The following is a 111,353-nucleotide window of genomic DNA, read 5'->3' on the forward strand; positions in this document are numbered from 1 at the left end:
ACCAGACATGTTCACCACTCGTTTTTCGAACCGTGAATCACGCCGTCGCCCGGAAATCAATGGGTCCTGACCCTAGACGCCATTGCACGGCGATCTACACCAGGCCTACTGTGCTGGGATGTTCGTCGGTTTTCTCTGAGACAGCGTATCTGCACGGCGCTCAGATTTTATTGTGTGTCTTGATAGGACGTGGTCAGGCTTGAGACCGAGCATGTGTCAACACACACGGGAATTCGGCAGCTTGATTGCTATTCAATCAGCGCCAGCGAAAGCCACGGCACGAATGTGACAACCATCAAGACAACCAGCATCAATAAGACAAATGGCAAAACGGACATCGCAACACTTGAAACACGCTCTTTGAATGATCGGGACGCGATCAGCAGGTTCAGTCCCAAAGGAGGGGTCAGCAAGCCGATCTCGAGATTGACGACCACGATTATACCAAGGTGGGCAGGGTTCACGCCTATCGCCGTACCCACAGCCAGCATCATCGGGGCAAACAGCAAGATTGCTGACACCACATCGACCAGGCAACCGATGATTAAGAGCGCCAGATTCAGGACCAAAAGGATCGCCACCTTGCTGTCAAAGATGTTCAGGACCCATTCAGCAAAAGCGTCCGGCAGTCCTTCACTCGCGAGAAACGACTTGAGCATCAGGGCGACCGCGACAATTGGCATCAGTGTTCCCAACATGACCACACTGGACTTCATGACGTCAAACAGACCGGAAAACCCGAAAGACCGATAGATCAGCACTTCCACCGATGCCGCATAGACCACCGCAAACGCAGCGGCTTCAGTAGGCGAGAACACACCTGAATATATTCCGCCCAACAGAATTATTGGGGTCAAAATGGCGCAAAATCCATTTTGAAAGGACGCAATCAGCCGTCGGGAGGAGAACGTACCCCGCGTCACTTCCCGGTTTGTGAAGATACTGTGAACGGCGAATATGATCACCAAAAGAATTCCGGGCAATACGCCCGCAAGAAAAAGATCGGCAACGCTTGTATCGGTCACCAGTCCATAGACGATGAGGGGGATCGACGGCGGTATCAATATGCCAAGAGTTCCGGAGGATGTCACCGATCCGATCGCAAATCGGCTGCTGTATCCCGCATCTTTGAGGGCTGGGTACATAACCGACCCAATCGCAATCAGTGTCGCGGCTGAAGATCCGGAGATTGCCGAGAAAAAAGCGCAGGCGAGGATGGTGGCAACACCCAATCCTCCAGGCATCCAGTCCGTTGCAGACTTGAAGACCTCGACCAGATGGTCGGCAATGGACCCCCGTGCGATGAGATTTCCGACGACCAGGTACATCGGGATCGCCAACAGCGCATGGTTGTCCATCGCTGTCCAAAGATCCTCGACAACATAAAGAATGGTTCCGTTGCCATAAACGACCTGTACGTACGCGGCTGCAACGAGCAGGATCAGAACCATGTTCTGGCGCAGCGCCAGAAGAACCAAGACGATGAAAAGCAGCAGCAGAGAGTTCATGAGGCCTTGTCGACCAAGGATTCTTTTGCCTTTGGGGAAATTGCGAAAACCGTATGTTTCAAGGCGCATGACGCCAGAACGCAAGGTAAGACAATCTGAACTGGCCAAAGGGGTGCATTGAGTACCGGTACGCGGTCCGCGTAGACATAGGACTGCATGACGAATTCGACCGCAAAGACTGCGAATACCCCGAAAAGGGCGGCTGAAATCACATCTCCAACTCTGTCGGCCCAGACGTGCGGGATGATGTTGTCCGCGAATGTTGGCCTGAAATGCACGCCAGAGCCTGTGGCAAGCGTCAGCCCAAGCATGCAGGCCACGATGCCAGACAAAACCCCGAGTTGCGGCGACCCCCGCACCGCGGTCGAAAAGATATCGACAGCGATAACATCCACTACGAGAACCAGGACAAGCGCCGAACAGGCCAACACTGCCAGGCTCGCCTCAAGCCGGGTCAAGACCCTCAAGAGCCGCTGAGAACTAGCCATCACAAGCTGCCTTGGCCGCCCTTATTTGGGCCAGCAACTGCACAGCACTCTCACCGAGCGATGCCGCAAGTTCATCCTGAATTCCCTCTGCGGCGGTTCGCCATGCGGTTTTTTCACCCTCTGATAAACGCCTGATTGAAACGTCTGCGTCTAACAGCTGGCTGAGCATTTTTTCTTCTGTGTCCAGAATGGTCGCCGAAAGGCGAGGGCCAGAAGATGTCACGATTTCAAGCCATTTCCGCTCCTGTGCGCTCAGGCGATCATAAGTTGATTTGGAGACAGCGATCGTACCGATCAAGCGGGTGTGGTTGCTGATCGTCAGATGCGGAGCAATCTTGTGGATGCCGATGCCGACACCAAATGCAGTGGGTAAGAAAGCTGCATCAACACTTCCGGTCTGTAAGGACAGGATCGTGTCCGAAACACCCAGCGGCACCCCAACCGCTCCCAGTCTACGGGAAAACAGCATATCGACCGATGTTTCGGATATTCGGACTTTTCTGCCTTCAAGATCTGACGGAGCAGCGATAGGATTCTTCGAAAACACAATGGTATTGCCAACTTCGAGCCAGCCCAAAGGCACCAACTGCGCGGCTTCCATCGTGTATTCGAGGATCGAACCCAGGTGCTTGGTTGCAACGCAGGATCCTTGCGCAGTCGTGTCAAAGAGGAAGGGTGACGAAACAAGGTCGATCTCCTTCTCGATGAGCGAAAGGTAGACATTGCTGATCATGATCATGTCCAGCCGCCCCTTCATGCCTTGCCGAAGGAGTGTCTTTTCCCCGCCCAATGCAGCGTCGCCGATGACCCGGATGCGCAAAGCCCCATTCGAGGCTTTCTCGATCTCGTCGGCGACGTCCTGCACCCACACACCCCAGGGCGAAGCGCTGGGGGCCGCAGTCCCAAGCCGAAGTTCGGTTTGCGCATGCGCCGCCCCGCCCATGAGGACCGCAGTCAAGATGGATACTTGAGCGACCAGTTGCACCGCCCTTACCCACGAAAGAATGAACCAGACGCAAGTGTACAGTCTGAAAAAGCCAAAATTGATTGTTTTCACCTGAAAAGCCCCGCACCGTTTATGGCAGGGTAGCATAAACATAGAAAAATCGCACCGGGGATGGCAGGTTCGGTCAAAGAGTTGGCAGGCCGTGCCAATACCCAACCGATTCCCAACCCTACATTCAGCATCATAGCGCGCTTCGAAACCCACAAGCGTTTGTCCGGTTGTCAGAGACCCTCCCCGCCTGACGCCCCGGACGCCCCGGTCGCCTTGCCGCCTCCCCCTAGCGACCGGGGCCATTTTGCGGTCTTGATGAAGGATGAGAGCATGACACGCCCGCCACTGCCCCCCTTTGACGAACCCTCGGCCTCTGAAAAGGTTCGGTTGGCCGAAGATGGATGGAACAGCCGCAACCCCGAAAAGGTTGCCACCGCCTACACACCAGACTGCCACTGGCGCAACCGGGCCGAGATATTTCAGGGCCGCGACCGGATCGTGGAATTCCTCACCCGCAAGTGGGCGCGCGAGTTGGATTACCGGTTGATCAAAGAACTCTGGGCATTTCACGGCAACCGGATCGCGGTGCGTTTTGCCTACGAGTACCATGACGACAGCGGCACCTGGTTTCGCGCCCACGGCAACGAAAACTGGGAGTTTGCCGAGAATGGTTTGATGCAAAGACGCATCGCGTCGATCAATGACCACCCAATCACAGAAAGCCAACGCTTGCTCAGGTGGACCTCTGCTTCCCGCCCCGAGGGTCATCCCGGCCTGACTGAACTCGATTTGTAAAAGGCAGGAACCATGCCGAATGCTTATGCCGACATTGGATTTACGCCCCATGTGCGTGAAGAACAAAAACGTTTCGGATCCGCCCGGGCCTACGCCCGGGTCTTATCGCCAGATCGTCAAGATGGTGGCGAATTGACCGCCCGCGAGGCCGAATTCCTGACCGAACGAGACGGCATCTATCAGGCGACGGTTTCCGAAACCGGCTGGCCTTACGTCCAGTTCAGGGGTGGTGCCCCCGGCTTTATCAAGGTCATTGACCAATGGACGATCGGATATGCTGATTTCAAAGGCAACCAGCAATATATCAGCGTGGGCAACCTGCGCCATGATGACCGTGTGTCGATCATCGCGCTGGATTACCAGTGCCGGAAACGCCTGAAGCTCTGGGGCCACGCGCAGATCGTGGAAGACCCTGATGTCATCAGTCTTCTGCATGATGGAACAGGCCCCAAGGTCGAGCGTGGCATCGTGATCCGTGTTGCGGCCTTTGACTGGAACTGTCCTCAGCATATTCCCATCCGCCTCACCGATGCCGAGCGGGACAACGAAATCACGCAACTGCGCTCACGCATCAAGATGCTGGAAAGTCGATTGAATGAAACCGCCGCGGTCACACAGGAAGCTGGGCTCCCGGAATAGTCGCTCAATCCAACGCGTTCTTGGATTGGGTGGTTCAGCCCGCCGTGATGGTGTACCCCTCTGGGCCATGCCAAGTGTGACAAATGCGTTCGCGCGCACGATGGCCAAAGCGGCCGGGATGACGCTGACAGACGACGGTGCGTTGATCTCCGACGGTGCCGTTGTGCATCGTATCCGGCCCCTTGAAAGCAGTAGGCTCCAGGACACCGACTTTTTCAACCTGACAGAGTGGATCCGCAACAATCATAATGACGAAATAACGCTGATGAAGGCGTATGCGGAGTTGATCCAGACGGACGATCTCGGTGTGTTGGGGTTGGCCATCAAGACAGCCCCCACCCTGCGCACATCGCTTCAACGGGTTGAACGCTATTATCGGCTGGTAACCGACACAGCGATTTACCATCTGGATGAGACAGGCAGCCCCGCGTTTCTTGCTATCGAGGGGCAAACCGCGCACCATCCCGTTCTGGCCTTCCGAAATGAGACCGCAATGGCCGGATTTGCCGTAAATATGAAGCGGATCGTGGGGGGTGAACTCACCTTTGAATTTGTCTCTTTTCGTCATTCCTGCCGAAGCCATGCGGATCGCTATGCCGAGTATTTCGGTTGTCCGGTCAGGTTCGACTCAGAGCGTGACGCGATCGCGTTCGATCCGGCTGTCCTCGATCTTCCGAACCGTCTTGGGGATCAGGCGGTGTCAGATTTTCTGACAGCGCACCTTGAGACCGAAATCAGTTCGCTCGCGGACACGCCTTCGCTTGCAAGCACGCTGGTCCGCCGCCTGACCCCCGCGCTCAGCAACGGGTTGCCGCAGGCAGCAAAGATAGCGCGCGATATCGGGCTAAGTGAGCGCACCCTCTATCGTCGCCTGGCCGATGAGGGGCTGACCTTTCGCGATGTACTGGCGCAGGCACAATCCGCGCTGGCTCAGGAATTGCTCAGGGACAGCGACGCCTCGATTGCCGAGATCGCCTTTCTAACCGGATTCTCCGAGCAAAGCACGTTCAGCCGCGCCTTCAAGCGCTGGGTCGGACAAGCACCGGCACAATTCAGGCAGCAATCCTCAAACATCTGACTGGTCCCTCACCAGACTGTGGCAGGTTCGGCCATGACCTTGGCAGGTCGGGCCAATACCTGACGCGGTCTGGTGCCTAACTTCTTTCCAACGATCACCGCAACGGGCTGCCACCCTCCCACCGGAGTGCAGGCATCTTCCAAAGCAGGAAAGGCGTTTGACATGAATGAAGTCACAAGAACCTATCACCAACCTGCGTCTCGGCACTCCACCGACGGTCGCGCCGAGACCCGCGAGACCGGTGCGACCGGATTGAACGACATGACCTATCTGATCCTGTCTGCCATCGCAGCCGCCCTTCTTGTTGGTCTGCTGGTTCTGCCGGTCACCATGCCCGGAACGGCACGCCTCTGGGCACAGGCAGATTTGCCCGCCCCCTTAGATTCGACGGTCCTGGCCCAGAACTCCGTGTCTGTGCGGGCCTGAAGCCAAACCATCCAGACCATCCTCCCGGTGGTGCGCCAAGACAGGCGTTCCGCCATCACCCAAGCAAAGGAGCTTTGCTATGAACAATCACGATCATACCCACACGGACGGCTGCGGCTGCGATGTGACCCCCGAACGGGTCGACATGGCGCGCCGCCGCCTGATGGCCGGTGCCGCTGGTGCAGCCGCCGCTGGTGCTGCTGCCATCACCGGCACAACAGCGACGGCCGCGACCGACGAAGCCCGCGCACTTTACGCCGATCCCGAAAACCCTGGCCTGCCGCAAATCGACATGGAGATCGCACCCGGTCGTACGGCCCTGGTCGTGACCGATCCCCAGATCGACTTCCTCTCAGAGGACGGCGTGACCTGGGGCGTTGTCGGCGAAAGCGTGACCGAGCAAGGCACAGTGGACAATATCGAAAAGCTGTTTATCGCCGCCAAGGCGGCGGGCATGCCAGTGTTCATCTCGCCCCACTATTACTACCCGCACGATCACGACTGGCAGTTCGAAGGCACGCTTGAAGCGACCATGCACGCCATCGGCATGTTCGACCGGCTTGGGCCGCTCAACCTCGACAACTTCGAAGGCTCCGGCGCCGACTGGATGCCGCAGTACAAGAAGTACATCGAGGACGGCAAAACCGTCGTCTGCTCGCCGCACAAGGTCTATAGCCCCGCGCAGAACGACCTGAACCTGCAGATGCGCAAACGCGGGATCGACAAAGTGATCCTTGCGGGTATGTCCGCGAACCTGTGCACCCAGGCGCACCTCTATGAATTGCTCGAACTGGGCTACGAAGTCGCCGTGGTTCGTGACGCGACGGCTGGCGCAAAAGTGCCCGAAGGCGATGGATACCTCGCTGCCATCATCAATTTCCGCATGGTCGCCAATGGCGTCTGGTGGACGGATGAGGCCGTCGAACGCATCGGCCATTCCGCCTGACCTCACGTGATCCGGAGGGAACAACATTGAGCTTCGGACGCATTTTCCCCGGTGTAGCGACCGCATGGTCGCTGCTCCTCACCCCGGCTGTTCCTCGGCTGGACAAAACACTCCAAAACCCCCGAAAGGAAAACAGATGACCTACACACGTATGGTTCCCACCATGGCAATGGCCTTTTCGCTTGCGCTCGCAACCGCCGCGTTTGCCGCTGACGAATACAACGTCGCCAATGGTCTGACGCTGAACGGCAATCCGCTGGGCATGCATGGCAACGATCCGGTTTCGATGTTCGAGAACGCAAACCCCGCGCAAGGAGATGCGGCCTTTACCTCCTCCCATGACGGCATCGACTACTACTTCACCTCGGCCGAAGCGCAGTCCATGTTTGACGCCGATCCCGCGGCCTACCTGCCGCAATTCGGAGGCTTTTGCGCGTTCGGCGTGTTCCTTGGCAAGAAGCTGGACGGTGACGTGCGTTATGCCGACATCGTTGACGGCAAGCTTTACCTGTTCGTGAATGCAGCGGTCCTTGCGAAATACCGCGAAGACCCGACAGCGGTCATCGCAGGCGCGGACGCCAAGTGGCCCGGTATCGTGAACACGCCCGTCAGCGATCTCTGATCCGGGACCCTTGGAAATGGGGCGGCGCGCGCAGATGCACGGGTCGCCCGCACTTTTCATAGCAACCGGCGCGAGAAACATCGCCCCCACCCAAAGGAGAAAACCATGGCGACCCTACTTCGCATTGACGCCAGCGCCCAACAGCAAGACCGTTCCCTGACGCGCATGCTGACAACGCTGTTCACAACCGAATTTCTGCACGCCAATCCGGACGCAAAGGTGATTGTCCGCGATATCGGGCAAGACCCGATCCCGGCAATTGATCACCGCTTTGTCCACGCAGCCTTTACCCCGCCTGAGGCACGTGAAGATTGGATGACCAACAGGCTGGCACTTTCGGATGCGCTGATCGACGAAGTTGTGGCTGCGGATATCATTGTCATGGGCGCTCCGATGTACAATTACGGAATGCCTGCAGCGTTGAAAGGTTGGATTGATCACATTGCGCGGATCGGCCGAACTTTCTCGTTTGATCTGGCGCGTGGTGATTCCCCGATCGAACCGATCCTGAAAGGCAAGCACCTGGTCGTGCTGTCGTCGCGTGGCGAGTTCGGGTTTGAACCCGGTGGGCCGCGGGCTCACATGAACGCACTGGACCCTGCAATTGCCGCCTGCGCTCACTACTTCGGCGTCGATGCTGCGCACATTCAGACGGTTGCCATCGAGTATCAGGAGTTCAAGGACGCGCGGCATGACCGTTCAGTCACCGCCGCAAAAGAAGCGACGCGCGCATTGGCACAACAGTTTGGCAAGTCTGCCAAACAAACGATTTTTCACCAGACTGACTACCCCGAAAAAAGAAAGGACCAGACAATGAAAGACTTCCCAACACACACGATGGAGTCCGCCCCAGCAGACGCAAAACCGATCCTTCAGGCCGCCCTGAAGGGATATGGCTTTGTGCCCAACCTCTACGCCGCCATGGCCGAAGCCCCCGCGATCCTGGAAGGATACACAACGCTATCCGCCATTTTCGGCAAAACGGATCTGTCAGAAACCGAGCGTCAGATTATCCTGATGACCAACAACCGGCTGAACGGCTGCAAATACTGCATGGCCGCGCATACTACGTTGTCGCAAATGGGCGGCGTGCCGGATGATGTCATTGCATCGCTCCGCAACGATACACCCATCGCAGATAGCAAGCTGGAAGCCCTGCGTCAGTTCGCCATTGTGATCAACGAAAGCCGGGGCTGGCCCACAGACGCGGAGATCGAAAGATTTCTCAAGGCCGGCCACACACAGCAGACCGTGCTCGAAGTCATTCTTGGGACAGCGTTGAAAACCTTGTCCAATTACACAAATCATGTCGCTGAAACGGATCTGGATAGCGCGTTCGCTGCGAATGTGTGGTCCTCTCCGACTGTGCAGGCAGCAGAATAGACTTTCACGACGAACGACTTGTCCGTCGAATGCGAAGGGGCAACGACACAGGAACACTCCAGCCGTTGCCCCAGATACTTAGAGGATCGACCACAAGGCGGCCTTTGAATGACGGCCACTGACAGTTTCGGGACGTTCCTTCATATTGCAGCATTGGACAATTTGGGCTCTCACCCCGCTTTAGCTGCAGGCTACACGAATGGCTGCTGTCGGGAAACGGGCCAAAGTTTGCAAAGTCAGTTATCTGCGCGGAGCTGACCTTAGTCGTGAAGCAGGCATCCTCATCTCACCCCATGTACGGACCAGAGCGATGCCGCGTTTGCTTAGGTGCCTTGTCTCGCTGCAAATGCACCGCCCATTTTGGACGATCCTCTTGGCTCACGTAAAGCCGCATGTCATCGCGGTGCCGTGTCATCGCGACATAGGCCAGATGTTCATCCATCGTGCGCGACGCCAGCACATAGGATTGATCCACAGTCGCACCTTGGGATTTGTGGATTGTGACGGCATAGCCGTGATCAAAGCTGCGATATTGCAACGGGTCAAACGTCATCTTTCGTCGCGTGTCGCCGTCCAGCGCGACAGACAAGCCACCGTCATTGGCCTCAACCACCGTCCCGAGCATCCCGTTTTTGACGCCAAGGTCTTTGTCGTTCTTGCCAAAGACAATCCGGTCGCCCGCCGCCATTGCACGTGGGCCAGTATCCGTTTGGAACAGTATTTCAGGCGGCGCATTTTCATCGCGCAGCGAAGCTCGGATAGACTGATTCAACGCATGCACATCCTTGCGACGATGCGCAAAGGCCAGCCGTGTTTGTGCGGGATTGCCAGATGCGACATCCATCACATACCGCTCTGTCAACACTTCAATTGCAGCATCGGAGGACGCATCTTGGAGCACATTGTCTCGCTTGGTGTAGGCTGCCACAGCCTTTGGGGCTTTCCCGCAGCCAGGTCTTTTGACGCCTGTTTCTGCCAATCCGCGCGCTGACGGTGGATTTCGGTCAGCTGCGCAGCGCCATGTTTATCCACCAGATCACGGAATGGCGTGCCAGCCTCAATCGGCTGCAACTGGTCTGGGTCGCCCACTAGCACCAGTTTTGCACCGATCTCGTTCAGTTTCGACGTGACCCGCGCCATCTGCCGCGTCCCAATCATCCCCGCTTCATCGACCACCAGCACATCGCCATTGGCAATTGGAGCGTGCCCATTGGCCCAAGAGGTCTCCAATGAAGCCAATGTGCGGCTTTTGATGCCAGACGCTGTTTCCAGCCCATCCGCCGCTTTGCCCGCCAGTGCCGCGCCATGCACGGTGATGCCTTGGCGCGCCCATGCGTCCCGCGCTGTGGCCAGCATCGTGCTTTTGCCTGCGCCAGCCAGACCGACAACAGAGGTCAACTGTGAAGCCGACAGCACGTGTGTCACGGCGTCTCTTTGCTCTGTACTCAATTTGCCACCAAAGGCGTGCTGCATTGCACGGTCTTGGCTTTGCATCGCTGCTTGAGCATGCCCGGACGATACAGCAACACCGCGTTGACCTTGCATCGTGGCGGCATTGGCCTCGACCGTCGCGACTGCCCTTTGATAGTCCCGCGTCGTGTATCGCGGCGATCCGTCATGCGGCACGTCCACCAATTCCGGCGAGGTCAGCGCCTCTTTCGTCAACGCCTGCAATGCCATCGGGTCATCAAAGCGTTTGGCCAGCGCACGCATCACGTCCGCACGGCCAAAGCTGGCCTTGGTATGCGAGAGATAGTCGACGATGCGGCCGGGTTGGTCTTTCAGCTGCGCCGTGCTGAACGGAATGTCGTCCTCTGGCAGCACCAGAGTTTGACGCGGATCACGCCGTGCGGCGTCAAACTCGGATCGGGCTTGTGCGCGTTGGCGTTCCTGATCCAGCGCCCGCCGTTCTGCCAAATGCCGCTCAATCAAGCGGTCTTGTTCGGCGCGATCTGTCTCTTTGGCTATTGCCGCCTGCGTCTGCAGAGTTTGCACAACAGCGTCATAGCGCCCCGTCATCCGCAGAAACGCCGCCCGCACCCCTTTTGGCTGCGCTTGCTTTGCAGCGTGCAAGCGCGCGGCCTCGCGTTGCAGTTGCCCGGCCAAAAGTGCCGCGCGTTCTTCCTTTTGACGCTGCACCAAAGCGGCCCGCGCCGCCTCAAACTGGTGATCTGGTTCAATACGCTTGGGGCGGGCAAGCCCGGCCAACTGGCCCCGAACATCCGCAATCGAAGGACAGTCTGCCTCCGGCCCCAATCGGCGGCGCAGCTCTTTCGCCCGCACACCTGTCCACCGCGAGAGGGACCAAACCTTGCCATCCGCATCCACCGCGACAAACCCGCGCCGCGCGCCGCGCGCCAAAACATAGCCCTGATCCCGCAGCGCCGCTTCAAAGCTTGCGCGATTGTCCGATGCCGCCCAACACGCCGCGAACATCGCCTTTTGCGCCTGGGGGTCGCGCTGCGCGCGTTTGGCCTGTTGCCCCTCAGCGCGGCTGTAGTTCTGGCGTTTGGCGCGACCCCGCTCTTTAAATCCGTCCGGCATATCCCAGTCATGTTCCAGATAGAGATCGCGGGAGAGGCCAAAGAGCTTGCGCTTGTAATGCGACAGGTTGATCGCCTTCATCTGGCTGGCATCGATCTTTGACCACACGCAATGCGCATGGCGGCGTCCGTTCTTCTCATGGAACACAATCGCTTTGGGTTGCCCCACCAAACCGAGTTCGCGCTCAACAGAAGCAATAGTGGCTTCAAACGTCTCGACACAGACGGAGGCGGAGGATGGCGGATTGAGCGACAGCGAGAACAGATATTTCTGGCAGCGCGTGCCCGTTGCAATCGCCTCAGCTTCGGCAAAAGCCCCGAACAAGTCCTGTGCCAAAAACCCATCAACCATGTGGACTGTCACATGATCGTTGTCACGCGGGTTCAGCAAATGCCGCGCCAGTTCCGCGCCGTATGCGCGTTCATTGCCTTCGAGGATCACGCGCGCTTCCCCAGACCTTCCATTAGCAAGGTGCGAATGGCCAAAAGATGCGCATTGGCTTCCCTGATCTGCTCCTTGGTCTCCGCATCCTCAATCAGCGCGCCCACATTGGCATGATAAGCCAGTTGGTTGAGATTGCTGGCAATGCGGGATTGACCCAAGAGAGCAAGCGCTTCGGCCATCGCTTTCTTGTTCGTAACGGGGTCAGTCGCAGCCTGCGCCCGTGTCCGCGCATCCTCTGCAAACAAACAAGCACGGGCATAGGCGCTGAATGTCATGCCAGCGGCTAACACTTTCAGACGTTCCCGCTCAGCAGGGGTCAGGCGCAGGGTCAACGGCGACAAGGCGCGACGGTTGCCAGATTCGGATGTGCTGGCTACGGCCGCGAAATCCGTCACGGCCTTTTGAGACAAGGGATGCGGGGAACTCATGGCGACGGCTCCGAAGCATCGGGTGCCAATAGGACTGGTGACGGATCGAATGGCTCGTCCGCAGCGTTCCGCGCAGCATCCGCGAACGCCTCAAGCCTCTGGAAAACCTCCGGCTCAGCCTTGAGAATAGCAGTCCAATTCTCCAACTCTTCAAGGATTTGGCCGCACTCAGATGGTTCTAGGTTCGTCTGCTCTGCTCCACCATTTACTAACCTTTCCGCTCCTTGCTGTGCTCCGCGCTGCGGTGGGCCCGACTTACGCGCATCGCCTTTGGCGCTACGCTGAGTGCGGGAGTTCAAGTCTCCCCCACGCCACCACTTCCATCAACATCGACTTAGACTTGGTAAGGTATCTCAGCGGCAGTCGCGTGTCACGCTCAGGATCAGCGCGTTTTCCGATCTATGTGCGGCCTCGGTCTGTGTGATCATCGCTTCACGCAGAAAAAATCGTACATCCTCAGAAATGTGTCGGGATGGCGACGCTCGTGCTTGTCCCAAGCTTTAAGGTCGCGCATGCGACGCTGGGCCATGCGGGGCGGCATTTCTCGCAGCACCGCGTGGGCGGAAGGGCTTGAAAAGCCCAGGAATCTCAGGCGGTTTCGCCGCAACATCGCGTCGATGTCTTTCAGGGTAAACTGATGTTCCTGCACGTGCATGACCAGGTCTCTGAACTCGGATGCCGCGTAAAAATCCGGGATGGATTGGAGTGGGGCGAGCGCATCATCGTCGCTCTGCATTAGGCGGCGACGAAAGGCGCGAATGTCGGTCAAATTGGGTGATGTAGTGGCCTCGCTCAGGTGCGATCGCGCGGCATTTACGGCATGGCGCGCCGCCTTGCTGTAGAGCGCGAGCCTCAGGTATCCGCCCGGTTTCAAGATTTTGACCAGGGCTTGTAGGCCAGCCTCCGGCTCTTGCAGGTGGTGCAACACCCCAACGGATTCGATCAAGTCAAAAGCCACGTCGCTATCCGACAGCTTGAGGATATCCGCCTGAGCAAAGGCCACGTTGCCGATACCGCGCGCCGTCGCTTCGCGGCTTGCATAGGCGAGGCTGGCGCGGCTGAGATCAATGGCCAATACGGCGACGTTTGGCAGTGTCTGGGCAACAGAAATCGGATGCGCGCCAGTGCCAGAGCCTGCGATCAGAACTTTGGCGGGGCGTGCAGACAAGTCCGAGGCAAGACTGTGCTGACCGACGACGGAGGCGACATATGCCGAAACCGTATCAAACCGAGTCGCTTCGGGCAGATGATCCCACCGTGGATAGGGGTTTTCCTCATATTGCGATTGCACGTTTTTCGAAGAGTCAGACGTCACCGGAGTGAGTGCGTCAATCTGGATATCGTCCTCGATCAGGCGGTTCAAAACAAGGCGCCGCAGCGTGGGATCCACCGCATCCAAATGCCGACGGCTCAGGGCCTTTACCCAGTTTCTGATCGCATTAACTGCGTAAAGTGGACGGTACGCGCCGATCAGGAACAGCGCGAGGGCAGAAATATCGGCCCCGGTTTCAATTTGCGCTGTCACCTGTGTGATCAGCTTTTCAACGGCGTCAGCCTCGGCTTGGGTTTCATCCCAGATGTATTCGGTCCGAAAACTGTGTTGCGCCATCGCCTCGGCCAACGCGACCTCGACGGTTTGCTGCGCTTGGTTGGCAAAGCAATCTTCCAAAAGCGTTTTGCGCAAGGATATCAGGACGCCTTCCAAGTGCAGGCAGTGGATGCGTCGGTGGTACAAATAGGCTGTGATCAGCGCGATGGTGGCGGGGGGGAATTCGATTAGATCGTCGCCCGCCTCAAGTTGCGCGTTGAATTCGCAGCGCAAGCTATTTTGGGCAAAGCGATCGACTTGCCCGGACAGATCGGTGTCTGCCGAAAGTCCTGCGATCAATTGTGCCGTGAGGGCCTCGGACCGGGGTGCAGATGGATCAAGCTCGCCTAATGCTACCAGAAAAGCAGCCTGTTTGCCGTCCTCGGTGGCTATTGTGAAACGTTGATCTTGAGCGACAGGTTCTGAACCGGTGCGCTGTCTTGCTGCGCCTGTGGTGATGCGCAGTGCGCCTTGTGCCGTGGCTGCCATCAAACTGTCCCTTGGTTGTCATGGGCGCAACACCTAAACACGCAAGGTTAATTTGATCTTGCAGGTGATGCTGGCCCTCGATCTTTGAACCCGAAAACGACAACAGGCCTTCGTTTTTGAATTGACCGCCACGCGGCATTGGGTTCAGGTGCGTGCGATGGTTCTCAAAGGCCTGTGGCTGACGAGATGAAAAGGGAACACGGTGCGGCCTTGCCCATGAGGCACCAAATCCGTGACTGCCCCCGCAACTGTAAGCGGTAAGCGACCCCGATAGGGACCACTGGACCACAAGTCCGGGAAGGTTCGGGAGAGCTGCGACCCGCGAGTCAGGAGACCTGCCATCACCGGCGCATGTCATGCGTTCGGCAATTCAACTCGATGCAGGCGGGGTGCCTGGTCAGGAGCATATGATGAAGACGCGGCCCGATCCGCAACATTATGGTTCTGTTTTGTGTGCCCTTCCCAAAGGCGGAGGGCCTTATGCAACATCACATTACAATTTGCACATCCTGTCGGCACAAAGGCACTGAATGCCGTCCTGGCTATGAGCTGATCGACCGTTTGCGCAAGGCGATTGCCTCGGCGGGCGATAGCGTTACAGACGATTTCGAAGTGTCTGGCGTGGCATGCATGGCGGGCTGTGACCGACCATGTACCGTGGCCTATCATGGGACCCGCAAGGCCACATACCTTTTTGGTGATATCGAGCCCGACGCCGATATTGATGACCTTGTGGCCTTTGCCAGGCAATATGCCGCTTTGGAGGATGGTTGGTGTTCGTCACTGGACCGGCCCGGCAAGCTGCGCACCGCGACGCTGGCCCGTGTGCCCGCCGCCATGCTGGCCATTGAGGAACGCAAGGTGCGCGCCTCGTGACCGCCGCCAGCCTGTCGGTCAAGGATCTGTCATGGTCCCCGAAACGGGGCGGTGACACGCTGTTGCACCGCACCAGCTTTGACCTCGGCGCGGGGCGGGTACTGGGCATTGTGGGGCCAAACGGCGCGGGCAAGACAACCCTTTTGCGCATGCTCTACCGGTTCCACCGCCCGGCGACGGGCACCGTCTGTGTGGACGGTGACGACATCTGGAGCTTGTCTGCCCGAGCGGTGGCTCAACGAGTGGCGGCCGTCTTGCAAGAACAGCCCAGCGATTTTGCCCTGACCGTGGCCGAGATCGTGGCGCTGGGACGCACACCGCACCGCCAGGGATTTGGGGGCGGCGCCGGTGCGACCGACGCAGAGATTGTGCACAACGCGTTGCAGCAACTGGACTTGCATTGGCTGGCCGACCGCCATCTGGAAACCCTGTCGGGTGGGGAGCGCCAGCGCGTCATGGTCGCCCGCGCCCTGGCGCAAGAGCCGCGCCTGCTGATCCTGGACGAGCCAACGAACCACCTCGATATCCGCCACCAGCTTGAAGTCATTGATCTGATCCGGGGCTTGCCGCTTACGATTGTGACGTCGCTGCATGACCTGAACCTGGCTGCAGGTGTGTGTGACGATGTTCTGCTGATGCGATCGGGGCACCCCATCGGGTTCGGCCCACCATCGCAGGTGTTGTCAGAGGCCGCTGTTTCAGACGCTTTTCGGGTTGAGGCCCGGCGCGAACAGCTTATGCCAAGCAACGCAGATCACCTGACCTTTCATCTCTCCACCAAAAGGAACTGACCCGTGAAGAAAACCCTCCCGGCTGCAATTGCACTGGCCCTGACCGCAGGATTGGCCGCCGCCGAAACCACGGTGCAAAGCTGCAACCGCAGCGTCACATTTGACGCCCCCCCGGCCAGAGCCATTTCCAACGACGTAAATCTGACGGAAATGATGCTGGTGCTGGGTCTGGCGGATCGCATGGTTGGCTATACTGGCATCTCGGGCTGGAAGACGCTTGAGGAAGACATGCGCGCAGGTGTTGAACAACTCCCGGAATTATCGGCCAAATATCCCTCGAAAGAGGTGTTGGTGGGCGCGGATGCGGATTTTTTCTTTGCCGGTTGGAACTATGGCATGAAAGTCGGCGGCGAAGTGACGCCCGAGACCCTCGCGCCCTTTGGCATCCAGGTCTATGAACTCACCGAATCCTGCGCCCACATCATGGATCGGGACAAGGCCAGCATAGAGGATATGTATGCCGATCTGATGAACCTTGGGCGCATTTTTGACGTTGAAGCGCGCGCGGCCGAGTTGGTGGATGGCTACCGCGCGGACCTGTCAGCTTTTGCAAGTGGGCTGGACACCGGCGAACCGCTGCGCGTGTTTGTGTATGATAGCGGCGAGGACACCCCCTTTACCGCTGGTCTTTATGCCATGCCCACGGCCCTTATTGAGGCAGCGGGCGGCGTCAACATCATGAACGATTTTGACAAAAGCTGGGGCACCGTCACCTGGGAAGAAGTGGTGGAGCGCAACCCGGAAGTTGTGGTGATCGTCAACTATGGCGACGTGACGGCCGAGCAAAAGCGCGCCTTCATGATGTCGAACCCCGCCTTTGCCGATCTGGAAGCGGTCAAGAATGACCGTTTTGTCACGCTGGAATATGTCGAGGCCACGCCCGGCCCCCGCAACATCCAGGCCATCAAGACCTTGGCCCGCGCCTTTTGGGGCGAGTGAGCACATGAGCGAGACCACAAGCATTCAACCGCAGCCGAGACGTTTTGGTGGCACCGTCACTTTGATGCTGGCGGGTATGGCGGCGCTGGTGGTCTCGCTCTCTTTTGCGATCTCGGTCGGCGCTGTGCAGGTCCCCCTTTCAACGGTCTGGAGCGTTTTTCTCAACAAACTGTCGCCCGAAATGATCGAGCAAACCTGGTCGCAGGGGCGCGAAGCGATTGTTTGGGAAATCCGGTTCCCCCGGGCGCTGCTGGCCATGATGGTGGGTGCGGGATTGGCGATGGTAGGTGCCAGCCTACAGGCAGTCACCCGCAACCCGTTGGCCGACCCGCACCTGTTGGGCATTTCGTCGGGCGGCGCGTTCGGGGCCATCCTCGCATTGCTGCACACGGGCCTGTTCCTTGGCCTGTTGACGGTGCCGTTTCTTGCCTTTCTCGGCGCGCTTGGAGCTACCGTTATTGTGCTTGGTGTGTCGCGCTTTGCTGCGGCAACCAGTGCCGATCGCCTGGTTCTGGCGGGTGTCGCAGTATCGTTCATCATCATGTCTGGGGCCAATGTTCTGATCTTTCTGGGCGATCCACGTGCAACCCATACGGTGGTGTTCTGGATGCTGGGCGGCCTGGGGCTCGCGCAATGGAGCCAGCTTGTCTATCCGCTGGTCATCCTGCTGGCCTGCGGCGGCTGGCTGATCACGCGGGCAGGAGCCTTGAACGCGATGACGGTCGGGGATGAAACCGCATCGACTTTGGGCATTCCTGTGGCTCGGTTTCGGCTGACTGTTTTTGTGATCGGGGCCATGATTACCGGTGTTATGGTCGCCTTTTCGGGTATCATCGGCTTTGTCGGGCTGATGGTGCCCCATGTGGTGCGGATGCTGGTGGGCGGCGATTACCTACGTGTCTTGCCCGGATCGGCGCTTGTTGGTGCTATTTTCCTGCTGTGGGCCGATATCGCCGCGCGAACCGTCATGGCCCCCGAGGACATTCCCATAGGCATTGTCACCGGACTGGTGGGCGGCGTGTTTTTCATCTGGTTGCTGGGCCGCAAGAGAGCAGGCTAACGCGCATTGGCCGCGCTTATAGCGTGATCAGATGGTTGTCCCAACGGATCTGGTGGGAGGCCGTGACAGCGCCTGTCGATGTGCCGAAAACACGGCCTGTGCCATCGGTGCAGACAAATCCATCGCGCTCCGGCGCCACACCACACACGTCCCTCATGTGCATCCGGTGGGTCAGCGCCAAGTCGCGCGCATCAATTTCCAGAAAGATACCCCCACGCGGTGAGGTGATGGCGATGCTCCGCCTGTGCGCCGCGACACTCCCGACATACGCTTGCATGCCCTTGAACGCCTCTGCCTTTGCCAAGGCTGGCCCGCCTTGTCCAAGCCTGTGGGTGCCAAGAAGCGGGGCGTGATCCGACAGATCACCCTGCCACTGCATCACAAAGGCGGCCGTTGCGTCCCGCGTGACTGCAAGGTGGTGGATCGAGTTTTTGTGGTGATCATGGCTGAGCGCGATCCGCTCCATGATCTGGCCGTCGAGTGTGGCATAGGTCAGGTTGGGGCGCATCGTTGGTATATTCAGCTTGGTGCGGCCGGTCTCGGGATGGGTTTCGATGCCGCCATTGGCGATGGCAAGCACCTCCGCATCGGGCAACAGTTTGATGTCATGCGGCCCGATCCCGCCGGATGCAAAGGCGCCGACACGTTTGTAGCCGTTGCGCGCATCCCAAACGCCAACGATGCCGTGCCCGGTTTCGATATCGTTCTTGGTGGTGAATAGTTGCGCGCCATCTGCCGAAAACGCGCCGTGTCCGAAAAAAATGCGATCCTTGTGGTGCAAGGAGCTGGGCGATCTGCGTCCCCGTTCGGCAATCCAGAACGATTGCAAAAGTACCCGGCCGTCGCGCAAAGGCGACAACCTCGGCTCGCGTCGGGTGAGCTGCCGCAGCGTGGCCACGGGTTGGCAAAGCCCGTTTGAATGCGATCCGCCCATCTGTACTCAATCCGCACAGGACAAAAGATCGGTTTGGTGTCATGCCTGCTGACAGAAATGCGGGGTCACCCACATCTGCCCAACCTGAAACAGGGGCCAGTCCGGTCGCCAGCCTGGACGCGATGAAGGCCCTCCGGCTGGTCATCAGTCGCCATCCAACGCGTTGAACCCAGCCGCGATGCCGAGGCTTGGACCGACACGTTGGGTCAAATGCAGGCGGATGGCATTTACGTTTTGCTGAAGCACCTCGATGCGAAGCCGGGTTTGCGGGTCGCTGACCCCGGCAAAGATCGGATCGTTGAGCACCTCAGCCCGTGCGATCGCGGTGGCAAGGGCGGCGGTGAGTTGAGGATCGCTGCCCGAGATCAGGTTGGCCAAGTGCGCGGTTGCTTGCAGCGACAAGATCACGTGGCGCAGGGAACGCCCTGATCGCCATGCTTCGGCCCGTGACGGGCGAGGTCGGTCAAACGTGCCCAACGGGCGGCCCAGGCGGGCATGTGCGGTGAACTCCAAGCCCGTCATGAGGGCCGTGAACAACTGGCGCTCCGCTTCGCTTGTCGTGCGGAAACGGTCATTGCCGGGGCGGGACATTTCGGTGCCGTACCCGCCTTGCCACCCATCAAGGATCGCGGCGGCGTTTGTGGCGATGTCACCGGTGATGGCCCGCACAAGAGCGCAGTGTCTGGACCGATTGATTGTGACGCTGAATTGCGGGTCACAGAGCATGTAATCCAGCGCATAAATCCCGCGCGCGGCGATGGACACGGTTGAAAACGCGTCGGGTTGCGTGACGGCTGCGTCATTGTTCTGGATCAGGGCAGACAGTGCCCGGGGCGTGGCGCTGCGTGGATCTGGCCAAAACGCCAACGCGAAGGCGCGGCCGTTCTGCTCGGATGGGCCGAACCGCAGGTGGCTGACACGCACCCATGCATCAAACGCGTCATGATAAGCGGTAACAAGCTGGGCATTGTCAGGGGCGCAATCGCGTGCCGCTGCCACCCTCAGATAGGCGGCTTCTGCCGCGAGGCTTTGGTATCTGGGAACAACATGATCCGCGACGATGGCCTTCAGATCTACATCATCGGCCAGTGCGGGCGTTTCCGCCAGGACGCAGAGTGCAAACAGAAACAGACGCACTACAGACTTTCCAGAAATTCAATTAAGGCGGCACCATCAGCAGGGGGCATGACGACTACGGCGTCCCGTTGCGCCTGCGCCTCGCCGCCGTGCCACAGGACCGCCTCCAACAGTGATCGGGCCCGGCCATCGTGCAGGAAATATGCATGCCCCGAAACCTGGCGCGTCAGGCCGATCCCCCATAACGGTGGTGTCCGCCACTCTGTACCGGATGCCCGCCCTTCGGGCCGATTGTCGGCAAGGCCCGGCCCCATGTCGTGCACCAACATGTCGGTGTAAGGCCAGATCAGTTGAAAGCTTTGTTCCGGCTGATCAACAAGCCGATGCGTGACAAAAGAGGGCTGGTGGCAACCGGTGCAGCCGGTGTCGTAAAAGACCTGCTTACCGCGCAAGACCTGGGGATCATCGACAGCACGCCGCGCAGGTACGCCGAGGTTTCGGCTGTAGAACGTCACCAGATCGAGGCCCGCGGCGTCAATTTCGAACCCGCGTATATCAGTGTTGCCATGCGGTGCCGCGCGGCAATCCCATTGGCGTTGCGTACATTCCCCCCAAGGGTCGGGGAAGAGCGGGCTGGAAATGCCTATATCTCCGACAAAGGCGGCGGCAGATTGTTGGCGGATTGTCGGTGTTCCGGCCTTGAGCCCGAAACGGCCCAGCATCGGTTGGTCAAACTCGACAGACCAGACGATGTTGGGGCGCCCCGATATCCCGTCACCATTAACGTCATACGGGTCCGCAAGGGCCAGAATATCGGCCGCCGGGATTGCTTCAAGCAACCCCAGGCCGATCATCTGGGGAGCGACACGCGGGCTTAGCATTGCGTCAGCGTGAAGCGGACCATATCCCAGATCGGTGGCCGTGTAGGTCGGCATGCGCAAGCTTGCTGCTGCGCCGCCTGACAATGGGACGACCTTCTCGTCGTATTTGACCTCAAGCCTGTATTCAGCCGGATGGCCGGGCAAGCTGAAATCCTGCATCTGATTGCCGTAGGTTGGTTCAGGTAGTGTAGCGATATACCCCTCAATCTCGTCTGCTAGCGACCTGTGCGGCGCGGGTATCGAAACGCGCAGGAACATGGAAATCGCGGTGTCGTCTGGTCCCTCCGGCGGATGGCCCCGCCCATCCTTGATGTGGCATCGCTGGCAAGACCGTGCGTTGTAAAGAGGCCCAAGCCCATCCGAGGTCAGGGTCGATGATGGCGAGGACACCCACAGCTTGCGGAACAAACCGTTGCCGACCTTGAAGGTCAGTTCATCCTCAAAACTGATATTGGCTGACGGTTGGGAAAACGCGTTCGCGGTACCCGTTGTGCGGACCGTCGCGGCGCCGGCAGCATTGCCCTCAAAAGGCTGCGCTGCATCAAATGTGGTCGGGGCAGCGGTGACGGATGCGACACGCGCCGTTTCGACCTGTGTGCGCGGGCTGATGTGCAAATGCCGTTCATCCAGAGGCCCGGCCACCCCCGCGATAGGGATGACTATAGCAAGCAATACGGTCGAGGTCGGTCGCGAGTTCATTGTCATGGCTGCCGGACACGAGGTCTTTATTGGAACACGGCGTCCGGGTCGTCGAGGCTGTCGGACCCTTCCACTGCAATTGACGTGCCCAAGGCCGCAACCACTCGTTCGATGCTCCGGGTTTGGTCGATCAGACCGTTGACGCCCCCCATAATCAGCGCCGCACCTGCGACATTCGCCTCGATCCCATCCGCCTCTTGTAATGTCTCCTTCAGCAGCGCCGGGGTAATGATGGATGCGTCCACGACCATACCGGACAACGTAAAGCTGGAATTGGCCACGACATTCAGGATTGCCGCCCCGTTTTCGTCCGTCGCCCCGCCGTAGGAGGCGTCAACATAGTCAATCAACACCTCGTCGAGAGGCCACGCGTTCACCTTCCCCTCCCAATCATCAACGATGGCATTGCCAAAGCGAAAGACCTCGCTTTGCTGATAGGGCACACGCGCGGCCAGCCACGCGGCCTTGGCGCGTTCCAGTGCCTGGGCTGATGGATCGGCCAGCAATGTGTTAACGGCTGTCTGCAAACGCTGGGCGGTGATCAGGCTATCGGCGTAGTTCGCGGTGGCGATGTCGGCATACGTCGTCAAGACGGCACTCTTGGTTGCGGGGGCTTCCGCCCATGCGGTCGTGCCGAGGCAAAGCGTGAGGGCTTGTGTGGCGCGCCGGCGCTTGCCTGATTGACGTGCCACGCCGACGTATTTGCGGTCACTTCGTCAGGATCAGTTTGCCCGCACGGGTAATGCGCAGGGTGTAAAGCTTATCGTCCAGCTTTATCCGCGCGAGATCGCCGCCTTGGGTGAGATCGGTGGCGTCGTAGACGGGCAATTCGTCCTTTGGTCGAACGGTTGCCTGCCGTGCTACATTCACCATCATGACTGTGTCCGCCGGACATGTTCGAACCTGTCGATCAACCATTCGATGTTCAGGATGTGCGGCAGCCCCAGCGAGATGGAGGCGCATAGGCATTCCATCACCTCGCGGTGCCACGGAGCAGTGTCATCTTGAGCTTTTTGCATAATCCCACGCCTTTTGGAGTGTTGGATGTCTGGCTTGCCGAAGACTCACTTGGCTGGCAGGGGCTTAAAGTTGAGCGAATTACTCAGATTAAGCAAGTGTTAAATTTACTGTTTTTGTAAGGAGAAATAACTTTGTATTTATAGTGGTTTACAGGCTGACGAACTGTAGAGCGTCATGTGTTGAGCGTTGGCCACCAAAGGCCGTTGCGAGTTTATTGAGGCAAGCCAGTAACCTCTGAACAGGGGGCCGTCAGCTTTGAAAAGTGCAAAGTGTTCAGGGATCGTTTCAATCCTAATACTCTGGTGGACTTTTCCCTTGGGTAATTCGCCAACACCACCTATCGCTAGGGCATCGTTAGTTGGGCTTTCTCAAAGCGTCCAACCTTTATGAATACTGTCAACGTCTCTTACTGAACGACGGAGGAACCATGACCATCCGGAGGTTGCGAACCCTGGTCGCGGTCGCTGAAACCCGCACGTTCAGCGCAGCGGCAGAGGTCGTCCACGTGACACACGCGGCCGTCAGTCAGCAGATGCAAGCGCTTGAGGCTGATCTGGGCGTCACCTTGTTTGACCGCAGCACCAGAACGCCGCAACTGACGCCCGTCGCGCATCAGATTGTCGCCAAGGCCCGTGTTCTTGTGGCCGATTATGACAACTTGGTGCCTTCGGTTTTGAACGACAGCGGTTTGCGCGGGACGATCACTTTGGGCGTTTTGCGCACGACCTTGACCGGGCTCACGCCGCAGGCGATGGCGGTGCTCAGGTCCAAATACCCCGATGTCGGGCTGCACATCCGCCCCGGGTTGACGACCACGCTCCTGGCGGAGATTGAGCGGGGCAACCTGGACGCTGCCATCACGTCCAAGCCCTATCAACTCCCCCCCGGTGTCGTGTTTCGCCCCTTGGCGCGAGAGCCGATGCAATTGATTGCCGCCGTGGAAGAACCCGGCGACGACGCCATCACTTTGTTGAAAACGCGCCCCTTTATCCGCTTTGATCGTACTGCGGTGGTTGGTGCCTTGATTGACAACTGGATCTTGTCGCAAGGCATTAAGGTCAACGAAACGATGGAGTTGGATAGCCCCGAGGCGATCACCAGCATGGTGCGCGCAAACCTTGGAGTGTCTATCGTGCCGGAAGCGGCTGTGCCGCCGCCGGATGTCGTTCCGGTAAAACGGCTAAGCATTGGTGTCGACGCTCCTTACCGGACGCTGGGTTTTGTGCATCGTGAGAACCAGCTGAAGCGCCAAGCACTGGACGAGCTGTTTGGTGTCCTTCTATCTGTCATTCAAGCTGTCTCAGACACACGGGATCGAACCTCAACATGAGCGCTGAATTCATCTTTTACCTCGTGCTGGGGGCTGTGGCCGGTGGCTTTATCAATGGGCTGTCAGGGACGGGCACCGCCCTATTTGCGCTTGGATTTTACCTTGTGGTATTGTACCCGGTTCAGGCGGTGGCCATCGTCGCGCTGATGTCTGTTCTGGCGGGCTTGCAGGGGCTGTGGATTGTGCGGGCCGAAATCTGGGCGCAGCCCGCCCGACTGCTTCGATTTCTGGTGCCGGGCTTGATCGGAGTGCCGGTGGGCGTGTCGCTGCTGTCGGTGATCGATGCGGGCCTTTTGCGGATCGCGATTGCGAGTTTGCTGATCATTTATGGCGGCTATTTCAGTTTTCGCGCCGCATTGCCTGCATTTTCACGGCGCACGCCGTGGATCGACAGCGGGATCGGCTTTGTCGGTGGCCTGTTTGGCGGCGCGGCCTCTGTTTCAGGGGCGATACCCGCGATGTGGTTGTCGATCCGCCCCTGGACCAAGGCAGAGACGCGCGCCGTCCTACAACCCTTTAACGTTGCGATCCTGAGCACCACCGTCTGCCTGCTATTCGTGCAAGGGGCCTATGACAGGACGGCAATCAACGCCCTGATGATTACGATACCCTGTGGCTTGGTGGCGGCCCAAGTGGGCATCATGGTGTTTCGGCGGCTCAGCGACATCGGCTTTCGCCGCCTGCTGATCGCCTTGACGCTGTTGATGGGGCTGGGGGTGATGGCCAGCGAATTGTTCTGATGGCTCAGATCACCTCGTCCGTCCGGTCATCACTTTCGCCGTACCGCTTCAGAACTGCCGGTTTCGTGCCCTCATAGACCCGCGCGACATTCTCGGCGATCTTGGCGTTTTCGCGCTCAAACAGGCAGTCGCCATTAAGGTCAGAGGCTACGATAAACGGCCCCATTTTGTTGCATTTGATCACCCACATTGCCTGAGCCAGACCCAACTCTTCGTTCCAATGCACTGCCTCGACGCTTTCAACCCCGCGCCCCAGAAGCGCCCCCGTGCCATACCCCACGGTGGACAGGTATACGGCACCGTTGGGAACGAAGTATGCCTTGTAGTCGTTGGAGGTCATGCCGCCCTTGCCGACAATCAGGCGCGCGCCCGTTTTTGCCATCCATTCGGGCAACCATTTTGCAAAGCGGAACGACGCGGTCGCGGTTACGGCCCCCATGTCGAACGAGCCGTCCGCATTGATCCGCGCAGCGGGCGAGCAGTGGAAATTTGCGGCCGATTGGCTGGGCAATTCCATGGGGATGTTCGCCTTGTCCTCAAGCGCGCGCATATAGACCCCCTCGCGGGCTGTATACATCAGCCCGTCAAGGTAGACGACATCGCCGAGGCGGAGATCGGCAATCGCCTCGGGTGTCGGGGTGGTCGAGAGGCGGACTTCGCGCGGGCTCATTCTGCGGCCTCTCTTTGTGGTTCCCAATCGATTGTTTCGCGGCGCTGGTAGGGTGTGAACCAATTCGGGTCGGTGCGGTGTTCCACGCGTCCGTCGGCATGAATGCGGGCCACGGCACGGCGGGACGACAGGCAGAACGCGTGCACCGACATCGGCATGCCGCCGGTGTGGCAATACCCCACCTCGATATTGCAGTCGATCACCATGTTCTTGCCCACGAACCCCATGGCCCCCATCCCGATGGAGTTGCCAAGTTCTTTGAACTCGTCCTCCATCTCGGCAATGCGCGGGTCGGAATTGCGGCTGCCCACGATACGCAGGGTCGAGGCGCGCTTGCCCAGCGTCATACAGATGTCCTTGGATCCGCCAAGACCGATGCCAATGATGGCAGGTTGGCAGGCGAGGCCGCGTTTGCCGAACGCCATGAGGCTGTCGAGGTAGAACCGCTTGATCCCCTGAATGCCGTCGCTGGGGAACAACATGCGGTAGTCCGTGCCAAAAAGCCCCCCTTTGTGAACCGTGATCAGGTCGATCCATTCACCTTCGGGTTCGAACCCGTATTCGATCTCGGGGGCGCCGATGCCGACGTTGTTGTTGTGATCCGTCCGCCAGAGTGGATGCACGCGGTTGGGGCGCAGAGGCACGCCATTTGTGGCATTGGCCGTGGCGCGGCGCAGGGCAGCCTCAAGCGCCACCATCCCACCTTCAACCTGTGCTTCATTCCCCATCTTGACGAACCAGCGTGGCACACCGGTATCGCCGCACATCGCGCGGCGGTCTTCCTTGGCGGCCTCATAGTTGTCAAGCATCGCCTTGAGGACAAAGGAGGACAGGTCCCCATCCTCGGTCTTGGCCGCGTGCTTGAGGCCGTCGAGGTAATCCTGTGGGATTTCAATGGCCGCTTTGTCCATAAGAACTTCGGCAGTGGACTGGATGACCGAAATGGGGATCACGTCACGCGCCTCCAGATACATCATGCATGGCGGCGATCAGTGTATCGCGTGTTTGCACTGCACCGGTTTGAAGATATTCCATCGCCCGAAGGGAGGCATCATGCGCCGCGATGGATGAACCCGCAACGCAGTCCTCGGCCACCCGGCAATGATAATCCCATTGGTGTCCATCGACGAATGTATAGTGCACGCAGACGTCAGTAAGACCTCCACAAAGCAACAGGGTCTTGGCCTTGAGGCCACGCAGCAGGATTTCCAAGTCTGTGCCAAAGAACGCAGAATACCTGCGCTTGTGCACGATATAGTCGCCCGGGCGGAAGCCCATTTCGTCAAAGGCGATCTCGGTTCGGGGATCGTTGTCGAGGCAATGCACTTCCTCGTCGCCATCCAGTTCGCGCCCGAAATCCACGCCATCCGCGCGGTGGATTTCCTGAACGAAAACGACGGGTACGCCAGTATCATGCGCCGCATCTATCAGGGCGCGCGCCGCCAGCATCCGGTCGCGGTATCCGGGCATGTTGGCGATGGCTCTGTCTGTACTGTTGTCGATAAAGGTCGAGGCCTGAATGTCGATGACGATCAGTGCGGCGCGCCCGACGATGAGATTGTGTTGTGTCATTGTACTGCCACCAGTGTGTTGGGTGCGTCTGCGGGCAAGATGGATTCGCCCGGTTTGACAATAGTGAATTGAACGGGTTCTCGGGTGATGGTGACAGTTTCGCCATCTTGCGTCGCTACTGTAAAGTCACTGTCTTCCATCGCGCCCGGATCCGGGAAGTCCTCGCGGTAATGCGCCCCGCGCGAATTTTCGCGGGCGATCCCCGCTTTTGTGATGACTTCGGAGACATCACAAAGTGAACGCAGGTTCAGCCAGTCATGCCAGGTCAGGTTGAAAGCGAGGTTGCTGGCATTCACTCCCACATCCATCAGTGCGCCAGAGACCTGGGCGATCCCGCCCAACCCGCGTTTCATCCCCGCCTCGGTCCGCATCACGCCGACCTCGTCCCACATCACCTCCTGCAACTGCTTGCGCAGTGGTAGGATCAGGTCGGGTTTGCGGGTCAGGGGAAAGGTGGCGCGTTCGAACTCGGCCGCAAGTACGTTTTCATCCGGGTCGCGCAGGGTCATGTGCACCACGTCGCGGCCCATCGTATCGCCCGCGATACCGCCATAGACGGTCGAGTTCGCAACCCCGTTGCCGCCCAGCCGGTTCGACCCGTGCGCGCCGCCTGCGTCCTCGCCCGCCACATAGAGCCCTTCCATCGCCGTACGCGTGTCTACGTCCACAACAACACCGCCCATGAAGTAGTGCGCCGTTGGCACGACCTCGACAAGACCACCGGCCAGATCGAACCCGCTATCGGCGCAGCGTTTGACCATGCCCTTGAACTTTTGGCGTACATTTTCCGGACCCAAATGGGCCATGGAGATGAACACACCCTCTTGCGCTGGATCATTGGTCTTGCGCATCTCGGCATAGATGCCGCGGCTGACGACGTCGCGTGTGGCACGCTCGCCCTTGGCGTCATAGTCGAACATGAATCGCTGACCTGCGTGGTTGATAAGCCGACCGCCCGCACCACGCAGCCCTTCTTCAAGCACGGTTCCAGTCATCCGCGTATGGTCGCCCGCAAGAAGGCCGGTGGGGTGGAACTGCACCATTTCCATATCCCGCAGTGGCAAGCCCGCCCGCAGTGCCATGGCAAGCCCGTCCATCGTCTTGTCGCCGCTTGGGGTGTGGTACTTATACATCGTGGGGCCGCCGCCCGTGGCCATCAACACAGTCTTGGCCCGCACCAAACGGAAGTGTCCGGTGCGCATGTCGATCATCAGGACCCCTGCCAGCGCACTGCGATCCTTGGTCGGGATCAGGCCGACGGCGCGGTGCTCCTGCATCTTCTCGACACCGCTGGCGAGCACCTTTTCCATCAGCCGATTGATGATCTCGATCCCTGTCAGGTCGCCCTTGTGCACGGTGCGGTCCGCCGTTTGGCCTGCAAACGCTTTCTGGTGCAGCGAGCCATCGGGGTTGCGATCAAAGAAACAGCCGACCTCGTTCTCCAACTCGCGGATGCGCACGACCGCCTGCTCGCACAGTCGCCACGCCATGTCCTGATTGGGTAACCATTTGCCGCCTTGGATCGTGTCCATGAAATGCCGCTCGACTGTGTCGCCCCCGCCCAAAGCCACGTTGTAGCCACCTTGTACCATTCGTGTGCAGCCGCATTTGCCGATCAGTCCTTTGACGGCGATGGTGATGCGCGTGCCTTCGGGCGCAGTTTGCTGGGCGTGAAGGGCGGCGAACAGCCCAGCGCCCCCCGTTCCGAGGATCAGGATATCGGTGTCATGCCGTTCGATGTCCGAGATGCGCATATCAGACTGCCTTGAGCAAAAAGAGGGTAGCGATCAGAAAAGACACGGCAGCCGCGCTCGCAGCTAGTGTCTTTTGTGAGGCTGTCCATGGCAGCCATTCCAGCGCCATCAGCCGCAGACCGCCGAACATGTGAACAGCAAGCAAAAAGACCAACCCGAACTCGGCCAGCTTGATCGCGCTCGCCTCGGTCAGGCGCAAGAACCCATCGAGCCGGGCAGGGTCAGTCATCGCCAGCGCAAGCACCCAAAAGTGCAGCGGTAGAAAAAGGGCCAGCCCAAGACCTGACAGTCGGTGCAAGATGTAAGCCAGCCACAAGGGGTGCGCGCGTGCGGTAACGCCGGTCGCCCTCATGCGAAGGTCACGGCCCAGACGGCCCGTGCTCCCATCGCGAAAAGGCTCAGACCGGTGAGCCACATGAAGGCGTCGAGCGCGCGCCCTCGCAATCCCACCCACTCACACGCGATGCTGCGCAGCCCAATCGCGCCGTGGACTGCGACGGCCGCGGCAAAGGTGCCGTAAAAGGCAAACCACAGGATCGAACCCTGCGTACGGCCTAGGATTTCACCGGCGCTGAGGCCCCCCTGCACCGCGTAGATCATCACGGCCAAGTGCCCCAGAACCAGCGGCGCCATCAGCAGTGCCGTGACCCGTTGCAGCATGTAAAGACGCAGGTTCAGCATCAGCGCCACCTCTGAAATAATGACTTGGCCGTTTCGCGTTTCAGCCCGGCAATGGCAGACATCGGGTCTAGGTCATTCGGGCAATAGGTCGTGCACGAGCCGATGGAATGGCAGTTGTGGCAACCACCCTTGTCCGAAACAGCGTCCAGAATGGCCGCACGCCCATCGTCCTTGGCATCGTTGAGCAAGGTCCACGCACGCTGCAGTGCTGCGGGACCAAGGTAGTCATCATTTGCGGTTACTGTATCGCAGGCGGCATAGCAGACCGAACAGTTAATGCACTCGATCCCCGCATCGGCCACCGCCCGGGCGGCGGTTGAGGTATCGACGGGGGCAATTGGGTCATCGCGGGTCAAGGCGCCGTGATGCACCCCTTCGGCGGCGACCCATTTGTCGAAAAACGGGTCCATGTCAACCGCGAGGTCCTTGATGACCGGCAGATTGCGCAGAGGGGCGATGGTGACAGCGTTGCCCCGCAAGACCTTTGAGATATGCGTGCGGCAGGTCCAGCGCGGAACCCCGTTCACCATCATCGCACAGCTGCCGCACATGCCGACGCGACAGGCATATCGGTAGCTGAGAGTTGGATCGGCGTTTTGCTGGACCCAGGACACCACGTCGAGAACGGTTTGATTCGTGTAGGCGGGCACATCAAAAACGGTCTGCACATGCGCAGTATCTGGGCCACGATCAATCGTTACTTTGAGGGTTTCTTGGGTCATAAGAGGAGGTATCTTTGGATGGCTGTACGGTTGGGGTTCATCATAGCTGATAGCGCATCTTTATGAACGTGAATAAATCTTTCGGGTTTTGTTAGCTTTGCTTTCCAAGTGCCCAGATGAGAAAGGCAGATATGACAACCGATCCGCATGCCAGCCTGCAACCGATCTTTGCCGCCCGTTTTGCCGACCCGCCTACGACGCACGAGGACGCCGCTGACACCGACCTTATCCGGTCCATGGCGGGGCGCGGGTCATGCCGGGCTTTTCTGGACGACCCCGTGCCCGCACCCTTGATCGAGACGCTGTGTGCCACCGCGTTGGCTGCACCAACCAAAAGCGATCTGCAACAGCGTGACATCGTCCTGATCCAGTCCAGCGACATACGCCAGCGTCTTGCTGAGCTGGTCGCTGGACAGGCCTGGGTTGCGGATGCCCCAATGATCGCCGTGTTTTGCGGGAACAACCGGCGGCAAAGACTTCTGCACGACTGGCACGGTGTGCCTTTTGCCAATGATCACCTGGACGCACTGTTTAACGCTGTCGGGGACGCGGCCATTGCTTTGGGGGCCTTTGTGACGGCCGCCGAGGCATTGGGCCTGGGCTGTTGTCCGATCAGCGCGGTGCGCAACGAGGCGGCGGCGGTGTCAGAGCTATTGCAGTTGCCGTCGCACGTCTTTCCGTTTGCGGGGCTTGCCTTTGGATATCCTGCGTCCGCGCCTTTGATATCGATGCGATTGCCTTTGTCCGTTACCTGCCATGTGGATCGATACCAAGAGGCCGGTTTGCGCGATGCCGTGCAGACCTACGACCGGGCACGGGCCGAAACGCAACCCTATGATAAACAGAGATTTCTGGCCACGTTCGGTGACGACCCCGACTATGGTTGGAGCACAGACAAGGTTCGACAATACAATGCACCCGAGCGCGACGGCTTTGGCGACTATATTCGTGCGCAGGGGTTCAAGCTGGACTGATCAGGTGGCGAAATCCGTAATCACGGCAGTGCCGGGCGCCGTTGGGCCCTTCATGGCGCGCAGTTCGGCACTTGCGCCCGAAAGCGATACAGTCCGGTCGAGCATCGGGCTCAGGTCGACATCACCGCGCTCGATCATTCCAAGAAGGGTGGGATATTTCCACGACGGCATGCCGCGCGTGCCGTAAAACGCCAGTTGTTTGGCATAAATGGCGCGCATGTTGATATGCATCATCCCATCTCCCGCAGGCATGCCCACATGCACGTGACGGCCGAGCGTGGCCAGACACTCGACCGAGGCATTGGTTGTCGCCGCAATCCCCAGCGCCTCGATAGACACCTGAGCGCCGCCGCCGGTCAGATCGCGGATAGCGACTGGCACGTCCTGAGTTGATGCATTCACTGCTGCATCTGCGCCAAGTGCCAAGGCGTGGGTCAGCTTTTCCTCAACGATATCAACCACAACAACTCTTGCGCCGAGCATCTTGGCCAGCAACAGGGCAGACAGCCCGATCCCGCCCGTGCCATGCACCGCAACCCATTCGCCGGCCCGCACACCTGCGCGATCCGTCAGGGCGTGCCACGCGGTTGTTACCCGACAGCCCAATCCGGCTGCTAGCGCAGGCGACAATGTGTCGGGCAGATGGACAAGGTTGTGATCAAAGGGTACGGCCACGAACTCTGCATAAGCGCCGGGCGCGCCAAAGCCCGGCACGACCGAGTGTTCGCATGTATTTGAGGCGCCTGTCTGGCAGGCTGGACAATCTCCGCACCCCAGAATAAAGGGCGCAATCAACCGATCACCGATCGTGTGTTTGGCCTGCGGACCTGCGGCAACAACCGTCCCGCAATATTCGTGGCCGAGGATTGACCCGTCGCTGACTTTGGGATGCTCGCCGACCCAACCATGATAGTCGGACCGACACACGCCGCAGGCGGCCACCTCAAGCACCACACCATTGGCCGGGCAATCGGGGTCCGGCACGGTTTCGAGTGACAGGTCTTCGTTGAACGCTCTGACAACGGCTGCACGCATGGTCTTGTCCTTTTGAATCTTGACGGGCCTGAGTTTTGCAGGCCCGTATTGCCCCTGAGTTTGACGCCGATCAGAGCGATTTCAAAGACCTGAATTTTCGGGGTATCTCAACCCGCCGCTGCACTGTTTTGGTGAGCGTCATAGCTTGCCTCCAACTCACCGCGCAGGAACGCGCCAAAGTTCAAAGGCTCAAACCTGGCCTGGCCCGTACCGGGCAGGGGCGCAATGTCGGTTGAGACGTGAGGATCAAAGAAAAACGGCACAGAGTAGCGTTCCCGCCCGCTTTTGTTGATCACCCGGTGCGGTGTGGAGAGCAGAGTGCCGTTTGACATCCGATGCAGCATATCACCCACGTTGACGATGAACGCGTTTTTCATCGGGGGGGCGTCGACCCATTGCCCTGCGGGTGTCTGCACCTGCAAACCGCCCACGTCATCTTGGGCAAGCAGCGTCAAACAGCCAAAATCCTTATGCGGAGCAGAGCCATAGAGGTCTCCTGGCGCCTGTGGGGGTTGCGGCGGATAGTGCAAAAGGCGCAGCCAGATCGTGGGCGTGTAAAAGGACGACAGCGCAGAGCGATCCGTGACGCCCATTGCGTCAAGGGCCAAGCCCATCAACTGTTGCCCCAGTCTCGTCATCGCTTGGGCATAAGCCTCACACGCCTCTCGAAACCCTGCCAATGCTGGCCACTGGTTTGGCCCGGACAGATAGACATGCGGGTCCACCGCCACATCGTCGCGCATCATCATGAACGATGCAGATTGGTTGGGTTTGGTCACCTCAGCCAGATCTGAATTCACATCGGTAGATGTGTTGATCGCGATATACCCCCGGTGGTTTTTGTCTAACTGCACCGCTTGTTTTGCGACCTCGGGCAGGGCGTGAAATCGCCTTGAGGCATCAAAAACCGCCGCACGCAATGCCGGGTCGATCCCGTGGTTTGTGATATAGGCGAACCCGGTTTCACCGTAAGCCTTGGCAAAGTCCGCGGCCAACGCTTTGGTATCTTGCCCGTTGATCATTGGGCTTAGGTCCAGCACTGGAATGTCGGTAAACTCAGTCATGTCTTTTCTCCGAACAGGTTTCTTAGGATGGGCAAACGCGGGTTTGCTATCCGGCAAAACGCTTTCGGCGATATGCGCTGTGACGCTCCAGAACGACGAGGTGTGGAAAATCTGACATAATTATGAGGCTAGGGCGATCCGCGTTGCCTATCAACCATTTCATTCTCAAGGGGTGCCGGACGAATTGAACAGTCTGTTTTGCGCGGATTGTATTTGCCTTGCTTTGCGGCGGGCGACGCTCCATTCCAACACCATGCTCAAGAACCGCGCGACCACGTTTATTCTGATCACCCTGATGATTGATGCCATCGGGATCGGAATCGTGTTTCCGATCATGCCCGATCTGATGGACCGGGTTGGCGCGGGCGACACCGGGCAAGGTGCGTTTTGGGGCGGGGTTCTGATGGCGTCCTATGCGGGCGCTTTGTTCTTGTGCGGCCCGATTGTGGGCAGCATCTCGGACGCTATAGGGCGCAGGCCTATCCTGATCGCGGCGCTTGTCATGCTGGCTGTGGACTACGTGATCATGGCCTTGGCCGACAGCTTTTGGCTACTGCTCGTGGGGCGGACCCTCGCAGGTTTGGCGGGAGCGACTTACATCACCGCGACGGCCTATATGGCCGATATTTCGTCCCCGCAGGAAAAGGCTTCGAACTTCGGGTTGATTGGGGCCGCCTTTGGCATCGGATTTGTCCTTGGCCCTGCCGTTGGCGGGATCGCGGCCGAGATCAGCCTTTCAGCCCCGTTCTGGATTGCGGCGGCCCTGTCTGCGGCCAACGCGGTCTTTGGTTTCTTTGTCCTGCCCGAGAGCCTGAAACCGGAAAAGCGACGCCCCTTTGGCAAGCGGGACCTGAATCCGTTCAAATCCATCGTCGACGCGTTCCGTATTCCCGGACTGGCGGTGCCGCTCTTGTGCATTTTCATCTTTGAGTTTGCGAACCTTGTCTACCCTACTCTTTGGGCGTTCTGGACGCGCGAAGTCTTTGACTGGCCAACGCTCTATATCGGGTTGTCTCTGGCGGCCTACGGCGTCTTGTTGGCGCTAGTGCAGGGGGGCTTGATGCCGATCCTCATTCGGTGGATCGGTGATTTTCGGACCCTCATGTTGGGCATGGTCTCAGCGCTGGTCGCGATGATCGGGTTTGGCTTCACCGGCACGGTGGTGGTGCTGATCATCTTTCTGCTGCTGGCCGCATTGTCGGACCTGGTGCCCGCCCTCATGACGGCGATGGCTTCCAACCAGGTGGACGAGGACCGCCAAGGCGTCGTGCAGGGGGTCATCGCGTCGCTGTCATCGGTGGCTGCTGTTGCGTCACCACTGGTGATGACGGGAATTTTTCAGGGCGCTGTGGACGATGAGGGCGTCTATTTCCCCGGCGCGCCGTTCCTCTTTGCCGCCGTTTTGGTTCTGGCAATGATGCCCTTGGTTTTCCGGCTGCGCGGGCACGCGTCGATATAGGCCACGCGTGCCCGAACGCGGCTCAGGTATAATCCTCCATCGGCGGGCAGGTGCAGCTTAGGTTGCGATCGCCCCAGACATTGTCGACCCGGTTGACGGGTGGCCAGTATTTGTCGACGCGGAACGAGCCTTTGGGAAAGCATCCCGCCTCGCGGCTATAGGGGCGGTCCCAATCACGAACGAGGTCCTCCATAGTGTGCGGTGCGTTCTTGAGTGGGTTATTCTCCGTGTCCATCTCGCCCTTTTCAATCGCCTCAATCTCGGCCCTTATGCCGAGCATCGCATCACAAAAACGGTCCAATTCAGCCTTGTTCTCGGATTCTGTAGGCTCGATCATCAAGGTTCCAGCCACAGGCCAAGACATGGTCGGCGCGTGAAAGCCGCAATCGGCGAGCCGCTTGGCAATGTCGTCCACCGTCACATGGGCGCTGTCAGCAAAGGGGCGGGTGTCGATGATGCATTCATGCGCGACCCGGCCTGTGGGGCCTTTGTAGAGCACATCGAACGCGCCTTCGAGGCGCTTGGCGATGTAGTTGGCGTTCAGGATGGCCACGCGCGTCGCCTGCGTCAGCCCCTCGCCACCCATCATCAGGCAGTAGGCCCATGAGATCGGCAAGAGCGACGGCGAGCCGAAGGCCGCGGCACTCACTGCGCCGCTCCCCCCGTTCGGATCGCCCGGCAGATGTTCGGTCAGATGCGCCTTGACACCAATGGGCCCCATGCCTGGGCCGCCGCCGCCGTGGGGAATGCAAAACGTCTTGTGCAGGTTGAGATGGCTCACGTCGCCACCAAGGTCGCCGGGTCGGCTGAGACCCACCATCGCATTCATATTGGCCCCGTCGATATAGACTTGGCCGCCCGCGTCATGCGTGATCTTGCACACCTCAATCACCGTTTCCTCAAAAACGCCGTGGGTCGAGGGATATGTGATCATGCAGCCTGCAAGATTATCGCGATGCAGGTCCACCTTGGCGCGGAAATCGTCCAGATCAATATCGCCGTTGTCCGCCGATTTCACAGGTACGACCTTCCAGCCGACCATCTGAGCCGAGGCGGGGTTGGTGCCATGCGCGCTCATCGGAATGAGGCAGATGTTGCGGTGTCCCTGACCTTGAGCGCGGTGCCAGCTTGCGATGGTCAAGAGCCCCGCATATTCGCCCTGCGCGCCCGAATTAGGCTGCATCGACAGGGCATCATAGCCGGTGATGTCACAGAGTTTGGCCGACAGATCGTTGATCATTTCGATATAGCCCGCTGCCTGATCTTTTGGGCAGTAGGGGTGCAGCAACGAGAACTCGCGCCAACTGACCGGCATCATTTCGGCGGCGGAGTTCAGCTTCATTGTGCAGGACCCCAGCGGGATCATGGCCCGATCCAGCGCAAGATCACGGTCGGCCAGACGGCGCATATAACGCATCATTTCCGTCTCGGCCCGGTTCATGTGAAAGATGGGGTGGGTCATGAAATCGCTGGTGCGGATCAGCTTTTCCGGCATGTGGTAATGCGGGGTGTAATCCTTGTCCTGCCGCTCGATCCCGAAGGCGCGCCAGACCTTTTCGATGGTTGCAGGTCGCGTCCGCTCGTCGAGCGTGATGCCAACGGATGTGTCGCCAACGATGCGCAGGTTGATGCCCTCGTCCAGAGCGGATTTAATGACCGCCGCCTGAAGCGGACCCACGTCCACGGTGATGGTGTCAAAGAAGGTGGCGGGGCGCACATCGAAACCGGCCTGCTTGAGGCCCTCGGCCAGCCGCGCGGTCTTGCGGTGAATGCGCTGGGCAATTGCCTTGAGACCTTTGGGCCCGTGAAACACGCCATAAAACCCGGCCATGACGGCCAAGAGCGCCTGCGCTGTACAAACGTTCGACGTCGCCTTTTCGCGGCGAATATGCTGTTCGCGGGTTTGCAGGGACAGCCGGTAGGCGCGGTTGCCGTGGCTGTCCACGGACACACCTACAATGCGGCCCGGCATGTTGCGGGCATAGGCGGCTTTGGTCGCCATATAGGCCGCGTGGGGGCCACCATAGCCAATGGGCACGCCAAACCGTTGGGTGGTGCCGACTGCAATGTCTGCGCCCATCGCACCCGGTTCCTTGAGCAGGGTCAGCGACAAAGGATCGGCAGAGATGATGCCGATGCCTTTACAGTCATGCAGCGCAGTAATCTGGGGTGTGAAATCGCGAATGTGGCCAAACGTGCCGGGGTATTGGAAAATCGCGCCAAAGACGGTGTTTGGGTCCAGATCATCGGGGTTTCCCACAACGATCTCGATGCCCAAGGGCAGTGCCCGGGTTTGCATCACGGCGATGTTTTGGGGGTGGCAATTCGCGTCCACAAAAAAGCCGGTGAGTTTTGATTTGCTGATCCGCTGGGCCATTGTCATCGCCTCGGCGCATGCTGTTGCCTCGTCCAGGAGGGATGCATTGGCGATCTCCAGGCCCGTCAGGTCCGATACCATGGTCTGGAAGTTCAACAGGGCCTCCAGGCGGCCTTGCGAAATTTCGGGCTGGTAGGGCGTATAGGCGGTGTACCAGGCAGGGTTTTCCAGGATGTTGCGCTGGATCGCGGGGGGCGTGACCGTCCCGTGATAGCCTTGACCAATCAGCGAGGTCAGGACTTTGTTCTTGGACGCCGTGACGCGCATGTGACGCAGCAGTTCACGCTCGGATTTTGCCTTGCCGAAATCCAGCGGCGCCTTTTGACGAATGTTGGCAGGGATCGTGTCGTCGATTAGCGCGTCGAGGTCTTTCGCCCCCACCACCTTTAGCATCTCGTCCATTTCGGCGGGTGACGGGCCGATGTGGCGGCGGTTTGCAAAGTCGTAGGGCAGGTAGTCGGTGGGGTTGAAAGTCATCTGGTGCGTTCCTTAGCCGATCAGCTTTTTATAGGCTTCTTCGTCCATCAGGCTGTCGAGCTGTGACGGATCGGAAGGTTTGATCTTGAAGAACCAACCCGCCCCGCCTGCGTCCTCGTTGACGATGCTCGGGTTGTCTTCCAGCGCGGTGTTCACTTCGGTGATTTCGCCGTCGATCGGGGCGAGGATGTCAGAGGCGGCCTTGACGCTTTCAATGACGACGATCTCGTCATTCTTGGTCACTTCGGTGCCAACCTCTGGCAGTTCCACAAAGACCAGATCGCCCAGTTGCGTGGTTGCATGTTCGGTGATGCCCACAACGTAAACTTCGCCCTCGGCGCGGAGCCATTCGTGTTCCTCAGTGTATTTCATTGGTCTTCCTCTCTGCTTTATCGTTTGAAGTTGGCGGGGGTGAACGGCAGTTTTGTGACGGTCAAAGGCTGTCGTTTGCCGCGCAATTCGCCATGGATCACGGTGCCGGGAGCGGCGTGAGTGGCGGGGACGTAGCCCATAGCGACAGGCACACCGACCGTGGGGCCAAATCCGCCCGATGTGACGGTGCCGATGGGGTCTGTGGCTGCTTCGTCCGCAAAAAGGGGAACGCCCTCGCGCATCGGCGCGCGCCCAGAGGGCAACAAACCCACGCGTTTACGCAAAGCTTCGTCGGGGATTTCCGCCAGGATGCGTTCTGCGCCCGGAAAACCACCCGCCCGATCACCACCCGAGCGGCGCATCTTTTGAATGGCCCAACTGAGGCCCGCCTCGGCGGGTGTGGTTGTCTGGTCAATGTCGTGGCCATAGAGGCAAAGCCCGGCTTCGAGCCGCAGGCTGTCGCGCGCGCCAAGGCCGATAGGCTCAACGTCGGGATGATCCAAAAGGTTTTGGGCAAAGGCTTCGGCCGCGTGGGCGGGTACTGAAATCTCGTAGCCGTCCTCGCCGGTATAGCCCGAGCGGGACACCCAAGCCTCAACCCCGTTCACCTTGAACGTGGCCACATCCATGAAGGCCATCGCCGCAGCCCGCGGGTTGAGGGCCGATAAAACCGCCTCTGCCGCCGGGCCTTGCAGTGCCAAGAGCGCGCGATCAGTTATTTCCGTTACGGTTACATCCGGTTCTAGTGCAGCTTTCGTATAGGCGATGTCAGCGGCCTTGCATGCGGCATTGACGACCACAAACACATGATCACCGCGATTTGCCAACATCAGATCATCGTCGATCCCGCCATCCGCGTTGGTAAAGAACCCATAGCGTTGGCGATTTTCACCAAGGCCCAGAATGTCGACGGGGATCAGCGCCTCTAGGCCCCGGGCAGCCGCTTCATAATCTGTACCTTGCACAACGACCTGACCCATATGGCTGACGTCAAACAGACCCGCCTTGGTGCGGGTGTGCAGATGTTCCTTCATCACGCCCAAGGGGTATTGCACCGGCATCTCATAACCTGCGAAGGGAACCATCTTTGCTCCCAGTGCCATGTGCAGCCCATGCAGGGGTGTCCGAAGGTGGGATTTCATACCGCGTCTGCCTTTCTCAAGCCGACGAGATTTGAAGCAAACCAAGCGGCACTCAGATGGGCGCAGAACATCGCCTGCGCGTGAGTGCCTCCTCTGTCCTGTGCGCCTGAGATCATTATCCCTTCGGCGGATGCCTTCGGCATCTCTCTCCAGAGTATTCTTGTGCGCAGGCGTTGGTCCTGTGGCCTGAGAGTTTCCGAGGCAGTTGCTCCTTCGGCACCAGCGAACTGGTTCTCCCAACGTCACGCTATGCAGGTTTCGTATCGGAAACTTGCGCGGGCTGGCAAGACTGAATTTGAAAACTTGGCCTCGGACTCGGAAACAGACGCATGGCGACGTCAGGTGACAATGCACTTTAACGGGCCGTCCTTGGCAAAGTGGGTGCGGCAAGCATCAGCAAAGACCTGAACAATGCGCCTTGGCGCTGTTTTGTCATAGCCGATGGCGAGAGTGAGAGGTGGCAGCGCTTCTGCGATTGGGCGCTCGACGACCTGTCCGCCGGTGTAGCTTTGTCTGGTGAGGGGGCGCATGTTCAATATGGCACAGCCGCGTCCCGCCGCTACCAGACTGCGCACCATCTCGGTCGAATTCGCATAGGCTGCAACGGGGGCGGCACGTGTGCCGGGTTGAAACAGGCCCTCGTAATAGGCAGCCGCCACGGGCCGGTTCAGCACCACCAGCGGTTCCTGCGCAATCTGAGCCATCGTGACATGGGCCTCATCTGCCAGCCGGTGACCGGCAGGGAGCAAGCAGTAAGGTCGCGCCGCGATCAGTGTGTCATAGGCGATCTCGGGTCGGACATCTTCGGCGACAAAGAGAATGGCGTCATACTTGCCGGATATCAGGCCATCCTGCGCTTGATCGTTGTCGCATTCCTCAAGCACAAGGGTCACATCACTTCCCGCGGGCAGGCACGCATCAAGGATGTGGGGCAAGAAGGCGGGAGCGATGGGGGCGTAATACCCGATCCTCAAGGTGCCGCCCAATGTCTGTTTGAGGTCAGCACCCTGGGCCAACAAGGCCCGATACTCCTCCAACAAGCGTTCGCATTTGCGCGCTACATCCCGCCCGCTGGCTGTGGCTTGAATGCCTCTTGCGCGGTGGCGGGTGACGAGGGTCAGGTCAAATTCGGCCTCGACCTGATCAATAGCTGCAGACACAGCAGAAGCCGCAATGTTCAATTCGCCTGCCGCTTTGGCGATGTTGCCGTGGCGCAGGGCGGTGGTGAAATACGACATCGCTTTGAGAGTGAGGGGCATGATAACCTCGGAATTTTAGACTTAGTTAATCCATTAATACTGTTTTTTCCGAGAATATATCCATGGCACAGTTATGGGGCCACTGTTCGCCCCAACGAGGTCACCCATGTCCAATGCCCCGCTCAAAGGATGGCACCATGTGCCTGATGTCCCGCTTCAGGTGTCGCCGTTCTTTCAATGGCCGCCGCAGCCGTTGCGGATGCTGGCGTGGATCTGGAATTCGTGGTTCTTGATCACAGAGCGGCTGATCATCGTCGCCATTGCCTGCATTTCATTCTACTGGTTTCAGCCAACTTTGTCTGAAATGCAAACGCTGGCTTTTGGCTGGATAGCAGAGATGTTCTTACGCAACGTGGTTCTAATGACCTTCGTGGCGGGTGGGTTGCACCTTTATTTCTATACCTTCACCAAACAGGGCCAAAAGCTGAAATACGACCCGCGCCCGTTGATGAAGAACGGGCGGCAATTCACACTGGGCGGCCAAATCCGGGACAACATGTTTTGGACCATAGCCAGTGGCGTGACCGTGTGGACGGCGTATGAGGTGCTGATGTTCTGGGCGATGGCCAATGGCTATGCGCCCGTGCTGACATGGGCCGCCAACCCGATCTGGTTTATCGCCTTGTTCTTGCTGATCCCGGTGTGGGAGAGCTTTTATTTCTACTGGATACACCGGTTTCTGCACGTTCCCTTCTTTTACAAGCACGTGCACGCCCTGCATCACCGCAATATCAACGTCGGTCCCTGGTCAGGCATGGCGATGCACCCGGTGGAGCATTTGATTTTTCTGGGCTCGGTCCTTGTCCACTTTGTGGTTGCGGCTCATCCGGTGCACATCCTGTTCCATCTGCAATATTACGCGCTGACGGCGGCCACGACGCACACTGGTTTCGAGGGAATGTTGGTGCGGGACAAGAACCGGTTCAAGCTGGGAACTTTCCACCACCAAATGCATCACCGGTATTTCGAGTGTAATTACGGCTCGCTTGAGCTGCCTTGGGACAAGTGGTTCGGATCGTTTCACGACGGCACAGCGACTTCGGATGCCAAAATCCGCGAACGACGCAAAAAGTTCACGAACGGCGGATGATCAGAAACAGTCGCAGCTATTGCGACGATACCGACGCGGCGATTTTGCTGATCGACGTGACAAAGGGGGCGCGTTCATCCTCGGCCAGGGCGTCCAGCATCATCTGCATGGTTGCCAACTCTTCGGCCTCGATCCGGGAAAAGGCGTCTGCGCCTGCCTCAGTCAGGGCCAGTGCAATCGCGCGGCGGTTCGTTTCTGGCCGGTCGCGTCGGATCAACCCGCGTTCCACTAACCGGTCCACGATGCTGCTGGCTGTTGTGGGGACGACGCCCAGGTGTTCGGCCAGATCGGCCAGCTTGCAGCCTGCATTTTCCGCAACAAAACGCATGGTCTGAATTTCTGGCGGGCCAAAGGCCAGTTCCCGGTGCGCGACCTGCACATTCGCTTCCGCGATCTTGAAGGCCCGCATGATGATCTGGACCGCATGGTGTAATTTGTGGACGTCGTCGCTCATGCTCGGACCATAAGTGCGACCCGCCGTATTCGAAAGGCGGTGCGACCAAAAAATTTCTTCCCGATCTATAGACATTACGAGAATCGTATATATTTGCATTCGTATGATCCGATGGCAGAGGAGCTTGCATGTCCATTTCATTCACGTTGAACGGCACCCCGGTTTCGGTGGATGTCGACCCTGAAATGCCCCTGCTGTGGGTGGTGCGCGAAACCCAAGGGCTGACGGGTACCAAGTTCGGGTGTGGGATCGCGGCCTGCGGCGCCTGCACGATGCACGTCGATGGCCAGGCGACGCGCACCTGCGTTCTGCCGGTGGACGCGATCGAAGGCGCGGATGTGCGCACCATCGAGGATATTGGTCCTGAAACCCCCAGCGCCGTGCAGGCCGCCTGGCTTAGCCATCAGGTGCCGCAATGCGGTTATTGCCAATCGGGCATGATCATGGCGGTCGAGGCGCTGTTGGATGAAATACCCGACCCTAGCGACGCCGACATAGACGCCGCCATCACTAATATCTGTCGCTGCGGCACCTATGACCGAATCCGTGCAGCCGTCCACACAGCCGCAAGACTGCGCAGGGAGGCATGAAAATGTCAGACACACCCGAACCCCGCTCAAAAGTACGGACCTGGACCCGTCGATCCTTTCTGGCCACCGCAGGTGTCGTTGGTGGCGGCCTGGCTCTTGGCCTGACCCTGTCGCCCAACCGCCTCAAGATGTCCGATGACAGTGTCGCAACCGGCGATGAGATCCTGCTGAACACCTGGGTCAAGGTCACCCCAGACAATCGGATTACAGTGTTCTTTCCGCATTCCGAAATGGGGCAAGGGGCGGGCACGGGCCTTGCCCAGATGCTCGCCGAAGAGATGGAGGCGGATTGGGGCGCGGTGTCGATCGAGCAGGCCCCGGCAACCGATGCCTATATCAACAGCGACCTGGGCCGTGGATACATCCTGGGGCAGGGGGCCAATATCCCGGCTTTCATGTATCCGATGATCGACTTTGCGTTCTTACAGATTGCTAACGGGTTAGTGGGTCAGTTGACGGGGGGCAGTACAGCCATTCGTCTGACGGGCCAGCACGGGATGCGCCGGGCAGGCGCTGCGGCCAGGGAGATGCTGTTGCAGGCCGCCGCCGCCGAATGGGACGTGCCGGTGACGAGCCTCGCCGCCCGCGACAGTGTTGTGACCCACGCAGCTTCGGGACGGACTGCCACATTTGGTGCTTTGGCCGCGCGGGCGGCGACCTTTTCGCCCAACCTCAAGCCGGCGCTCAAGGACAGTGCAGAGTACCGCATTGTTGGCACCTCGAAACCCCGCCTTGATCTGCCGGAGAAGGTCAATGGTGCCGCCCAATTCGGCATTGATGTCGTTGTACCCGGCATGGTTTATGCCGCCGTTGCCCTGGCCCCCGTACGCGATGCGCAAGTGGCGTCCGTCGAAGACGCTGCTGCTTTGGGGCGGTCCGGAGTGCGTCAGGTCATAAACCTGCGAGATGCGGTTGCGGTGATCGCCGACAGCTATTGGACGGCGAGCCGCGCCCTAGAGGAGGTCGGCATCGATTGGAGCGGCGGGCAGACGGACCTGTCGTCCGCCGCGATCCGCGCGCAGCATATGTCGGACCTCGACACGGGCGACATGGAGGAGATGGATCAGGCGGGCGATGTAAGCGCCGCATTGGCATCTGGCACGGCGCTAAATGCTGAATACGAGGTTCCCTATCTGGCTCACGCAACAATGGAGCCGATGAATTGCACCGTGTCGCTGCGCGGGGACGGGGCGGACATCTGGGTGGGTCACCAGAACCAACTACATGCTCGCAACGCAATTGCAGAGACTTTGCGCATGACGCCTGAGCAGGTGACCATGCATCCGGTCTATCTGGGTGGTGGGTTTGGTCGCCGTGGGGACATGGATTTCGTTACATTGGCGGCGCGGATTGCACAGGCGGCCGATGCTCCGGTCAAGATGATCTGGTCGCGCGAAACGGACATGGCCAATGACACGTACCGGCCCGCCATTATCAGCCGCATGCAAGGGGCCGTCGAAAACGGACGTATCACTGCGTTTGCAAGCCGGTATATCGATGCGCGATCCGGCATGCCCGATAGCGAACGCCCTTTTGCGTTTCAGTATGAGGTGCCCAACCGCGATGTGGCCCGCGTCATCTGCCCCAGCCCGGTTCCGGTTGGCACCTGGCGGGCGGTGGATTTTACGCAAATGGGCTTTTTCCACGAGAGCTTTGTCGACGAGTTGGCCGAGGCTGCTGGGGCTGACCCGCTCCGATTCCGCATGGATCATGCCACCCCGCGTCGCCGTGCCGTACTGGAGCGGTTGCGGCGCGAAAGTGGATGGGACAGGGATTTGCCACCCGGACAGGCGATAGGCGTGGCCATGGTCGATAGTTTTGAAACCATCGTTGCCCAAGCCGTCCACGTCACAGTCTCGGAGGATCGCGCCGTCAAGGTGAACCGCGTGACCTCGGTTGTCGATTGTGGCCGTGTGATCAACCCTTCCGCCGCCGAAGCGCAGGTAACGGGTTCTGTGATCTTTGGTCTGACATCCGCGCTTTATGGCGAGATCACCCTGGAGGGCGGTGGCGTACAGCAACAAAACTTCCCTGAATACGACATGTTGCGCCTGTCGAACGCACCTGAGCAGGCGGTGCATTTCATCGCGAGCGATCATGCCCCCGGTGGCCTTGGCGAACCTGCCGTGCCACCTGTCACACCTGCACTGTGCAATGCGATCTACCGCGCCACCGGGACCCGTATCCGCAGTTTGCCTGTGGCCAAATCCGGATTTTGGGCTGCGTGAGTCTGGGGTAGCACGTTGCGGGAAATAGGCGAGGGGCGGACCATGTGCTGCGCCCCTTTTCTAATCCTGAGTACCGTGAGCGGTTCGAATTTTGCACCGCGGGGCTGAAAAAATAGCATTTGTGGACACATCCCGCGCCGTACCATCCTGACCTTGGACAGGAGGACCCATGGCTCAAGACAAAGGTCCGCGCGGATATCACGATGTTGGCGGCGACATGGCTGGTGACATCCCCATGGTTGAGCTGCCTTGGCTTCATTGGGAAAAGCAGGTCGAGGCCATTCGCGGCCTGTTGGGAGACGGCACACGTCGCATTGTGTCCCTTGATGAGGTGCGCCGCGGGTTCGAGAGCTTTGGCATCGACAAGTATAACCAGCTTTCATTCTACCGCCGCAGACTTGAGGCCATGACAGATATTCTTGTCGAAAAGGGGGTCATCACGCGCGAGGAACTGAATGCGGCGATCGCAGCGGGGCGCGGCCGGTGGCGCGAGACGTCCGGCCCCAAATGACCCGGTTTCGCGAAGGTGATCAGGTATGCGTGCTCGCGCTTGGCAAAGGCGGGCATGTGCGTATTCCGCACTATATTCGCACGCAGACCGGGGAGGTCGTCGAATATGGCGGCACATATCTGAACCCTGAGGACTTGGCGGTGGGCAATACGGGTGGAAAGGCGGTTGACCTTTACCGCGTGGCCTTTGCTCAAACCGCGCTTTGGCCGGATGAGGCCCATGCTGCACATGACAGGTTGATCATCGAAATTTACGACCATTGGTTGGCCCCGTCAAAGGACAGATCAAATGCCTCATGATCATACCCATGAAGAACACGAAGCCCTCGTGATCGAGGACGAAGCTGGCAACATTGATGCGCAAATCATCGTGGACGCCTTGCAGGATGTGCTGATCAGCAAAGGATTGCTAACGGCCCATGAGGTGACAGCAGCAATCGCCAAACTGGAAAGCCCGGGCGTCCATCTGGGGGCCAAGGCCGTGGTCAAAGCCTGGAGTGATCCCGCCTATAAGAAACGCTTGCTGGAGGACGGGCGCGCCGCGGTGCAGGAACTGGATATTCCAGTGACCGAGGCCCGCATTATCGTTGTCGAGAACACATCGACCTTGCACAATCTGATCACCTGCACCCTTTGTTCGTGCTATCCGCGCTCCATTTTGGGACAACCGCCATCTTGGTACATTTCCAAGGCCTACCGCGCGAGATCGGTCCGAGAACCGCGGGAGGTGCTCAAGGAATTTGGGCTCGATTTGCCAATGAAGGTGCGGCTGGATGTCCACGATAGCAACGCAGATATGCGGTACTTGGTCTTGCCTGAGCCTCCGGCAGACCTGCACAAACGTGATCTGTCCGAGTGGGAGGTGATGATTTCGCGCGACCACCTGATCGGCGTCGCGCGTGAGGTCAGATGACTGCCGCCCGCGACGCGTGGAATAAACACATCCACGCTTTCGTTGCGCTGTCGGAGGCTCCTGCCAAGGCAGGGCCTTTGGGTGACCTGACCGTGGGTGTAAAAGACAATATCGACGTTGCAGGACTTCCTACGCGAAACGGGAGTGCCGCCTGCGCCAATGCGCTACCCGCTGAAAAAGACGCCACCGTTGTCCAGCGCTTGCGTGACGCAGGCGCGCGGATCATCGGCAAGACGACCACCACGGAATTTGCGTTCACTGATCCCACGTCCTGTCGCAATCCGCATGATCTTGCGCGGTCTCCGGGCGGTTCCAGCAGCGGGTCCGGTGCGGCGGTCGGCGCCGGAATTCTGGATTTCGCCCTTGGCACCCAGACGGCAGGGTCATTGATCCGTCCGGCTGCGTATTGTGGTGCTGTTGGGTTCAAGCCAAGTATAGGCCTTTTGCCCATGGACGGGGTAACACCATTGGCCTCAAGTTTTGACACGGTGGGCATTATTGCGCGAAATGTCGACTTGGCCCGGCGCGCGTTCGCGATAATGGCCCCGTCTGCCAGTATCACTCACCCTCACACCAGAGATGTGCTTTGCGGGCTTTGGGATACGGCTGTTGCGGTTCCGCCCGATTGGATGGAGGCATTGGACGGCGCCCGGAACGCGCTTGCCGGTTTTTCTGACGTAGCCAAGGAAGTCCTTCCAACGGACGTGGACACCGTTGTCAAAGGCCATCGAATAGTCATGTGTGCGGAGGCTTACGCCGCGCATCGTGCGTTTTTGGATGAAAAAGCCGACATTCTTCAACCAAGGTTCCGCGCAGGGTTGGAAGCAGGCCGCACAGTGGATGACGGCGAAGTGGCTGCGGCGCGAGATCGCCTGACCCGGGCGCGCCTTGCCTTTTGGAAGGCGATGACTTCCACCGACCTTATCCTGACTTTGCCCGTACCCGAGGGTGCACCGCTGATGGTGGGGACAACCGGTTATCAGGATTGGCTGACACCGTGGACGGCGTTTGGCGGGCCATTGGTCTGTTTGCCTTGGGGCATTGATGCGCTGTCGAGACCCCGGTCAATCATGCTCGCCGCCCATCCTGGCCAAGATGAGTTCCTTTTAACGATGGCCGCCTGTTTGGAGGCGCACGCTCCGACATTGCCGGCGCCGCAACTACCGCTTTAGCCTGACGATTGCATCTATCTCTACCATGGCATTTCCGGGCAGTCCGCAAACGCCCACCGCGGTTCGTGCGTGCCAGCCATTCTCACCAAACAGTTTTACGAAAAGCTCGGTCGCACCGTTGATCACTGCGGGGCTTTGACCGAAGCCCGAAGCGCAGTTCACAAAACCGCCAAGTCGCAGAATAACGTCGACACGGTCCAGATTTCCGTCGCAGGCTTCGCGCAGTCGGTAAAGCAGGTTCAACGCACAAATCCGTGCGGCGTCGCGCGCGGTCTTGATCCCGTCGGGCGTGTCCAAAACGGGACCGCCGTGGGTGACTTCGCCGCCCCATTCGCATATCTGCCCGGACAAATAGACTGTTGTGCCGTCACGACGAAAAGGGAGGAATTGCCCGCGCGGCGTCCAATCAGGGGGCAATTCAAGCCCCATCTGAGCCAGGGTTCGTTCTGCGTTGGAGATCATGCGGGTTCACTTTGCAACGCAAGGTAGGCCCGCCAATCGCCCAGTGTCGTGATATCTGTTGCGCCGTCCAGCCCTGATGGTTCGCACAAGAACCCTTTGACTGCCGTTCCGTCTGATAGATTGATGGTGCCTATCCCCAACGGCGCGGGAATACCCGCCATGAACGTGCCAAAAGCGGCTTTCGGCATGCTCCAGACTTCAAGCGCGATTGTACCCGAATGAGACCCCGCAACCTTGATCAGACCGGGGCGCGCCGGTGGTCCACCCGCCAACGCATAGAATTTATAGTCCGTCGTGGTCTGTGCCTTGCGCACGAACTTGGCACCGAGGTCGGTAAGTTGCCAGTTCAGAGGTAGTCCGCTCATATGTGCGCCGCAGACGGCAATCTCGATTGTGTCGGGTTGCGCAGGTGGCAGCGGCTTGGGCGACGCGATGGCGTGCTTTGTGGCCCCCATAGTACGGGAGCAATCCTTTTCGAACCCGCGCGCAACACTGGCAACAAGCGCGTCCTGGCCTGCGCCCGCGAGCAACGTGACGCTGCCCGGACGCCCATCACTGCGCTGTGCGGTTGGCACGGCAATCCCGCACATATCCAGCAAGTTTACAAAGTTTGTGTAAGTGCCGTTGTTCGAATTTGGCGTGATCGGATCAACCTCTAGATCAGCTACGGAATAGTAGGTGGGCACTGTCGGCACGCACAGCAGATCAAGCCGGTCAAGCATTGGCTCGGCCGCACGTTTCAGTTCGGCCAGCCGGTACATTCCGGTAAAGGCATCTGCGGCGGACATGGTTTCGGCATGGGTGACGATCTGGCGGGTCACGGGATGCACGGCATCCGGGTTGGTGGCCAGTAGATCGGCAATCACGGTGTAGCGCTCTGCGACCCATGCGCCTTCGTAAAGCATGCGTGCAATCGCGTAGAGCGGTTCAAAATCGATGGGTTCAATGATTGCGCCACGGGCCTTTAACGTGGCTACGTCTCGTTCAAAGGCGGCCTTTTGCACCGTGTCGCCGAAGAACGCGATAGAGCCCGCATCGGGGATACCCACCCGCAATGGCTGTGCGGGCTCGCTCAGGTCTTCTTGCGCGTATGCCTTAGAATAGGCATCATTGGCGTCATAACCCCGTGCCACGCCAAAGACCGCATAAGCATCATCAACCGTCAGCGCAAAGACCGACACCGTGTCCAGGGTGCGGCAGGCGGGCACGACACCGCTGGCCGACAACGCGCCTAATGTGGGCTTTAACCCGACGATATTGTTCAGCGCGGCAGGCACGCGACCAGAACCTGCGGTGTCCGTACCAAGCGAAAAGCTGACGATCCCATGGCCGACAATCACCCCCGACCCACCTGATGAGCCTCCCGGAACGATTTGTGGGTCAACAGCATTCAAGGGCGCGCCATAGGGCGTGCGGACACCCACAAGGCCGGTTGCGAACTGGTCGAGGTTTGTCTTGCCGATCATCAGCGCACCTGCCGCGCGCAACTGCCCGATCACAAAAGCATCCTGTTCAGGCGTGTAGGCATAGGCAGGGCAGCCTGCCGTTGTTTCGATCCCGGCCACGTCGATATTGTCCTTGGCCGCATAAGGGATACCCCAAAGTGGCACGGACGGGTCAAAAGCCCCCAGTGCATGTGCCTCGGCAACAAGGTCGTCGCGGTTGCGCAGATAAATAAAAATGCCCGGGTCCCCCACAGCTGCGAGGCGCGCGTAGACCTCGTCGATCACTTCGGCTGGGCTGGTGCCCGCGGCATACGCCTCACGAAGCGCGCTGATCGTGAAAGGCAGAGTGCTGAGCATCGGTCGTCTCCAGTTGGTCTATGACAGCAGCTCGCTCCGGTGGCTTTGGCGCGGCGGCAATCAGTGATTTGGTATAGGGGTTTTGTGGTTGCGACATGACCAGCGCGGCTGGTCCTTCCTCTACGATCTCGCCGTTTTTCATGACGATGACATGGTCGCAGAGTAGGCGCACCACGTGCAGGTCGTGGCTCACAAACAGATAGCTGAGGCCTAGTTTGGCACGTAGATCCACCAGCAGGTTCAACACTACGGCCTGAATGGACACATCCAGCGCCGCTGTGGGTTCATCCAGGATCAGGAATTTCGGGTCCAGCGCCACGGCGCGCGCAATCCCGACACGGGCCTTTTGCCCGCCCGACAGTTGATGCGGAAAACGATCAAGCAATGATAGGGGCAGGCCGACCAGCCCGGCAAGTTCTTCGATCCGCGTGCCGAGTGTCGAGCCACGCATCCTGCCCAGACGGCGCAATGGCTCTGCGATCGCCTGGCGGGCGCTGTGTCTTGGGTTCAGGCTGTCGGTTGCATCCTGAAAAACCATTTGGATGTCAGCGCGCCTTGGGTCCTTGGCAAAGCCGCGCGCGGGCGTTTTGGCAATGTCTTGGCCGTCAAAGACAATCTGGCCAGATGTCGCATCCAACAGCCGAACCAGCATCTCTGACGTCGTGGATTTGCCGCATCCGCTTTCGCCGACCAACCCGACGCATTGGCCTTTGTTCACGGTAAACGAGATACCTTTGACCGCTTGGACCGGCCCTGCCTTGCCCGCATAGGTTTTGACCAGATCGCGCACCTCGACCAAGGGCTGGCCGGATGGCAGAATCCGAGGCGCGGGCGCGCGGTTCTCGGCGGGTAGGAGGTCGCGTACCGACGCGCCGGATCGCGGGGTCGCATCCACCAGTTTGCGGCTATAGGGGTGCGTGGGCTGGCTGAAAATCTGCACCGGGTCGCCTTTTTCGACGATCAAGCCGTCCTTCATCACGATCAGCCGGTCGCAATATTGCGCAGCAAGGCCAAGGTCATGGGTGATCAGAATGCTGCTCATGTCGCGCGCGCGGATCAGGTCACGGACCAGATCCATCACCGCTTTCTGAGTGGTGATATCCAGCCCGGTAGTCGGCTCATCTGCAATCAAAAGGCGTGGGTCGCAGGCAAGGGCAATGGCGCAGACGATACGCTGGCACATCCCCCCCGACAGCTCGAACGGATAGGCGTTGTAACGATCTGCGGCATCCTTGATCTTCACCGCCTCCATCGCGGCAATCGCTTTGTCGCGAGCGTCATAGCGGGTGGCACGGGCGTGTTGCCGCAGGACGTCCTCGATCTGGTGGCCGACCTTGCGGATCGGATTGAGAGCCGCGCGGGGGTTCTGAAAGATCATGGAAATCTCGCGGCCCCGGATGTCACGGATGTCGCGTTCGGCGGCGCGTCGCAGATCGATCCCGGAATAGTTCACTTCGCCCGCCTTGATTGTGCCACCGGCGTCCAGGATACGCATCAATGCATATGAGGTGACCGACTTGCCTGACCCGCTTTCGCCGACGATGCCAAGGATTTCGCCTTTGGCGACCTCAAAACTGACGCCGCGCACCGCGTCCACGGCACCGCGCCGTGTTTGGAACATGACGCTCAGGTCTTTGACACTCAGCATTGCGTCACGTCCTTTTGCGGGGGTCGACAATATCGCGCAGTCCGTCGCCCAGAAGATTGAAGGTAAAGACAGCGAACATCAGCCATAGACCCGGAAAGACCGCCAACCACCATTCGCCCGAGACAATGAAATTGGCCCCCTCAGCCACCATGATTCCCCATTCGGCCGTGGGTGGGCTGACGCCCAGGCCAATGAAGGACAGGCCCGCCGCATTCAGGATCGCCCATCCAAGGTTCAGCGAGACCTGCACCATCATAGGCGGCAGCGCATTGGGGAAGATTTGCGTGGCCAGCACCCGGATGTCCGAGCAACCCGCTAGTTTGGCCGCACGGACAAAGCCTGCATCGCGGCGGATGTTGACCTCGGCCCGCACAAGCCGGGCATAGAACGGCATGTTGATGATGGCCGTGGCATAAATGATGTTTTCAACCGTGTTGCCCAGCGCCGCCACGATCCCCATGGCCAGCACGAACAAGGGAAAGGCCATGATTGTGTCGAGAAACCGGTTCAGGATGATATCGGGCCAGCCGCCCCAATACCCCGCAATGCAGCCCAGGATCGATCCCACCACAAATGAGATGGCGACCGCGGCAACCGAGATTGTCAGGTCCAACCGCGTGGCCACGATGACCCGGCTGAACACGTCGCGCCCGATCTGGTCGGTGCCGAACCAATGTGCCCACGAGGGCGGTTGCAGTGCATTGCTGGCATTGGTGGCCAGCGGGTCATAAGGCACCACGGCGGGCCCAATGACCGCGGACAGGATCAGAAACGCAAACATGCCAAAAGCGATCAGCGTGACGGGGTTCGCGCGCAGCACATGGATCACGTGATCCAGTGTGCCCGATTGGCGCGGCATGTCTGCGGGGGTGATATCACTCATTGTGCGTCAAACCCGATGCGCGGATCAATCGCCGTATAAAGCAGGTCAATCACAAGGTTGAGCGCCACAAAGAGCAGCGCCATAGCCAGCACAAAGCCCTGAACGGCCGCGTAATCGGAGACCACCAGCGCCTCGACGGCGTAGGATCCGATGCCGGGCCAGGCAAAGACCTTTTCCACCAGCACGTTCGCGCCAAGCGCAAAGGAAAACACCATGCCCAGTGTCGTTACCACAGGCAGCAGCGCGTTGCGGAAAGCATAGCGGTACAGAACCGCGCGGTTTGAAAGGCCAGCGGCGCGCGCGGTGCGTATAAAATCAGACGACAGTGCGGTCAGCATCGCGGCCCGGGTCATGCGGGCAATCGGAGCCAAGGTGAACAGGGCCAAGGTCGCAGCTGGCAGGATCAACTGTTTTGCGGCCCCGCGCCAGGTTTCCCAATCCCCCATCAGGGCCGCGTCGATCAGGTAAAAGCCGGTAACATGATCCGGAGATAAATATATGAAATCCAGCCGACCCAGCGGCGACGGGGCGATCCCCAGGATATAGTAAAAAATGTAAATCAGCAGAATGCCCGTGAAAAAGGTGGGCAGCGAAACACCGGCCGTAACAACGACGCGACACAGGTGATCAACCCAGGTACCGGGTCGCGTGGCCGCCAGAACGCCCAATGGCACCGCGATCACGACGGCGAGGATCAAGGCAGTCAGGGTCAATTCCAGCGAGGCAGGCAGGCGGTTTGCCAGGTCGGTGGCAACTGGGCGTCCGCTGGAGAGCGATTGTCCCAGATCGCCCCGCATCAGATCGCCCACATAGTGTACGAATTGTACGGGCAGGGGTCTATCCAGGCCCATTGCAACGCGCGTTTCCTCGATTGATGCCTCATCCGCCGCGACCCCCGCAAAATAGACCGCAGGGTCCCCCGGAAGCGCGCGGGTCAGCAGAAAGCTGATCACCACGACACCAATGACCACCGGGATGGCCTGTGCCACGCGCAACAGAATTGCGCGCAGCCGGGGGAATGCGGCCAACATGCTCAGACGGCTTTCAGTACGCGCGCATCAAGCTGGCGGTGGAACCAGAACTCGTAACCCTCCGCCCCGTTGGTCGCCACGTTCAGCGCCGGTTGATAGAGTGGAATACGAGGCAACTCGTCCAATGCGATTTCGAACATACGTTTGATCTGGGGTGCATATTCGGGGTCATCCATGGGCATGTGCAGGGTCGCATCCACCAACGCCTCGATCTCTTCGTTGCGATAGTTGGACGAGTTGAACAGATGTCCATCCTTATAGGCCCAGAAGAAGTAGTAATCCGGCGTGTTCAACCATCCACCAAAGTTTTCAAGGTGCAGTGGCAGGCGCTTTTCGACCAGCACGGCGGTGCGCCAATTTGCGCCCGGGATTTTCTCGATGGTGACGTTGATGCCGATCTTACCCAGTGCCTCCTGCACCAGCAAGGCGGTCGGCTCCATCCATGAGGCAAGGTCGAGGCTGATCGACAATGGCACATCGAACCCATCCGCATAACCGGATTTGGCCATGTGTGCCTTGGCTTTGTCCAGATCGGTGAAATACTGCGTCTTGCGCGGCCATGCAATGTCGGTGATCTCTTCGGACCCGCCCCAAAGCGGCAGACCCCGCCCAAAGGCCGCAGCCTGAAAAATGTCCTCGTAAGGAACGGCGTAGGCGATGGCCTTGCGCACGTCCGGGTCCTGGAACGGCTCGAACGAGAAGTTCGGGCAGAGGCAGTGAATGCAGTTTTCCACCGGGGTCGAGAACACGTCGAGCGTCTCTGCCAACTCTGCTGCGTCCTTGTCGGGGATGTTAAAGGCGACTTGCACGTCGCCGCGTTCAATCAGAGCACGCCGCGTCGCGGGACTTGGCACTTCGCGAATAACGACCCGCTTGGCTGCGGGCAGCGGGCCACCGACCCAGGCATCATTGCGCTCGTAAACCAGCTGTTCGCCGGGATTCCAACGCGCGACCTTGTAGGCACCAGACCCTGCAGGCGTCGTGTGCAGATAATCCAGGGCCCATGGGTCATCCTCGGTCGCATTGGCCAACGCCTCAACCGAGTTGATGATGTAGGGCACTGGCACAGCCAGATCGGGAATGGTCAATTTGGAAGGGCGGTCGAGCTTGATCACAAAGGTTTCGTCATCTTCGGCGATGAACTGGTCAGGCCGCACAAGACCGCCGGCTTTCATCTGCACGGACGGGAAGCCGCCAACAGATACAGCGCGGTCAAAGGACCACTTCACATCGGCCGCCGTTACCTTGCGACCATCCCAGAAGGTCGCATTCGGCTTGAGCTTGAAGGTCAGTGTCATGCCATCGTCGGATTCGGTCCAGCTTTCGGCCAATTCAGGCTCGACCACGGTGTAGTCATAGGACAGCCCGTTGCCCGGCACCTCCTTGGTCCCGAATGTGAGCAGGCGGTCATAGCAGTTGATCCCGACCTGATAGGACGCACGGCTCGTCCCTGTGCGGTGCAGATCCAGGCTGTTGATCGTGGCCCCGGTGACCACGACAAGCGTGTCATTGCCTTGTGCCGCCGCAGGCAGCGCGCGCAAAAATGGCAGCATCGACGCGCCGGCCGCGCCCATTTTCAGAAAACTACGTCTCGAAGTCTGATCAGTCATGTGAACCCCTCACTGTTGGTGGCGCGTCGAGCGACTCGCGTTCTGCAAAAGGTTGCGATGGAACAGCGTTCACTTCTAATGCTATAAAAGAATACAATCGGTGCAAAAAATGCATCGGTATCCAGAAGGCGCCTTAAATGAGATATTTGCGAACCTTTGAACTGATCGAAGCCGTCGTGCGCGCAGGCTCCATCCGGAAAGCCGCAGAAGATACCAACTTGACGGCCTCAGCGCTGAACCGGCGCATCCAGGGGTTCGAGCAAGAATTTGGCTGGCCCATATTTGAGCGTTTGCCACGCGGAATGCGCCTGAACCCTGCGGGCGAGTTGTTGATGCAGCATATCCGGCTGCAACGCACCGACCTTGCCCGTGTGCAAAGCCAGGTTGCTGATCTGTCTGGTGAGCGACGCGGCCACATCTCTATCGCCTGTTCGCAGGCGCTTTTGCCCTATTTTCTGCCCCAGCAAATCGCGATCTACCGGGCCGATCACCCTGGGGTCACCTTTTCCGTCAATGTGCGCGATCGCGCGCAGGCGGAACGTGATCTGGCTTCATACAGTAGTGACTTGGCCCTGGTGTTCGAGCCTGTGCATCTGGTTGAGTTCGATGTGCTCTACGCTTTGCCGCAACGGGTGCATGCCGTTTATCCAACTGGCAGCCCGTTGGGCGAAACACCAACATTGCGGCTGCGCGATTGTCTGAACCACCGCTTGGTTTTGCCAACCGCCGCCTATGGGGTGCGCAATCTGCTGGAGCTTGCGGCGACTTCGATCGGGCGGACACTGACGCCGACGCTGGAAACGGAATCCTTTGACCTCATTCGCCACTATGTGACGCAGGAAGACGCGGTGGGCTTTCAAATTCCTATCGGTCTGAAGCCGCCGCACGAGGCCGGGTTCGGGCATCGACCACTGGCTGAGCGTGATATTCCGCCCGGTCAGCTTTTGCTTGGTCAGATGAAAGGACGCGCGCTGCCCGTCGCGTCTTCCAAATTCGGACAGCAGTTGGTGGCCGCCCTTGAGGGGCTCGCGGCCCGGTAGTATCAGGGATCAGCGGTGCAATTTTTGCACCGGAATGGTGAATTAATAGCAGAAGACAACAGCGCTGCTTTGCTTCCATCCTCTTTTTTGACCCGGTCGATCGCCGCACCTCTCGCGTGTCGCCCGGTTTTTCAATTACCAAAAAGGAGTACATTCCATGTCGTTTTCACCTCTGTCCCGTCGCGGTTTTCTTAAGGGGTCAGCTGCTGTCGCGGGTGCTGCAACTCTGCCCAACCTGGGCTATGCGGATGGGCACAGCCCTTTGACGGTCGGTTTTGTCTATGTCGGGCCAAAGGATGACTTTGGCTACAATCAGGCCCACGCCGAAGGGGCCGCGGCCGTCAAAGCTATGGAAGGCGTCGTTGTTGTCGAAGAGGAAAACGTGGCCGAAACCATTGATGTACAAAAGTCGATGGAATCGATGATAAATTTTGACGACGCCAAGCTGCTTTTCCCAACCTCTTTCGGCTATTTCGACCCCCATGTGCTCGCGGTCGCACCCAAGAACCCCGACGTCCGCTTCCAACATGCGGCGGGCCTCTGGACAGAGGGTATGCCGAGCAATGTCGGATCCTATTTCGGCTACATCGGCATGGGGCAATATCTGAACGGCATCACGGCGGGTCATGCGACCCAGACCAAAAAGATTGGCTTTGTCGCGGCCAAACCGATCCCGCAGGTGCTGCTGAACATCAATTCGTTCCTGTTGGGCGCACGTCAGGTCGATCCCGAGATCACCTGTCAGGTTATCTTTACGGGCGAATGGTCGCTGGCCGTGAAAGAGGCCGAGGCAACGAACGCCCTTGCAGATGCGGGTTGTGACGTGATCACCTGCCACGTGGATGGGCCAAAGGTCGTCATGGAAACCGCCGCTGGGCGCGACTGTTTTGTTTGTGGGTATCACGCGAACCAAGCCCCGCTGGCACCCGAGAAATACCTGACCGGCGCAGAATGGAACTGGGCGGGCATCTATACTAGCATGGTGCAAACCGTGTTGGACGGCGGTACCATCGACAACTTTGTGCGTGGCGGGCTGGCTGACGGGTTTATCAAGATGTCGCCCCTCGGCCCCGCCGTGTCCGACGCGTCGCGCGCACAGTTCGAGGCGACGAAGGCCGAAATCATGGCTGGCGGATTTGCCGCCATCAAGGGCCCGCTGAAGGACAATACCGGCAACGTGATTGCGGCAGATGGCGAAGGTTTTGCCGAGGATGACATCGCCTTGGAAAGTATGAACTACTTGGTCGAGGGTGTAATCGGCTCGACCTCCTGATCAGCGCAAATGACCTTGTCCGTCTCAGAAAACATGACGCCGACACGGTCCGCCTTTGGGTGGGCCGCGTTGGCGCGCCGGGCCGAAGCAGTGGTCATACCCATTGCGGCGCTTTTGGCGGGCTTTGCCGTTTTCAGCCTGTTCTTGATGCTGCAGGGTAAATCCCCGGCGGAATTCTTTGCCCTCGTTTATCGCGCGGGGTTTGGCACCGCGTTTTCATGGGAAAACACCTTGTCGCGCGCTGCCCCGTTGCTGCTCGCGGCATTATGCGTCGCGTTGCCCGCGCGTTTGGGGCTCGTGGTGATCGGTGGGGAAGGGGCGATTGTTCTAGGTGGTGTTGGCGCGGGATTTGCAGGCGTCCTTTTGCTTGGCGCGCCAGCCGCTCTGGCGCTACCGGTCATGGTAGTGGCCGCCATAGCCATCGGCGCGCTCTGGATTGGAGCCGTCGGTGCGCTGCGTCACTACCGCGGCGTGAACGAGACCATCGCCAGCCTTTTGATGGCCTATATTGCCATTGCCCTGATGAACCATCTGGTCGAGGGGCCCTTGCGCGATCCGGCGAGCCTTAACAAACCCTCTACCGCGCCGCTGGACGAAGCCTTTCGCTTGGGCACGATCCCCGGTTGGGACGTGCATTGGGGACTTGCATTCGGCGTGATTGCCTGTGTTGCAGCCTGGGTGTTGATCGACAAGACAACCTGGGGCTTTGCGGCCCGAATCGCAGGTGGAAACGTCCGGGCCGCGCAGGTGCAGGGCCTGCCTGTGGGCAAACTCATTGTCGGGTTCACCGCCTTGGGTGGCGCATTTGCGGGCTTGGCCGGATTTTTCGAGGTGGCCGCCGTGCACGGTTCGGCCAATGCCAGCCTCGCGAGCGGATACGGCTATACAGGTATCCTGATCGCATTTCTGGCGCGCCACAACCCGCTGGCCATCATCCCCGTGGCCATTCTGCTGGCAGGGTTTGAGGCGTCTTCCGGCCTTGTTCAACGGCGCATGGACTTGCCGGACGCAACCGTTCTGGTGCTGCAAGGCTTTGTCTTCATGGCGATCTTGATGTCCGAAACCCTTTATGGCCGGTTCAAAATCTTTGCCCCCGAACGCTGGAGAACCGCGTAATGGACACTGATCTTGGTTATTGGATCATCCCGCTGGCCATCATCGGTGGCGCAATCCGGGTGTCGACGCCGTTCTTGTTTGTCAGCCTGGGCGAGGCGCTGACGGAACGGTCTGGTCGGATCAATCTTGGGCTTGAGGGCACGCTCGTCTTTGGGGCGATGTCGGGCTACGCCGTCGCTTACCTGACAGGCTCTCCCTGGCTGGGAGTGCTCGCTGCTGCACTGTGCGGTGCGCTGTTTGGATTGGTGCACGGCGTCATCTGTTCGCTGCCTCGCGTCAACGATATCGCCATCGGAATTGCCATGATGATCCTCGGCATGGGGCTCGCGTTCTATTTTGGCAAACCTTTCGTGCAGCCGGTGGCGCCGGATTTGCCTGCGATCAGTTTTGGCTGGTGGTCTGACATTCCGCAGGTACGCGCAGCCTTGGAGGTCAACGTGCTGTTTCTGATCGGTGCAGGCCTGGCCGTGTTGTTATGGTGGATGCTGCGCGCGACCCGCGTTGGTCTCACCTTGCGCGTTGTTGGCGACAGCACCGATGCAGCCCGCGCCATGGGACTGCGCCCCGCGCTGATCCGCACCTGTGCGACCGCGGTGGGGGGGGCGTTTGCCGGCGTCGGCGGGGCTTACCTTTCACTTTATTATCCGGGCAGCTGGAACGAGGGGATATCGTCTGGTCAAGGGCTTATGGCGGTTGCTTTGGTGATCTTTGCCCGCTGGAACCCGCTCGCCTGCTTTGGCGCGGCGCTGCTCTTTGGCGGTGCGGGTGCGCTTGGCCCGGTTCTGCAATCTGTTGGCGTGTCCGAGGGGTACTACCTGTTTTTTGCCGCCCCCTACGTGCTGACGTTGGGCGTATTGATCGCAACTTCGTCGCCAAAGCGGGCCATGACCGGTGCACCGGGCGAATTGAGTATCACCAAATAAGGAGACGACCGATGAACGGACTGGGAGGCTTGAACAAATCGCCAAATGGTGTGGTGATTGGCTTGGTTCAGCTCAAATTACCCGTGGTGCAAACGCAGGCGGACCTCGCCGCGCAAACCGCCCGCATTGTCGAGATGACGGCCAAGGCGCGGCGTAACCTAGCCACCATGGACCTGGTCGTCTTTCCCGAATACGCGCTGCACGGCCTGTCCATGGATATCAATCCCGACATCATGTGCAGCATGGACGGCCCCGAGGTCGCGGCGTTCAAGCAGGCCTGCATCGAAAATGACATTTGGGGCTGCTTTTCCATCATGGAGGCGAACCCGGGTGGCATGCCCTACAACGTGGGCCTGATCATCGATAACAAGGGCGAAGTGCAGCTCTATTACCGCAAAATGCACCCTTGGGTCCCGGTAGAACCGTGGGAACCGGGCGACGGTGGCATTCCGGTCATTGAGGGCCCCCATGGCTGCAAACTGTCGTTGATCATCTGTCATGACGGCATGTTCCCCGAAATGGCGCGCGAGGCGGCGTACAAGGGCGCCGAGATCATGCTGCGCACTGCTGGCTACACCGCGCCGATCCGCGACAGTTGGAAATTCACCAACCAATCCAATGCCTTTTGCAATCTGATGGTCACCGCCAATGTCTGCATGTGTGGCAGTGACGGCACCTTCGACAGCATGGGCGAGGGGATGATCTGCAACTTTGATGGATCCATTATCGCGCACGGCACGTCTGGCCGCGCAGACGAGATCATCACCGCCGAGGTGCGCCCCGACCTCGTCCGGGAGGCGCGGATAAACTGGGGGGTTGAGAACAACATCTATCAGTTCGGGCATCGGGGCTATGTGGCCGTCAAGGGCGGCGCGCAGGATTGTCCATATACCTACATGACCGATCTCGCTGCAGGGCAATACCTTCTACCGTGGGAAGATGAGATCAAGACAACCGACGGCAGCGATTTTGGTTTTGCCGCCCCGACACGTGTTTTCGTCCCCACCAAAGAGGCCGCCGAATGAGTATCCAAGCCGACCCCTATGCATGGCCTTACAATGGTGATCTCAGGCCCGAGAACACCGCGCTGATGATCATCGACATGCAGACCGATTTTTGTGGCGCGGGTGGCTATGTGGACAAGATGGGTTATGACCTGTCGATGACCCAAGCCCCCATTCAGCCTATAAAGGCGGTGTTGAAGGCGATGCGCGCCAGGGGGTATCACATCATCCATACTCGCGAAGGGCACCGCGCCGATCTGGCCGATCTGCCCGCGAATAAACGGTGGCGCAGCCAGCAGATTGGTGCGGGCATCGGTGATCCGGGGCCGTGTGGCAAAATCCTTGTGCGCGGCGAACCCGGTTGGGACATCATTCCCGCCCTTTCCCCGCAAGAAGGCGAGCCGATCATCGACAAACCCGGCAAGGGCAGTTTCTATGCCACCGATCTGGAAATGATCCTGCGCACGCGGGCGATCGAGAATATCGTTCTCACGGGCATCACTACGGATGTGTGTGTCTCGACCACCATGCGAGAGGGCAATGATCGGGGCTTTGAATGCCTTGTCTTGTCCGATTGCTGCGGGGCTACGGACAAGGGCAATCACGACGCGGCCCTCAAGATGGTTACGATGCAGGGCGGCGTCTTTGGTGCGGTCAGCGACAGTACTACGCTTTTGGATCAACTGCCGTGAAGGCCACCGCAGTCGAGACCTTGCACATGACGATGCAATTCGGCGGCTTCACGGCGCTGGACGACTGCTCGATCAGGATCGCGCCGGGCAGCTTTCATGCCCTGTTGGGCGAGAACGGCGCAGGTAAGTCGACACTGGTGAAATGCATGATGGGCTTTTACCGGGCAACCTCGGGCGAGATGTTGGTGGACGGGCGCGAGGCGCGCATCAGTGATCCCAAAGCGGCTCATGCTTTGGGGCTGGGCATGGTCTATCAGCATTTCACGCTTGTGCCATCGCTCACTGTTGCGGAAAACCTGGTGATCAGTCGCGAAGATGCGCCAAGCGTGATTGATTGGCGGGCCGAAGGTGCTGATTTGCAGACCTTCATGGACGGTATGCCGTTTCAAGTCCCGCTCGACCAACCGGTGCGGGCGTTGGCGGCGGGCGAAAAGCAAAAGCTTGAAATCCTCAAGCAGCTTTACCTCGGTCGTCGCTTCCTGATCCTGGATGAACCCACCTCTGTGCTGACCCCTGACGAGGCGGACGAAGTGCTGAGCCACATGCGTGCGCTTTGCCAGAAGGGGGCAATTTCGGTGCTGATGATCACCCACAAATTCCGCGAGGTAACCGCCTATGCCGATGCGGTCTCTGTCCTGCGACGCGGCAAGCTGGTCGGCGGTGGGAAGGTGGCTGAGCTGGGTCACGGCGATATGGCAGCGCTCATGATGGGAGACGCGCAACTCGCGCAGCCCGCGCCCCGCTCTGGCACGCGCGGCGTTGAGGTTCTGGAACTGAACGACATCAAGGCTCAGGACCGCACCGGGCTCAAGGGCATTCGCATTGACAAGTTGCGCGTACATGCAGGCGAGATCGTTGGGGTGGCTGGCATTTCTGGCAATGGCCAGATGGAGCTGATGGAGATTCTCAGCGGTCAACGACCGTGTCAAAGCGGCCAGATCCGGGTCAAGGGCAGCCCCTATTCCGCCACGCGCCGCGAGGCGCACCGCCATAACATCCGCTTTCTGCCAGAAGAGCCGCTGCACAACGCTTGTGCGCCGCGCATGTCAGTCAGCGACAACATTGCCTTTCGCAGTTTCGACACCGACGGGGGTGTTTGGCTGTCCGGACGCAGAATGCGGAGCCGGGCCACCCGCCTTGTTGACCAGTTCAAGGTCAAAACCACCTCTATCGACGCGCCGATCAGCGCATTGTCGGGCGGCAACGTGCAACGCGCCGTACTGGCGCGGGAACTCTCGGGGGATGTTGATTTGCTGATCATTTCGAACCCTTGCTTTGGCCTCGACTTTTCCGCCGTCTCCGAAATCCGCACCAGGATCATGCAGGCACGAAATGCGGGCGCGGCCGTTTTGATATTGTCTGAGGATCTTGATGAAATCATGGAGCTGACCGACCGTGTGCTGGTGATGTCCGAGGGCACAATCACCTATGACGCCCAGACCGCTGAGGCCGATATCGCAACCATCGGGCGCCATATGGGAGGTCATTTGTGATGGTCCGGATCGACGCCGCTTTGCCATTTGCGTTTGGCTTTGATCCGGCGGCGACGGCGCTTGTGGTTATCGACATGCAGCGCGATTTTATCGAGCCAAGCGGTTTCGGCGAAACGCTGGGCAATGATGTCTCATTGCTGCAAGCCATTGTGCCGACCACAGCGGCGATGTTGGCGTTCTGCCGTGCCAAAGGCATGACAGTGATCCACACCCGAGAATGCCACCGCCCTGACCTGTCCGACCTGCCGTCGTCGAAACGCGACCGGGGCACCCCCCGTCTGCGTATCGGAGATCACGGCCCGATGGGGCGTATTTTGGTGGCGGGGGAAGAAGGCGCCGAAATCATTCCGGAACTTGCCCCGATCACAGGTGAGTTGGTCATCGACAAACCTGGCAAGGGCGCATTTTATGCCACGTCCCTCGCCGAATATCTCGCGGAAAACAGGATCTCCAAACTGATCCTGGCGGGCGTCACCACTGAAGTCTGTGTGCAAACCACGATGCGTGAGGCCAATGATCGTGGCTATGACTGCCTGTTGATCGAGGACGCGACCGAAAGCTACTTTCCTGAGTTCAAGCGTGTCACGTTGGAAATGATCCGCGCGCAAGGTGGCATTGTGGGTTGGACCGCCCGTTTCGCACAACTGGAAAGGGCCTGGCATGACTGATCCTCTGTCTATACCGGACTTGGCCACCCAATTTGCGAGTCTTGCATTTGAACCGTTCAGAGACGGCGTCGACATTCACTACATGAAAGAAGGCGCGCCTGCCGTGGCGCTTTTGAGATATGCACCCGGAGCACGTGTTCCGAAGCATCGGCATACCGGGCTGGAAACAATCCTTGTGCTGGAGGGTGCGCAATCGGACGAGCGCGGCACATATCCAACCGGATCATTTATCCTGAACCCGGAAGGCAGCGTGCATTCCGTTTGGTCAGACTCCGGCTGTGTCGTTTTGATCCAATGGGAGCGCCCGGTCGAAATTCTTGAGTGAGACGAAATGGGGAGCAGGCAAGTGTAGGGCGAGTGAACTCGCGCCCGTCACCTAGCGGTGGTTTTGTGCGGGTGATGCTTGATCAAACAGCAGGCTGAAATAACCGCTACAACCTTATCGGTTTTTCAGATCTGGCAGGTGGTGATCCCAAACAGGCACTGCACATGCATAGCTTCAAATCGGGAACAGGATTCCAGACCGCGCGTTCTCAAGCCGCGCATCCAGATGTCTGAACCGAACACCGCCGCTTGCTATTTTCGCTTTCGCGAGGGCTGGACCGCCCCAATTTCTGTGCAGTATATGAGCCGGGTGGACGCCCAAGCCGGTTCGCGGACGATCGGAGATCAAAGAATGCCCAACCACGCAGCCACTATGGCAGCGAGACTGTCCGTCGCTCCTATGATGGACTGGACAGACCGGCATTGCCGTTACATGCACCGCCTGCTCAGTCGGCGCAGCCTGCTTTATACCGAGATGGTAACTGCTCCTGCATTGGTCCGCGGCGGAGCCTTGCACTTGCTCGATCATGATCCGGCCGAGCAACCTGTAGCCCTGCAACTCGGCGGATCGGACCCGGCAGAGTTGGCGCAAGCAGCACGTCTGGGCGAAAAGGCGGGCTATCCTGAAATCAACCTCAATTGTGGCTGCCCGTCTGACCGGGTGCAATCAGGCACTTTTGGTGCGGTCTTGATGCGCGACGCGGGCCTTGTGGCCGATTGCGTCGCGGCGATGCGCGCAGCCGTCGATGCCGAGATCACAGTGAAATGCCGGATCGGCGTTGATGACCAAATCGCCGAAGAGGTGTTGCCTGAATTTCTGGCCCGCATCGTCGCGGCAGGATGTGAACGGGTCACGATCCACGCGCGCAAGGCGTGGCTGCAAGGTCTCAGCCCCAAAGAGAACCGGGATATTCCACCTCTGAATTATCCTCTTGTGATGCAGATGAAATCCTATTTCCCGAACCTGCACATTTCGATCAATGGGGGCATCACGACGTTGGAAGAGGCCGAAGAGATGCTTGATGCGGGCCTTGACGGGGTGATGATCGGGCGCGCGGCCTATCATCAACCGGCGGATATTCTGTGCGCTGCGGATCGCCGCATCTTTGGCGATGGCCCTGACAGTACGGCGGAAGAGGCCGTGTACGCCATGCTCCCCTATATCGAGGCGCATCTAAGCGCGGGCGGGCGGCTGCATCAGGTCACGCGGCACATGCTGGGCCTTTTTGCGGGACGCCCAGGCGCGCGGGCCTGGCGCAGGGTGCTGAGTGAAGGGGCGACAAAACCCGTTGCGGGCCCCGAATTGGTGCAAGCCGCCTTGGCGCAAGTGACCGCTCTGGCACCCGCTGCGAAAGCGGTGTAGCCCGGACGCATTCGCAACGGAGAGTGCCGATGCCTGATACATTCCTTTTGATCCAGATGCTTGTCCTGCTGGTCGTGATCGGCGCCGTTGCGGGCATCCTTGCGGGCCTCTTGGGCGTGGGGGGCGGTATTGTTCTGGTCTTTGCCTTCTTTTATGCCTTTCAGACACTTGGATATGACAGCGCACAGTTGATGCAGTTGTGTTTGGCGACCTCGCTGGCCACGATCATCGTCACTTCTGTGCGGTCTGTTCTCGGGCACCATAAAAAGGGAGCAGTGGATTGGGGCATCCTGCGATCCTGGGCAGCGGGTATCATGATCGGCGCTGTGCTTGGCATGCTGGTAGTGGCAGAGTTGCAGTCGACGACGTTGCAAGCGATCTTTGGCGTGCTGGCCCTTACCGTTGGTCTCTATATGGGATTTGGCAAGGCGGGTTGGCGGTTGGCTGATGCGATGCCGACAGGGATCAAGAGGGCCGTCCTGTCGCCTGTCGTTGGCTTTCTGTCTGTTCTGATGGGCATTGGTGGAGGCAGCTTTGGTGTGCCACTGATGAGCCTGCACAGTGTGCCGATCCACCGCGCCGTGGCCACGGCGGCGGGCTTTGGCGTGTTGATCGCGGTGCCTTCGGTTGTCGGCTTTTTGCTGGTGGAACTGGATGGGCCTGTACCGCCCTTCACTATCGGTGCAGTGAACGTACCCGCCTTTGCCGTTGTGATTGCAATGACCCTGATCACGACGCCTTTTGGGGTCAAACTTGCACATGCGATGGACCCTGCGCCGCTGAAACGCGTCTTTGCCGTTTTTCTGGTGTTGGTGGCGCTGAACATGCTGCGCAAGGCAATGTGGGGATGATGGCGCGCGACGGGTTCGAGGTCTTTGACTACGACCCGCGTGTTGCGCGGTGGGCCGCAGTGGCGCGTTCGGTTGCCCAGACATTGGCAGACGATCCGAACATGCGCGCCAAAAACCTGCGTCATGGAGACACATGGTTTGTGGGTGTGGATGCGCTCCCCAATGCGGTGGATGGAGCGATCAAAGGTGTTCCGTTGGATGGGCCTTGGGCAAATCAGGTGCCGGACCTGCCGCACCACGCAGCCCAGGTGTCAATCGTCTATCCCGGCTATCCAAAACAGGACGCAACAGAGAGCGACGCCAATCACCGGTTTCGCATCAGGCGCTGTGCAGCCCATGTGGACGGGTTGCTGCCCAAAGGACCTGCGCGGCGCAGGTTTGCATGCGAATACCACGCCTATATTCTGGGCATACCGCTGAACCTTGCGCCCTCAGCCCCCACTATGGTCTGGCGCGGGAGCCATCATATCATGAAAGCGGCCTTGCGTGACGCGATCGGCGATCGACCCATCGGTTCAGTCGATGTGACCGAAGTCTATCAAGCCGCGCGCCGTGCCGTATTTGAGCGCTGTGAAAGGGTGGCGATCGGGGTGGTCCCCGGGCAAAGCTTCCTTATCCACCGCTTTGCCCTGCACGGAACTGCGCCTTGGGAGGGGCCGGTTGCGGCCGGACGCATGATCGCATTCTTGCGACCCGAATTTCCAGACCCGCAGGATTGGCTTATGTCTTAACGGTTTCCTCACAGCAGCGCCGTTCTTTGCGTCGAAAAACAGCCGTAGAACGCGTTGGGCTGCGTTACCGTTTCAGACGTGCAGTGCGCCCACCGCGCCGCCCTTTCGGGGCCGCCTCGCGCGTGGGCAGTTCGTCCATGATCCGGTGGCGTTCCTCGGCACTCATCCGGCTCCAGCTGCCGATCTCGTCGATAGAGCGCGCGCAGCCGGTGCAGAGCCGCGTTTCGGGATGGATGACGCAAATCTGAACGCAGGGGCTTTCAATCTCTGCCCGTTTCCACACCAAGTTGCTTGGAACTGCCGCTGTCATGCCTGTCTCACTCTGCTTGCCGTGCCATGACAGACATCCTGTCCAGCAATCCTTGCAAGATATAGCCCGCGGCCACATGATCAATGACTTCGGCGCGACGTTTGCGTGTCGTATCCGCCTCAAGCAGAGCTTTTTCAGCCGCCACCGTGCTCAGCCTCTCATCCCAGAAGGTGATCGGGCCATCCCAAAGCTTTTCGAAATTGCGGGCAAAGGCCCGCGTGGATTGGCAACGTGGCCCTTCGGAACCGTCCATGTTGCGCGGCAGCCCCAGAACCAGCCCCCCAACAGATCGGTCGGCAATCAGGGCTTGCAAGCGGGCGGCATCCAATCCGAATTTTTTGCGCCGGACGGTTTCCAGCGGTGTCGCCACGGCCCGGTAGGTGTCGGAAACGGCCACGCCTATCGTCTTGTCGCCCAGATCCAGCCCCATTATGGCCCGCAATGGCGGCAGGGCCGTGATGAATGCCTGTGTGTCGTCGGTGATCATTGCAGGCCGACCCGGTCGGCGGCTTCGTTCAGTATATCAACGGCACGGGGATCTTCGCCAAAGACCTGCATGGCGTTCCGGAACACGGCGTCGGCTTGGCCCATCTGGCCCAAAACACCCAAGGCCGAGATCAACTGCGCCCATTCCTCAACGGCCCCCCCCTCTGTCGCGAGGCGTTCGCTCAGGCCCGTCACCATGCCCTGAATCATGTCCATCCGTTCGGAAGGTGTCATGTCGCCTGCGGCTTCGATCTGGTCTGCGGTCGGGCCGCGCCCGGTGCCGATGACGGGGCGCGCATAATTCACGCCCGCACGCATCGCCATCGTGTCAATCTGTCCTTCGATCAAGGGCATCCATGGGGCATCAGGTGGTCCTTCGCGCAAAAGCTGATCCCACACACGCAATGCGGTGTCCGGTCGCCCGGTCTGGGACATCATCAAACCGAAATAGTAACGGGCCGTGCCATTGCCTGGGTCCATCGCAAGCGTCCCCTCCAGAACCGCCTCTGCTTCGGGCGAGACATAGCCGCCCGCCGCCAGGATCATAAGATCGGCGTAATCTGAGAAGTCCTGAGCAGTTGCTGCGTCGCCCTTCAGGTCGATGACCCGTGCCTTGGCTGCGTGGGCGGCGGCAAAGTTACCAAGCTGCGCTTCGGATTGGGTCAACAGGACATGCCCTTGCAAATCATCGGGGCGCGAGGCGACGGTCTGCCGCAAACGTTCGACCAAAGCCACATAATCGGGCGAGGTGCCCGGGGGTGGGCCCCCGCGATCGGTCAAGCTCGCCTCTGCCGTGGCTTGATTTGGCCGTTCGTCGCGCACGGTTTCGGCGCGTTCGATCCGATCGGCCAAGGCAAGATCGCCATAGCCGGGTGCGCCCAGTTCGAGGTAGATGTAGTAGGCGCCGCCGGCGACAGCCAGCGATGTCACGGCAGCGACCACAATCCCGCCAGACCCGCCACGTGTTTCCTCGGCGCTTTGCAATGCGGCATCAGCGGCCAGGATGCGGCGGGATACTTCTGTGCGCGCACGCTCTGCATCCGCCTCCGACACGACGCCCCGGGCCAGGTCCCTTTCGACTTCTTTCAATTGGTCGCGGTAGACGTCCAGGTCATAGGCTGCCGGTGCACGCGTCTCGCGGCGTCCCAGCAACAAGGCGGCGGACAGGGCGCCAACCACCGCCAACGTCAGCATGGCCGTCAAAATCCAAAACAGCGTGTCATCCCCAAGCATTTCAAGCCTTCTTTTTCCACCGCACCGTGGATGTAACCCTTGGCGGCCAATTGCAAAAGGGACAAAGCAGCGCGCCTGCGCCGCCAATCTGGCCTGCATGGCCGCATGTGTCGCAAAACCGTTAAAAAGTGCCGCCAGCGCGGCCCTTTTTCTTTGCCTCAGCGGCCATTAGAAACGCAAGCTCACCAGCAGTCGATTCCAGCGCCCGGACACCGCCCATGAAACGTTACTCTGCCTTTGCCATCGCCCGTGAAGCCGCGCGCTATCACACTGGTTGGGAACGGGCCTGGCGCGCGCCGGAACCCAAGGCGAAATATGACGTGATCATCATCGGGGCCGGCGGGCACGGGCTGGCCACAGCTTACTATCTGGGTAAGAACTTCGGCGTCACCAACGTTGCGATCCTGGAAAAGGGCTGGCTGGGTGGCGGCAACACGGGCCGAAATACGACGATCATCCGCTCGAACTATTTGCAGGATCCGTCGGCGGCCATCTACGAAAAATCCCGTTCGCTCTATGAAACGATGAGCCAGGATTTGAATTATAACGTAATGTTCAGCCCGCGCGGCGTCATCATGCTGGCCCAGACCCAGCACGAGATTCGCGGCTATCAGCGCACGGCCCATGCCAACGCCCTGCAAGGGGTGCAGACTCAGTTCATCGGCCCTGAAAAGGTCAAGGAGCTGGTGCCGATCATCAACATCAACGGCCCCCGCTATCCTGTTCTGGGTGGCCTTTGGCAGGCGCGTGGCGGTACAGCGCGCCATGATGCAGTGGCCTGGGGCTATGCGCGTGCATGCTCCGACATGGGCATGGACGTGATCCAGCAATGCGAGGTCACCGGTGTGCGCCGCGACGGCAACAAGGTTGTCGGTGTCGATACGTCCAAGGGCGCCATCGACTGTAACAAGCTGGGCGTAGTGGTGGCAGGCCATTCGGGGCATGTGGCCGACATGGCAGGTTTCCGGTTGCCGATTGAATCCGTCGCCTTGCAAGCGCTGGTCAGCGAGCCAATCAAACCCTGCATGGATGTGGTTGTCATGGCAAACACCGTGCACGGCTACATGAGCCAGTCTGACAAGGGCGAGATGGTGATCGGCGGTGGCACCGATGGCTACAACAATTATACCCAGCGCGGTTCCTTCCATCACATCGAAGAAACGGTACGGGCGTTGATCGAAACCTTCCCTATGATCTCGCGGTTGAAAATGTTGCGCCAGTGGGGTGGGATTGTCGATGTGACGGGCGACCGCTCGCCCATCCTGTCCAAGACACCGGTCGAGGGCATGTTCATGAACTGCGGCTGGGGCACAGGGGGCTTCAAGGCGATCCCGGGGTCAGGATGGGCTATGGCGGAACTGATCGCCAAGGGGCACTCGCCGCTGACGGACGAGTTTTCGATGAACCGCTTCCGGGCGGGCAAGTTCATTGACGAATCCGTCGCCGCTGGGGTGGCGCATTAACCCATGTCGATGACGCGCTATATCCTGAGACGCTTTGCACGGGTTGTTGCCTTTGTCGGCCTGGCGGCCTGGGCCATTGGCACCGTGCTTGTTCTGATGGGCAGCAACGCCGAGCTGTTCCAGCGCTTTGGTGCCCTTGGTGTGGCGGCGTCAGTCCTGTTTTTTACCGACCGGCTTGCCAAGATCGAACTGGGACGCCAGAAGTCGGTAGAAAAACTGCTGCACGAATACGGCATCGAGCTGACAGCAATAAAACAAGGCACGCCACCATCGGAAATCCCGCAAGATGGCTATGCCGTTGATTTCCTGACCGAAGAACGGAATTTCGACAAGCTGCGGGCACAAGCAGAGACGTTCAACTTTTTCAACGTCGTGCTGCTGACCGTGGCGACGCTGCAATGGGGTTTTGGCGACCGGCTGGTCAATCACCTGAACTGTGGGGCCGCGCAATGCTGATGGCCCCGACCCAACCACGCGTGGACCTAGTCGGGTGTCTTGGTCCGTTCGCCTTGACCGGCTGCAGAGCCAAAGGCGATCAAGTCGCTCACGTCGATTTCGCGGCCGCCTCGCGCGGCCTTGCGCTTGGCCGCCCCGCGGCGTTCCAGCGCAAACATGATCAGCGCGCCGACGATGATCGCACCAAAGACCAGAACGGCCCCCATCTCTTTGCTCATGACATCCTCCTGTCAACTCAAGTTGACACTTGCACAATACGCCACCACCCGTCACGCAAAAAAATCCGACCTTCAGACCGTGGTTTGGCGGGACGCAGCCGGGTCAAGCTGTGCAAAACGGCCGGCATTGGCCGCTTATCGGGACAGATCGGCGGGGCAGTTGTCACGCGGTCTGCCACGTCCGACGGTGAGGCTCCTAGATTCGAGGCTCTTAAATGTCAGACTATCCAAATCCCAACGCACCAAACCACAATCTGCACCGCGGTGATGGTGTCAGCGGGCGCGGTGTGCTCATCGCGCTGCTTGTGCTGCTGGCCGTCATTGTACTCATCGCGATTGTCGGCTCGATCGGCGGTGCGGGCGACGGCACGGCACCGACTTCGGACGTTATCTCGCCCGCAGTTGAAACACCTTTGCTGCCGGCCGAATAACTCTACCTCACTCCCAAGCACCGCATCAGGCGGGCGTCTTACGACGTCCGCCTTTTGCGCGTCCGCCCCCCTGAACGGAGCATGCCCATGCTGATCCTGACCTGTCCCTGCTGTGGCCAGACCGGCGAAGAAACCGAGTTTCACGCAGGCGGCGAGGCGCACCTGACGCGCTTTGGCCCCGGATCGTCAGATGATGATTTTGAGGGGTACTTGTTCATGCGTGAGAACCCGAAGGGCGTGCATTTCGAACGCTGGCGGCATGTTTATGGTTGCGGCAAGTGGTTCCATGCGGCGCGCTGTACGATGACGCTCGAAGTTTTCGGCACCTACGCGGCTCAAACAACAGAACCACCCCAGGAATTGCGCGACAAGATCAGCGCGAAACGCCCTGGTTGGTCATGGGGCGCATTCTCATGATCCCTCTTCATCTTGCCAAGAAAACTCCCTCCGGAGGCCCCGATGCTTCCGCCAGTGCCGAGGCCCGATAACATGAGCACACGTCTTGCCACACATGGCCGCCTTCTGAACAAGGACCGTGCCGTCCGGTTCAGCTTTAACGGCAAACAGCTCAAGGGGTTTGAAGGCGATACACTTGCCTCGGCCCTTTTGGCCAATGACCAAATGCTGGTTGGTCGGTCGTTCAAGTACCACCGCCCCCGCGGGATCGTGGCCGCAGGCCCAGAGGAACCCAATGCGCTGGTCAATCTGGGCGTCGATGGCAAGTTTGAGCCCAACCAAAGGGCCACGACGACCGAGCTTTTTGACGGGCTGCTTGCGACCAGCCAAAACCACTGGCCGAGCCTTGAGTTCGATGTGGGCGCCGTGAATGCGAAGCTGTCCCGCTTTATGCCAGCGGGCTTTTACTACAAGATGTTTATCCATCCCCGTCCGCTGTGGAAATACATCTACGAGCCGTTCATCCGGCAGGCCGCTGGCCTGGGGCAGGCCCCTAAAGGACGGGATCAGGACACGTACGAACACTACTATGCATTCTGTGATGTGCTGATCATTGGCGGTGGCATCGCGGGCCTGCAAGCGGCCAAATCGGCCGCGCGGACCGGTGCCAAAGTTCTGGTGCTGGAACAAACCGCCCATTGGGGTGGCCGGGCACCGGTCGATGGTGGCACTGTCGATGGCCTGCCTGTGGATAAGGTCGTGGACGAACTTGTGTCCGAACTCTCTGGCATGGAAAATGTCACCTTGCGCCTGCGGACGATGGGCGCGGGTGTCTATGATCACGGCTATGTTCTGGGCTACGAGCGTCTGACCGATCACGCCCCAAAAGCTGACGGCCCCCGCCACCGCTTGTGGCGCATTCGGGCAGGCCACATTGTGACGGCCACAGGCGCAATTGAACGCCCCCTCAGCTTTGCCGGGAATGATGTGCCGGGCGTCATGCTCGCCTCTGCCGTGCGCGACTATGTGGTGAATTACGGTGTATCGGCGGGCGACCGCACGGTGGTTGTCACAAACAATGACGACGCTTACCGAACCGCTTTGGCCCTTAAAAGCGCCGGTCTCAATGTCCCTGTTATCCTTGATGCACGCGTCACGCCCGTTGACAGCGCCCTCATGGCTGAGGCCAAGGCCGCAGGTATCCGCGTCATGATGGGCCACGGTGTGGCCAAGGTCTTGGGCGGCAAGCGCGTGACCGGCGTTGCCGTATGCGCTCAAGCGGGCGAAGGGGCCGTGCTTGAGGAGATTGCCTGTGACGCGGTGGCCATGTCGGGAGGCTGGTCGCCCGTTGTCCACCTGTGGTCGCATTGCGGCGGCAAGCTGCTCTGGGATAACGATTTTGCCATGTTCCGCCCCGATGTGGATAAAGCGCCCAAAGGTGCGGATGGCGCGGGCTTTGTCAGCCCGGCAGGGGCAGCCAATGGCCACTTTGGCCTGACCGAAATCATGGGCGACGCACATGCAATGGGCCAAGCGGCGGCCGAGGCCACGGGCTTTGCTGCCAAGCGCGGCAAGGCGCCCCAAGGCGAAAGCGTCGACGAGGCCCCGATGGCCCCGGTCTGGTTGATGCCGCAAGGAGCGGGCGTCACGCTGAGGTCGAAATCATGGCTGGATTATCAGAACGACGTCAAAGTCAGCGACGTGCAACTCGCCGCTCAGGAAGGATTCGAGAGCGTCGAGCATGCCAAGCGCTACACCACCCTCGGCATGGCCACAGACCAGGGCAAGCTGAGCAATATCAATGGCCTTGCGATCCTGTCCGATGCGTTGAACCAACCGATCCCGCAGACCGGCACCACAACCTTCCGCCCGCCCTATACGCCCATTTCCATGGGGGCCATTGGTGGCGAGGCGCGTGGCGAGGTGTTTCAACCGATCCGGCGCACACCGATGCACGATTGGCACGACGCCAACGGTGCCGATTGGGAACCCGTGGGCCAGTGGCGTCGCCCCTATGCCTTTGTCCGCGATGGCGAGACGGTGCATGACGCAGTGATGCGCGAGACCAAGAATACCCGCGAGAACCTCGGGCTGCTTGATGCATCCACCTTGGGCAAGATCATCGTCAAGGGCCCGGATGCGGGCAAATTTCTCGACATGCTCTACACCAACATGATGAGCACGCTGAAACCCGGCAAATGCCGCTATGGCCTGATGTGTGGCGAAAACGGTTTCCTGATCGACGACGGCGTTGTGGCCCGGATCGACGAGGATACATTCCTGTGCCACACCACCACTGGCGGGGCCGAGAGCATACATGGCCACATGGAAGAATGGCTTCAGACCGAGTGGTGGGATTGGGATGTCTATGTCGCCAACGTCACCGAGCAATATGCACAAGTGGCCGTTGTCGGCCCCAAGGCTCGCGAAGCGTTGGAGCGTTTGGGCGGCATGGATGTGTCCAGGGATGCGCTTGGCTTCATGGAATGGGCAGACGGCACGCTGGGCGGCTTTGATGTTCGGGTCTACCGGATCTCTTTCTCGGGCGAGTTAAGCTATGAAATCGCCGTGCGCGCGGGGCAGGGGCAGGCTTTTTGGGATGCTCTGATGGCCGTTGGCGCGGACCTTGGCGTGATGCCTTACGGAACCGAAGCCTTGCACATTCTGCGGGCCGAAAAGGGGTTCATCATGATCGGTGACGAGACCGATGGCACCGTGATCCCCCAAGACCTGGGCCTGCATTGGGCGCTGTCCAAAAAGAAAGAAGATTATCTGGGCAAGCGCGCCCACACCCGCAGCCATATGGCTGATCCCGAGCGCTGGCAGCTTGTAGGCCTTGAGACAACGGATGGTTCCGTATTGCCCGATGGCGCATATGCGGTGGCACTGGGACGCAACGCCAATGGTCAGAAGAACGTGCAGGGCCGTGTCACCTCCAGCTACCACTCGCCCAACCTGGGCCGCGGGATCGCCATGGGGCTGGTGCTGCACGGGCCCGATCGGATGGGCGAAGTGATTGAATTCCCGGGCACGGATGGGACCACCTATTTGGCCAAGATCGTCAGCCCGGTCTTTCATGACCCGCAGGGGGAGAAGCAGAATGTCTGAAACCGTCACCGCCCTGAACGGGGCCGTCTGGTCTAAAGGGATCGCGACAATCACAGAGGCACCACTGCAAGGGATGATCACCCTGCGTGGCGACTTGAGCATTTCGGCCATCAAAAAGGCGGCAAAAACAGCGACTGGCATGGCTGTGCCCGGGCCCGGCAAAGCCACAGTCGATGGCGATACCGGGCTTTGCTGGATGTCGCCGGACGAAATATTGGTACTTTGCCCCTACTCACAGGTGGCTGAGACGTTGGACAAGATGACGGCGGTGTTGGCCAAAACACATGCGCTGGCCGTGGACGTGTCGGACGCTCGCGCAGTGTTTCAGGTTTCGGGCCCACTCGCCCGCGACGTGATGGCCAAGCTTGCACCGGTGGATTTCAGCGCAGACGCCTTTGCCCCGGGGATGTTTCGCCGGTCGCGCATGGCGCAAGTCGCCGCAGCGTTCTGGATGCCAGATGCCGATCGTTTCCAAATCGTATGTTTTCGCAGCCAGTCACAATATATGTTCGATCTTCTGAAAGTGGCCGCTCAGCCCGGGAGCGAAATCCAAAAACCATAAAAATCGCGCCGTTTTTGCTTTCCCTCATTTCGTGTAACGCTAAGCTGCGCTAAGATGCAGTAAGGAATAGTGCAAAATGAAACAAGCGGCCCTATCGATAGTATTTGCCGGTTTGGCAACTGTGGCGCAATCGCAAACCTTTATTTGCGACGTGAAATCGACAGGCGATGGATTTATTCCAGAAACGCTTGTAATTGCATTGGATCTCGCCGCAAACCAAGCCGTCGTCTATGATGATATTATTGATTGGGCCGAAGGGGAACCTTTGAACGCCAAGATGCGCACGCGTTCGAATGGAACAACTGTCCTTTCTTGGGCGATGACTTTGCCAACCGAGCCAATGCGTGTTCACGTCAGTTACCGCGCCATCCTCGCTGCGGACAAAGCCTCTGTGGTTATGCGCGGCACGATGCGCAATGCAGAGAACAGCCCAAAGGGCAACGGTTCTTGCAAATTGGACAATTCCTGAAATTTTCAACTTTCAGGGCGAGAATTAAGGGTCAAGAGATAGCAACTCTACATTGCCCGATTGCGTGAAAAATACCGAATGGGTGGAATTTTCAGGCCTGGTAATTGGTGTTTCCGTAACGGTGCTGCTTTCCGTTTCGTTCACTTGTATTTGCCGGATTTGAGGTTACATATCAACCTATACCTGTGAAATCAGGACGAAAAATGAAAAGACTTCTTATTGCGACAGCTTCTGTAGTGGCTTTGGCATCGCCTGCAACGGCTTTGAAACTGGAATGCAAGGTTACTGGCAAAGGGGACGGCTTTATTGCGCCAAACCTTTTTCTGGAATTTGAACCGGGACAGCAGACTGGCACGGCTTATGACGGTGTTATCGACATGGTGCATGGCGCGCCCATTGAGGCCAAACTCAGAAAACTAAGCCGCAGTGACAGCGAGTACCGTTTGAACTGGTCCGTCAACAATGTGCCGGCGCGGCCACGCCCGGTTCGGATCGCATATCACGCGACGGTCAACCTGGCAGATAATTCTGTGATTGTGCGCGGGTCCATTCGCGGCGCCACGAACCTGGTCACAGGAACGGGCCAGTGCAAAGTCAGATAAAGGCTCAAACGGTCAGACGTGGCGCAGATCGCCCTTGAACTTGCAGCATTTCGCACAATGTGACAGTCACAACCTGAACTTTTCAAAGGGGGCCCTGCAATGGCTTTTGAACTTCCTGATCTTCCCTATGCCCATGACGCGCTGGCGTCCAAAGGCATGTCTGCCGAAACCATGGAATATCACCATGACCTGCACCACAACGCATATGTCACCAACGGCAACAAGGCGATTGAGGGCACCGAATGGGCAGGCAAGAGCCTGGAAGAGATCATTGTCGGTACATATGACGCCTCGGCCGTGGCCCAGAACGGCATCTTCAACAACATCAGCCAGTTGTGGAACCACAATCAGTTTTGGGAAATGATGGGGCCTGGCGACAGCGCAATGCCGTCCGAACTGGAAAAAGCGTTGGTCGAAAGCTTTGGCTCGGTCGATCAGTTCAAGGCCGACTTCTCCGCCGCCGGTGCAGGCCAGTTTGGTTCTGGCTGGGCGTGGTTGGTGAAGGACGCCGATGGCAGTCTGAAAGTGACCAAGACCGAAAACGGCGTGAACCCTCTGTGCTTTGGTCAAACGGCGCTGTTGGGCTGTGATGTGTGGGAACACTCTTACTACATTGATTTCCGCAACAAGCGCCCTGCCTACCTGACCAACTTCCTCGACAACCTCGTGAACTGGGAAAACGTCGCGAGCCGGATGTAATCCGGTCGGTCTGTGCGACAGAAATCGGCAGGGTTGCGACGCGCAATCTACATCGACAGCGTCTTGGGGTCACCCGGGGCGCTGTTTGTTTTCCAGGCCGGAGAACCGCCAGAAATCGCGTCAGATTTTGATCACGTCAAAGCAGCGATTGCCGCGTCGGCATCGGGTACGGCGGTGTAGTAGTCCAGCAACGTTGCATCCGCAAAACCGTTGTCGACCACATGCTGCATCAGCGCGATCAGCGGATCCCAATACCCTTTCGTATTCACCAAAACGACAGGTTTTTCGTGCAAGCCCAGCTGCCGCCAGGTCAGCACTTCGAACAGTTCGTCCAGCGATCCCGCGCCGCCCGGCAGCACAACAACCGCGTCGCAGTTCATGAACATCACCTTTTTGCGCTCGTGCATGGTCTCGGTCACGATGTAGCGGGTCAGATCGACCTTGCCGACCTCCCATTCCACCAGGTGTTTTGGGATAACGCCGAATGTGTCACCACCCGCCGCTTGCGCCGCACGGGCGACCGCACCCATCAGGCCCACATCACCCGCGCCATAGACAAGCCGCCAGTTCTTCTCCACCAGCGCACGCCCGAGCGTGTCCGCGGTGGCCATAAAGGCCGGGTCCGCCCCGGGGCGCGAGCCGCAATAGACGCAAACGGATTTCTGGGACATGGCGTGATCCTTGCAACATGCGTGGGAATGTGATCGGCCGCGATCGGCTTGCTTTTGACCGTTCTACCGTCGCCTGCTATGGAACCGCAACACATCCAGGGGATTTGCGGGTGTAGGGAAGGGACACGATGTCAAAATGGGCAGCACTGGCCGGTTCAAACGGCGTGATGGTTGCATCTGCAACGGCGGTTGCCGTGGCCGCAATCGGGGCAGGCGTTTTCATCAACAACCGGCCGGCCCAAGCGCCGGTCGAGGTGGCCCAACCGGCTGACCCTGAACCGCAGGTGATTACAACACCTGCTCCCGAAGCAGAGCCGGAAGTGGTCGCAGAAACGCCCGAGACGCCCCCGTCAATTGACGAGGTCCGTGTCGAGGCCGATGGTTTGACCATTGTTGCAGGTCGTGCGTCTCCGGGCAGCGAAGTTTCCGTTCTGTTGGATGGCGTCGAAAACACCTCTGTCACCGCAGATGCAGGCGGGGGTTTTGCGGCCATCACCATGATTGTGCCCAAGCCCACAGCTCAGGTACTCACCATTGTTCAGCGGTTGGGTGATCGGTCACTACCATCTGTCGAAGAAATAATCCTAGCGCCAACGGCTGTGGCGCAGCCCGAACCCGCACCGGTCATTGTCGCCGAAGCTGATCCAGCGCCAGAGCCTGAGCCCAAGGTCGCTGCGACAGTAGAACCGGCGGCGACGCCAGAGCCGACCCCCGAGGTCGTGGCAACCGCTGAGTCCGCTCCAGAAGCCGAAGTGACGCCAGAGGTCGTGGCGACAGCCGCGCCAGAGCCTGTCGCAAAGCCCGTGTCCGAAACACCTGCACCCCCCGCACCTGTTGTCGTTGCCGAGACGCCGCAGCCAACGGTAGAGGACACAGCCAACAACATTATCGCCAAGGCTATCACTCCGGCCCCATCCGCCCCCCCATCACCATCCCCATCCACGGTGGCGACAGTCACAGAGCCCTTAGCGCAACCCATCGAACCCGCCCCGGCGGAGCCTGAACCGACGGTTATCGCCGAGGCCAAGCCCGCCCCAGCGGAAGCAGCGCAACAGATCACCGTTCTAAAATCGACAGCTGACGGCGTGGAAGTGCTGGGCACCCCGCCGGAGGCGCTCGACAGCATCGCCATCGACACGATCAGCTATTCCGACGTGGGCGATGTACAACTTGCCGGTCGTGCCCAGTCAGAGGCAGACGCTGTACGCGTCTACGTCGACAACCGTGTGATTACCGAGTTGCCCGTGGACCCTGACGGACGCTGGCGCGGTGATCTGCCGGACATCGACACGGGCGTCTACACGTTGCGGGTTGATGAGGTTGATGCGACCGGTGATGTGACCAGCCGGGTTGAAACGCCGTTCCGCCGCGAGGACCCTGCCGTTTTGACTGCTGCAGACAGGCCTGAGGCGGCCGCAACCCAAGTGACCGTCCAGACGGGCACCACGCTTTGGGCAATTGCGCGCGAACGCTATGGCGAGGGGCGATTGTTTGTGCAGGTGTTTGAGGCAAACCGCGACTCCATTCGCGATCCCAATCTGATCTATCCCGGTCAGGTTTTTGCTCTGCCGAATTGATTAGCGCCGCGCGAAGCTGCTCTGGCAACTTGTGCTGTCCTGCCCTATGTAGAAGCGTCTGAAAACTAGGACGCATCCCATATGCCCGCAGATACGACCGCGCAAGCGGCCCAGGCCGAACCGGCCACACCCACGCCTGATCCCAAAGATGACACGGCCAGCGCCGAACGCCGTTCCGGGCTGCGCACGATACGCAAAGTCGCGCCTTATCTGTGGCCTGCCGATATGCCTTGGGTCAAAAAGCGTGTTGTTCTGGCCCTGATCGCATTGGTGGTGTCCAAGCTGGTCTCTGTGGGGACGCCCTTGCTGTATCGTGATGCTGTGGATGCGCTCGCGGGGGACGGTGTATCGGTACTGGCCCTCGGAGCCATCGGCCTCACCATTGCCTACGGTTTTGCCCGGCTGATGACCGTTGGGTTTCAGCAATTGCGCGATGCAGTCTTTGCCCGGGTGGGGCAGCGTGCGCTACGCATGTTGGCACTTGAGACGTTCGAGCATATTCACCGCCTATCGATGCGCTATCACATCACGCGCAAAACGGGGGGGCTGAGCCGGATCATTGAACGCGGCGTGAAAGGTGTCGATTTCCTTCTGCGTTTCCTGCTCTTTTCCATTGGGCCACTCGTGCTGGAACTGCTGATGATCGGGATCATCCTGACGATCCTCTTTGACGTGTCTTATCTGCTGATTGTTGCGGTCACGATTGGCTTATACGTTTGGTTCACCTTTGCAGTGACGGAATGGCGGGTGAAGCTGCGCAAGGTCATGAATGACCAGGACACTGACGCCAATCAAAAGGCTATCGATAGCCTTCTCAACTTTGAAACGGTCAAGTATTTCGGCGCTGAGCGGCGCGAGGCGATGCGATATGACAGCGCGATGGAGCGGTATGAGGCAGCTGCCCTCAAGACCAGCTATTCGCTGGCCTTCCTCAATTTCGGTCAGTCGGTGATCATCACCGGTGGTCTTGTGGGGGTGATGGTGATGGCCGCCTTGGGCGTGCAGAATGGGGACCTTACGGTGGGCGATTTCGTCATGGTTAACGCCTATATGATCCAGATCACGATGCCTTTGAACTTTCTGGGTACAGTTTATCGCGAGATCAGACAGGCGCTCGTCGATATGGGTGAGATGTTCGATCTGCTGGAACAGCCCGCCGAGGTTCAGGATGCAGCCGGTGCGCGGGCCCTCAAGGTCACCGGCGGCCAGATCGAGCTGGACGATGTACACTTTGGCTATGATGCGGCCCGTCCGATCCTCAAGGGGGTGTCTGTTGTCGCAGAGCCGGGACAAATGGTGGCCATTGTCGGCTCGACCGGTTCTGGCAAGTCAACCATCGGGCGGCTTTTGTTCCGCTTTTATGACGTGGGTTCGGGCGCGCTGCGCATCGATGGGCAAGACATTCGCGACGTGACCCAGGAAAGCCTGCACGCTGCCATCGGTGTGGTGCCTCAGGACACGGTTTTGTTCAACGACACGATCCGTTACAACATTGCTTACGGTCGGGATGATGCCAGTCCCGATGACATCGTCGCCGCCGCAAAGGCGGCACAGATCCATGATTTTATCGAAGCCTTGCCAGATGGCTATGATACGACTGTGGGAGAGCGTGGCCTAAAACTGTCCGGTGGCGAGAAACAACGCGTTGGCATTGCACGGACCCTCCTCAAAAACCCGCCCATACTGCTGTTGGACGAGGCGACCAGTGCGCTGGACAGCGAGACCGAGCAAGAGATCAAGGATGCGCTTGTGCAAGCTGGCGAAGGCCGCACGGTTCTGACCATTGCGCACCGCCTGAGCACGATTGCCGAAGCGGACCGCATTGTTGTGCTGGAGAAAGGCGAAATCGTCGAAACAGGCACGCATGAGGCGCTTTTGGCCAAAGATGGCCGCTATGCTCAACTCTGGCACCGACAGCAATCTGACGAAGACTAAGGTGGACGGAGACCGGCGCGGTCTCCGGCAGTTTTCCGGCGCGGAAAACAACATCGCGGAACGGTTTGTGCCTGGCGCATTGTACGAGGCGCCACAGTCCGGCCTGTTTCCGCGTCGGAAACAGGCCGGTCAGGTCACTCGGCGGCTTTCAGAGGGGCGTGACCCAGGGGCAATGTCGTTTGCCGAGGATCAACGCCGTCATCTTCGTCAAAGTCCCATACAATTTCCCGGTTGGGCATCTGCGACGCAGAGCGCACCAGTGCCCAATCGCGGGCCGCCCGGCTGGCCCGGCCCATGGACAGCTTTGCCAACAGTTGGCTGGCCCACATCGCATAGGTCACGATCCAAACCCGAACAGCCAGCATCGACGGCGTCACCATCAAGGTCAGAACCGTCGCGACACCCAGTCCAAAGACCACGGCCGTCGCCAGTTGTTTCCACCAGAGGGCAGTGGGGCTGTCGACGGTATATCCGCCATTGCCAAAGTCCAAGCTAAGGCCGAACATCATCGGTGCGAGGCCTGCCATTGTGGTGATCGTGGTCAGCAAAACAGGGCGAATACGGTCTTGTGCGGTCCGAATGATCGCCTCGATCCGGGGCATGTATTTCTCATACTCCTGATAGGTGTCGATCAGCACGATGTTGTTGTTCACCACGATCCCGGCCAAGGCGACGATACCCGTACCGGTCATGATGATCGAAAACGGCTGACCCATAACGAGCATCCCGATCAGAACACCCGCGGTGGACAAGACCACGGCACCTAATACCAGCAGCGAGTTGTAGATCGAATTGAACTGCGCCAACAGAATAATGAACATCAGTCCCAACGCGCCCAAAAAGGCCTGCCCAAGGAAGGCACCCGACTCCGCCTGATCCTCTTGATCACCGGTCCATTCATATTCCAGCCCGGCGGCAAAGGGGGATGTGTCCAACCACTTTGTCAGTTCCGCAATCCGCTCGGTTGGATTAACCGGCACCAAATTCGCAGCACCTTCTTCAACGACCCGTTTCAGGTCCACGACATCACCAGCAGGCAACGTTTTGTAGACCGAATAGCGCGTCCGGTTTGGGGCTTCGATTGGCCCATTTGGATCGACCTTGAGGTATCCCAGATTGAGGCCAACCTGTGTATTCACGTCATTTGGATTGTCTTCCACGCGCATGACCTTGACCAAACCGTCCTGCACGTCCGCCTTAACATCAAAGTATCGCTTTTGGCCGACGCGGTTGATCTGGGCCAATTCGGCCACCGGCGTACGCGTGATGAAGTTGGCCAGCGGCACCAGACCATCGGCGGTGCGCACCTTGAGGGTGTCGAGCGTGCTCAGCACCCTGTCCTCTTCCGGCAGGCGCACACGGATTTCGATCTCTTCATCCGAGGTGTCCACCCGCATCGTGTCGAGCAACAGGCCACGGGTCACGAGTTGAACCATGGCCCCCACAGTCGCCACATCGGCGCCATAGCGGCCAGCCTTTTGCACATCCACGTCGATCTGCCAGTCGATACCGGGCAGGGGGCGGGTGTCTTCGGTCTTGATGATACCGGCGGTGGTGTCGAATTGCTGACGGGCCAGTCCGGCGGCGTCCATCAGGCTTTGCCAGTCATCGCCCTTGATGCGCAAATGCACAGGTTTGGCGCTGGCGGGGCCTTGGGCCAGAGCCTGCACGTCAGTCTTGATCCCGGGGATCTGGGCCAGTTCGGCGGACAACTCTTCTAGGATTGTGTCGCCGTCAAAATCGACCGCTTTGATCTCGCGCATCACGGTGTAATTGATGAACGGCAGCGTAAACCAAGGCTCAACCGCGTCGGGGCGTTCGCCCCAGGGAATGGTTTCCAGCTGGATCTGCCCGATGGAATCATTGGGCGACTGCGCCCCACCCGTGTTGGCGTTCAACCCGCCGTCACCGGCAAAGGCAAAGGCACTGCGAATGCCGGGATGGGCATTAATGACCGCTTCGGCCTGTTGCAGCAGAGCGTCCTTTTCATCAAGGCTGAGGTTGCCGCGCGCCAGCACATAGACCAGCGCCTGCTCGGGTTCGGTCGCGACAAAGAATTCGACGCCGCGGTTGTTGTTGATGAAATAGATCAGGGTTGTACCGACAAACACAAAGACAAAGCCGATCATCACCAGCGGCATCACCGGATTACCGACGATGCCCTGGATCGTGTAGCCGAAAGCGGAGCGTTGGTAGCCCGAGTTCACCTTGCGCGCCCGCTTTCCAACGACGGCGCGGACGCCCCATGCGATACCGCCGAAAAAACGTGCGACGATTGCAAAGGCGGCAAGCACCACCAAAATGGATCCGGCAATGCCAGAGATCATGATCGCAGTCAGGCCGAGGCCGACGAGAAAGGTGTTCAGGAATGCGGGCAAAACCGAGCCCCAGATGTCTTGCTGGTCCATCGCGCCCAGGATCTCGCCCGCCTGACCTACCAAGGGTTGGAAAGCGGCAAGTGGCACCAGCAGTGCTGTCGCCAGAACCAAGACGGCCAAATGCGCCAGAATGGGCAGCTTTGTAATGCGCGTCACGGCGGCGCCCAAAACATCCATCAAACGTCCCAGAACCCCGCCCATCACCGGCAGGTAAATCAGCGCCACGATCAGCGACGCGGACAGAACAAAGATCAGGGTGACGGGCAGCATGCCCATGAATTCACCCGGTACGCCGGGCCAGAACAGCATCGGCAGGAACGCACAGAGCGTCGTGGCCGTCGAGGACACCACAGGCCAGAACATCCGCTTGGCCGCCTCGACATAAGACCGCATGGGCCCCACACCTGCCTGTTGCCGTTTGTCCGCATATTCCACAACCACAATGGCCCCGTCGACCAGCATCCCCACCGACAGGATCAGCCCGAACATCACGATGTTCGAGATCGAAATGCCCATGATCGCCAAAAGCACAAAGCACAGTAGGAACGAGGTGGGAATCGCAAAGCCCACCAGAACAGAAGCGCGGGGGCCCAGGAACGCCAGCGAAACAATCATCACCAGCGCGATGGCTGTCAGCACCGACCCCTGCAACTGCCCCACCATGGAAGCAACCTCGCGGCTTTGGTCATTTGAGGTCCCCACTTCAACCGCGACTTGCAGCCCTTCGGGCCACTCAGCGGCCTTTTCGGCCACAAGCGCTTTCACAGCGGTGGCTGTGTCGATCAGGTTGAAGCCTTTGCGCTTGACCACTTGCAGTGCAACGGTGTCTTCGCCGTTAAAGCGAGCGGTCGAGGTGCGATCTTCAAAAGTCAGGTTGATCTGCGCCAGATCACCAAGGGTCACGACTCGGTCGCCATTGGTCTTGACCGGCAGGTCATAGATGTCGCGGGTCTCATCAAAAGAAGATGGGATTTTGACGGCAAATGCGCCTTGATCTGTTTCGATCTCGCCTGCGGCAATCAGTTGGTTGTTGTTCTGCACAACGGTGATCAGTTCGCCTGCCGTCACGTTGTATGCCTCAAGACGCAACGGGTCGATGATGACCTCGACCATCTCGTCGCGGCTGCCCACGATGCTGGCCTCAAGTACGGCATCCATCGCCTCGATATCATCCTGAAGGTCTTTGGCCACGCGTGTGATCGTGCGTTCCGGCACCGGGCCGGTCAGGTTCACGATGATGATGGGGAATTCGGAAAAGTTGAACTCGTCCAGCGTATATTGCTCATAACCGTCGGGGAAATCGGCCTCGGCGCTGTCCATGGCGTCGCGCACATCGGCCATGACTTGCGTCTTGTTCCAGCCAAATTCGAACTCGAGCACGACGTTGGCATAGCCCTCGGCGGCGGTGGCTGTCATCTTGTTCAGGCCGTCAAGATCGGCCAATTCGGTCTCCATCGGCTTAACCAGCAGCGTTTCGCTGTCTGCCGCCGAGATGCCCGGAAAGGGAAGCGAGATGACAAGGGTTGGGATTTCGATGTCCGGCTCGCCCTCTTTCGGCAGGCTGATGTAAGCAGCCGCGCCCGCAACAAGGGAAAGCACGATAAAGGCAAGTACCATCCGCGCACGAGACGCGGCCCAGTCAACAACACCGGTCATTGGGTTTGCTCCTGAAAGGTGGGTGCGACGGTGACGCCGGCAGTAACAAATTCCTGGCCTACAAGAATGACGTTGACCATGTCAGGCAGACCGGTCAGCCAAACGCCTTGCGCCGTGTCGCGCAGGATATTTACGGGCATAAAGGCCACGACGTTATCGTCGGACACGGTGCGCAGCCCAATCTTGCCCTCCTCATTGAGGGTTAGGGCCGAGGCGGGCAAAAGGTGGGCGCGTGCCCCGGCGGCCGAAATCGCAATCTCTGCGGTTTGGCCGTCGCGGATCGCAAAGTCAGAGTTGGGCACTTCAATCTCGACCCGGAAGGTGCGGGTGGTGGTGTCAGCGGCCCGGCTGAGGAAGGTCACCGTGCCGGTCACGTCACCGCCGCCTGCGGCGAGCCTTGCGGCGGCGGTTGCACCGACCTCGACCCGGTTCACTTCGGTCTCTGGCACAAAGGCCACCAGCTTCATCGGGTCAAGCTGAATGACGGTGGCGCAAATGGACCCTTCTTGCAGCAGGCTACCAAGTTCGGCGGTGTCGGTTTCCAGAATGCCAGCGAAAGGCGCGCGCATTTCCAGTCGCTCGATTTCTTTTTCGGCAGAGGCCACAGCGGCTGCGGCACTCTCGATCGTGGCATCGGCCGACTCCATGCCCGACTTGGCGCCGATCACACCGGCGCGGGCCGCAGAAAGCGCCGCCTCGGCCGCAGCATAGGCCGCATCGGCCCCTTTGACTCTGGTTTCGGAGGCAAAGCCGCCTTCGCTCAGACGGCTGGCGGCGTTCTGATTCACACGCGCTTCTTCGAGCCGGGCAACGGCCTCGGCAACGCTGGCCTCAGATTGGGGAATTCGGCTTTCGGCTTCGGTCTTGCGGGCGACGGCCTCGGCAACGCGGGCGCGGGCCTCGGCGAGGGCCGAACCACGGGTACCGGGATCAAGGCGACACAGCAGCTCGCCTTCCTCAATGAACGCGCCTTTTCGCAAGGGGGGCGATACCACTGTCGAGGTTGTTTCGGCGCGCACATCAACCTGGCGGGCGGCTTCGGTCTGGCCACGGAGCATTACCGCGCTGTCAATCTCTCGGGCTACCGACCGGCGGGCCACGACCTTGATCAATCCGTCGTCGACAACGGCTTGCGCTGTTTCGGGCTCGGCTTCTGGCGTGGGGGCCTCTTCGCGCGCGCCGTTCAGAAAAGCCATGGTACGCTCACGCTCGATCACCCAAAAATACAGAGCGGTCGCCACCAGGATGGCAAGAATGAATGAAACGATGCGCATTTGCGATATTCCCTGACGCTTTCGAACAGCCGCTGCTGGCGGCAAGATTTGACTCATATAGAGTGTCTTACGACTAAACTAACCAGTTCAGATTACTTTTTTTGGCAATAATCTGCAATGCGTCGCAATTGACGCAGTTTGCCGCATTTTTTGTCACTCTTGGCTTGGCCGCACGGGCGCGATAAGAGGGGCGCGAAATCAAGCGTGTGGGCCATACCAAAAGGCGGTCCAAACATGAAGGAGCGCGGGCGTGAGCAATACGGACAGCTTTATCGAAGAGGTCACCGAAGAGGTCCGCCGCGACCGGCTTTACGGCTATCTCAAACGCTATGGCTGGATTGCGGGGCTGGTGATCGTGCTGATCGTCGGGGCCGCCGCCTTTAACGAATATCGCAATGCGCAGGCCGACGCCGCCGCACAGGCCCTGGGCGATGCAATGCTGGCCGGGCTAAGCGAGGACGACGAAGCAGCCCGCGCCGCCGCCCTGAGCACCGTTGAGGCAGGCACCGCCGAAGGTGCTGCCATTCTGGCCTTTTTGACGGCCGGTGTTCAGGCCGATGCCGAAGAGACAGCGCAGGCCGTCGAGACGCTGAATACCGTCAGCAATAATGCAGATATCCCGCTGATTTATCGGCAGGTGGCAACGTTCAAGGCGCTGACCCTGCAAGCCGACACATTGGATATCGACGCCCGCCGCGCCGGATTTGAGGCGCTGGCCGTGCCGGGTGTTTCGCTGCGGGTCGTGGCCGAAGAGCAATTGGCACTGATCGACATCGAGTCCGGCAATGTGGACGGCGCAATCGAACGGTTCCGCGCCATTCTCGAAGATGCTGAGGCGACCACGGGCTTGCAACGTCGTGCCCTACAGGCAATTGTGGCCTTGGGTGGATCGCCCTCGGCGGACGAGGCGAATGAGTAAGGGCTTGGACATGGCTGAAACAGGCAATCGGGCGTTGGCCTGCGGTTTGATGATGCAGCAGCCACGCCGCGCTGGTCTGGTCACAGCGCTCGTTGCGGCCTCCGTTCTGTTGGCCGCCTGCTCAGAACGCGAGATTATCCTGCCCGGCAAGCGCGAGCCGATCACGGCCGTGTTGTCAGGATCAGATACTGAAACAGACGCCGAGACCGAAGTGGTCGAAGCTGCTGACGCCCCGCGCGACATTCAACTTCCTGGACAGGTTGCGAATGCGGATGCAGGCCAAGGTTTGGGCATCCAAGCCTTTCGCACCGACAATCCACAGCTTTCCACTGCATTGAACCCGGTTTGGGCTGTGAATATCGGCGAAGGTGACAGCCGCAAACATCGTATTGTGGCTGACCCGGTCGTGTCTGGTGGGCGCATTTTCACCCTTGATGCCACCACGCAAGTCACTGCCGTATCGGCAGGTGGCGGGATCATTTGGCAACGTGATGTGCTGCCCGATGGCGCGGACGAAGACGACGCAACAGGCGGCGGCATGGCTGCGGAGGGCGATGTCCTTTACGTGACTACGGGCTTTGGCGCTATCAGCGCGCTGGACGCCGCAACCGGCGCCACCATCTGGACACAAGACCTGGAATCAACCGGTTCGGGCCGCCCGGCGGTGTTCGGTGATTTGGTCTATGTGGTGTCTGGAGATGACACGGGCTGGGCGCTGGACAAGGCCGATGGCCGGATCAAGTGGCAGACCACCGCGGCCGAGAGCGGTTCAAATGTGTTGGGCGCGCCCGCGCCGATTGTGACGGATGATCTGGCTGTTTTTGCCTTTGGATCGGGCGAGTTGCAGGCCGTTTTTCGCCGGGGCGGCCTGCGCCGCTGGGACGCGTCGGTTCTGGGCGAACGCAAGGGCCGGGCTCTGTCCAAGATCGGCGACGTGACGGGCCAGCCCATCGCGGCGGATGGCATGATCTATGCGGGCAACCAATCGGGTCGGACAATCGCAATCGACGCATCTAGCGGCGCCCGTGTCTGGACGGCCAACGAAGGTGCGATTGACACGGTTCTGCCCGTTGGCGGCAGTGTATTTCTGGTCAGTGACCGCAACGTGCTGCTGCGCCTTGACGGCGCCGATGGCAGCCGGATCTGGGGCACCGAGCTGCCAAATTTCGTCCGTGACCGGCCAGGTCGCACCGCAGAGGTTTTTGCCCACCATGGGCCAATCCTGGCAGGGGACCGACTGATTGTTGTGTCCTCGGATGGGTTGCTGCGCAGCTTTGACCCGGTTTCGGGGGCTTTGACGGGCACGGCTGACATTCCGGGCGGCGCCTCGACCGAAGCGGTTGTGGCGGGGCAGACCCTCTATGTCGTATCACGCAACGGGCAGCTCCTGGCTTATCGCTAGAATTTTCGGTCCTTTCCGTTTCAGCGCGAATGGTCTATGTGCCGCGCTTGATCTGATTTCCAGGACCGCACAATGTCCATGACCCTCGCAATTGTCGGACGGCCCAATGTGGGCAAGTCGACACTGTTCAACCGCCTTGTGGGCAAACGCCTGGCGCTGGTCGATGACCAGCCAGGTGTGACACGCGACCTGCGCGAAGGAGCGGCCCGCTTGGCGGACCTCAAGTTCACTGTGATCGACACGGCGGGCCTTGAAGAGGCGACCGATAACAGCCTGCAAGGCCGGATGCGCCGGTTGACGGAGCGGGCGGTGGATATGGCCGACGTGTGTTTGTTCATGATTGACGCGCGGACCGGCGTGACACCCACCGACGAAGTGTTTGCTGACATCCTGCGGAAACGTGCGGACCACGTGCTTCTGGCCGCCAACAAGGCCGAAGGTGCCGCCGCAGATGCAGGCATGATCGAGGCTTATTCGCTGGGTCTGGGTGAGCCGATCCGCCTGTCAGCCGAGCACGGTGAGGGGCTGAACGACCTTTATGCCCAATTGCAGCCTTTGGCCGACATGTTTGCCGAACAGGCCGAAGATGATGCGCCCGAAGTGGATGTGGCCGTTGATGAGGATGACGAGGATTATGTCCCCGTACCGACCAACGCCAAACCCTTGCAGGTGGCTGTTGTCGGTCGCCCGAATGCGGGTAAATCCACGCTGATCAATCAGATCGTCGGCGAGGACCGCCTACTGACCGGACCCGAAGCGGGTATCACCCGTGACGCCATTTCCCTGCGGACCACTTGGGGCGAAACGCCCATGCGGATCTTTGACACCGCAGGGATGCGAAAAAAGGCCAAGGTGCAAGAAAAGCTTGAGAAATTGAGCGTGGGAGACGGGCTGCGCGCGGTGAAGTTTGCCGAGGTGGTTGTGGTTTTGCTGGATGCGGCGATCCCGTTTGAACAGCAGGACTTGCGAATCGCAGACCTGGCCGAGCGTGAGGGACGTGCGGTTGTGGTTGCGGTGAACAAATGGGACATCGAGTACGACAAGCAGGCCAAGCTGCGCGATCTCAAAGAAAGCTTTGAGCGGCTTTTGCCGCAGTTGCGCGGCGCTCCACTGATCACCGTATCGGCCAAGACAGGCCGGGGCCTGGACAGGCTGCATGACGCGATCCTGCGGGCCTATGATGTATGGAATCGCCGGGTGAGCACGGCGCAGCTCAACCGGTGGCTGACAGGCATGTTAGAGGCGCACCCGCCGCCCGCGCCGCAAGGCAAGCGGATCAAGCTGCGCTATATGACCCAGGCCAAGACCCGGCCGCCGGGCTTTGTCGTGATGTGTTCACATCCCGACAAGGTGCCCGAAAGTTATAACCGGTATCTGGTGAATGGCTTGCGGTTGGACTTTGACATGCCGGGCACGCCGATCCGCCTGTATATGCGCGGCCAGAACGCAGCCAACCCGTATAAGGGCCGCAAGAAAGCGCCGCCGTCCAAGCTCCGCAAGCATACGGACGGTCGGCGCAGCTAGGCATTTTCCGAAACGGAAAATGGCAGGAAAACGGCGCGTTTTCCGCGTCCGGCTGCGACCGGTGCGGATTTTGCGTCAAAATCCAGCCGGAAAATGCGTCATTTTCCGGTGGCCCGCACGGTCGGCCAAATCATCAATGCCACACCCGCCAGAGCCAGGATGACGCTCAGTTGGCTCAGCTCAAACTCACCGCGCACGGCGATGGCAATCAGCGCCCAGATCACGGCAATCCCGTAGGTCGGTGCGCGCCGCAGACGCATCTGCACAGCAAAGGCCAGCGCGGTAGCAGCCGTGATCATGACACCTGCGGCCACGGCGTCACTGGCCCAACCAAAGCCCGCCAGCATCAACCCTAGCGCCACAAAGCTCGCCGCACTGAGCCAGCCAGCATATAGGCCGACAGGCCATGCCGCAGCCCACGCTTCCGTCACCGGGCTGCGCCACAACGCCCAGAGGGCGGTCACCAGCATGACCCAGATCAAAAGCGTGGCCCACACGGGGCTTAGCACCGCCACTGGCAACCACACGGCACCCACGGCCAAGGATGCGGCCAATGGCCCACGCATCGCGCGCCAGGCCGGATCATTCCACTGTCTCCAGGCCCCGTACCCGCATCCTGCAATCAACCACACGTAAATCAGCCCCCAGATCGCAAACGCATATCCGGCAGGCTGGACTGACGGATCGGTCTGGGGAATCGGGAACTGGTCTGCGTCAAAGCCGCCGAAATCGGGAACCCATATCGGGGAAAGGGCAAAGGCAACAGAAAGGATGAGGACGAGCACAGGCATGGTTTTCCACCGTTTACAAATTTCGCGATACGCGTACGCTGCTTTCGCAAAATAGGACAGATTTATATTTTTCAAAGGTTTGGAGGGATCATGACGGCCATAGCGATCTTTTGTGACGGCACCTGGAACAACAAGGACCGGACTGAAAATGACACCAGTGTCGCGCGCATCTTTCAGGCTTTGGAGACAGAGAAGAACCGCGGACGTCGCGGCGTCGACCCGCTTTATGTCGAAGGGGTCGGCGCGGATAACGAGGCGCAGTCTCTCGGGAAGTTCATCAACAAATGGCGCGGAGGGGCGCTTGGGCGCGGCTTGACCGCGAATGTGCGCAAGGCCTACGCGCATCTCTGTGCGAATTACAAGGCAGGCGACAAGATCTATATTTTCGGGTTTTCGCGCGGTGCCTATACGGCGCGGTCGTTGGCTGGCCTGATCCGTGCCTCAGGTCTTGTCCGCGACCCTGACGATATCAACAAGGCCATGGCACACTATCGCAATCGTCATGACAGCACCAAACCCTCGACCCCCGAAAGCCTCGCATTTCGGGCAGAGAAATCGCCGGATTTCTACACCAACGAGGATGAGCGGGAATGGCGCAGGGACAACAACAAGCCCATCGGGGCCGCGATCCACATCGCCTATCTCGGTATTTTTGACACTGTTGGCACCCGGGGAATTCCCGGTGTTTTGAGCCAGTTAGGCCTGATCCCGGGCGGTCACGGCTTTCACGATCTTGAGCTGTCGAGCATGGTCCAATCTGGCCGCCATGCGCTTGGTCTGGACGAGCGGCGCAGGCTTTACAAGCACACGGAGTGGAGCAACCTCAAACGCCTCAACGACGCGGCAGGTGTGAATTCGGCGGGGCACACGCGCTATTTGCAGCAGTGGTTTCCGGGCGATCACGGGATGATAGGCGGCAGCGGTGCAAACCGTCAGATCAGCAATTCCGTCATGGCCTGGGTGCTGGAGGGAGCCGCCCAGGAAGGTTTGACTGTGGCGATGCCGAGCGTTGTGGCGCCGAAATCTGATGACTATGCCGGGCCGCTCAGCAACAAATCGGGCGGCTGGAATTGGGCGCGCGGTTGGCGGAGCGGACCTGCGGCGGAGGCGTTGATGGACGTGCATGACGTCGCACTGAAACGCGTTCGGGAAGTCCGTAAGTATCGGCCTAAAAGCTTGAAAATACTGGACGTTCCAAGCTGGGAGGCGAAGGTGGACACGGAATTGTCCACCCGCATTGTGTAGGGCTCAGGCGAGGGCGCCGTCGGCCGTCAGCGTCGTCTTGCCCCCCAGATAGGGGGCGAGGGCCGCGGGCAAGGTGACAGAGCCATCGACCTGCTGGCCGTTTTCCAGCACGGCGATCAGGCAGCGGCCCACGGCTAGGCCCGAGCCGTTAAGCGTATGAACAAATTGCGGTTTTCCGCCTTCACTTGGCTTGAACCGGGCGTTCATCCGTCGCGCTTGAAAGTCGCCGGTGGTGGAGACGGAGCTGATCTCGCGGAACGTGTTTTGGCCCGGCACCCAGGCCTCGATGTCATAGGTTCGGCGCGCGCCGAACCCCATATCGCCTGTGCAGAGGATCACAGTTCTGTAAGGGATATCAAGGGCTTCCAGGATACCTTCGGCGCAGCGCAGCATTCGTTTTTGCTCGGCGTCGCTTTCATCCGGATGGGTGACGGAGACCATCTCGACCTTTTCGAACTGGTGCTGGCGCAGCATGCCAGAGGTGTCGCGGCCGGCGCTGCCCGCCTCGGAGCGGAAGCAGAGCGTGTGCGCGGTCAGGCGGATGGGCAGCGCGGCCTCGTCGAGAACGTCGCCTGCGACGGAGAAGGTCAGGGGCACTTCGGAGGTGGGAACAAGCCACATCCCTTCTTCGGTGCGGTAGCTGTCTTCGCCAAATTTGGGAAGCTTATCAGTACCATACATGGCCTCGTCGCGGACGAGGACGGGTGAATTGACTTCGAGCAAGCCGTTCTGATCGACATGGGTGTCGATCATGAATTGGGCCAGCGCGCGGTGGATGCGGGCGACGGGGCCCTTGAGCATGACAAAGCGACTGCCGGAGGTCTTGGCGGCCGTTTCGAAATCCATGGAGGCAGCTACGCCCTTGATTTCAAAGTGTTCTTTGGGCGTGAAATCGAAGGCGCGCGGCGTGCCCCAGCGGGTCACCTCGACATTGTCACTCTCGTCTGTACCTTCCGGCACGTCATCGGCGGGCAGGTTCGGGATGCGGGCCAGCGCGTCGGTCAGCAGGGCATCGAGGGATTTCGCCTCGTCCTGCACTTTTGCAATTTCCGCTTTCTTTTCAGCGACTAAGGCGCGCAGGCGCTGGAATTCATCCTCGTCCCCACGGCCCTTGGCGGCGCCCACGTCCTTGCTGGCCTTGTTCTGTTCGGCTTGCGCAGTTTCGGCGGCGAGGATCTTGGCGCGGCGGGCCTCGTCGAGGTTGAGAAGGTCAGACGACACGGGCGCATCGCATCGGCGCGCAAGGGCGGCGTCGAAGGCGTGGGGGTTTTCGCGGATGCTGCGGATGTCGTGCATTTGTCTGGTCCTTTGGGACGGGTTTGCGGTGCCGTCCCTATGCCCGATCGGGGCGCGCGGGCCAAGGGGTTAAGGCAGCGTGCGGTGGGGGTGTTGCGTGGGATTTGGGGGAAAATGAGCAGTTTGGTGGGGAGAGTGTACGTTTTGTGGGGCCTGGAACCGGGTGTTTTGGGTGGGTTTTGCGGGAAATAAGCAGTTTGGGGGGTAAAATGTACGTTTTGCCCTGCCCGGGGCCGTTAAGGGATCGTTTGGATTTGGCAGGCGTTAAGGTTTGGCGGCGAGTGGTAACTTTTAGTTAGGGTTTAGCGTTTTGGGATGTCCTTGTCCCAGCCTTCGGGCAGGGTGGATTGGAAGGCGCGCCATCGGGTGAAGAAGTCTTCGAAATCAAATTCCTCTCTTGCCCAATGCGGGGGCCAATCGTCGTGTTCGGGTGTGACGCCGTTTGGCAAGGTGATAGAGGCATCTCCGAACATGTCCCTGATTTGATCCTTGGAATGTGGTACTGTGCTAAAATCAACATCCTTAAGCGCAGCACCTCGGAGAGTAGCTGCGCTTAAGGATGTTGCAGCATCAAACTCCGCCCTGAAGAGGTATGCCCCCTGCAACTGCGCCCTGAAGAGGTGTGCCCCCTGCAACTGCGCCTCGATGAGGTATGCCCCCTGCAACTGCGCCCGGCTGAGGTCTGCCCCCTGCAACTCCGCGAAGCCGAGGTCTGCCCCCTGCAACTGCGCCCCGCTGAGGTGTGCCCCCTGCAACTGCGCCCGGCTGAGGTCTGCCCCCTGCAACTCCGCGAAGCCGAGGTATGCCCCCTGCAACTGCGCCTCGATGAGGTATGCCCCCTGCAACTGCGCCCCGCTGAGGTGTGCCCCCTGCAACTGCGCCCCGCTCAGGCGGGCCTTGTCAAAATTACCGCTTTCGACGTCGATGCCTTGCAGGTTTGCGCCGCGCAGGTCGATGGTAATGTCATCCGCCACCACGCCGTCCTTGCCCCGCAGCCGCCCCAGAGTCTGCACCGCGTTTTCCATGTCGGAGCGGGCGGTCAGGCCCCGTGCCCAGTGTTCAAGCGCGTCCAGCGAGATGGCGTCGGGCGTGACATCGAGATGGGCACAAACCTCGTCCTCGGTCATAGGCGGGCTGTCGTCTTGCGGATACATGAGGGCGTGGGCGTCCAAATAGGCGTGCCGTTTTGCGGGCACTTCGTCCGGGCCGGAAAGCTCGCGGACATAGACGCTGAGCAGCCTTGCGACGCGCGGGGCCTCGTCTGGGCGTTCGCTTACCAGCCCTTCGAGCCGGTCGATGGCGGAGTTGCGGCGGGGCACGTCGTCTTCCCATCCGCCGTCCCTGGTTTGGCGGCGCGCATAGAGGTCGGTGGTGGCGGCCGTCATCTTGTCGTTGAACAGCGCCTCGGTTGCCGTGTCGGTTTGACGTTGTGTTAACCTGAGCCGGATAATGGTGAAGGGCAGGGCGATCACTGCGCCCAGAACGGTTGTGAGGCCCGCGATGCGCAGGACGTAGAAGAGGTATTCGGTGCGTTTGTCCTTTAGGGCCATGTCCGGGTCGAAGGGCAGGGCGATTGTTCTGAGCATCAGGACCAGGAGGCCGATGACGAGCAGGAGGGCGATGCCGCTGTAGAGAACGAGGGCCGCGATGAAAAGGCTGGGGTGGAGGTTGTCCAGCCCCATGCGTTTGCGCAAGCTGAGGATGCCTGTGGCGCCGTCGTCTTTGGGCAGGGTGAGGTAGACCAGCGCTGAGGCGATCATAAGCCCCGCGAGCGTGACGGTGCCCCAGACCAGAGGGGCGGGCAGGTTGAGGGTGATCACAGGCTCCATCCCGCCACCATGGCGCGAAATGGCGTCAACCAAAAGACCTTTGGTCGCACGACACCCCACAACCCCACATATACCGTCCTTTCCACCTTGCGCAGGGTCGCTGCCGCCCATAGGTTCTGCCAAACTCTGCGGCGGGCCTGAGAGGCCCCCAGACATAAGGACAGACCCATGGAAGCCTTTGGCCAGTTTATCCCCCTCATTCTGATCTTTGCGATCATGTATTTCCTGCTCATCCGCCCTCAGCAAAAGAAGGTGAAGGAACATGCGGCCATGGTTGCGGCCCTGCGCCGGGGCGATCAGGTCGTCACCCAGGGCGGCCTGATTGGCAAGGTCGTCAAGGTCAAGGACGACAACGAGATCGAGGTTGAACTGTCTGAGGGCGTGAAAGTCCGCGTTGTGCAGTCGACCATTGCCTCTGTCATCAGCAAGACCGAGCCTGCCAAGTAATGCTGCAAATCGATGCGTGGAAACGGGTCCTGATCTGGGCCACTTGTGCCCTTGGTCTGATGTTGGCGCTGCCCAACGGGTTTTACACCCGGGTGGAGCAGCACAATGACGCCGCCCAGGCTATCGAATTGGGGGCGGATACCCCTGAAAATCAGGCGTTTCTGGCGCAGTGGCCGACGTGGATGCCCTCGTCGCTGGTGAACCTTGGCCTTGATTTGCGCGGTGGGGCCCATTTGCTGGCCGAGGTGCAGGTCGAGGATGTCTATGCGAGCCGGATGGAGGCCTCCTGGCCCGAAATCCGCGATGCGCTGCGCCCAGAGCGTCAGATGATTGGCACCATTCGGTTGCAGCCTTCGCCCCCCGACGAGCTGCGCATTCGCATTGGGGAAGAAAGCGGGATGCCGCGCGCCTTGCAGGTCGTCCGCGCCTTGGCCCGCCCTGTGCAGACCCTGACCGGCGTGGGCGCCAATGACATCGACGTGCGTGCCGAGGGCGATGTGATCATCGTGACCCTGAGCGATGCGGAGCGACTGGCCAGTGACGAGCGCACAGTGCAGCAATCGCTGGAGATCGTACGCCGCCGGATTGACGAAGTGGGCACCCGTGAGCCGACCATTCAGCGCCAGGGGGCGCAGCGTATTCTGATCCAGGTGCCGGGTATCGGATCAGCCGCCGAGCTGAAAGAGATCATCGGCACGACTGCGCAACTGACGTTCAACCCCGTTGTCAGCCGCACATCGGACGGTACCCAACCCCCCGGCGTGGGCAACAAGATCGTGCCGTCGCTGGACGAGCCGGGCCTGTTTTACGTGATCGAGAGCGCGCCTGTGGTGACGGGCGAGGATCTGGTGGATGCGCAGCCGAGCTTTGACCAGAACGGGTCGCCTGCGGTGTCCTTCCGGTTCAACACCAGCGGCGCGCGGACCTTTGGCGACTACACGGCGGACAATATCGGATCGCCCTTTGCCATTGTTCTGGATGACGAGGTCGTCAGCGCCCCGGTGATCCAATCACATATTCCGGGCGGGTCGGGGATCATCACCGGCCGCTTTGATGTTGAGGAGTCGACCAATCTGGCCGTTTTGCTCCGCGCCGGTGCCCTGCCTGCGGAACTGACCTTTCTTGAGGAACGCACCATTGGGCCGGAACTCGGCCAAGACAGCATTGATGCGGGCAAGGTCGCGACGATGGTCGCCTTTGCCGCCGTGTTGGTGTTCATGGCGCTGAGCTATGGCCTGTTTGGCCTTTTTGCCAATATCGCGCTGATCATCAACATTGCGCTGATCTTTGGCCTGTTGTCCCTGATCGGAGCGACCCTGACCCTGCCGGGTATTGCGGGGATCGTGCTGACCGTTGGTATGGCGGTGGACGCCAATGTGCTGGTGTTCGAGCGGATTCGGGAAGAGCTGAAATCCGCAAGAGGGCCTGCGCGGGCGATTGAGCTGGGGTACGAGAAAGCGCTGAGCGCCATTATCGACGCCAACATCACCACCTTCATCACTGCCGTCATCCTGTTTGCCATGGGCTCTGGCCCGGTGCGGGGCTTTGCGATCACGCTGGGCCTTGGGATTCTGACGTCCGTCTTTACCGCGATCTTTGTGACGCGCTTGCTGGTGGTGATGTGGTTTGAACGCCGTCGCCCCAAAACGATCGAGGTGTAAGATGCGTTTGAAACTGGTCAAGCAGAACACGTCATTCGACTTTTTCTCGCGCTGGAAGGTCTGGTTGGGCATTTCGGCGCTGATGATGGTCATTGGCTTTGCCTCATTCGCAATTCAGGGGCTGAACTTTGGCATCGATTTCCGGGGCGGCACGACCATCCGGACCGAAAGCACGCAGCCCGTGGATATCGGTATCTACCGCGATGCGATGACGCCGCTGGAGCTGGGCGACATTTCGATCACCGAAGTGTTTGACCCCACATTCGACGCCGATCAGAACGTGGCGATGATCCGCATTCAGGCGCAGGAAGGCCAGGAGGCGGTCACGCCGGATACCATCCGCGAAGTGCAGGCAGCGATGACCGTGGCGGTGCCGGATATCAAGTTCGTGTCGGTGGAATCCGTGGGGCCAAAGGTGTCGGGCGAGCTGATCCAGACCGCTGCCTTGGCCGTGGTTTTGGCCATCGGCGCGGTTCTGATCTATATCTGGCTGCGCTTTGAATGGCAGTTTGCGCTGGGCGCTGTGGCGGCCCTTGTCCATGACGTGATCCTGACCATCGGGGTCTTTTCGGAGCTTCAGATCAAGTTTGATCTGGCCATTATCGCGGCCCTGCTGACCATTGTGGGCTACAGTCTGAACGACACTGTGGTTGTGTTTGACCGGGTCCGCGAGAACCTGCGCAAATACAAGAAAAAGCCACTGAACGAGGTGCTGAACATCTCGATCAACGAGACGCTGAGCCGGACCGTGATGACCTCCGTGACCACCCTGCTGGCGCTGATCTCGCTTTATGTGCTGGGTGGGGATGTCATTCGCGGCTTTGTCTTTGCGATGATCTGGGGTGTGATCGTGGGCACCTATTCCTCAGTCTTTGTGGCCTCGACCATCCTGCTGTGGCTGGGCGTCAAACGGAACTGGGACAAGCCCGACAACACCGCCGGCAACCAATATGCCAACATAGATGCCTGATCTGATCACCGCCGCCCTGGCGTTGCCGGGGCTGTGGTGGTTGGCGCTGGCTATTGTCGCCGCAGGGCTGGTCCGGGGGTTCACCGGCTTTGGCTCTGCCATGATCATCATGCCTGCGGCGTCGTCCGTGTTGGACCCGTTTGCGGCACTGGTCTTTTTGACTGTTGTGGAATTCTGGGGCCCGCTGCCCAACCTGCGCAATGCGTTGCAGGTGGGCCAGCGCCGTGACGCGTTGCGCCTGTTGGCGGGGGCGGCGGTGGGCCTGCCCTTGGGCCTGTGGGCCCTGTCGATGATGGAGCCTGCCATCTTTGGCTGGACCGTGTCTGTTGTGGTTCTGATCCTGCTGGTGCTGCTGATGATTGGGTGGCGGTACACTGGTCAGGTGGGGCGGCGCACCGTCTTTGGCGTGGGCGGATTGGGCGGCCTGCTGGGGGGCATTGCAGGCATTCCCGGCCCGCCTGTCATCATGCTGTATATGGCTAGCGCCAAGCCCATTGCCGTCATCCGTGCCAATTTCCTTTTGTACCTGCTGGGCATCGACCTGATGATGCTGACCATCTTTGCGGTCATGGGCTTACTTGATCCGCTTGCAATCATGGTGGGCGTGTTGCTGGTGCCCGTCTATATGGGCGCGAATATGCTGGGTGCGTGGTTTTTTGACCCCGGGGCAGAGCGACTTTTTCGCACTGTGGCCTACATTGTGATCGCGGCATCGGCTATTCTGGGCCTGCCTGTCTGGAGTTGAGGATACCATGCGTCTGAACGAGATCACATATACCGATGCCAAGCCGGTTGAGGGCTATGGCCCCGGGTTTTTCCGCATTGGCGGTGAGGTGATCGAGGGCGGGGCGTTGACCGGGCCGACCGGCACCGGCCCCTGGGGCGGTTATGACGATCCGCAGCCTTTGCTGGATTTGGCGGGCCAGGTGGATGTGCTGTTCTTGGGCACGGGCGCGGACATCGCCCATATCCCGGCCGATCTGCGCGCCACATTGGAAGAGGCGGGCTTGGGCGTTGAGGTCATGTCATCACCTTCCGCTGCGCGGACCTATAATGTGCTTTTGAGCGAGGGCCGCCGGATTGCTCTGGCGATGTTGCCTGTGTGATCTGTCGATTGGGGCCCTCTGCCTCTAACCCCCTGAGGATGTTTTTGGAACAGAGAAGGGTTTTGCGCCTCATTGCAATGGGATAGGTCTGGGCCATGGAATTGACCGTGTCCGATCTGACCGTGGCCCGTGGTGGTGTGCCGATCCTGGCGGGGGTGCAGTTTGTGCTGGCGCCCGGGCGGGCCCTGGTGCTGCGCGGCCCCAACGGGTCGGGCAAGACGACGCTGTTGCGCACGGTGGCGGGCTTGCAGCCTGCGATGGCCGGGACCGTTGCGGGCGCAGAGGAACGCATCGCCTATGCCGCCCATGCGGACGGGTTGAAGGCGGCCCTGACGGTGGCCGAAAACCTGGCTTTTTGGGCGTCGGTGTTTGGGGGCGCGTCGATTGAACCTGCCTTGGATGCTTTTGATTTGCGCGCGCTTGCGGGCCGTCGGGCGGGCCATTTGTCGGCGGGTCAAAAGCGTCGTTTGGGCCTGGCCCGGTTGATGGTCACGGGCCGCGAAATCTGGGTGCTGGACGAGCCGACCGTGTCGCTGGACGTGGCATCGGTTGCGATGTTTGCTGATGCGGTGCGTGGCCATCTGGCGGGCGGCGGCATGGCGTTGATCGCCACCCATATAGACCTGGGGTTGGAGGCCGATGTGCTCGACGTGACGCCATTCCGCGCGCTGGCCTGGGACGTTGCGGGCAGCGACGAGGCGTTCCTGTGAGGGCGCTGTTGATCCGCGATTTGCGGCTGGCGTTGCGGGCGGGGGGCGGTTTCGGCCTTGGGCTGGCCTTTTTCCTGATCGTTGTTGTCTTGGTCCCGTTTTCGGTGGGCCCGTCATCCGAGCTGCTGTCGCGGATTGCGGCGGGGGTGCTGTGGCTGGGCGCACTGTTGGCGTGCTTGCTGTCTTTGGATCGGTTGTTGGCGGTGGATTGGGAGGACGGGGCGTTGGACCTGTTGGCGACCTCGCCCCTGCCTTTGGAGGGGGTCGTGGCGGTCAAGGCGGTGGCGCATTGGATCACGACCGGCCTGCCTTTGGTGCTGGCAGCCCCCGTTCTGGGCGTGTTGCTGAACCTGCCGGGGCCGGGGTACGGGCCGCTGGTCATCAGCCTGGCCCTGGGCACGCCGGCCCTGTCGATGATCGGGGCCTTTGGTGCGGCCCTGACGGTGGGGATCAAGCGGGGCGGGTTGCTGTTGTCGCTGCTGGTCCTGCCACTTTATGTGCCGACGTTGATCTTTGGCGCCGAGGTGGCGCGGCGGGGGGCGCAGGGGTTGGATACCAGCACGCCCATGCTCCTCTTGGCGGGGATCACCTGTGCGGTGCTGGCACTGATGCCTTTTGCCGCAGCGGCGGTGCTGCGGGTGAACCTGCGATAACGTGAATTTGGATTGAGAAGCGCGGGATGAGGGCTTAGATACGACCCATGTCACTTTGGGAATATGCCAATCCGGTCAAGTTCTTGTCGCTGAGCGAGCGGGCGTTGCCGTGGCTTTGGGGCGGGGCTGCGCTGTGCCTTGTGATCGGGCTGGGTTGGGGTTTTTTCCTTACCCCCGATGATTTCCGCCAAGGCTCCACCGTCAAGATCATCTATCTGCATGTGCCGGCCGCCTTTTTGGCCATCAACGCCTGGTTCATGATGCTGGTTGCCTCGCTGATCTGGATCATCCGGCGGCACCATGTGTCGGCGCTGGCCGCGCGGGCCGCTGCACCTGTGGGGGTCGTCATGACGTTGATCGCGCTGGTGACGGGGGCCATTTGGGGCCAGCCGATGTGGGGGACGTGGTGGGCGTGGGATCCGCGGCTAACCTCGTTCCTGATCCTGTTTCTGTTCTATCTGGGCTATGTCGCGCTGTGGGAGGCCATCGAGGACCCCGACAGCGCCGCCGATCTGACGTCGATTTTGTGCCTCGTGGGCACGGTCTTTGCCGTACTCAGCCGCTATGCAGTGAACTTCTGGAACCAGGGGCTGCACCAGGGCGCGTCGCTGAGCCTGGATAAGGAAGAGAACGTGGCGGACGTGTTTTATCAGCCGCTTTTGGTGTCGATCGGAGGCTTTGTCCTGCTGTTTCTGGCACTGGTTTTGTACCGGACGGGCACGGAAATCCGAGTGCGCCGGACGCGTGCGCTGATCGCGCGGGAAGAGCGTGCCAGTGGACTGTCGCCGGAGGTGCGCGATGCCTGATCTTGGCAAATATGCGGATGCGGTCCTGTCGGCCTATGCGGCTTCGTTGTTCCTGTTGGCCGCGATTGTGGTGCTGACGCTGTGGCGTGGGCGTCGGGTGCGGGCCGAGATGCGCGATGTGGAAGCGCGGAGCAAGCGGGATGGCTAAGGTCTCGCCCCTGATGCTGGCCCCGCCGCTGATCTTTGCGGGCTTTGTCGTATTTGCGGGCATTGGCATGTTTCGGGACAATCCGAACGAGTTGCCCTCGACCCGGCTGGGAGGGCCTGCGCCAGCGCTGACCGAAGCGACCCTGGCCGATTTTCGGGGTGTGACCGACGGCGATCTGGCGCGGGGTGAAGTGACCCTGGTCAATTTCTGGGCGTCGTGGTGCCCACCTTGCCGGGCCGAACACCCCAAGCTGTTGGAGATGGCCGCGGATGGTATTCCGATCATCGGGGTGAATTTCCGCGATAGCGAAGGGCCGGCAGCGGGCTACCTGGAGGCGGACGGAAATCCTTTTGTCGGTGTGGCATTTGACCCGCAGGGGCGGTCGGCCATCGACTGGGGCGTCACCGCCCCGCCTGAGACATTCATTCTGGACGGCGACGGCACGGTGCTGTTTCGCTATATCGGTCCGCTTGTGGGGTCGGACTACGAACACCGCTTTGTGCCCGCTTTGACCGAGGCGCTGTCAAATTGAGCGCCTGACGGCGCATTCCATTTTTGATCCTTGGCTTCATTGTTCCGATAAATATGCAAATCCAACGTCTGCTACCTGTGTTGGGTTTGCATATTTGAAGAACAATGAATGCAAAAAGCCCCGGACGTGGTGCCGGGGCTTTGCGCATTTTTTTAAGAGGCGTTTAGGCCGCGGAAGCCAGGTTTCGCAGCACGTAGTGCAGCACGCCGCCATGTTCGATATATTCGATCTCAATCGCGGTATCGATCCGGCATTTCAGCATGATCTGTTTCACGGTGCCGTCTGCCATTGTGATGGTGCAGGGCACCTCTTGCAGCGGTTGGATCGTGTCGAGGCCGGAGATGCTGACTGTTTCCTCGCCTGTGAGCCCCAGCGATTTGCGCGTGTCGCCGCCTGTGAATTCGAACGGGATGACGCCCATGCCCACCAGGTTGGAGCGGTGGATACGTTCAAATGATTCCGCGATGACCGCTTTGACGCCCAGCAGGGCCGTGCCCTTGGCCGCCCAGTCGCGCGAGCTGCCGGCGCCATATTGTTCGCCGCCGAAGATCACCAGCGGTGTGCCGTTTTCCTGATGCGCCATGGCCGCGTCGAAGATCGACGTTTGTGCGCCATCGGGGCCTTTGGTGTAGCCGCCTTCCACCCCGTCCAGCATCTCGTTCTTGATGCGAATGTTGGCGAAGGTGCCGCGCATCATGATCTCGTGGTTGCCGCGACGCGAACCGTAGGAGTTGAACTCGCGCGGGGCGACCTGTCGTTCGGTCAGGTATTTGCCTGCGGGGGTCGATTCCTTGAACGAGCCTGCGGGGCTGATGTGGTCGGTGGTGATCATGTCGCCCAGGATTGCCAGCACTTTGGCATTTTCCACATTTGTGATCACGCCCGGTTCTGGCGACATGCCCTGGAAGTAGGGTGGGTTTTGCACATAGGTCGACGTGGGTGGCCAGTCGTAGGTTTTCTCGTCCGTGGTTTCCACGCCCTGCCATTTTTCGTCGCCTTTGAAGACGTCGGCATATTTGGTCTGGAACGCTTCGCGTGTGACTGTCGCTTCGACCAGTTCGGCGACTTCCTGGCTGGTGGGCCAGATGTCTTTGAGGAAGACGTCGTTGCCATTCTTGTCGGTGCCAATCGCGTCTTCGGCCAGGTTGATGTCGAGCGTCCCTGCCAGCGCGTAGGCCACCACGAGGGGGGGCGACGCGAGGTAGTTGGCCCGCACGTCAGGCGAAATCCGACCTTCGAAGTTGCGGTTGCCGGACAGCACGGAGGTGGCGACCAGATCGCCTTCGGCGATGGCTTTGCTCAGCTCGGGCTGGATCGGGCCGGAGTTACCGATGCAGGTGGTGCAGCCGTAGCCCACGAGGTTGAAGCCGATGGCGTCGAGGTCTTCTTGCAGTTCTGCCGCCTCAAGATAGGCCGAAACGACCTGCGAGCCTGGAGCCAGCGAGGTTTTCACCCATGGTTTGCGGTTGAGGCCCAATGCGCGCGCCTTACGCGCCACCAGACCTGCGCCGATCATCACGTAGGGGTTCGAGGTGTTCGTGCAGGATGTGATCGAGGCGATGACGACCTTGCCCGACTCCATGGTGTAGTCTTCGCCCTCGACGGCGACTTCCTTGCCCATGGGTCGTTTGAACGTCTCTTCCATCTCGCGGCGGAAGGCGGTTTGTCCTTCGGTCAGTGCCACGTAGTCCTGGGGCCGTTTGGGGCCGGAGATCGCGGGGACGATGGTGCCCATGTCCAGGTGCAGCGTGTCGGTGTAGATCGGCGCGTAATCGTCGCCGCGCCAGAAGCCGTTTTCCTTGGCGTAGGCTTCGACCAGCGCGATGCGGTCCTCGTCCCGGCCTGTGTTGCGCAGGTAGCGCAGCGTTTCGTTGTCGATGGGGAAGAAGCCGCAGGTGGCGCCGTATTCCGGCGCCATGTTGGCGATGGTTGCCCGGTCGGCCAGCGGCAGGCGGTTCAGCCCCTCGCCGTAGAATTCGACGAATTTGCTGACAACACCTTTGGCGCGCAGCATTTCGACGACTTTCAGTACGAGATCGGTGCCTGTGGTCCCTTCGACCATGGAGCCTGTCAGCTCGAACCCGATGACTTCTGGGATCAGCATGGAGATCGGTTGGCCGAGCATGGCGGCTTCGGCCTCGATCCCGCCGACGCCCCAGCCGAGGACGGCCGCGCCGTTGACCATCGTGGTGTGGCTGTCGGTGCCCACCAGCGTGTCGGGATATGCGACCTGTTCGCCATTTTGGTCCGCATCGGTCCAGACGGTTTGGGCCAGATATTCCAGGTTCACCTGGTGGCAGATGCCGGTGCCGGGGGGCACGACGCGGAAGTTGTTAAAGGCGTTTTGGCCCCATTTCAGGAACGTATAGCGTTCCATGTTCCGTTCGTATTCGCGGTCGACGTTCATCTGGAAGGCGCGAGGGTTGCCGAACTCGTCGATCATCACCGAGTGGTCGATCACCAGGTCAACGGGGTTCAGCGGGTTGATTTTCTCTGGATCGCCACCCAGGGCCACAAGGCCGTCACGCATGGCCGCCAGATCCACAACCGCAGGCACGCCGGTGAAGTCCTGCATCAGCACCCGGGCAGGGCGGTAGGCAATCTCGCGCGGGTTCTGACCACCCTTGGCCCCCCATTCGGCAAAGGCCTTGATGTCGTCGACGGTGACGGTCTTGCCGTCCTCGAAGCGCAGCATGTTTTCCAGCACCACCTTGAGAGCGGCGGGCAGGTTCGCGAAATCGCCCAGGCCTGCCTCGGTGGCAGCGGGGATCGAATAATAGGCGATGGACTGATCGCCCACGGTGAGCGTCTTGCGGGTTTTGGCGGTGTCGTGACCAACGGTGATGGGCATGAAAGCTCCCTTTCTGAATGCGATGGGTGGCGAAGGAATTGCCTGCGTATTGCCCCAAGCGCGGATTGCGATCAACCAATTTTGGGGGTGGTGCGACGATTTTGTATACTATTGCATACAATATGGCGTGAAGGAACTGACACAAATGCTCAACAAACCTTGATTGGTTATTTGTTTGCAGGCTCCATAAGTGTGTTCCATACCAAAGACTGATCCCCAAGGCACGGTGTGCACATCCATGAAACAGCTTATCCCTTATCTTTTGGCCGCACTGTCCTGTATCGGTGCGCCTGCGATGGCGCAGTCTCCGGTGGTGGTTGAGCTGTTTACCTCGCAGGGTTGTTCGTCTTGCCCGCCTGCCGACAAGTTGATGCATGAGCTGGCCAAGCGTGATGACGTGATCGCCCTGGCCCTGCATGTGGATTACTGGGATTATATCGGGTGGAAGGACGAATTTGCGGACCCCAAACATGCCGAACGCCAGCGTGGGTATGCGGTCGAGGCGGGGCGCCGGTCGGTCTATACCCCGCAGATGATCATCAATGGTGTGACTGACATCGTGGGCGCGCGGCCCATGGAGCTGTCCAAGGCCATTGCAGAACATGCGGCCAATCCCGCCCCCGTGGCGCTGGAGGTTGTGCGTGCCGGGTCCAGGGTGACGATCAGCGCGGATGCCGTGTCTGCGGAAGGCCCGTTTTTGGTGCACATGCTGCGATACCAGTCAGAGCGCACCGCGCGGATCACCCGAGGCGAGAATGCGGGCCACACCCTGAGCTATGCCAATGTGACCGAGGATTGGAAAATCCTGGCCGAATGGGATGGTGTGACGACCCTCGCCATGGATGCGGTGGCCGAGGGGGATAACCCGGTTGTCGTGATGGTCCAGAAGGGTCGCCACGGTCCGATCCTGGCGGCGGCGCAACTGCGCTAGACCTTGCAGGCTAGACTTTTTCGTCGGGGCGCCAGCGCCGCGCTGTCCACAACCACTGTTCGGGATTGGCGCGGATGCGCGCGCTGAGGCTATCGTTCAGCGCCTGCGTCATGGTCAATGGGTCTGTATGCGGTACGGGCGCTTCCATCTCGAAGCTGAACGTGAGCCCGTCCGGGTTGCGGATGGCGTAGTACGGGATCAGCAAGGCGTTGTAGCGCAGCGCCAATTCCCCGGCAGAAATGGCTGTGCAGGCAGGTTTGCCCAAGAACTCCAGCACTGGCGTGTCGGCCACATGCTGATCAAAGAGCAGCACCAATTGCCCGCCCGCCTTGAGGTGGCGCACAAAGCCTGCGGTGCCCTTGCGCCCCTGGGCAAATCCGGGGCCATTCAGCGTTTCCATCGCGGCCACGTAATGTGCGTTGAAAAACGGGTTCGACATGTCGCGATAGAGCCCGCTCACCTCATAGCCTCGATCCACCAGGTTGGCGCGGCTGGCCTCGTAATTGCCGAAGTGCCCACCCGCCAGGATCACGGGCTGCCCGGTCTTTGCCGCCTCTTCAAAGGCAGCAAAGCCCGGTCCCTCATACTCCAACCCGCGCTGACGGTCGTGGAATTTCGAGGTCGAGTAAATCTCGATCAGGGTTCGCCCGGCATTGTCGAGGCTGGCGCGCGCAATCCGCGTGATCTCGGCATCGGGCAAGTGGGGCATGATATAGCGCACGTGCTGTTCGGCGCGCCGCATATAGCCGACCGCTGGGCCGATGATCCGCGCCATGATCCAGCCCATGGCGGGCACCCGCCAGCGGTAAGGCAGCACCAGCAGACCCCCCAGCAGCACGCGCGCAAAGAGGTTGACCACCCTGTGCTGGGCCTTGATCCGGGTCGGCATGTCCTCAAGCGCGTAACGCATGGCGGTCCTCGTGGGGGCCGCGCCTAGCGACCTCGTGTTTCTCGGTGCCAGACATAAATACCTGCGCTCGCGATCACAAGCGCGCCGATCAGCGTCCAGTTGTCTGGCACCTCGCCGAAAAACACCAGGCCGAGGAGGCCCGCAAAGATAAGGCCGGTGTAGTTGAACGGAGCGAGAAGCCCGGCATCGGCTGAGGACAGTGCGCGGATCAACATGAATTGCCCTATGGTGCCGAAAGCCGCAATAAGCACAAGCAGACCGGCACCTGTCCAGGTTAGCCTTGTCCAAGCAAAGGGCACGATAGCCGTCAAGACAATTGCCCCTACAAGCCCGGTGTAGAACAGCGATGTCCACGGGTCTTCGCCGGGCCCCAATCGTCGCGTGATCAGCGTGTAGCTGGCAAAGCAGAAGGCGGCGAGCAGGGGCAGGACAGCGGCGGTTTGAAAAACCTCTGCCCCGGGGCGGATCACGATGAGCGCGCCGATCAGGGCGACGATGATGGCTCCGATCCGCCGTGGTCCCAGCGGTTCGCCCAAAAACAGTGCCGCACCAAGTGCGATCAGAACCGGGTTGACCGAGGCCACAGCAGCCACCTGGGCCAGCCCTATCTGTCCCAGCGCGACAAAGAAGAAGAGGTTTGCCAGCATCAGCAGGACCGAGCGCGCAACTTGCAGGATCGGCCGACGGCTGCGCGCGACCTGGCGCAGGCGCGGTGCGGTCAGGATCACCACAATCATCATCAAGCCCGCATAGCGCGCCCAGAGGGCCGGCAAAGTGCCAGTGATGGGCGATGCGGCTTTGACGCTCGCATCCATGAGGCTGAAACACAGAATAGCGCCGATGGCGAGGGTGATTGCGCGGGCGGGGGCGGCTTGGCTCATGCAATGCAGATAGGCGGCCTGCGCTCGCTGTCGAGCGGAATTTTGTTTGTTTTGGAATGGTTTAGCGTGTTGCCCTAGTCTTCATCATTGTCGGCGATCAGCATCAGTTCGCCCGCCGCCTCCATCTGCCGGATCGTAGCGACGACAGTGCCCATGGCGGTGTCGGTTTCGGCGGCGTTGGGCTTGTCCATCTCCTGAATGGTTTCGCGCATCTGGTCGGCCAGACGGGCCGACATGTTATCGAGCAGGTGGTCAGCGCTGGCCTGCAAATTCATGGCGGGCGCCCCGGCAAGGGCGATCATCAGCGCGTCCTGATCCATTTCGCGCAAGATCCGAGGTACGTCGCGCGGCGCGATCCGTGCGGGGATATTGGCAAAGGTAAAGATCGCCTTGCGGACCTCATTCGCGAACCCCTCATCCGTTTCGTCAAGCCCTGCAAGCATGTCCTCGCGGGTGATGGAGGTGGTGGAATTGAGAATCGCACCCACCCGTTGCACTGGCCCATCGTTGAAGGCCCGCACAGGACGCGCATCCAGCTGGCTGGCCAGCGACAATCCGATCCGATCCACGGCTTCGGGCGTCACGGCCCCGGTCAGCGACACCGCATAGGTGATCTGCCGGGCGCGGGGGCCGGGTAACTTGCCCAGCAGTTCAGCGGCCTTGCTGACATCGAGTTTGGACAGCATGACGGCGGCGATTTCGACGCTTTCCTCCTCAAGAATAGGGAGCAGCAGTTCGGGGCCCATATCGCGGATGCGTTTCCAGGGGTCGCCTGCCTCGCGCACGCCGGCCTCTTTGCGCAGGCGGGCGGCGGTTTGCGGGCTGATCCGCCCATCCAGCGCATTAAGTGCGCCCGCCATGCCGCCGAGAAAGGACAAACCGATGCTTTCCACCTCGCTGGCGAATTCCTCGGCCACTTGTTTGAGCGTATCACGGTCAACCAGCCGCATCTGGCCCATGGCCTTGGTGAGGTGTGCCTGCAACTCTTCCGGCAGGTCCTCAAGCGGGATGTCAGCGCCCTCGTTCAGCAAAAGCCGCACGACGATGGCGGCCTTTGCCCGGCGGCTGAGCGCGCCGGAGGCCAGCGTAAGACCGCCGCCCGATCGCGTGACAGCGGGGGCGGCGGAAATGGGAACCAATTCGGTCATGACCTGCCTCAAGAACGGATACGGCTCGTTCATGGCAGGCAAAGGTTGAGAAACCCTCAACCCCTGGTCTGTTTAGCGAGTGGGCTTAGTAATTATAGGTCGTGCCCGTCTCGATGGCGGAGCGCAGCGACGCTTCGGCCCAGGTGCCTGCACCGCCCCGCGCTTGGATCTCGCGCAGTTGCATCATTGCCGCGACTTTGTCACCGGCCGCCACCATGCCCTGAGCCATGTAGGACCGGGCCAGGATGTTGTCGGGGTTCGCGTCGATGGCCTGTTGGTAATACATGTTGGCCAGGGTCAGGTTGCCCAGTTTGCGCGCGGTAAAGCCGCGATAGGTCAGCACACGGTCAGAGGCCTGATCCGGCATGTTGTCCAATACCTGGGTCGCCTCGTCATAGCGCCCTGCATAGGCCAGTTCGCGCACCGCATCATAAAGCGTGTCTTCGTCCAGATGCGAAGTTTTGTCGGGGCGGACGCATTTCTGCAGGTCCACGTCCCACACGCCATTCACCTTTTCGGAAAAGCGAACGTATTTCTTGGTCTCGGGATCCCACTGGCGGGCCTTGAAACAGTTGGCTGTGGTTTTGGTTGCGGCGGGCTTGTCTTCGCTGCCGGCGGCAAAACCGATCGTGGGCAGAGCCAGAGGCAATGTCAGGGCTGCGGTGATGGCGAGTGTCTTGAGCATATTTTCGTCTCCGGTTGGACGCGTCGGGTTGATGATATGAGAGTAACCCGGCGCGTCCGAATTTTATGCGATCACGAAACTGTGATTTTTCAGCTGGTCGTCGGCACACAGGCTTTGGAGGCCGCGTCATAGCTGGTGCCCGCCGCACAGGACATCGCCTGCTGGTCCTTGTTGCCATAATTGCAGCCCATGGCCAAGCTGAGGGTGGGGGCGAGGGTGAGGGCCAGCGCCACGGCAAGTGTCTTGGTCGTCATCAGTCGTCTCCTTCGTGTTGGATGACATGAAGGTAGATCAATCCGGGCGCGGGGCAAAACAAATTCCGCCCGGCCCGCGACGTGCGGCGCAGGCGCGCCCAAGGTGTGCGCAGGGCGCGCCCGTGATCTGGCCGCCATAAGGTGGCAGTGAACTTTGCCCCGATCCGATCAATCCTCTTGGAACACCCGGGCAAAGATCGTGTCGACGTGCTTGGTGTGATAGCCAAGATCGAACTTTTCCTCGATCTCTTCGGGGCTGAGGGCCGCGACAACGTCGGCATCGGCCAGCAGCTCTTCTTTGAAGTCCGTGCGATGCTCCCAGACCTTGAGTGCGTTGCGCTGCACGAATGTATAGGCGTCCTCGCGGCTGACACCGGCCTGGGTCAGGGCCAAAAGCACCCGCTGGCTCATCACCAGACCGGGGAACTTGTTCATGTTGTCCATCATGTTGTCGGGAAAGATCAGCATCTTGTCGATCACGCCGGTAAGGCGGGACAGCGCAAAATCGAGGGTGATGGTGGCGTCGGGGCCAAGCATCCGCTCGACCGAGGAATGCGAAATGTCGCGTTCATGCCAGAGCGCTACATTCTCCATCGCGGGGATCACGGCAGAGCGGACCATGCGGGCCAGGCCCGTCAGGTTTTCGGTCAGCACGGGGTTTTTCTTGTGGGGCATCGCGCTTGAGCCTTTCTGGCCCATGGAGAAGAACTCCGCCCCCTCAAGCACTTCGGTGCGCTGCATGTGACGGATTTCGGTGGCGATGTTTTCGATGCTGCTGGCCACAACGCCCAGGGTCGCGAAAAAGGCCGCGTGGCGGTCGCGGGGGATCACTTGAGTGCTGATAGGCTCGGGCACGAGGCCCAGCTTGTCGCAGACATGTTCCTCCACCGCAGGGTCGATATTGGCGAACGTGCCGACCGCGCCGCTGATGGCACCCGTGGCAATCTCGGCGCGGGCATCGCGGACGCGGCTGAGGTTCCGGTCCATTTCGGCATAGAACCGGGCAAAAGTCAGGCCCATCGTCGTTGGCTCGGCGTGGATGCCATGGCTGCGGCCGATGCGAACGGTGTGCTTGTGCTCCATCGCGCGGCGTTTGAGGGCGGCAAGCAGCCCCTGGATATCGGTGATCAAGAGGTCCGCCGCGCGAGTCAGTTGGACGTTGAAACAGGTGTCGAGCACATCCGAAGACGTCATGCCCTGGTGGACAAAGCGGGCCTCGTCGCTGCCCACATGTTCGGCCAGATGGGTGAGAAAGGCGATGACGTCATGTTTGGTTACCGCCTCGATCTCGTCGATGCGGGCCACGTCGAATTCCACGTCCTTGGCCTTCCACACAGCCTCGGCGTTTTCGCGGGGGATCACGCCCAGATCGGCCATGGCGTCGCAGGCATGGGCCTCGATCTCGTACCAGATCTTGAATTTCGTGGCAGGTTCCCAGATGGCAACCATGTCAGGGCGGGAATAGCGTGGGATCATGGCGGGCACCTTTTCCGTGTTGTGCGAAATATGGACTGTTGGAATTTTCATCGCGCTCTTAGACTGCGTGCGATCCCGCGACAAGGTGAAGGCCCGGATATGA

At 59.9% G+C, this 111,353-nt stretch carries 111 protein-coding genes, 1 pseudogene and 3 riboswitches (1 of these 115 running past the window's edge); of the genes and pseudogenes, 61 read left to right on the forward strand and 51 right to left on the reverse strand.

Annotation, left to right across the window (positions count from 1 at the left end; translation table 11 throughout):
* Window positions 1–248: 248 nt before the first annotated feature.
* Genes Q1A44_RS18050 through dctP form a run of 3 tightly spaced genes read right to left on the reverse strand, consistent with a single transcriptional unit; the run spans window position 249 to window position 3,095 of the window.
* Window positions 249–1,508, reverse strand: a complete 1,260-nt coding sequence (locus Q1A44_RS18050) for a TRAP transporter large permease (RefSeq protein ID WP_299628084.1) — start codon at window positions 1,506–1,508, stop codon at window positions 249–251.
* Window positions 1,505–1,996 (reverse strand): TRAP transporter small permease subunit, encoded by a 492-nt coding sequence (locus Q1A44_RS18055; protein WP_299628086.1) that lies wholly within the window; start codon window positions 1,994–1,996, stop codon window positions 1,505–1,507. The genes Q1A44_RS18050 and Q1A44_RS18055 overlap by 4 nt, the downstream gene beginning before the upstream one ends.
* Window positions 1,989–3,095 (reverse strand): TRAP transporter substrate-binding protein, encoded by a 1,107-nt coding sequence (gene dctP, locus Q1A44_RS18060; protein ID WP_299628088.1) that lies wholly within the window; start codon window positions 3,093–3,095, stop codon window positions 1,989–1,991. Before dctP ends, Q1A44_RS18055 begins: the two co-directional genes overlap by 8 nt.
* Before the next feature lie 228 nt (window positions 3,096–3,323).
* Here dctP and Q1A44_RS18065 point away from each other — a divergent pair, with 228 nt between their 5' ends.
* From Q1A44_RS18065 to Q1A44_RS18095, 7 genes are all read left to right on the forward strand, one after another.
* On the forward strand, window positions 3,324–3,788 hold the full coding sequence (locus Q1A44_RS18065; protein ID WP_299628090.1) for a nuclear transport factor 2 family protein: 465 nt from the start codon (window positions 3,324–3,326) through the stop codon (window positions 3,786–3,788).
* Window positions 3,789–3,839: 51 nt separating this feature from the next.
* A complete protein-coding gene (locus tag Q1A44_RS18070; protein ID WP_299628092.1) occupies window positions 3,840–4,427 on the forward strand; it encodes a pyridoxamine 5'-phosphate oxidase family protein in 588 nt (195 codons plus the stop codon).
* 118 nt (window positions 4,428–4,545) lie between these two features.
* Window positions 4,546–5,505, forward strand: a complete 960-nt coding sequence (locus Q1A44_RS18075; RefSeq protein ID WP_299628094.1) for an AraC family transcriptional regulator — start codon at window positions 4,546–4,548, stop codon at window positions 5,503–5,505.
* A gap of 162 nt (window positions 5,506–5,667) precedes the next feature.
* Window positions 5,668–5,931: a hypothetical protein gene (locus Q1A44_RS18080; RefSeq protein ID WP_299628096.1), complete on the forward strand. Its 264-nt coding sequence runs from the start codon at window positions 5,668–5,670 to the stop codon at window positions 5,929–5,931.
* Between the two features lie 79 nt (window positions 5,932–6,010).
* The gene (locus Q1A44_RS18085; RefSeq protein WP_299628098.1) at window positions 6,011–6,877 is read left to right on the forward strand and encodes a cysteine hydrolase; all 867 of its coding nucleotides are present in this window, start codon (window positions 6,011–6,013) and stop codon (window positions 6,875–6,877) included.
* A gap of 136 nt (window positions 6,878–7,013) precedes the next feature.
* Entirely contained in the window at window positions 7,014–7,499 is a 486-nt protein-coding gene (locus Q1A44_RS18090) for a YHS domain-containing (seleno)protein (protein ID WP_299628100.1), read from the forward strand.
* Window positions 7,500–7,604: 105 nt separating this feature from the next.
* Window positions 7,605–8,882, forward strand: coding sequence for an NAD(P)H-dependent oxidoreductase (locus Q1A44_RS18095; RefSeq protein WP_299628102.1), 1,278 nt, complete (start codon window positions 7,605–7,607; stop codon window positions 8,880–8,882).
* Window positions 8,883–9,168: 286 nt separating this feature from the next.
* On the opposite strand, the gene Q1A44_RS18100 is transcribed toward Q1A44_RS18095, so the two are convergent.
* The 4 genes from Q1A44_RS18100 to Q1A44_RS18115 all read right to left on the reverse strand — a co-directional run bounded on the left by Q1A44_RS18100 (window position 9,169) and on the right by Q1A44_RS18115 (window position 14,375).
* The gene (locus Q1A44_RS18100; protein WP_299628104.1) at window positions 9,169–9,726 is read right to left on the reverse strand and encodes a hypothetical protein; all 558 of its coding nucleotides are present in this window, start codon (window positions 9,724–9,726) and stop codon (window positions 9,169–9,171) included.
* Between the two features lie 14 nt (window positions 9,727–9,740).
* The gene (locus Q1A44_RS18105) at window positions 9,741–11,867 is read right to left on the reverse strand and encodes an AAA family ATPase (RefSeq protein ID WP_299628106.1); all 2,127 of its coding nucleotides are present in this window, start codon (window positions 11,865–11,867) and stop codon (window positions 9,741–9,743) included.
* The gene (locus Q1A44_RS18110) at window positions 11,864–12,298 is read right to left on the reverse strand and encodes a hypothetical protein (protein WP_299628108.1); all 435 of its coding nucleotides are present in this window, start codon (window positions 12,296–12,298) and stop codon (window positions 11,864–11,866) included. Before Q1A44_RS18110 ends, Q1A44_RS18105 begins: the two co-directional genes overlap by 4 nt.
* 424 nt (window positions 12,299–12,722) lie before the next feature.
* Window positions 12,723–14,375, reverse strand: a complete 1,653-nt coding sequence (locus Q1A44_RS18115) for a class I SAM-dependent methyltransferase (protein ID WP_299628110.1) — start codon at window positions 14,373–14,375, stop codon at window positions 12,723–12,725.
* A 141-nt stretch (window positions 14,376–14,516) separates the two neighbouring features.
* Window positions 14,517–14,733, forward strand: a riboswitch (cobalamin riboswitch).
* A gap of 122 nt (window positions 14,734–14,855) precedes the next feature.
* Here Q1A44_RS18115 and Q1A44_RS18120 point away from each other — a divergent pair.
* Genes Q1A44_RS18120 through Q1A44_RS18135 form a run of 4 tightly spaced genes read left to right on the forward strand, consistent with a single transcriptional unit; the run spans window position 14,856 to window position 18,041 of the window.
* Window positions 14,856–15,251, forward strand: coding sequence for a DUF1636 domain-containing protein (locus tag Q1A44_RS18120; protein ID WP_299628112.1), 396 nt, complete (start codon window positions 14,856–14,858; stop codon window positions 15,249–15,251).
* Entirely contained in the window at window positions 15,248–16,042 is a 795-nt protein-coding gene (locus tag Q1A44_RS18125; protein WP_299628114.1) for an ABC transporter ATP-binding protein, read from the forward strand. The genes Q1A44_RS18120 and Q1A44_RS18125 overlap by 4 nt, the downstream gene beginning before the upstream one ends.
* 3 nt (window positions 16,043–16,045) lie before the next feature.
* Window positions 16,046–16,981 (forward strand): ABC transporter substrate-binding protein, encoded by a 936-nt coding sequence (locus Q1A44_RS18130; RefSeq protein ID WP_299628116.1) that lies wholly within the window; start codon window positions 16,046–16,048, stop codon window positions 16,979–16,981.
* Between the two features lie 4 nt (window positions 16,982–16,985).
* Window positions 16,986–18,041, forward strand: coding sequence for an iron ABC transporter permease (locus Q1A44_RS18135; protein WP_299628118.1), 1,056 nt, complete (start codon window positions 16,986–16,988; stop codon window positions 18,039–18,041).
* 16 nt (window positions 18,042–18,057) lie between these two features.
* On the opposite strand, the gene Q1A44_RS21915 is transcribed toward Q1A44_RS18135, so the two are convergent.
* From Q1A44_RS21915 to Q1A44_RS18165, 7 genes and pseudogenes are all read right to left on the reverse strand, one after another.
* A complete protein-coding gene (locus tag Q1A44_RS21915; RefSeq protein ID WP_366942615.1) occupies window positions 18,058–18,741 on the reverse strand; it encodes a DUF1513 domain-containing protein in 684 nt (227 codons plus the stop codon).
* Window positions 18,647–19,120, reverse strand: coding sequence for a DUF1513 domain-containing protein (locus tag Q1A44_RS21920; RefSeq protein ID WP_366942613.1), 474 nt, complete (start codon window positions 19,118–19,120; stop codon window positions 18,647–18,649). Before Q1A44_RS21920 ends, Q1A44_RS21915 begins: the two co-directional genes overlap by 95 nt.
* Window positions 19,120–20,112 (reverse strand): imelysin family protein, encoded by a 993-nt coding sequence (locus Q1A44_RS18145; RefSeq protein WP_299628120.1) that lies wholly within the window; start codon window positions 20,110–20,112, stop codon window positions 19,120–19,122. Before Q1A44_RS18145 ends, Q1A44_RS21920 begins: the two co-directional genes overlap by 1 nt.
* Window positions 20,112–21,632, reverse strand: a complete 1,521-nt coding sequence (locus Q1A44_RS18150) for a di-heme oxidoredictase family protein (protein ID WP_299628122.1) — start codon at window positions 21,630–21,632, stop codon at window positions 20,112–20,114. The genes Q1A44_RS18145 and Q1A44_RS18150 overlap by 1 nt, the downstream gene beginning before the upstream one ends.
* Before the next feature lie 167 nt (window positions 21,633–21,799).
* Window positions 21,800–22,324 (reverse strand): annotated as a pseudogene (locus tag Q1A44_RS18155) (imelysin family protein); the annotation flags it as partial.
* Between the two features lie 16 nt (window positions 22,325–22,340).
* Window positions 22,341–22,505, reverse strand: a complete 165-nt coding sequence (locus Q1A44_RS18160) for a hemin uptake protein HemP (RefSeq protein WP_299628336.1) — start codon at window positions 22,503–22,505, stop codon at window positions 22,341–22,343.
* Window positions 22,505–22,651, reverse strand: a complete 147-nt coding sequence (locus Q1A44_RS18165; RefSeq protein ID WP_299628124.1) for a hypothetical protein — start codon at window positions 22,649–22,651, stop codon at window positions 22,505–22,507. The genes Q1A44_RS18160 and Q1A44_RS18165 overlap by 1 nt, the downstream gene beginning before the upstream one ends.
* 428 nt (window positions 22,652–23,079) lie before the next feature.
* On the opposite strand from Q1A44_RS18165, the gene Q1A44_RS18170 reads away from it, so the two are divergent.
* Window positions 23,080–23,982 carry a LysR family transcriptional regulator gene (locus tag Q1A44_RS18170; RefSeq protein WP_299628125.1) on the forward strand — a complete coding sequence of 301 codons (903 nt, stop codon included), beginning with the start codon at window positions 23,080–23,082 and terminating at the stop codon, window positions 23,980–23,982.
* A complete protein-coding gene (locus Q1A44_RS18175; RefSeq protein WP_299628127.1) occupies window positions 23,979–24,722 on the forward strand; it encodes a sulfite exporter TauE/SafE family protein in 744 nt (247 codons plus the stop codon). The genes Q1A44_RS18170 and Q1A44_RS18175 overlap by 4 nt, the downstream gene beginning before the upstream one ends.
* Window positions 24,723–24,726: 4 nt before the next feature.
* On the opposite strand, the gene Q1A44_RS18180 is transcribed toward Q1A44_RS18175, so the two are convergent.
* From Q1A44_RS18180 to Q1A44_RS18210, 7 genes are read right to left on the reverse strand one after another with little or no spacing between them, the layout of a single operon-like run.
* Window positions 24,727–25,392, reverse strand: a complete 666-nt coding sequence (locus Q1A44_RS18180) for a fumarate hydratase C-terminal domain-containing protein (protein ID WP_299628129.1) — start codon at window positions 25,390–25,392, stop codon at window positions 24,727–24,729.
* Entirely contained in the window at window positions 25,389–26,345 is a 957-nt protein-coding gene (locus tag Q1A44_RS18185) for a fumarate hydratase (RefSeq protein ID WP_299628338.1), read from the reverse strand. Before Q1A44_RS18185 ends, Q1A44_RS18180 begins: the two co-directional genes overlap by 4 nt.
* Window position 26,346: 1 nt before the next feature.
* Complete coding sequence (locus tag Q1A44_RS18190; RefSeq protein WP_299628131.1) at window positions 26,347–26,964, reverse strand: cysteine hydrolase; 618 nt, start codon at window positions 26,962–26,964, stop codon at window positions 26,347–26,349.
* Window positions 26,961–28,718 (reverse strand): FAD-binding protein, encoded by a 1,758-nt coding sequence (locus Q1A44_RS18195; RefSeq protein WP_299628133.1) that lies wholly within the window; start codon window positions 28,716–28,718, stop codon window positions 26,961–26,963. Before Q1A44_RS18195 ends, Q1A44_RS18190 begins: the two co-directional genes overlap by 4 nt.
* 1 nt (window position 28,719) lies before the next feature.
* Entirely contained in the window at window positions 28,720–29,070 is a 351-nt protein-coding gene (locus Q1A44_RS18200; RefSeq protein ID WP_299628135.1) for a succinate dehydrogenase, read from the reverse strand.
* The gene (locus tag Q1A44_RS18205; protein ID WP_299628137.1) at window positions 29,067–29,399 is read right to left on the reverse strand and encodes a succinate dehydrogenase; all 333 of its coding nucleotides are present in this window, start codon (window positions 29,397–29,399) and stop codon (window positions 29,067–29,069) included. Before Q1A44_RS18205 ends, Q1A44_RS18200 begins: the two co-directional genes overlap by 4 nt.
* A complete protein-coding gene (locus Q1A44_RS18210; RefSeq protein ID WP_299628139.1) occupies window positions 29,399–30,121 on the reverse strand; it encodes a 2Fe-2S iron-sulfur cluster-binding protein in 723 nt (240 codons plus the stop codon). Before Q1A44_RS18210 ends, Q1A44_RS18205 begins: the two co-directional genes overlap by 1 nt.
* Window positions 30,122–30,252: 131 nt before the next feature.
* Between Q1A44_RS18210 and Q1A44_RS18215 the strand changes: the two genes are divergently transcribed.
* Window positions 30,253–31,095: a nitroreductase family protein gene (locus Q1A44_RS18215; protein ID WP_299628140.1), complete on the forward strand. Its 843-nt coding sequence runs from the start codon at window positions 30,253–30,255 to the stop codon at window positions 31,093–31,095.
* Here the strand turns inward: Q1A44_RS18215 and Q1A44_RS18220 are convergent, their stop codons facing one another.
* Both Q1A44_RS18220 and Q1A44_RS18225 read right to left on the reverse strand, forming a co-directional pair.
* Entirely contained in the window at window positions 31,096–32,130 is a 1,035-nt protein-coding gene (locus Q1A44_RS18220; RefSeq protein WP_299628141.1) for a zinc-dependent alcohol dehydrogenase family protein, read from the reverse strand.
* A gap of 107 nt (window positions 32,131–32,237) precedes the next feature.
* A complete protein-coding gene (locus Q1A44_RS18225) occupies window positions 32,238–33,194 on the reverse strand; it encodes a 2OG-Fe(II) oxygenase family protein (RefSeq protein WP_299628143.1) in 957 nt (318 codons plus the stop codon).
* Window positions 33,195–33,447: 253 nt separating this feature from the next.
* On the opposite strand from Q1A44_RS18225, the gene Q1A44_RS18230 reads away from it, so the two are divergent.
* The gene (locus Q1A44_RS18230) at window positions 33,448–34,653 is read left to right on the forward strand and encodes an MFS transporter (protein WP_299628144.1); all 1,206 of its coding nucleotides are present in this window, start codon (window positions 33,448–33,450) and stop codon (window positions 34,651–34,653) included.
* Between the two features lie 22 nt (window positions 34,654–34,675).
* Here Q1A44_RS18230 and gcvP read toward each other — a convergent pair whose 3' ends face one another.
* The 4 genes from gcvP to Q1A44_RS18250 form a co-directional block, all read right to left on the reverse strand.
* Window positions 34,676–37,507, reverse strand: coding sequence for an aminomethyl-transferring glycine dehydrogenase (gcvP, locus tag Q1A44_RS18235; protein WP_299628146.1), 2,832 nt, complete (start codon window positions 37,505–37,507; stop codon window positions 34,676–34,678).
* A gap of 12 nt (window positions 37,508–37,519) precedes the next feature.
* On the reverse strand, window positions 37,520–37,879 hold the full coding sequence (gene gcvH, locus Q1A44_RS18240; protein WP_299628148.1) for a glycine cleavage system protein GcvH: 360 nt from the start codon (window positions 37,877–37,879) through the stop codon (window positions 37,520–37,522).
* 17 nt (window positions 37,880–37,896) lie between these two features.
* Complete coding sequence (gcvT, locus tag Q1A44_RS18245; RefSeq protein ID WP_299628150.1) at window positions 37,897–39,021, reverse strand: glycine cleavage system aminomethyltransferase GcvT; 1,125 nt, start codon at window positions 39,019–39,021, stop codon at window positions 37,897–37,899.
* A gap of 83 nt (window positions 39,022–39,104) precedes the next feature.
* Window positions 39,105–39,184: riboswitch (glycine riboswitch) on the reverse strand.
* 1 nt (window position 39,185) lies between these two features.
* A riboswitch (glycine riboswitch) is annotated at window positions 39,186–39,270 on the reverse strand.
* A gap of 89 nt (window positions 39,271–39,359) precedes the next feature.
* The gene (locus Q1A44_RS18250; protein ID WP_299628152.1) at window positions 39,360–40,280 is read right to left on the reverse strand and encodes a LysR substrate-binding domain-containing protein; all 921 of its coding nucleotides are present in this window, start codon (window positions 40,278–40,280) and stop codon (window positions 39,360–39,362) included.
* Between the two features lie 106 nt (window positions 40,281–40,386).
* On the opposite strand from Q1A44_RS18250, the gene Q1A44_RS18255 reads away from it, so the two are divergent.
* A complete protein-coding gene (locus Q1A44_RS18255; protein WP_299628154.1) occupies window positions 40,387–41,370 on the forward strand; it encodes a sterol desaturase family protein in 984 nt (327 codons plus the stop codon).
* A gap of 16 nt (window positions 41,371–41,386) precedes the next feature.
* Here Q1A44_RS18255 and Q1A44_RS18260 read toward each other — a convergent pair whose 3' ends face one another.
* Window positions 41,387–41,824, reverse strand: a complete 438-nt coding sequence (locus tag Q1A44_RS18260; RefSeq protein ID WP_299628156.1) for a MarR family transcriptional regulator — start codon at window positions 41,822–41,824, stop codon at window positions 41,387–41,389.
* A gap of 128 nt (window positions 41,825–41,952) precedes the next feature.
* Between Q1A44_RS18260 and Q1A44_RS18265 the strand changes: the two genes are divergently transcribed.
* The 6 genes from Q1A44_RS18265 to Q1A44_RS18290 all read left to right on the forward strand — a co-directional run bounded on the left by Q1A44_RS18265 (window position 41,953) and on the right by Q1A44_RS18290 (window position 47,237).
* The gene (locus Q1A44_RS18265; RefSeq protein ID WP_299628158.1) at window positions 41,953–42,414 is read left to right on the forward strand and encodes a (2Fe-2S)-binding protein; all 462 of its coding nucleotides are present in this window, start codon (window positions 41,953–41,955) and stop codon (window positions 42,412–42,414) included.
* A gap of 2 nt (window positions 42,415–42,416) precedes the next feature.
* On the forward strand, window positions 42,417–44,642 hold the full coding sequence (locus Q1A44_RS18270) for a molybdopterin cofactor-binding domain-containing protein (protein ID WP_299628160.1): 2,226 nt from the start codon (window positions 42,417–42,419) through the stop codon (window positions 44,640–44,642).
* A 169-nt stretch (window positions 44,643–44,811) separates the two neighbouring features.
* The gene (locus Q1A44_RS18275; RefSeq protein ID WP_299628162.1) at window positions 44,812–45,153 is read left to right on the forward strand and encodes an SH3-like domain-containing protein; all 342 of its coding nucleotides are present in this window, start codon (window positions 44,812–44,814) and stop codon (window positions 45,151–45,153) included.
* Window positions 45,150–45,452: an SH3-like domain-containing protein gene (locus Q1A44_RS18280; protein WP_299628164.1), complete on the forward strand. Its 303-nt coding sequence runs from the start codon at window positions 45,150–45,152 to the stop codon at window positions 45,450–45,452. Before Q1A44_RS18275 ends, Q1A44_RS18280 begins: the two co-directional genes overlap by 4 nt.
* The gene (locus Q1A44_RS18285; RefSeq protein WP_299628166.1) at window positions 45,442–46,065 is read left to right on the forward strand and encodes a nitrile hydratase subunit alpha; all 624 of its coding nucleotides are present in this window, start codon (window positions 45,442–45,444) and stop codon (window positions 46,063–46,065) included. Before Q1A44_RS18280 ends, Q1A44_RS18285 begins: the two co-directional genes overlap by 11 nt.
* Complete coding sequence (locus Q1A44_RS18290) at window positions 46,062–47,237, forward strand: amidase (RefSeq protein ID WP_299628168.1); 1,176 nt, start codon at window positions 46,062–46,064, stop codon at window positions 47,235–47,237. The genes Q1A44_RS18285 and Q1A44_RS18290 overlap by 4 nt, the downstream gene beginning before the upstream one ends.
* On the opposite strand, the gene Q1A44_RS18295 is transcribed toward Q1A44_RS18290, so the two are convergent.
* The 6 genes from Q1A44_RS18295 to Q1A44_RS18320 are packed head-to-tail and all read right to left on the reverse strand — an operon-like array spanning window position 47,226 to window position 54,673.
* Window positions 47,226–47,699, reverse strand: coding sequence for a RidA family protein (locus Q1A44_RS18295; protein ID WP_299628170.1), 474 nt, complete (start codon window positions 47,697–47,699; stop codon window positions 47,226–47,228). The genes Q1A44_RS18290 and Q1A44_RS18295 overlap by 12 nt on opposite strands.
* Window positions 47,696–49,501, reverse strand: a complete 1,806-nt coding sequence (atzF, locus tag Q1A44_RS18300; RefSeq protein ID WP_299628172.1) for an allophanate hydrolase — start codon at window positions 49,499–49,501, stop codon at window positions 47,696–47,698. The genes Q1A44_RS18295 and atzF overlap by 4 nt, the downstream gene beginning before the upstream one ends.
* Complete coding sequence (locus tag Q1A44_RS18305) at window positions 49,461–51,149, reverse strand: ABC transporter ATP-binding protein (RefSeq protein WP_299628174.1); 1,689 nt, start codon at window positions 51,147–51,149, stop codon at window positions 49,461–49,463. The genes atzF and Q1A44_RS18305 overlap by 41 nt, the downstream gene beginning before the upstream one ends.
* 4 nt (window positions 51,150–51,153) lie before the next feature.
* A complete protein-coding gene (locus Q1A44_RS18310; protein ID WP_299628176.1) occupies window positions 51,154–52,032 on the reverse strand; it encodes an ABC transporter permease in 879 nt (292 codons plus the stop codon).
* Entirely contained in the window at window positions 52,029–53,063 is a 1,035-nt protein-coding gene (locus tag Q1A44_RS18315; protein ID WP_299628178.1) for an ABC transporter permease, read from the reverse strand. The genes Q1A44_RS18310 and Q1A44_RS18315 overlap by 4 nt, the downstream gene beginning before the upstream one ends.
* Before the next feature lie 2 nt (window positions 53,064–53,065).
* Window positions 53,066–54,673, reverse strand: coding sequence for an ABC transporter substrate-binding protein (locus Q1A44_RS18320; RefSeq protein WP_299628180.1), 1,608 nt, complete (start codon window positions 54,671–54,673; stop codon window positions 53,066–53,068).
* Between the two features lie 137 nt (window positions 54,674–54,810).
* Here Q1A44_RS18320 and Q1A44_RS18325 point away from each other — a divergent pair, with 137 nt between their 5' ends.
* From Q1A44_RS18325 to Q1A44_RS18380, 12 genes are all read left to right on the forward strand, one after another.
* Window positions 54,811–55,713, forward strand: a complete 903-nt coding sequence (locus tag Q1A44_RS18325; RefSeq protein WP_299628182.1) for a LysR family transcriptional regulator — start codon at window positions 54,811–54,813, stop codon at window positions 55,711–55,713.
* 157 nt (window positions 55,714–55,870) lie between these two features.
* The gene (locus Q1A44_RS18330; RefSeq protein WP_299628184.1) at window positions 55,871–56,986 is read left to right on the forward strand and encodes a BMP family ABC transporter substrate-binding protein; all 1,116 of its coding nucleotides are present in this window, start codon (window positions 55,871–55,873) and stop codon (window positions 56,984–56,986) included.
* Window positions 56,987–57,019: 33 nt separating this feature from the next.
* On the forward strand, window positions 57,020–58,102 hold the full coding sequence (locus tag Q1A44_RS18335; protein ID WP_299628186.1) for an ABC transporter permease: 1,083 nt from the start codon (window positions 57,020–57,022) through the stop codon (window positions 58,100–58,102).
* Entirely contained in the window at window positions 58,102–59,025 is a 924-nt protein-coding gene (locus Q1A44_RS18340; RefSeq protein WP_299628188.1) for an ABC transporter permease, read from the forward strand. Before Q1A44_RS18335 ends, Q1A44_RS18340 begins: the two co-directional genes overlap by 1 nt.
* Window positions 59,026–59,036: 11 nt before the next feature.
* Complete coding sequence (locus tag Q1A44_RS18345; protein WP_299628190.1) at window positions 59,037–60,050, forward strand: formamidase; 1,014 nt, start codon at window positions 59,037–59,039, stop codon at window positions 60,048–60,050.
* Window positions 60,047–60,721, forward strand: a complete 675-nt coding sequence (locus Q1A44_RS18350) for an isochorismatase family cysteine hydrolase (RefSeq protein WP_299628192.1) — start codon at window positions 60,047–60,049, stop codon at window positions 60,719–60,721. The genes Q1A44_RS18345 and Q1A44_RS18350 overlap by 4 nt, the downstream gene beginning before the upstream one ends.
* Window positions 60,718–62,214: an ABC transporter ATP-binding protein gene (locus Q1A44_RS18355; protein WP_299628194.1), complete on the forward strand. Its 1,497-nt coding sequence runs from the start codon at window positions 60,718–60,720 to the stop codon at window positions 62,212–62,214. Before Q1A44_RS18350 ends, Q1A44_RS18355 begins: the two co-directional genes overlap by 4 nt.
* The gene (locus tag Q1A44_RS18360; protein WP_299628197.1) at window positions 62,214–62,882 is read left to right on the forward strand and encodes an isochorismatase family cysteine hydrolase; all 669 of its coding nucleotides are present in this window, start codon (window positions 62,214–62,216) and stop codon (window positions 62,880–62,882) included. Before Q1A44_RS18355 ends, Q1A44_RS18360 begins: the two co-directional genes overlap by 1 nt.
* Window positions 62,875–63,207, forward strand: a complete 333-nt coding sequence (locus Q1A44_RS18365) for a cupin domain-containing protein (RefSeq protein WP_299628199.1) — start codon at window positions 62,875–62,877, stop codon at window positions 63,205–63,207. The genes Q1A44_RS18360 and Q1A44_RS18365 overlap by 8 nt, the downstream gene beginning before the upstream one ends.
* Window positions 63,208–63,558: 351 nt before the next feature.
* A complete protein-coding gene (dusA, locus tag Q1A44_RS18370; protein ID WP_299628201.1) occupies window positions 63,559–64,569 on the forward strand; it encodes a tRNA dihydrouridine(20/20a) synthase DusA in 1,011 nt (336 codons plus the stop codon).
* A gap of 29 nt (window positions 64,570–64,598) precedes the next feature.
* Entirely contained in the window at window positions 64,599–65,420 is an 822-nt protein-coding gene (locus Q1A44_RS18375) for a sulfite exporter TauE/SafE family protein (protein WP_299628203.1), read from the forward strand.
* Complete coding sequence (locus tag Q1A44_RS18380) at window positions 65,417–66,151, forward strand: hypothetical protein (protein ID WP_366942614.1); 735 nt, start codon at window positions 65,417–65,419, stop codon at window positions 66,149–66,151. Before Q1A44_RS18375 ends, Q1A44_RS18380 begins: the two co-directional genes overlap by 4 nt.
* A gap of 64 nt (window positions 66,152–66,215) precedes the next feature.
* Here Q1A44_RS18380 and Q1A44_RS18385 read toward each other — a convergent pair whose 3' ends face one another.
* Genes Q1A44_RS18385 through ccmI form a run of 3 tightly spaced genes read right to left on the reverse strand, consistent with a single transcriptional unit; the run spans window position 66,216 to window position 68,180 of the window.
* Window positions 66,216–66,461, reverse strand: coding sequence for a DUF1289 domain-containing protein (locus Q1A44_RS18385; RefSeq protein WP_299628206.1), 246 nt, complete (start codon window positions 66,459–66,461; stop codon window positions 66,216–66,218).
* A gap of 7 nt (window positions 66,462–66,468) precedes the next feature.
* Window positions 66,469–66,948, reverse strand: coding sequence for a Holliday junction resolvase RuvX (gene ruvX / locus Q1A44_RS18390; RefSeq protein ID WP_299628208.1), 480 nt, complete (start codon window positions 66,946–66,948; stop codon window positions 66,469–66,471).
* Window positions 66,945–68,180, reverse strand: coding sequence for a c-type cytochrome biogenesis protein CcmI (gene ccmI, locus Q1A44_RS18395; RefSeq protein WP_299628210.1), 1,236 nt, complete (start codon window positions 68,178–68,180; stop codon window positions 66,945–66,947). The genes ruvX and ccmI overlap by 4 nt, the downstream gene beginning before the upstream one ends.
* Window positions 68,181–68,398: 218 nt before the next feature.
* Between ccmI and Q1A44_RS18400 the strand changes: the two genes are divergently transcribed.
* Both Q1A44_RS18400 and Q1A44_RS18405 read left to right on the forward strand, forming a co-directional pair.
* Window positions 68,399–69,643, forward strand: a complete 1,245-nt coding sequence (locus Q1A44_RS18400) for a sarcosine oxidase subunit beta family protein (protein ID WP_299628212.1) — start codon at window positions 68,399–68,401, stop codon at window positions 69,641–69,643.
* A gap of 3 nt (window positions 69,644–69,646) precedes the next feature.
* Window positions 69,647–70,099, forward strand: coding sequence for a hypothetical protein (locus tag Q1A44_RS18405; protein WP_299628214.1), 453 nt, complete (start codon window positions 69,647–69,649; stop codon window positions 70,097–70,099).
* 26 nt (window positions 70,100–70,125) lie between these two features.
* Here Q1A44_RS18405 and Q1A44_RS18410 read toward each other — a convergent pair whose 3' ends face one another.
* On the reverse strand, window positions 70,126–70,317 hold the full coding sequence (locus Q1A44_RS18410; protein ID WP_299628216.1) for a hypothetical protein: 192 nt from the start codon (window positions 70,315–70,317) through the stop codon (window positions 70,126–70,128).
* Window positions 70,318–70,532: 215 nt separating this feature from the next.
* On the opposite strand from Q1A44_RS18410, the gene Q1A44_RS18415 reads away from it, so the two are divergent.
* The 7 genes from Q1A44_RS18415 to Q1A44_RS18445 all read left to right on the forward strand — a co-directional run bounded on the left by Q1A44_RS18415 (window position 70,533) and on the right by Q1A44_RS18445 (window position 76,584).
* On the forward strand, window positions 70,533–70,748 hold the full coding sequence (locus tag Q1A44_RS18415) for a hypothetical protein (protein ID WP_299628218.1): 216 nt from the start codon (window positions 70,533–70,535) through the stop codon (window positions 70,746–70,748).
* Window positions 70,749–70,835: 87 nt separating this feature from the next.
* Window positions 70,836–71,165, forward strand: a complete 330-nt coding sequence (locus Q1A44_RS18420) for a sarcosine oxidase subunit delta (protein WP_299628220.1) — start codon at window positions 70,836–70,838, stop codon at window positions 71,163–71,165.
* 72 nt (window positions 71,166–71,237) lie between these two features.
* Window positions 71,238–74,252, forward strand: coding sequence for a sarcosine oxidase subunit alpha family protein (locus tag Q1A44_RS18425; RefSeq protein WP_299628222.1), 3,015 nt, complete (start codon window positions 71,238–71,240; stop codon window positions 74,250–74,252).
* Window positions 74,245–74,814 (forward strand): sarcosine oxidase subunit gamma, encoded by a 570-nt coding sequence (locus tag Q1A44_RS18430; RefSeq protein WP_299628224.1) that lies wholly within the window; start codon window positions 74,245–74,247, stop codon window positions 74,812–74,814. The genes Q1A44_RS18425 and Q1A44_RS18430 overlap by 8 nt, the downstream gene beginning before the upstream one ends.
* Before the next feature lie 76 nt (window positions 74,815–74,890).
* Window positions 74,891–75,283, forward strand: a complete 393-nt coding sequence (locus tag Q1A44_RS18435) for a hypothetical protein (protein ID WP_299628227.1) — start codon at window positions 74,891–74,893, stop codon at window positions 75,281–75,283.
* A gap of 203 nt (window positions 75,284–75,486) precedes the next feature.
* Window positions 75,487–75,885 carry a hypothetical protein gene (locus tag Q1A44_RS18440; protein WP_299628230.1) on the forward strand — a complete coding sequence of 133 codons (399 nt, stop codon included), beginning with the start codon at window positions 75,487–75,489 and terminating at the stop codon, window positions 75,883–75,885.
* Window positions 75,886–75,984: 99 nt separating this feature from the next.
* Entirely contained in the window at window positions 75,985–76,584 is a 600-nt protein-coding gene (locus Q1A44_RS18445; RefSeq protein ID WP_299628232.1) for a superoxide dismutase, read from the forward strand.
* A 131-nt stretch (window positions 76,585–76,715) separates the two neighbouring features.
* Here the strand turns inward: Q1A44_RS18445 and Q1A44_RS18450 are convergent, their stop codons facing one another.
* A complete protein-coding gene (locus tag Q1A44_RS18450; RefSeq protein ID WP_299628234.1) occupies window positions 76,716–77,255 on the reverse strand; it encodes a TIGR00730 family Rossman fold protein in 540 nt (179 codons plus the stop codon).
* Between the two features lie 128 nt (window positions 77,256–77,383).
* On the opposite strand from Q1A44_RS18450, the gene Q1A44_RS18455 reads away from it, so the two are divergent.
* Both Q1A44_RS18455 and Q1A44_RS18460 read left to right on the forward strand, forming a co-directional pair.
* Window positions 77,384–78,832, forward strand: a complete 1,449-nt coding sequence (locus Q1A44_RS18455; RefSeq protein WP_299628236.1) for a LysM peptidoglycan-binding domain-containing protein — start codon at window positions 77,384–77,386, stop codon at window positions 78,830–78,832.
* An 81-nt stretch (window positions 78,833–78,913) separates the two neighbouring features.
* The gene (locus Q1A44_RS18460; protein ID WP_299628238.1) at window positions 78,914–80,767 is read left to right on the forward strand and encodes an ABC transporter ATP-binding protein/permease; all 1,854 of its coding nucleotides are present in this window, start codon (window positions 78,914–78,916) and stop codon (window positions 80,765–80,767) included.
* Between the two features lie 134 nt (window positions 80,768–80,901).
* Here Q1A44_RS18460 and Q1A44_RS18465 read toward each other — a convergent pair whose 3' ends face one another.
* Together Q1A44_RS18465 and Q1A44_RS18470 are read right to left on the reverse strand one after the other, a co-directional pair.
* Complete coding sequence (locus Q1A44_RS18465) at window positions 80,902–84,801, reverse strand: efflux RND transporter permease subunit (protein ID WP_299628240.1); 3,900 nt, start codon at window positions 84,799–84,801, stop codon at window positions 80,902–80,904.
* Window positions 84,798–86,075 carry an efflux RND transporter periplasmic adaptor subunit gene (locus tag Q1A44_RS18470; protein WP_299628242.1) on the reverse strand — a complete coding sequence of 426 codons (1,278 nt, stop codon included), beginning with the start codon at window positions 86,073–86,075 and terminating at the stop codon, window positions 84,798–84,800. The genes Q1A44_RS18465 and Q1A44_RS18470 overlap by 4 nt, the downstream gene beginning before the upstream one ends.
* Window positions 86,076–86,325: 250 nt before the next feature.
* Between Q1A44_RS18470 and Q1A44_RS18475 the strand changes: the two genes are divergently transcribed.
* The 3 genes from Q1A44_RS18475 to der all read left to right on the forward strand — a co-directional run bounded on the left by Q1A44_RS18475 (window position 86,326) and on the right by der (window position 89,920).
* Window positions 86,326–86,994, forward strand: a complete 669-nt coding sequence (locus tag Q1A44_RS18475) for a hypothetical protein (protein WP_299628244.1) — start codon at window positions 86,326–86,328, stop codon at window positions 86,992–86,994.
* The gene (locus tag Q1A44_RS18480) at window positions 86,987–88,396 is read left to right on the forward strand and encodes a PQQ-like beta-propeller repeat protein (protein ID WP_299628246.1); all 1,410 of its coding nucleotides are present in this window, start codon (window positions 86,987–86,989) and stop codon (window positions 88,394–88,396) included. The genes Q1A44_RS18475 and Q1A44_RS18480 overlap by 8 nt, the downstream gene beginning before the upstream one ends.
* A 72-nt stretch (window positions 88,397–88,468) precedes the next feature.
* Window positions 88,469–89,920, forward strand: coding sequence for a ribosome biogenesis GTPase Der (gene der / locus Q1A44_RS18485; protein WP_299628248.1), 1,452 nt, complete (start codon window positions 88,469–88,471; stop codon window positions 89,918–89,920).
* Window positions 89,921–90,018: 98 nt separating this feature from the next.
* On the opposite strand, the gene Q1A44_RS18490 is transcribed toward der, so the two are convergent.
* The gene (locus Q1A44_RS18490) at window positions 90,019–90,711 is read right to left on the reverse strand and encodes a hypothetical protein (protein WP_299628251.1); all 693 of its coding nucleotides are present in this window, start codon (window positions 90,709–90,711) and stop codon (window positions 90,019–90,021) included.
* A gap of 90 nt (window positions 90,712–90,801) precedes the next feature.
* Here Q1A44_RS18490 and Q1A44_RS18495 point away from each other — a divergent pair, with 90 nt between their 5' ends.
* Complete coding sequence (locus tag Q1A44_RS18495) at window positions 90,802–91,956, forward strand: DUF2235 domain-containing protein (protein WP_299628252.1); 1,155 nt, start codon at window positions 90,802–90,804, stop codon at window positions 91,954–91,956.
* Between the two features lie 3 nt (window positions 91,957–91,959).
* Here Q1A44_RS18495 and serS read toward each other — a convergent pair whose 3' ends face one another.
* Together serS and Q1A44_RS18505 are read right to left on the reverse strand one after the other, a co-directional pair.
* The gene (gene serS / locus Q1A44_RS18500) at window positions 91,960–93,252 is read right to left on the reverse strand and encodes a serine--tRNA ligase (RefSeq protein WP_299628254.1); all 1,293 of its coding nucleotides are present in this window, start codon (window positions 93,250–93,252) and stop codon (window positions 91,960–91,962) included.
* Window positions 93,253–93,554: 302 nt separating this feature from the next.
* Complete coding sequence (locus Q1A44_RS18505) at window positions 93,555–95,192, reverse strand: pentapeptide repeat-containing protein (RefSeq protein WP_299628256.1); 1,638 nt, start codon at window positions 95,190–95,192, stop codon at window positions 93,555–93,557.
* 57 nt (window positions 95,193–95,249) lie between these two features.
* Between Q1A44_RS18505 and yajC the strand changes: the two genes are divergently transcribed.
* The 10 genes from yajC to Q1A44_RS18555 all read left to right on the forward strand — a co-directional run bounded on the left by yajC (window position 95,250) and on the right by Q1A44_RS18555 (window position 102,114).
* The gene (gene yajC, locus Q1A44_RS18510; protein ID WP_299628258.1) at window positions 95,250–95,528 is read left to right on the forward strand and encodes a preprotein translocase subunit YajC; all 279 of its coding nucleotides are present in this window, start codon (window positions 95,250–95,252) and stop codon (window positions 95,526–95,528) included.
* Complete coding sequence (gene secD / locus Q1A44_RS18515; RefSeq protein ID WP_299628260.1) at window positions 95,528–97,189, forward strand: protein translocase subunit SecD; 1,662 nt, start codon at window positions 95,528–95,530, stop codon at window positions 97,187–97,189. Before yajC ends, secD begins: the two co-directional genes overlap by 1 nt.
* Window position 97,190: 1 nt before the next feature.
* Window positions 97,191–98,159: a protein translocase subunit SecF gene (gene secF / locus Q1A44_RS18520; RefSeq protein WP_299628262.1), complete on the forward strand. Its 969-nt coding sequence runs from the start codon at window positions 97,191–97,193 to the stop codon at window positions 98,157–98,159.
* Window positions 98,152–98,904: a TSUP family transporter gene (locus tag Q1A44_RS18525; RefSeq protein ID WP_299628264.1), complete on the forward strand. Its 753-nt coding sequence runs from the start codon at window positions 98,152–98,154 to the stop codon at window positions 98,902–98,904. Before secF ends, Q1A44_RS18525 begins: the two co-directional genes overlap by 8 nt.
* Window positions 98,905–98,911: 7 nt before the next feature.
* The gene (locus Q1A44_RS18530; RefSeq protein WP_299628266.1) at window positions 98,912–99,265 is read left to right on the forward strand and encodes an Mth938-like domain-containing protein; all 354 of its coding nucleotides are present in this window, start codon (window positions 98,912–98,914) and stop codon (window positions 99,263–99,265) included.
* 95 nt (window positions 99,266–99,360) lie between these two features.
* Entirely contained in the window at window positions 99,361–99,975 is a 615-nt protein-coding gene (gene ccmA / locus Q1A44_RS18535; protein ID WP_299628268.1) for a heme ABC exporter ATP-binding protein CcmA, read from the forward strand.
* Window positions 99,972–100,628, forward strand: coding sequence for a heme exporter protein CcmB (gene ccmB / locus Q1A44_RS18540; RefSeq protein WP_299628270.1), 657 nt, complete (start codon window positions 99,972–99,974; stop codon window positions 100,626–100,628). Before ccmA ends, ccmB begins: the two co-directional genes overlap by 4 nt.
* Window positions 100,629–100,675: 47 nt before the next feature.
* Entirely contained in the window at window positions 100,676–101,434 is a 759-nt protein-coding gene (locus tag Q1A44_RS18545) for a heme ABC transporter permease (protein ID WP_299628272.1), read from the forward strand.
* Complete coding sequence (ccmD, locus tag Q1A44_RS18550; RefSeq protein ID WP_299628275.1) at window positions 101,427–101,582, forward strand: heme exporter protein CcmD; 156 nt, start codon at window positions 101,427–101,429, stop codon at window positions 101,580–101,582. Before Q1A44_RS18545 ends, ccmD begins: the two co-directional genes overlap by 8 nt.
* Window positions 101,575–102,114, forward strand: a complete 540-nt coding sequence (locus Q1A44_RS18555; RefSeq protein ID WP_299628277.1) for a DsbE family thiol:disulfide interchange protein — start codon at window positions 101,575–101,577, stop codon at window positions 102,112–102,114. Before ccmD ends, Q1A44_RS18555 begins: the two co-directional genes overlap by 8 nt.
* Window positions 102,115–102,277: 163 nt before the next feature.
* On the opposite strand, the gene acnA is transcribed toward Q1A44_RS18555, so the two are convergent.
* Entirely contained in the window at window positions 102,278–104,965 is a 2,688-nt protein-coding gene (gene acnA / locus Q1A44_RS18560; protein ID WP_299628279.1) for an aconitate hydratase AcnA, read from the reverse strand.
* Between the two features lie 238 nt (window positions 104,966–105,203).
* Here acnA and Q1A44_RS18565 point away from each other — a divergent pair, with 238 nt between their 5' ends.
* Complete coding sequence (locus Q1A44_RS18565) at window positions 105,204–105,896, forward strand: thioredoxin family protein (RefSeq protein ID WP_299628281.1); 693 nt, start codon at window positions 105,204–105,206, stop codon at window positions 105,894–105,896.
* Window positions 105,897–105,906: 10 nt separating this feature from the next.
* Here Q1A44_RS18565 and Q1A44_RS18570 read toward each other — a convergent pair whose 3' ends face one another.
* From Q1A44_RS18570 to purB, 6 genes are all read right to left on the reverse strand, one after another.
* The gene (locus Q1A44_RS18570; protein ID WP_299628283.1) at window positions 105,907–106,806 is read right to left on the reverse strand and encodes a lauroyl acyltransferase; all 900 of its coding nucleotides are present in this window, start codon (window positions 106,804–106,806) and stop codon (window positions 105,907–105,909) included.
* A gap of 23 nt (window positions 106,807–106,829) precedes the next feature.
* Window positions 106,830–107,687 (reverse strand): DMT family transporter, encoded by an 858-nt coding sequence (locus Q1A44_RS18575; protein WP_299628285.1) that lies wholly within the window; start codon window positions 107,685–107,687, stop codon window positions 106,830–106,832.
* Window positions 107,688–107,761: 74 nt separating this feature from the next.
* Window positions 107,762–108,835: a FliG C-terminal domain-containing protein gene (locus tag Q1A44_RS18580; RefSeq protein WP_299628287.1), complete on the reverse strand. Its 1,074-nt coding sequence runs from the start codon at window positions 108,833–108,835 to the stop codon at window positions 107,762–107,764.
* Window positions 108,836–108,920: 85 nt separating this feature from the next.
* Window positions 108,921–109,520 (reverse strand): hypothetical protein, encoded by a 600-nt coding sequence (locus tag Q1A44_RS18585; RefSeq protein WP_299628289.1) that lies wholly within the window; start codon window positions 109,518–109,520, stop codon window positions 108,921–108,923.
* Between the two features lie 89 nt (window positions 109,521–109,609).
* On the reverse strand, window positions 109,610–109,774 hold the full coding sequence (locus tag Q1A44_RS18590; protein WP_299628291.1) for an adenylosuccinate lyase: 165 nt from the start codon (window positions 109,772–109,774) through the stop codon (window positions 109,610–109,612).
* 168 nt (window positions 109,775–109,942) lie between these two features.
* Window positions 109,943–111,250: an adenylosuccinate lyase gene (purB, locus tag Q1A44_RS18595; protein ID WP_299628340.1), complete on the reverse strand. Its 1,308-nt coding sequence runs from the start codon at window positions 111,248–111,250 to the stop codon at window positions 109,943–109,945.
* Between the two features lie 99 nt (window positions 111,251–111,349).
* Here purB and Q1A44_RS18600 point away from each other — a divergent pair, with 99 nt between their 5' ends.
* Window positions 111,350–111,353: the start of a hypothetical protein gene (locus Q1A44_RS18600; RefSeq protein WP_299628293.1), read on the forward strand. 338 nt of this gene lie beyond the right edge of the window; the window shows 4 of its 342 coding nt (coding positions 1–4); the start codon lies at window positions 111,350–111,352; its stop codon lies off the right edge, out of view.

The sequence above is a fragment of the uncultured Tateyamaria sp. genome (assembly GCF_947503705.1).
Taxonomy (GTDB): domain Bacteria; phylum Pseudomonadota; class Alphaproteobacteria; order Rhodobacterales; family Rhodobacteraceae; genus Tateyamaria.

Coding starts and splice junctions, on each gene's coding strand:
- Q1A44_RS18050 (WP_299628084.1), bottom strand. CDS start 1,508: ATGAACTCTCTGCTGCTGCTTTTCATCGTCTTGGTTCTTCTGGCGCTG.
- Q1A44_RS18055 (WP_299628086.1), bottom strand. CDS start 1,996: ATGGCTAGTTCTCAGCGGCTCTTGAGGGTCTTGACCCGGCTTGAGGCG.
- dctP (WP_299628088.1), bottom strand. CDS start 3,095: ATGTTTATGCTACCCTGCCATAAACGGTGCGGGGCTTTTCAGGTGAAA.
- Q1A44_RS18065 (WP_299628090.1), top strand. CDS start 3,324: ATGACACGCCCGCCACTGCCCCCCTTTGACGAACCCTCGGCCTCTGAA.
- Q1A44_RS18075 (WP_299628094.1), top strand. CDS start 4,546: ATGACGCTGACAGACGACGGTGCGTTGATCTCCGACGGTGCCGTTGTG.
- Q1A44_RS18080 (WP_299628096.1), top strand. CDS start 5,668: ATGAATGAAGTCACAAGAACCTATCACCAACCTGCGTCTCGGCACTCC.
- Q1A44_RS18085 (WP_299628098.1), top strand. CDS start 6,011: ATGAACAATCACGATCATACCCACACGGACGGCTGCGGCTGCGATGTG.
- Q1A44_RS18090 (WP_299628100.1), top strand. CDS start 7,014: ATGACCTACACACGTATGGTTCCCACCATGGCAATGGCCTTTTCGCTT.
- Q1A44_RS18095 (WP_299628102.1), top strand. CDS start 7,605: ATGGCGACCCTACTTCGCATTGACGCCAGCGCCCAACAGCAAGACCGT.
- Q1A44_RS18100 (WP_299628104.1), bottom strand. CDS start 9,726: ATGGATGTCGCATCTGGCAATCCCGCACAAACACGGCTGGCCTTTGCG.
- Q1A44_RS18110 (WP_299628108.1), bottom strand. CDS start 12,298: ATGAGTTCCCCGCATCCCTTGTCTCAAAAGGCCGTGACGGATTTCGCG.
- Q1A44_RS18115 (WP_299628110.1), bottom strand. CDS start 14,375: ATGGCAGCCACGGCACAAGGCGCACTGCGCATCACCACAGGCGCAGCA.
- Q1A44_RS18120 (WP_299628112.1), top strand. CDS start 14,856: ATGCAACATCACATTACAATTTGCACATCCTGTCGGCACAAAGGCACT.
- Q1A44_RS18135 (WP_299628118.1), top strand. CDS start 16,986: ATGAGCGAGACCACAAGCATTCAACCGCAGCCGAGACGTTTTGGTGGC.
- Q1A44_RS21920 (WP_366942613.1), bottom strand. CDS start 19,120: ATGACCAGCCGGAGGGCCTTCATCGCGTCCAGGCTGGCGACCGGACTG.
- Q1A44_RS18150 (WP_299628122.1), bottom strand. CDS start 21,632: ATGAACTCGCGACCGACCTCGACCGTATTGCTTGCTATAGTCATCCCT.
- Q1A44_RS18160 (WP_299628336.1), bottom strand. CDS start 22,505: ATGGTGAATGTAGCACGGCAGGCAACCGTTCGACCAAAGGACGAATTG.
- Q1A44_RS18165 (WP_299628124.1), bottom strand. CDS start 22,651: ATGCAAAAAGCTCAAGATGACACTGCTCCGTGGCACCGCGAGGTGATG.
- Q1A44_RS18170 (WP_299628125.1), top strand. CDS start 23,080: ATGACCATCCGGAGGTTGCGAACCCTGGTCGCGGTCGCTGAAACCCGC.
- Q1A44_RS18175 (WP_299628127.1), top strand. CDS start 23,979: ATGAGCGCTGAATTCATCTTTTACCTCGTGCTGGGGGCTGTGGCCGGT.
- Q1A44_RS18180 (WP_299628129.1), bottom strand. CDS start 25,392: ATGAGCCCGCGCGAAGTCCGCCTCTCGACCACCCCGACACCCGAGGCG.
- Q1A44_RS18190 (WP_299628131.1), bottom strand. CDS start 26,964: ATGACACAACACAATCTCATCGTCGGGCGCGCCGCACTGATCGTCATC.
- Q1A44_RS18195 (WP_299628133.1), bottom strand. CDS start 28,718: ATGCGCATCTCGGACATCGAACGGCATGACACCGATATCCTGATCCTC.
- Q1A44_RS18200 (WP_299628135.1), bottom strand. CDS start 29,070: ATGAGGGCGACCGGCGTTACCGCACGCGCGCACCCCTTGTGGCTGGCT.
- Q1A44_RS18205 (WP_299628137.1), bottom strand. CDS start 29,399: ATGCTGAACCTGCGTCTTTACATGCTGCAACGGGTCACGGCACTGCTG.
- Q1A44_RS18210 (WP_299628139.1), bottom strand. CDS start 30,121: ATGACCCAAGAAACCCTCAAAGTAACGATTGATCGTGGCCCAGATACT.
- Q1A44_RS18215 (WP_299628140.1), top strand. CDS start 30,253: ATGACAACCGATCCGCATGCCAGCCTGCAACCGATCTTTGCCGCCCGT.
- Q1A44_RS18220 (WP_299628141.1), bottom strand. CDS start 32,130: ATGCGTGCAGCCGTTGTCAGAGCGTTCAACGAAGACCTGTCACTCGAA.
- Q1A44_RS18225 (WP_299628143.1), bottom strand. CDS start 33,194: ATGACTGAGTTTACCGACATTCCAGTGCTGGACCTAAGCCCAATGATC.
- Q1A44_RS18230 (WP_299628144.1), top strand. CDS start 33,448: ATGCTCAAGAACCGCGCGACCACGTTTATTCTGATCACCCTGATGATT.
- gcvP (WP_299628146.1), bottom strand. CDS start 37,507: ATGACTTTCAACCCCACCGACTACCTGCCCTACGACTTTGCAAACCGC.
- gcvH (WP_299628148.1), bottom strand. CDS start 37,879: ATGAAATACACTGAGGAACACGAATGGCTCCGCGCCGAGGGCGAAGTT.
- gcvT (WP_299628150.1), bottom strand. CDS start 39,021: ATGAAATCCCACCTTCGGACACCCCTGCATGGGCTGCACATGGCACTG.
- Q1A44_RS18250 (WP_299628152.1), bottom strand. CDS start 40,280: ATGCCCCTCACTCTCAAAGCGATGTCGTATTTCACCACCGCCCTGCGC.
- Q1A44_RS18255 (WP_299628154.1), top strand. CDS start 40,387: ATGTCCAATGCCCCGCTCAAAGGATGGCACCATGTGCCTGATGTCCCG.
- Q1A44_RS18260 (WP_299628156.1), bottom strand. CDS start 41,824: ATGAGCGACGACGTCCACAAATTACACCATGCGGTCCAGATCATCATG.
- Q1A44_RS18265 (WP_299628158.1), top strand. CDS start 41,953: ATGTCCATTTCATTCACGTTGAACGGCACCCCGGTTTCGGTGGATGTC.
- Q1A44_RS18270 (WP_299628160.1), top strand. CDS start 42,417: ATGTCAGACACACCCGAACCCCGCTCAAAAGTACGGACCTGGACCCGT.
- Q1A44_RS18275 (WP_299628162.1), top strand. CDS start 44,812: ATGGCTCAAGACAAAGGTCCGCGCGGATATCACGATGTTGGCGGCGAC.
- Q1A44_RS18280 (WP_299628164.1), top strand. CDS start 45,150: ATGACCCGGTTTCGCGAAGGTGATCAGGTATGCGTGCTCGCGCTTGGC.
- Q1A44_RS18285 (WP_299628166.1), top strand. CDS start 45,442: ATGCCTCATGATCATACCCATGAAGAACACGAAGCCCTCGTGATCGAG.
- Q1A44_RS18290 (WP_299628168.1), top strand. CDS start 46,062: ATGACTGCCGCCCGCGACGCGTGGAATAAACACATCCACGCTTTCGTT.
- Q1A44_RS18295 (WP_299628170.1), bottom strand. CDS start 47,699: ATGATCTCCAACGCAGAACGAACCCTGGCTCAGATGGGGCTTGAATTG.
- atzF (WP_299628172.1), bottom strand. CDS start 49,501: ATGCTCAGCACTCTGCCTTTCACGATCAGCGCGCTTCGTGAGGCGTAT.
- Q1A44_RS18305 (WP_299628174.1), bottom strand. CDS start 51,149: ATGCTGAGTGTCAAAGACCTGAGCGTCATGTTCCAAACACGGCGCGGT.
- Q1A44_RS18310 (WP_299628176.1), bottom strand. CDS start 52,032: ATGAGTGATATCACCCCCGCAGACATGCCGCGCCAATCGGGCACACTG.
- Q1A44_RS18315 (WP_299628178.1), bottom strand. CDS start 53,063: ATGTTGGCCGCATTCCCCCGGCTGCGCGCAATTCTGTTGCGCGTGGCA.
- Q1A44_RS18320 (WP_299628180.1), bottom strand. CDS start 54,673: ATGACTGATCAGACTTCGAGACGTAGTTTTCTGAAAATGGGCGCGGCC.
- Q1A44_RS18325 (WP_299628182.1), top strand. CDS start 54,811: ATGAGATATTTGCGAACCTTTGAACTGATCGAAGCCGTCGTGCGCGCA.
- Q1A44_RS18330 (WP_299628184.1), top strand. CDS start 55,871: ATGTCGTTTTCACCTCTGTCCCGTCGCGGTTTTCTTAAGGGGTCAGCT.
- Q1A44_RS18335 (WP_299628186.1), top strand. CDS start 57,020: ATGACGCCGACACGGTCCGCCTTTGGGTGGGCCGCGTTGGCGCGCCGG.
- Q1A44_RS18340 (WP_299628188.1), top strand. CDS start 58,102: ATGGACACTGATCTTGGTTATTGGATCATCCCGCTGGCCATCATCGGT.
- Q1A44_RS18345 (WP_299628190.1), top strand. CDS start 59,037: ATGAACGGACTGGGAGGCTTGAACAAATCGCCAAATGGTGTGGTGATT.
- Q1A44_RS18350 (WP_299628192.1), top strand. CDS start 60,047: ATGAGTATCCAAGCCGACCCCTATGCATGGCCTTACAATGGTGATCTC.
- Q1A44_RS18360 (WP_299628197.1), top strand. CDS start 62,214: ATGGTCCGGATCGACGCCGCTTTGCCATTTGCGTTTGGCTTTGATCCG.
- Q1A44_RS18365 (WP_299628199.1), top strand. CDS start 62,875: ATGACTGATCCTCTGTCTATACCGGACTTGGCCACCCAATTTGCGAGT.
- dusA (WP_299628201.1), top strand. CDS start 63,559: ATGCCCAACCACGCAGCCACTATGGCAGCGAGACTGTCCGTCGCTCCT.
- Q1A44_RS18375 (WP_299628203.1), top strand. CDS start 64,599: ATGCCTGATACATTCCTTTTGATCCAGATGCTTGTCCTGCTGGTCGTG.
- Q1A44_RS18380 (WP_366942614.1), top strand. CDS start 65,417: ATGATGGCGCGCGACGGGTTCGAGGTCTTTGACTACGACCCGCGTGTT.
- Q1A44_RS18385 (WP_299628206.1), bottom strand. CDS start 66,461: ATGACAGCGGCAGTTCCAAGCAACTTGGTGTGGAAACGGGCAGAGATT.
- ruvX (WP_299628208.1), bottom strand. CDS start 66,948: ATGATCACCGACGACACACAGGCATTCATCACGGCCCTGCCGCCATTG.
- ccmI (WP_299628210.1), bottom strand. CDS start 68,180: ATGCTTGGGGATGACACGCTGTTTTGGATTTTGACGGCCATGCTGACG.
- Q1A44_RS18400 (WP_299628212.1), top strand. CDS start 68,399: ATGAAACGTTACTCTGCCTTTGCCATCGCCCGTGAAGCCGCGCGCTAT.
- Q1A44_RS18405 (WP_299628214.1), top strand. CDS start 69,647: ATGTCGATGACGCGCTATATCCTGAGACGCTTTGCACGGGTTGTTGCC.
- Q1A44_RS18410 (WP_299628216.1), bottom strand. CDS start 70,317: ATGAGCAAAGAGATGGGGGCCGTTCTGGTCTTTGGTGCGATCATCGTC.
- Q1A44_RS18415 (WP_299628218.1), top strand. CDS start 70,533: ATGTCAGACTATCCAAATCCCAACGCACCAAACCACAATCTGCACCGC.
- Q1A44_RS18420 (WP_299628220.1), top strand. CDS start 70,836: ATGCTGATCCTGACCTGTCCCTGCTGTGGCCAGACCGGCGAAGAAACC.
- Q1A44_RS18425 (WP_299628222.1), top strand. CDS start 71,238: ATGAGCACACGTCTTGCCACACATGGCCGCCTTCTGAACAAGGACCGT.
- Q1A44_RS18430 (WP_299628224.1), top strand. CDS start 74,245: ATGTCTGAAACCGTCACCGCCCTGAACGGGGCCGTCTGGTCTAAAGGG.
- Q1A44_RS18435 (WP_299628227.1), top strand. CDS start 74,891: ATGAAACAAGCGGCCCTATCGATAGTATTTGCCGGTTTGGCAACTGTG.
- Q1A44_RS18440 (WP_299628230.1), top strand. CDS start 75,487: ATGAAAAGACTTCTTATTGCGACAGCTTCTGTAGTGGCTTTGGCATCG.
- Q1A44_RS18445 (WP_299628232.1), top strand. CDS start 75,985: ATGGCTTTTGAACTTCCTGATCTTCCCTATGCCCATGACGCGCTGGCG.
- Q1A44_RS18450 (WP_299628234.1), bottom strand. CDS start 77,255: ATGTCCCAGAAATCCGTTTGCGTCTATTGCGGCTCGCGCCCCGGGGCG.
- Q1A44_RS18455 (WP_299628236.1), top strand. CDS start 77,384: ATGTCAAAATGGGCAGCACTGGCCGGTTCAAACGGCGTGATGGTTGCA.
- Q1A44_RS18460 (WP_299628238.1), top strand. CDS start 78,914: ATGCCCGCAGATACGACCGCGCAAGCGGCCCAGGCCGAACCGGCCACA.
- Q1A44_RS18465 (WP_299628240.1), bottom strand. CDS start 84,801: ATGACCGGTGTTGTTGACTGGGCCGCGTCTCGTGCGCGGATGGTACTT.
- Q1A44_RS18470 (WP_299628242.1), bottom strand. CDS start 86,075: ATGCGCATCGTTTCATTCATTCTTGCCATCCTGGTGGCGACCGCTCTG.
- Q1A44_RS18480 (WP_299628246.1), top strand. CDS start 86,987: ATGAGTAAGGGCTTGGACATGGCTGAAACAGGCAATCGGGCGTTGGCC.
- der (WP_299628248.1), top strand. CDS start 88,469: ATGTCCATGACCCTCGCAATTGTCGGACGGCCCAATGTGGGCAAGTCG.
- Q1A44_RS18490 (WP_299628251.1), bottom strand. CDS start 90,711: ATGCCTGTGCTCGTCCTCATCCTTTCTGTTGCCTTTGCCCTTTCCCCG.
- Q1A44_RS18495 (WP_299628252.1), top strand. CDS start 90,802: ATGACGGCCATAGCGATCTTTTGTGACGGCACCTGGAACAACAAGGAC.
- serS (WP_299628254.1), bottom strand. CDS start 93,252: ATGCACGACATCCGCAGCATCCGCGAAAACCCCCACGCCTTCGACGCC.
- Q1A44_RS18505 (WP_299628256.1), bottom strand. CDS start 95,192: ATGGGCGGCAGCGACCCTGCGCAAGGTGGAAAGGACGGTATATGTGGG.
- yajC (WP_299628258.1), top strand. CDS start 95,250: ATGGAAGCCTTTGGCCAGTTTATCCCCCTCATTCTGATCTTTGCGATC.
- secD (WP_299628260.1), top strand. CDS start 95,528: ATGCTGCAAATCGATGCGTGGAAACGGGTCCTGATCTGGGCCACTTGT.
- secF (WP_299628262.1), top strand. CDS start 97,191: ATGCGTTTGAAACTGGTCAAGCAGAACACGTCATTCGACTTTTTCTCG.
- Q1A44_RS18525 (WP_299628264.1), top strand. CDS start 98,152: ATGCCTGATCTGATCACCGCCGCCCTGGCGTTGCCGGGGCTGTGGTGG.
- Q1A44_RS18530 (WP_299628266.1), top strand. CDS start 98,912: ATGCGTCTGAACGAGATCACATATACCGATGCCAAGCCGGTTGAGGGC.
- ccmA (WP_299628268.1), top strand. CDS start 99,361: ATGGAATTGACCGTGTCCGATCTGACCGTGGCCCGTGGTGGTGTGCCG.
- Q1A44_RS18545 (WP_299628272.1), top strand. CDS start 100,676: ATGTCACTTTGGGAATATGCCAATCCGGTCAAGTTCTTGTCGCTGAGC.
- ccmD (WP_299628275.1), top strand. CDS start 101,427: ATGCCTGATCTTGGCAAATATGCGGATGCGGTCCTGTCGGCCTATGCG.
- Q1A44_RS18555 (WP_299628277.1), top strand. CDS start 101,575: ATGGCTAAGGTCTCGCCCCTGATGCTGGCCCCGCCGCTGATCTTTGCG.
- acnA (WP_299628279.1), bottom strand. CDS start 104,965: ATGCCCATCACCGTTGGTCACGACACCGCCAAAACCCGCAAGACGCTC.
- Q1A44_RS18565 (WP_299628281.1), top strand. CDS start 105,204: ATGAAACAGCTTATCCCTTATCTTTTGGCCGCACTGTCCTGTATCGGT.
- Q1A44_RS18570 (WP_299628283.1), bottom strand. CDS start 106,806: ATGCGTTACGCGCTTGAGGACATGCCGACCCGGATCAAGGCCCAGCAC.
- Q1A44_RS18575 (WP_299628285.1), bottom strand. CDS start 107,687: ATGAGCCAAGCCGCCCCCGCCCGCGCAATCACCCTCGCCATCGGCGCT.
- Q1A44_RS18580 (WP_299628287.1), bottom strand. CDS start 108,835: ATGACCGAATTGGTTCCCATTTCCGCCGCCCCCGCTGTCACGCGATCG.
- Q1A44_RS18585 (WP_299628289.1), bottom strand. CDS start 109,520: ATGCTCAAGACACTCGCCATCACCGCAGCCCTGACATTGCCTCTGGCT.
- Q1A44_RS18590 (WP_299628291.1), bottom strand. CDS start 109,774: ATGACGACCAAGACACTTGCCGTGGCGCTGGCCCTCACCCTCGCCCCC.
- purB (WP_299628340.1), bottom strand. CDS start 111,250: ATGATCCCACGCTATTCCCGCCCTGACATGGTTGCCATCTGGGAACCT.